General features: G+C 62.7%; 107 protein-coding genes, 1 tRNA gene and 2 pseudogenes (2 of these 110 only partly in view). 32 read left to right on the top strand and 78 right to left on the bottom strand.

Going from position 1 to position 114839, the window contains the following annotated elements; genetic code table 11:
* Positions 1-553, bottom strand: the 5' portion of a protein-coding gene (locus tag HPY67_04555) for a radical SAM protein (GenBank protein ID NPV03985.1). The gene continues 356 nt to the left of window position 1, outside the view; the window shows 553 of its 909 coding nt (coding positions 1-553); it begins with the start codon at positions 551-553; its stop codon lies beyond the left edge, outside the window.
* Between the two features lie 761 nt (positions 554-1314).
* Between HPY67_04555 and HPY67_04550 the strand changes: the two genes are divergently transcribed.
* On the top strand, positions 1315-1593 hold the full coding sequence (locus HPY67_04550; GenBank protein NPV03984.1) for a hypothetical protein: 279 nt from the start codon (positions 1315-1317) through the stop codon (positions 1591-1593).
* A 55-nt stretch (positions 1594-1648) separates the two neighbouring features.
* Positions 1649-2437, top strand: a complete 789-nt coding sequence (locus tag HPY67_04545) for a solute-binding protein (protein ID NPV03983.1) — start codon at positions 1649-1651, stop codon at positions 2435-2437.
* Here the strand turns inward: HPY67_04545 and HPY67_04540 are convergent.
* Positions 2434-2985, bottom strand: a complete 552-nt coding sequence (locus HPY67_04540; GenBank protein ID NPV03982.1) for a YfcE family phosphodiesterase — start codon at positions 2983-2985, stop codon at positions 2434-2436. The two genes, HPY67_04545 and HPY67_04540, sit on opposite strands and share 4 nt — an antisense overlap.
* Before the next feature lie 408 nt (positions 2986-3393).
* Between HPY67_04540 and HPY67_04535 the strand changes: the two genes are divergently transcribed.
* A complete protein-coding gene (locus HPY67_04535; GenBank protein NPV03981.1) occupies positions 3394-3981 on the top strand; it encodes a hypothetical protein in 588 nt (195 codons plus the stop codon).
* A gap of 75 nt (positions 3982-4056) precedes the next feature.
* Here the strand turns inward: HPY67_04535 and HPY67_04530 are convergent, their stop codons facing one another.
* Together HPY67_04530 and HPY67_04525 are read right to left on the bottom strand one after the other, a co-directional pair.
* Positions 4057-4809, bottom strand: coding sequence for an SGNH/GDSL hydrolase family protein (locus HPY67_04530; protein NPV03980.1), 753 nt, complete (start codon positions 4807-4809; stop codon positions 4057-4059).
* A gap of 55 nt (positions 4810-4864) precedes the next feature.
* Positions 4865-5470 carry a nitroreductase family protein gene (locus tag HPY67_04525; protein NPV03979.1) on the bottom strand — a complete coding sequence of 202 codons (606 nt, stop codon included), beginning with the start codon at positions 5468-5470 and terminating at the stop codon, positions 4865-4867.
* A gap of 265 nt (positions 5471-5735) precedes the next feature.
* On the opposite strand from HPY67_04525, the gene HPY67_04520 reads away from it, so the two are divergent.
* Entirely contained in the window at positions 5736-8939 is a 3204-nt protein-coding gene (locus HPY67_04520; protein NPV03978.1) for a hypothetical protein, read from the top strand.
* 85 nt (positions 8940-9024) lie between these two features.
* On the opposite strand, the gene HPY67_04515 is transcribed toward HPY67_04520, so the two are convergent.
* Entirely contained in the window at positions 9025-9354 is a 330-nt protein-coding gene (locus HPY67_04515) for a hypothetical protein (GenBank protein ID NPV03977.1), read from the bottom strand.
* Between the two features lie 123 nt (positions 9355-9477).
* A complete protein-coding gene (locus HPY67_04510; protein NPV03976.1) occupies positions 9478-10326 on the bottom strand; it encodes a PASTA domain-containing protein in 849 nt (282 codons plus the stop codon).
* Positions 10327-10978: 652 nt separating this feature from the next.
* Between HPY67_04510 and HPY67_04505 the strand changes: the two genes are divergently transcribed.
* Genes HPY67_04505 through HPY67_04495 form a run of 3 tightly spaced genes read left to right on the top strand, consistent with a single transcriptional unit; the run spans position 10979 to position 13127 of the window.
* Positions 10979-11242, top strand: a complete 264-nt coding sequence (locus HPY67_04505; protein NPV03975.1) for a metal-sensitive transcriptional regulator — start codon at positions 10979-10981, stop codon at positions 11240-11242.
* Between the two features lie 9 nt (positions 11243-11251).
* Entirely contained in the window at positions 11252-12256 is a 1005-nt protein-coding gene (locus tag HPY67_04500) for a 4Fe-4S dicluster domain-containing protein (protein ID NPV03974.1), read from the top strand.
* Positions 12249-13127, top strand: a complete 879-nt coding sequence (locus HPY67_04495) for a cytochrome b/b6 domain-containing protein (protein ID NPV03973.1) — start codon at positions 12249-12251, stop codon at positions 13125-13127. The genes HPY67_04500 and HPY67_04495 overlap by 8 nt, the downstream gene beginning before the upstream one ends.
* Here HPY67_04495 and HPY67_04490 read toward each other — a convergent pair.
* A complete protein-coding gene (locus tag HPY67_04490) occupies positions 13124-13996 on the bottom strand; it encodes a hypothetical protein (protein NPV03972.1) in 873 nt (290 codons plus the stop codon). The genes HPY67_04495 and HPY67_04490 overlap by 4 nt on opposite strands.
* Before the next feature lie 215 nt (positions 13997-14211).
* Entirely contained in the window at positions 14212-14532 is a 321-nt protein-coding gene (locus HPY67_04485; protein NPV03971.1) for a (2Fe-2S) ferredoxin domain-containing protein, read from the bottom strand.
* Between the two features lie 177 nt (positions 14533-14709).
* Here HPY67_04485 and HPY67_04480 point away from each other — a divergent pair, with 177 nt between their 5' ends.
* The 3 genes from HPY67_04480 (at position 14710) to HPY67_04470 (ending at position 16593) form a co-directional block, all read left to right on the top strand.
* Positions 14710-15132 carry a hypothetical protein gene (locus tag HPY67_04480; GenBank protein NPV03970.1) on the top strand — a complete coding sequence of 141 codons (423 nt, stop codon included), beginning with the start codon at positions 14710-14712 and terminating at the stop codon, positions 15130-15132.
* Positions 15133-15153: 21 nt separating this feature from the next.
* A complete protein-coding gene (locus tag HPY67_04475) occupies positions 15154-16095 on the top strand; it encodes a hypothetical protein (protein ID NPV03969.1) in 942 nt (313 codons plus the stop codon).
* Positions 16096-16182: 87 nt separating this feature from the next.
* Positions 16183-16593, top strand: a complete 411-nt coding sequence (locus HPY67_04470) for a hypothetical protein (protein NPV03968.1) — start codon at positions 16183-16185, stop codon at positions 16591-16593.
* A gap of 32 nt (positions 16594-16625) precedes the next feature.
* On the opposite strand, the gene HPY67_04465 is transcribed toward HPY67_04470, so the two are convergent.
* The 7 genes and pseudogenes from HPY67_04465 to HPY67_04435 form a co-directional block, all read right to left on the bottom strand.
* A complete protein-coding gene (locus HPY67_04465; GenBank protein NPV03967.1) occupies positions 16626-17111 on the bottom strand; it encodes a hypothetical protein in 486 nt (161 codons plus the stop codon).
* A gap of 165 nt (positions 17112-17276) precedes the next feature.
* Positions 17277-17927 carry a lysophospholipid acyltransferase family protein gene (locus tag HPY67_04460; GenBank protein ID NPV03966.1) on the bottom strand — a complete coding sequence of 217 codons (651 nt, stop codon included), beginning with the start codon at positions 17925-17927 and terminating at the stop codon, positions 17277-17279.
* Positions 17928-18010: 83 nt separating this feature from the next.
* Positions 18011-18211 carry a cold-shock protein gene (locus HPY67_04455; protein NPV03965.1) on the bottom strand — a complete coding sequence of 67 codons (201 nt, stop codon included), beginning with the start codon at positions 18209-18211 and terminating at the stop codon, positions 18011-18013.
* 286 nt (positions 18212-18497) lie between these two features.
* Positions 18498-18782, bottom strand: a complete 285-nt coding sequence (locus tag HPY67_04450; GenBank protein ID NPV03964.1) for a GTP cyclohydrolase — start codon at positions 18780-18782, stop codon at positions 18498-18500.
* Positions 18783-18806: 24 nt separating this feature from the next.
* Complete coding sequence (locus tag HPY67_04445; protein ID NPV03963.1) at positions 18807-19376, bottom strand: peptidyl-prolyl cis-trans isomerase; 570 nt, start codon at positions 19374-19376, stop codon at positions 18807-18809.
* A gap of 249 nt (positions 19377-19625) precedes the next feature.
* Positions 19626-19817: pseudogene (locus tag HPY67_04440) on the bottom strand (hypothetical protein).
* Positions 19818-19848: 31 nt separating this feature from the next.
* Positions 19849-20154 carry a hypothetical protein gene (locus HPY67_04435; protein NPV03962.1) on the bottom strand — a complete coding sequence of 102 codons (306 nt, stop codon included), beginning with the start codon at positions 20152-20154 and terminating at the stop codon, positions 19849-19851.
* Positions 20155-20400: 246 nt separating this feature from the next.
* On the opposite strand from HPY67_04435, the gene HPY67_04430 reads away from it, so the two are divergent.
* Positions 20401-20982, top strand: coding sequence for a membrane-associated protein (locus tag HPY67_04430; GenBank protein NPV03961.1), 582 nt, complete (start codon positions 20401-20403; stop codon positions 20980-20982).
* Between the two features lie 7 nt (positions 20983-20989).
* On the opposite strand, the gene HPY67_04425 is transcribed toward HPY67_04430, so the two are convergent.
* The 5 genes from HPY67_04425 to HPY67_04405 form a co-directional block, all read right to left on the bottom strand.
* Positions 20990-21445 (bottom strand): hypothetical protein, encoded by a 456-nt coding sequence (locus tag HPY67_04425; GenBank protein NPV03960.1) that lies wholly within the window; start codon positions 21443-21445, stop codon positions 20990-20992.
* A gap of 12 nt (positions 21446-21457) precedes the next feature.
* Positions 21458-22462 (bottom strand): autotransporter outer membrane beta-barrel domain-containing protein, encoded by a 1005-nt coding sequence (locus HPY67_04420; protein NPV03959.1) that lies wholly within the window; start codon positions 22460-22462, stop codon positions 21458-21460.
* A gap of 219 nt (positions 22463-22681) precedes the next feature.
* Positions 22682-24112, bottom strand: coding sequence for a ferric reductase (locus HPY67_04415; protein NPV03958.1), 1431 nt, complete (start codon positions 24110-24112; stop codon positions 22682-22684).
* 155 nt (positions 24113-24267) lie between these two features.
* The gene (locus tag HPY67_04410) at positions 24268-24666 is read right to left on the bottom strand and encodes a hypothetical protein (GenBank protein NPV03957.1); all 399 of its coding nucleotides are present in this window, start codon (positions 24664-24666) and stop codon (positions 24268-24270) included.
* A gap of 70 nt (positions 24667-24736) precedes the next feature.
* Positions 24737-26362, bottom strand: a complete 1626-nt coding sequence (locus HPY67_04405) for an AAA family ATPase (GenBank protein NPV03956.1) — start codon at positions 26360-26362, stop codon at positions 24737-24739.
* A 705-nt stretch (positions 26363-27067) separates the two neighbouring features.
* Here HPY67_04405 and HPY67_04400 point away from each other — a divergent pair.
* Positions 27068-29170 (top strand): hypothetical protein, encoded by a 2103-nt coding sequence (locus tag HPY67_04400; GenBank protein NPV03955.1) that lies wholly within the window; start codon positions 27068-27070, stop codon positions 29168-29170.
* A 162-nt stretch (positions 29171-29332) separates the two neighbouring features.
* Here the strand turns inward: HPY67_04400 and HPY67_04395 are convergent, their stop codons facing one another.
* Both HPY67_04395 and HPY67_04390 read right to left on the bottom strand, forming a co-directional pair.
* Positions 29333-30637, bottom strand: coding sequence for an FAD-binding oxidoreductase (locus tag HPY67_04395; protein NPV03954.1), 1305 nt, complete (start codon positions 30635-30637; stop codon positions 29333-29335).
* Between the two features lie 183 nt (positions 30638-30820).
* A complete protein-coding gene (locus HPY67_04390; protein ID NPV03953.1) occupies positions 30821-31543 on the bottom strand; it encodes a hypothetical protein in 723 nt (240 codons plus the stop codon).
* 60 nt (positions 31544-31603) lie between these two features.
* On the opposite strand from HPY67_04390, the gene HPY67_04385 reads away from it, so the two are divergent.
* Both HPY67_04385 and HPY67_04380 read left to right on the top strand, forming a co-directional pair.
* Positions 31604-31954, top strand: coding sequence for a transposase (locus tag HPY67_04385; protein NPV03952.1), 351 nt, complete (start codon positions 31604-31606; stop codon positions 31952-31954).
* Positions 31846-32661 (top strand): annotated as a pseudogene (locus HPY67_04380) (IS3 family transposase). The gene HPY67_04385 and the pseudogene HPY67_04380 overlap by 109 nt, the downstream one beginning before the upstream one ends.
* 103 nt (positions 32662-32764) lie before the next feature.
* Here the strand turns inward: HPY67_04380 and HPY67_04375 are convergent.
* From HPY67_04375 to HPY67_04335, 9 genes are all read right to left on the bottom strand, one after another.
* Positions 32765-33262 (bottom strand): hypothetical protein, encoded by a 498-nt coding sequence (locus tag HPY67_04375; GenBank protein ID NPV03951.1) that lies wholly within the window; start codon positions 33260-33262, stop codon positions 32765-32767.
* 120 nt (positions 33263-33382) lie between these two features.
* Positions 33383-34681, bottom strand: coding sequence for a hypothetical protein (locus HPY67_04370; protein ID NPV03950.1), 1299 nt, complete (start codon positions 34679-34681; stop codon positions 33383-33385).
* Between the two features lie 408 nt (positions 34682-35089).
* A complete protein-coding gene (gene alaS, locus HPY67_04365) occupies positions 35090-37756 on the bottom strand; it encodes an alanine--tRNA ligase (protein ID NPV03949.1) in 2667 nt (888 codons plus the stop codon).
* Between the two features lie 256 nt (positions 37757-38012).
* Positions 38013-38507 carry a regulatory protein RecX gene (locus HPY67_04360; protein ID NPV03948.1) on the bottom strand — a complete coding sequence of 165 codons (495 nt, stop codon included), beginning with the start codon at positions 38505-38507 and terminating at the stop codon, positions 38013-38015.
* Complete coding sequence (gene recA / locus HPY67_04355) at positions 38508-39560, bottom strand: recombinase RecA (protein ID NPV03947.1); 1053 nt, start codon at positions 39558-39560, stop codon at positions 38508-38510.
* A gap of 158 nt (positions 39561-39718) precedes the next feature.
* On the bottom strand, positions 39719-40300 hold the full coding sequence (gene thpR, locus HPY67_04350; protein ID NPV03946.1) for an RNA 2',3'-cyclic phosphodiesterase: 582 nt from the start codon (positions 40298-40300) through the stop codon (positions 39719-39721).
* The gene (locus HPY67_04345; protein ID NPV03945.1) at positions 40290-41540 is read right to left on the bottom strand and encodes a competence/damage-inducible protein A; all 1251 of its coding nucleotides are present in this window, start codon (positions 41538-41540) and stop codon (positions 40290-40292) included. Before HPY67_04345 ends, thpR begins: the two co-directional genes overlap by 11 nt.
* Positions 41541-41785: 245 nt before the next feature.
* A complete protein-coding gene (locus HPY67_04340; GenBank protein NPV03944.1) occupies positions 41786-43240 on the bottom strand; it encodes an IS1182 family transposase in 1455 nt (484 codons plus the stop codon).
* A 280-nt stretch (positions 43241-43520) separates the two neighbouring features.
* Complete coding sequence (locus HPY67_04335) at positions 43521-43979, bottom strand: phosphatidylglycerophosphatase A (protein NPV03943.1); 459 nt, start codon at positions 43977-43979, stop codon at positions 43521-43523.
* 286 nt (positions 43980-44265) lie between these two features.
* Between HPY67_04335 and lexA the strand changes: the two genes are divergently transcribed.
* Positions 44266-44829: a repressor LexA gene (lexA, locus tag HPY67_04330; protein NPV03942.1), complete on the top strand. Its 564-nt coding sequence runs from the start codon at positions 44266-44268 to the stop codon at positions 44827-44829.
* A gap of 338 nt (positions 44830-45167) precedes the next feature.
* Here lexA and HPY67_04325 read toward each other — a convergent pair whose 3' ends face one another.
* Positions 45168-46622: an IS1182 family transposase gene (locus HPY67_04325; GenBank protein NPV03941.1), complete on the bottom strand. Its 1455-nt coding sequence runs from the start codon at positions 46620-46622 to the stop codon at positions 45168-45170.
* A gap of 154 nt (positions 46623-46776) precedes the next feature.
* On the opposite strand from HPY67_04325, the gene HPY67_04320 reads away from it, so the two are divergent.
* From HPY67_04320 to HPY67_04305, 4 genes are all read left to right on the top strand, one after another.
* Entirely contained in the window at positions 46777-47133 is a 357-nt protein-coding gene (locus HPY67_04320; protein NPV03940.1) for an endonuclease domain-containing protein, read from the top strand.
* A 219-nt stretch (positions 47134-47352) separates the two neighbouring features.
* The gene (locus HPY67_04315) at positions 47353-48660 is read left to right on the top strand and encodes a DNA polymerase IV (protein ID NPV03939.1); all 1308 of its coding nucleotides are present in this window, start codon (positions 47353-47355) and stop codon (positions 48658-48660) included.
* A 99-nt stretch (positions 48661-48759) separates the two neighbouring features.
* On the top strand, positions 48760-50274 hold the full coding sequence (locus HPY67_04310) for an AAA family ATPase (GenBank protein ID NPV03938.1): 1515 nt from the start codon (positions 48760-48762) through the stop codon (positions 50272-50274).
* 119 nt (positions 50275-50393) lie between these two features.
* Entirely contained in the window at positions 50394-51044 is a 651-nt protein-coding gene (locus tag HPY67_04305; GenBank protein ID NPV03937.1) for a CDP-alcohol phosphatidyltransferase family protein, read from the top strand.
* A gap of 60 nt (positions 51045-51104) precedes the next feature.
* Here HPY67_04305 and HPY67_04300 read toward each other — a convergent pair whose 3' ends face one another.
* Together HPY67_04300 and HPY67_04295 are read right to left on the bottom strand one after the other, a co-directional pair.
* Positions 51105-51980, bottom strand: a complete 876-nt coding sequence (locus HPY67_04300; protein NPV03936.1) for an EamA family transporter — start codon at positions 51978-51980, stop codon at positions 51105-51107.
* A gap of 1 nt (position 51981) precedes the next feature.
* A complete protein-coding gene (locus HPY67_04295; protein NPV03935.1) occupies positions 51982-53334 on the bottom strand; it encodes a patatin-like phospholipase family protein in 1353 nt (450 codons plus the stop codon).
* Between the two features lie 616 nt (positions 53335-53950).
* On the opposite strand from HPY67_04295, the gene HPY67_04290 reads away from it, so the two are divergent.
* Positions 53951-55366: a DUF4382 domain-containing protein gene (locus HPY67_04290; protein ID NPV03934.1), complete on the top strand. Its 1416-nt coding sequence runs from the start codon at positions 53951-53953 to the stop codon at positions 55364-55366.
* An 85-nt stretch (positions 55367-55451) separates the two neighbouring features.
* Here HPY67_04290 and HPY67_04285 read toward each other — a convergent pair whose 3' ends face one another.
* The 6 genes from HPY67_04285 to HPY67_04260 all read right to left on the bottom strand — a co-directional run bounded on the left by HPY67_04285 (position 55452) and on the right by HPY67_04260 (position 61232).
* Positions 55452-56258: a PAS domain S-box protein gene (locus tag HPY67_04285; protein ID NPV03933.1), complete on the bottom strand. Its 807-nt coding sequence runs from the start codon at positions 56256-56258 to the stop codon at positions 55452-55454.
* Positions 56259-56401: 143 nt separating this feature from the next.
* Complete coding sequence (locus HPY67_04280) at positions 56402-56980, bottom strand: nuclear transport factor 2 family protein (GenBank protein NPV03932.1); 579 nt, start codon at positions 56978-56980, stop codon at positions 56402-56404.
* 36 nt (positions 56981-57016) lie between these two features.
* A complete protein-coding gene (locus HPY67_04275; GenBank protein NPV03931.1) occupies positions 57017-58993 on the bottom strand; it encodes a DUF1365 family protein in 1977 nt (658 codons plus the stop codon).
* Positions 58990-60264 (bottom strand): FAD-dependent oxidoreductase, encoded by a 1275-nt coding sequence (locus HPY67_04270; protein ID NPV03930.1) that lies wholly within the window; start codon positions 60262-60264, stop codon positions 58990-58992. Before HPY67_04270 ends, HPY67_04275 begins: the two co-directional genes overlap by 4 nt.
* Positions 60265-60406: 142 nt before the next feature.
* A complete protein-coding gene (locus tag HPY67_04265) occupies positions 60407-60562 on the bottom strand; it encodes a hypothetical protein (GenBank protein NPV03929.1) in 156 nt (51 codons plus the stop codon).
* 94 nt (positions 60563-60656) lie between these two features.
* Positions 60657-61232, bottom strand: a complete 576-nt coding sequence (locus HPY67_04260) for a flavodoxin family protein (GenBank protein NPV03928.1) — start codon at positions 61230-61232, stop codon at positions 60657-60659.
* 380 nt (positions 61233-61612) lie between these two features.
* Here HPY67_04260 and pal point away from each other — a divergent pair, with 380 nt between their 5' ends.
* Positions 61613-62749 (top strand): peptidoglycan-associated lipoprotein Pal, encoded by a 1137-nt coding sequence (gene pal / locus HPY67_04255; protein ID NPV03927.1) that lies wholly within the window; start codon positions 61613-61615, stop codon positions 62747-62749.
* Between the two features lie 181 nt (positions 62750-62930).
* Here the strand turns inward: pal and HPY67_04250 are convergent, their stop codons facing one another.
* On the bottom strand, positions 62931-64580 hold the full coding sequence (locus tag HPY67_04250) for an alpha-D-glucose phosphate-specific phosphoglucomutase (protein NPV03926.1): 1650 nt from the start codon (positions 64578-64580) through the stop codon (positions 62931-62933).
* A 170-nt stretch (positions 64581-64750) separates the two neighbouring features.
* Between HPY67_04250 and HPY67_04245 the strand changes: the two genes are divergently transcribed.
* Complete coding sequence (locus tag HPY67_04245) at positions 64751-65542, top strand: IclR family transcriptional regulator (GenBank protein NPV03925.1); 792 nt, start codon at positions 64751-64753, stop codon at positions 65540-65542.
* A gap of 64 nt (positions 65543-65606) precedes the next feature.
* On the opposite strand, the gene HPY67_04240 is transcribed toward HPY67_04245, so the two are convergent.
* Positions 65607-65682, bottom strand: a tRNA-Glu gene (locus HPY67_04240).
* A 116-nt stretch (positions 65683-65798) separates the two neighbouring features.
* Complete coding sequence (locus tag HPY67_04235) at positions 65799-67868, bottom strand: DEAD/DEAH box helicase (GenBank protein NPV03924.1); 2070 nt, start codon at positions 67866-67868, stop codon at positions 65799-65801.
* 215 nt (positions 67869-68083) lie between these two features.
* Here HPY67_04235 and HPY67_04230 point away from each other — a divergent pair, with 215 nt between their 5' ends.
* Positions 68084-68974: a hypothetical protein gene (locus tag HPY67_04230; GenBank protein ID NPV03923.1), complete on the top strand. Its 891-nt coding sequence runs from the start codon at positions 68084-68086 to the stop codon at positions 68972-68974.
* A gap of 140 nt (positions 68975-69114) precedes the next feature.
* Here the strand turns inward: HPY67_04230 and gspE are convergent, their stop codons facing one another.
* The 14 genes from gspE to gspF form a co-directional block, all read right to left on the bottom strand.
* Entirely contained in the window at positions 69115-70890 is a 1776-nt protein-coding gene (gene gspE, locus HPY67_04225) for a type II secretion system ATPase GspE (protein ID NPV03922.1), read from the bottom strand.
* A 20-nt stretch (positions 70891-70910) separates the two neighbouring features.
* Complete coding sequence (gene gspD, locus HPY67_04220; GenBank protein ID NPV03921.1) at positions 70911-73166, bottom strand: type II secretion system secretin GspD; 2256 nt, start codon at positions 73164-73166, stop codon at positions 70911-70913.
* A 13-nt stretch (positions 73167-73179) separates the two neighbouring features.
* Complete coding sequence (locus tag HPY67_04215; GenBank protein ID NPV03920.1) at positions 73180-73872, bottom strand: tetratricopeptide repeat protein; 693 nt, start codon at positions 73870-73872, stop codon at positions 73180-73182.
* A 101-nt stretch (positions 73873-73973) separates the two neighbouring features.
* On the bottom strand, positions 73974-74840 hold the full coding sequence (locus HPY67_04210) for an AAA family ATPase (protein ID NPV03919.1): 867 nt from the start codon (positions 74838-74840) through the stop codon (positions 73974-73976).
* Positions 74841-74909: 69 nt separating this feature from the next.
* On the bottom strand, positions 74910-75767 hold the full coding sequence (locus tag HPY67_04205) for a PDZ domain-containing protein (protein ID NPV03918.1): 858 nt from the start codon (positions 75765-75767) through the stop codon (positions 74910-74912).
* A 28-nt stretch (positions 75768-75795) separates the two neighbouring features.
* Positions 75796-76626 carry a type II secretion system protein GspN gene (gspN, locus tag HPY67_04200; protein ID NPV03917.1) on the bottom strand — a complete coding sequence of 277 codons (831 nt, stop codon included), beginning with the start codon at positions 76624-76626 and terminating at the stop codon, positions 75796-75798.
* Positions 76627-76638: 12 nt separating this feature from the next.
* Complete coding sequence (locus tag HPY67_04195; GenBank protein ID NPV03916.1) at positions 76639-77217, bottom strand: hypothetical protein; 579 nt, start codon at positions 77215-77217, stop codon at positions 76639-76641.
* The gene (gene pilM, locus HPY67_04190) at positions 77214-78758 is read right to left on the bottom strand and encodes a pilus assembly protein PilM (protein NPV03915.1); all 1545 of its coding nucleotides are present in this window, start codon (positions 78756-78758) and stop codon (positions 77214-77216) included. The genes HPY67_04195 and pilM overlap by 4 nt, the downstream gene beginning before the upstream one ends.
* The gene (gene gspK / locus HPY67_04185) at positions 78758-79729 is read right to left on the bottom strand and encodes a type II secretion system minor pseudopilin GspK (protein ID NPV03914.1); all 972 of its coding nucleotides are present in this window, start codon (positions 79727-79729) and stop codon (positions 78758-78760) included. The genes pilM and gspK overlap by 1 nt, the downstream gene beginning before the upstream one ends.
* Positions 79730-79733: 4 nt before the next feature.
* Entirely contained in the window at positions 79734-80456 is a 723-nt protein-coding gene (locus tag HPY67_04180; GenBank protein NPV03913.1) for a type II secretion system protein, read from the bottom strand.
* 28 nt (positions 80457-80484) lie between these two features.
* Positions 80485-80844: a hypothetical protein gene (locus tag HPY67_04175; GenBank protein NPV03912.1), complete on the bottom strand. Its 360-nt coding sequence runs from the start codon at positions 80842-80844 to the stop codon at positions 80485-80487.
* Positions 80845-81048: 204 nt separating this feature from the next.
* Entirely contained in the window at positions 81049-81579 is a 531-nt protein-coding gene (locus HPY67_04170) for a prepilin-type N-terminal cleavage/methylation domain-containing protein (protein ID NPV03911.1), read from the bottom strand.
* A gap of 144 nt (positions 81580-81723) precedes the next feature.
* Positions 81724-82194 carry a type II secretion system major pseudopilin GspG gene (gspG, locus tag HPY67_04165; GenBank protein ID NPV03910.1) on the bottom strand — a complete coding sequence of 157 codons (471 nt, stop codon included), beginning with the start codon at positions 82192-82194 and terminating at the stop codon, positions 81724-81726.
* Between the two features lie 26 nt (positions 82195-82220).
* A complete protein-coding gene (gspF, locus tag HPY67_04160) occupies positions 82221-83447 on the bottom strand; it encodes a type II secretion system inner membrane protein GspF (GenBank protein NPV03909.1) in 1227 nt (408 codons plus the stop codon).
* 163 nt (positions 83448-83610) lie between these two features.
* Between gspF and HPY67_04155 the strand changes: the two genes are divergently transcribed.
* Positions 83611-84231, top strand: coding sequence for a hypothetical protein (locus HPY67_04155; GenBank protein ID NPV03908.1), 621 nt, complete (start codon positions 83611-83613; stop codon positions 84229-84231).
* Positions 84232-84284: 53 nt separating this feature from the next.
* Here HPY67_04155 and HPY67_04150 read toward each other — a convergent pair whose 3' ends face one another.
* Together HPY67_04150 and HPY67_04145 are read right to left on the bottom strand one after the other, a co-directional pair.
* The gene (locus HPY67_04150; protein ID NPV03907.1) at positions 84285-84512 is read right to left on the bottom strand and encodes a hypothetical protein; all 228 of its coding nucleotides are present in this window, start codon (positions 84510-84512) and stop codon (positions 84285-84287) included.
* A 41-nt stretch (positions 84513-84553) separates the two neighbouring features.
* A complete protein-coding gene (locus HPY67_04145) occupies positions 84554-84991 on the bottom strand; it encodes a hypothetical protein (GenBank protein NPV03906.1) in 438 nt (145 codons plus the stop codon).
* 210 nt (positions 84992-85201) lie between these two features.
* On the opposite strand from HPY67_04145, the gene HPY67_04140 reads away from it, so the two are divergent.
* A complete protein-coding gene (locus tag HPY67_04140; protein NPV03905.1) occupies positions 85202-85876 on the top strand; it encodes a DUF554 domain-containing protein in 675 nt (224 codons plus the stop codon).
* A 70-nt stretch (positions 85877-85946) separates the two neighbouring features.
* On the opposite strand, the gene HPY67_04135 is transcribed toward HPY67_04140, so the two are convergent.
* The 13 genes from HPY67_04135 to HPY67_04075 all read right to left on the bottom strand — a co-directional run bounded on the left by HPY67_04135 (position 85947) and on the right by HPY67_04075 (position 100132).
* Entirely contained in the window at positions 85947-86357 is a 411-nt protein-coding gene (locus HPY67_04135) for an RNA polymerase-binding protein DksA (GenBank protein ID NPV03904.1), read from the bottom strand.
* An 807-nt stretch (positions 86358-87164) separates the two neighbouring features.
* The gene (locus HPY67_04130; GenBank protein ID NPV03903.1) at positions 87165-88478 is read right to left on the bottom strand and encodes an amidohydrolase; all 1314 of its coding nucleotides are present in this window, start codon (positions 88476-88478) and stop codon (positions 87165-87167) included.
* 81 nt (positions 88479-88559) lie between these two features.
* Positions 88560-90053 (bottom strand): ABC transporter permease subunit, encoded by a 1494-nt coding sequence (locus HPY67_04125; protein NPV03902.1) that lies wholly within the window; start codon positions 90051-90053, stop codon positions 88560-88562.
* Positions 90054-90099: 46 nt separating this feature from the next.
* On the bottom strand, positions 90100-91227 hold the full coding sequence (locus HPY67_04120) for an acyl-CoA dehydrogenase (GenBank protein NPV03901.1): 1128 nt from the start codon (positions 91225-91227) through the stop codon (positions 90100-90102).
* Between the two features lie 34 nt (positions 91228-91261).
* Positions 91262-92284, bottom strand: a complete 1023-nt coding sequence (locus HPY67_04115; GenBank protein ID NPV03900.1) for an electron transfer flavoprotein subunit alpha/FixB family protein — start codon at positions 92282-92284, stop codon at positions 91262-91264.
* A 73-nt stretch (positions 92285-92357) separates the two neighbouring features.
* Positions 92358-93170, bottom strand: a complete 813-nt coding sequence (locus HPY67_04110; GenBank protein ID NPV03899.1) for an electron transfer flavoprotein subunit beta/FixA family protein — start codon at positions 93168-93170, stop codon at positions 92358-92360.
* A gap of 90 nt (positions 93171-93260) precedes the next feature.
* Positions 93261-94448: a CoA transferase gene (locus HPY67_04105; protein NPV03898.1), complete on the bottom strand. Its 1188-nt coding sequence runs from the start codon at positions 94446-94448 to the stop codon at positions 93261-93263.
* 201 nt (positions 94449-94649) lie between these two features.
* On the bottom strand, positions 94650-96233 hold the full coding sequence (locus HPY67_04100; protein ID NPV03897.1) for a sodium:solute symporter family protein: 1584 nt from the start codon (positions 96231-96233) through the stop codon (positions 94650-94652).
* Positions 96234-96260: 27 nt separating this feature from the next.
* Entirely contained in the window at positions 96261-96485 is a 225-nt protein-coding gene (locus tag HPY67_04095) for a hypothetical protein (protein NPV03896.1), read from the bottom strand.
* Between the two features lie 362 nt (positions 96486-96847).
* Entirely contained in the window at positions 96848-98737 is a 1890-nt protein-coding gene (locus tag HPY67_04090) for a sigma-54-dependent Fis family transcriptional regulator (protein ID NPV03895.1), read from the bottom strand.
* A 347-nt stretch (positions 98738-99084) separates the two neighbouring features.
* Complete coding sequence (locus HPY67_04085; protein ID NPV03894.1) at positions 99085-99540, bottom strand: hypothetical protein; 456 nt, start codon at positions 99538-99540, stop codon at positions 99085-99087.
* Complete coding sequence (locus HPY67_04080; protein ID NPV03893.1) at positions 99465-99641, bottom strand: hypothetical protein; 177 nt, start codon at positions 99639-99641, stop codon at positions 99465-99467. The genes HPY67_04085 and HPY67_04080 overlap by 76 nt, the downstream gene beginning before the upstream one ends.
* Complete coding sequence (locus HPY67_04075; protein NPV03892.1) at positions 99614-100132, bottom strand: transposase; 519 nt, start codon at positions 100130-100132, stop codon at positions 99614-99616. The genes HPY67_04080 and HPY67_04075 overlap by 28 nt, the downstream gene beginning before the upstream one ends.
* Before the next feature lie 315 nt (positions 100133-100447).
* Here HPY67_04075 and HPY67_04070 point away from each other — a divergent pair, with 315 nt between their 5' ends.
* The 7 genes from HPY67_04070 to HPY67_04040 all read left to right on the top strand — a co-directional run bounded on the left by HPY67_04070 (position 100448) and on the right by HPY67_04040 (position 108881).
* Positions 100448-101962: an aromatic ring hydroxylase gene (locus HPY67_04070; GenBank protein NPV03891.1), complete on the top strand. Its 1515-nt coding sequence runs from the start codon at positions 100448-100450 to the stop codon at positions 101960-101962.
* A 40-nt stretch (positions 101963-102002) separates the two neighbouring features.
* Entirely contained in the window at positions 102003-102782 is a 780-nt protein-coding gene (locus HPY67_04065; protein ID NPV03890.1) for an SDR family oxidoreductase, read from the top strand.
* Between the two features lie 92 nt (positions 102783-102874).
* Complete coding sequence (locus tag HPY67_04060; protein ID NPV03889.1) at positions 102875-104080, top strand: acetyl-CoA C-acyltransferase; 1206 nt, start codon at positions 102875-102877, stop codon at positions 104078-104080.
* 16 nt (positions 104081-104096) lie between these two features.
* A complete protein-coding gene (locus HPY67_04055; GenBank protein NPV03888.1) occupies positions 104097-104363 on the top strand; it encodes a hypothetical protein in 267 nt (88 codons plus the stop codon).
* An 8-nt stretch (positions 104364-104371) separates the two neighbouring features.
* A complete protein-coding gene (locus HPY67_04050; GenBank protein ID NPV03887.1) occupies positions 104372-105817 on the top strand; it encodes a 4-hydroxybutyryl-CoA dehydratase in 1446 nt (481 codons plus the stop codon).
* Positions 105818-106184: 367 nt separating this feature from the next.
* Positions 106185-107495, top strand: a complete 1311-nt coding sequence (locus HPY67_04045; GenBank protein ID NPV03886.1) for an MFS transporter — start codon at positions 106185-106187, stop codon at positions 107493-107495.
* Positions 107496-107591: 96 nt separating this feature from the next.
* Complete coding sequence (locus tag HPY67_04040) at positions 107592-108881, top strand: CoA transferase (GenBank protein NPV03885.1); 1290 nt, start codon at positions 107592-107594, stop codon at positions 108879-108881.
* Between the two features lie 76 nt (positions 108882-108957).
* Here HPY67_04040 and lipA read toward each other — a convergent pair whose 3' ends face one another.
* From lipA to HPY67_04010, 6 genes are all read right to left on the bottom strand, one after another.
* Positions 108958-109821, bottom strand: coding sequence for a lipoyl synthase (lipA, locus tag HPY67_04035; protein NPV03884.1), 864 nt, complete (start codon positions 109819-109821; stop codon positions 108958-108960).
* 204 nt (positions 109822-110025) lie between these two features.
* A complete protein-coding gene (locus tag HPY67_04030; GenBank protein NPV03883.1) occupies positions 110026-110775 on the bottom strand; it encodes a hypothetical protein in 750 nt (249 codons plus the stop codon).
* A gap of 108 nt (positions 110776-110883) precedes the next feature.
* Positions 110884-112170, bottom strand: a complete 1287-nt coding sequence (locus tag HPY67_04025; protein ID NPV03882.1) for a CoA transferase — start codon at positions 112168-112170, stop codon at positions 110884-110886.
* 133 nt (positions 112171-112303) lie between these two features.
* The gene (locus tag HPY67_04020) at positions 112304-112810 is read right to left on the bottom strand and encodes a C_GCAxxG_C_C family protein (protein NPV03881.1); all 507 of its coding nucleotides are present in this window, start codon (positions 112808-112810) and stop codon (positions 112304-112306) included.
* A 108-nt stretch (positions 112811-112918) separates the two neighbouring features.
* Positions 112919-114061 carry an acyl-CoA/acyl-ACP dehydrogenase gene (locus tag HPY67_04015; protein NPV03880.1) on the bottom strand — a complete coding sequence of 381 codons (1143 nt, stop codon included), beginning with the start codon at positions 114059-114061 and terminating at the stop codon, positions 112919-112921.
* Between the two features lie 25 nt (positions 114062-114086).
* A protein-coding gene (locus tag HPY67_04010) for a hypothetical protein (GenBank protein ID NPV03879.1) crosses the window boundary here: on the bottom strand, positions 114087-114839 show its 3' portion. The gene runs 426 nt beyond the window's last position; 753 of the gene's 1179 nt are visible here — the last part of the coding sequence; its start codon lies off the right edge, out of view; it ends in the stop codon at positions 114087-114089.

The raw sequence follows: 114839 nt of genomic DNA, 5'->3' as shown, positions 1-114839 counted from the left end.
AGTATTTCTCGGCCATGGCGGCGTCGGCGTACTTGAAGTCGGGAAGATAGATGTCGACGACGCCGTCGAGTGTCTTGAGGATCTCCAGTTTCTCCCAGCCGCAGGTGTTCCAGACGAGAGGTAGGCGAAGGCCCCCGGCGGCGGCGCGATCCGCGGCAAGAAGAATGTGCGGCGAGTAGTGGGTGGGGGTGACGAGGTTGATGTTGTGGCAGCCCTCGTCCTGGAGGGCGAGCATCATGGACGCAAGTTCGTCGATGGTCGTGCCCCGGCCGCGGCCCCCCTGGCTGATCTCCCAGTTGATGCAGAAGACGCAGCGCAGCGCACAGTTCGTCAGGAAGACGGTTCCCGACCCCCAGCGGCCGACGAGGGGTGCCTCCTCGCCGAAATGGGCATGGTGGGAGGAAACGAAGAGCTTCGCGTCCGATCCGCAAACCCCCTTCTGCCCCTCGAGCCGTTTCGCCCCGCATTCCCGGGGACAGAGGTCGCACCGGCGCATCCTCGCCCACAGGGCCTCGCCGCGCTTCTTCAGTTCGCCGCTTCGGTGCAGTGCCAGGTAGGCGGGCTCGAAATCCGCCCCGGCGGCGGAAGCGGCAGCCGCCCCGCGGTCGCGCGGGCCGGGCCCCGGGGCCCGCTTCCCGTCGTTGCATCCCTGGCAAAGCGCGAAGATCGGATAGCCGCACCCGGCCAGGGCGAGGCAGAGGCACGTCTTCAAAAAACGGCGTCGGGACTCGGTGCCCATGGGTGCGCTCTGTGGAGACAGGCCGGATTCGGCACCGCGGGACAAAACACGGTGCCCATGAGAAATGGCTAAAGAAATCCAGATGAAATGTCAACGATAAAGCGAAGGCCGCCCCGTTCATTCGGCCCGTGTGTTCGCCCGCCCTTTGTGGTAACATTTGCGAGCATGAGCCAAGAGCCCTGCCCGTAACGGTTTCTCGGTGTCCCATGTGCACAAGGAGGGGCTCCACATGGCTGGCAGTGTCCTTTTCGTTCGTCCCGCTCTTCCCGGGTCTCCGTCTCGTCCCGATTGCAGCTGCCGAAGGGTGCCATCAACCGCCGTCTTTCGCCGGGTTGCCGAGCCGATGGAGAGCGCCTTCACAGTGCTTGTGTTGAAAGGCTGGATCTGCCGGGTCGACCCGTCGCGCGGGCGGGTCTGCGGTCCATGGCCTTCCACGCGGGCTTCGTCGTCGCCGATGATGCCGGGGGCGCTGCGCGCTGCTGCGGGCTTCTCTACGCGGTGCTCGTTGAAGCCCGGCGAGTCCCGGTCCTGCGACCTCACGACGGCCATGCGCGCGCAGGCGGGCGGCGGGAGAGATGAAGGGTCAGGGCCGGCGGGCCGGCACGGCCCGCTGGGTGCTCGTGGACATGAACCGCATCGGCCGCAGGATCGCGGCCCGCCGCGACCGTACCCGCAAGGAAATCCAGACGGACCGGCGCCTGACGCTCATGGACGAAAACGATTACAGAAATCCCCTCACGGGGGACGTGGAGCGCGACACCCGCGCCTGGAAAGACCGCTGGATGAACTCGCCGGGTGAGTGCATCGACTCCAACGACGCCCTCTGCGGCCCGAACCGCGACCCCGGGGCGTAACGCAAGGACTGGAAGCTCACGAAACCGTTTTGCTGACGACGAAAGGAGGCCCGCCATGCGTTTTCGTGCAATCGTTCTCACCGTTTCCCTGTGCCTGCTTGTCATGCCGGCGATGCCCTCTGCGGCCGGGGAGGTCCTCTATCTATACGGTCCGGGCGGACCTGCGCCGGCCATGAAGGAGGCTGCCGAGGTCTTCGGCAAGGCAAACAACATCCGCGTCGAGGTCACGGCGGGTCCGACGGGCCAGTGGCTGTCGAAGGCGAAGGCCGATGCCGACCTGATCTACAGCGGCTCCGAGTACATGATGACGGATTTCCTCTCCCTCATGGAGGGGCGGCTCGATGCCTCGACGGTCACCCCGCTCTATCTGAGGCCTTCGGCCATCCTCGTGCGGCCCGGGAATCCGAAGGCAATCCGCCACTTCACCGATCTGCTCAAGCCGGGCATGAAGGTCCTCGTTGTCCAGGGCGCAGGGCAGACGGCACTCTGGGAGGACGTGGCGGGCCGGCAGGGAAACATGGAGACCGTCCGGGCCTTTCGAAAGAACATCGTGATCCATGCCGCCAACAGCGCCGAGGCCAAGAAGGCCTGGCTGGAGAAACCCGAGATCGACGCCTGGCTGATCTGGAACATCTGGCACGTCGCCGATCCGAAAATCTCCGATCTGGTCTCCATGGGGCCCGATTACGTGATTTACCGCGACTGCGGCATCGCCCTGACCGAGAAGGGGAAGCAGGGACCGTGGGCGCGCAGGTTCGCCGATTTCCTGCTCTCGCCGGAGGGAGGCCGGATCTTCGCGAAGTGGGGCTGGATCGTTCCCGGCGCAGGGGGCCCTAAGAACTAACGCAGGTCGCTCTTTCGGTAGCTCTTCCGGATGCGCGGGTGGGGACCGGGGAGCTGCAGGATGCTCACCGTGAGCTGTTCGGGGTCGATCTCCAGAAGGGCAAACGTCAGGGGACAGCCCCGGCTCTCGTCGCTGCTCATGTGGCCGGGGTTGATGCAGATGGTGCCGTTGCGGCGCCGGATCTCGGTGATGTGGGTGTGACCGAAGAGGAAGACGTCGGCCTTCCCGCCGCCCAGGACGGACTCGGGCCTGATGTCGTCGGCCAGGTCGTTGTAGTGCGACTCGGGCGTGTGGGTGAGAAAGATCCGCCAGCCGGCAACCTCGATGAACTTGCGGTTGCTCACCCCGGGGTCGGGGTAATCAGCGGTGTCCCAGGTGCCCGGGACGCGCGTGAGAGGATAGCCCGCCTGCTCCAGAACGTCGGCGTCGTCGTAGTAGTCCCCGAGGTGGATGATTCGATCCACGTGTACCTGTCTCAGGTATCGCAGGATGCCCCGCATTGCGTCGCGATCGTCGTGGGTGTCGGAAATGACCATGATCTTCTGCACGGGGCCGGCGCTCTCTTTCCGAGACAGGGGGTCGGTTCGTTGGAAACAAGCCGCGGGAGTATAGGGGAGGGCCGGCAGGGGTGTCAAGGGTGAATTCGGTTGATAAATAACGAGCACTTATGCGGTTTTTTTACAATATAATTGTGCAATGCGAATTAAATTGCATCTAAACAGATGCAAAAAATCAATGCATTACAGCTTATATACAGTATTTTACTGATAATAACCTGATTATTAATTGATATTGCATTGCACAATAAACCGACGTATCCTCCGGCTCAAAACAAATCGTGTTTTCTTCGTCGATCCCCCCGCGGTTCCGGGTGAGGTTTCGTTGAGGTCTTGCCCCAGGCGGTACGAACCGGCGCATCAGGGGAGCGAACGAAGAGGAGTCAAGGAGGCAGCATCATGGAGAGAGTCAGTGTATTTGAGAAAAAGCCATCGGAATTGTTGAGTAAATGGACTGAAGAGCAGCTGAGCCTTCTCAAACGGGGGCAGAGGCTTTATGGCGAAATGACCCAGGCCGCCCTGGATATCGTCAAGGATTCCCTCGAGATGAGGGTCCCGGACGTTTCCATGAAGAAGTTCGTGGGCAGCATGCTCGAACTCGGCAACGTTCCCCTGAACGGCATCCCGGGCAACGGACACTGGAAGGAGTATTCCCGGGAGCTCCAGAAGCTCCTGTCCGGGGCTCCCTTCGCCGTCAACGGTACCGGGTTCTCGAAAGAGGCAACGGTCTACGGGAAGGCCACGTGGGAGAACGGCTCGAAGGCCACGACGGCCTGCGTGAACTTTATGAAGCACATGTTCCGGGAGCAGAAGTTCACAACGGATACAGACGAAGCCGGTCGAATCGTCTGCGATTGCCTCGACGCCGCCGAGTCGTTCATCGGGGAGACGGTCGCCTGCCTGCTCGATCAGGTCAAGGCCGGCAGCGCATTCGTGAAGTCGAGCCTGCTGAAAGAAAAGAAGCCGGCAGCCCCGGTTCAGGCGTAATGCACCCGACAAGCTAAACAAGGGTCACCCGCTCTCTCCGGACATCTCTCTTTCTGCGAGGGGCGGGTGACCTTCTCACCGATCCGTTCCGCCCCGTCTTTTCTCCAGGATTTCGACGATGCCCGTCTGCTTTTTCAATTCCTCGTACCAGACCCGGTACCCTTCCGAGCCCGGGTGGAGATAATCCGGCGTATAGAAGCGGTCGGGATCGCCCAGGAAAATCTCGTTCCCCTTCTCCCGGAAGAGGTCGACGTACTGCACGCCCAGTTCTCTCGACAAATCGAGAAAGATCGCCCGGGCCTCGCGGGTCCGCGCGGTCAGGACCCAGGAGATGGGCGGGAAAAAGGCCGGCGCGAGGCCCACGTTGCCCGTGCTGATGAAGAAGACGGAGTCTCCTTTTTCCCGCGCCGACTGCAGGACCTGCCGAGTGGTGTCTCTCAACTCCCCCAGGTCGGTGAACCCGAGGATGTCGTTGCCTCCCGCCTGCACGAGGACGACGTCGAAGCGGGAATCGGCAACGGACTCCAGCTGGCTCAGGACGTCCTTGAGCTTGGCCCCGTTGCGGGAGAGATTGACGATCTCGACGCCGGGAAACTCCCCGGCGATCCTCCCTGCCACGGATTCCTCCGGCCTTGCGGCCCCGGTTCCCACGCCCGTGCTGTCGCCGACGACGAGAATCCGGTGTGTCGCTGCCGGATTCCTCAGCTCGAAGGGCCGGCTCGCCTGCGCGATCTCCTTGCCCCGGTTGACCCGGATGCCGAGCATGGTGAACTCGTAGGCGCCGAGAGCGGCCGCGCCGATCAGGACGGCCAGGATGACGGGATGCACGGCTCGATACCCTCCCCATCGTCGCGGTGCGGCCGTTTTCTGCCGCCCGCGGCCCTCACCACTTGTTCCAGTGGATTTGCTTCGGATCGTACTTGTCCTTCGGCTTGTCCCTGCCCGCCGGTACTCCCACGGGGATCAGGTTCAGCGGAACGACGTGTGGCGGGATGCCGAGGATCTGCCGCACCGCCCGGATGCGGCTGTCCTCGGGGTAGACGGCGGTCCACACGGCGCCGAGGCCCAACGACTCGGCCGCCAGCAGGATGTTCTGCGTCGCCGCGCTGCAGTCCATGATCCAGTAGTCCGCCTCCATGCCGCCCCACTGCTTCCGGACGTCCCCCCCGACGACGATGGCGGCCGCAGCCCTGTCGGCCATCTTCGCGTAGGGCAGGGCGTCGGCGAGCTGCTTGAGGACGGCCCGGTCCGTAACGACGACAAACTCCCACGGCCTCCTGTCCACCGCCGTCGGGGCGGCCATGCCGGCCCGGACCAACATCTCCAGCGTCCCCCGCGGGACAGGCTCGTTCTTGTATTCGCGCACGCTCTTGCGCGCAAAGATCGTCTTCAGCGTGTTGTTCATCGGCGCCTCCCCGGCTGCCCCTGCCGGCCCTGGCAAGCAAGCCATCGCCGTGCAGGCAACAAACAGCCTCATCAGGTGTCTCATCCCGTCGGTCCCTCCTTGCCTCCGGCCCGGCGCAGCCCATGAGCCGGGCGAGTAAAATGATGTTTCAATCTACATCATTTTCCCCGGCAGACAAAGATTGAAAAGGGGATTTCATGCCGTGGCACTCAATTTATCTGAAATTCTGCCGATGTAGGGAGAGAAGAGGGGTTCGTCGCCCCTGTCTCCAGGTGAAAGGGGCGGGAATTCAATTATGGATGAATCCCGTGCGTCGGTTTTGAGCGCCGTCAATCGGAGAAGTCGCTGCATGAGAAAAGGCTTTCTTCACACCGCGGTTTTGTGGGTTCTTCTGATCCTGGTTTCCGGCTGCGGGTCCTCGGGAGACCATCTCCCCCCGTCGGTTCCCTCGGGTGTCCAGGCCGTTGCCGTGGCGCCGGACAGCGTCCGGCTGACCTGGGCGGAATCCCGGGATGACCTCTTCATGATGGGTTACCGCGTCTACCGTGACGGCTCCCGCATCGGCACCACCCCGCTGACGACCTATACCGACACGGGACTTTCCCCGGGCAGCACCTACGGGTACCGGGTCTCCGCCTTCGACTGGGTCGGAAACGAGTCCGCCAAGAGCACGACACTGTTTGTCGCCACCGCTGACAGCTCGGCCCCTACGGCTCCTGCAAACCTTCAGGGGACGGCCGTCTCGACCTCTCGGATCGACCTTGCCTGGACAGCCTCGACGGACAACGTGGGGGTGGCAGGATACCGGGTCTACCGGGACGGGGCCGTGATCGGGACCACCGCGAACACGAGCTGGTCCGATACGGGTCTTGCGGAATACACGACATACGTCTATCGCATCGTGGCCTACGATGCGGGGGGCAATGAATCCGTCCCCAGTTCGCCCCTGACGGCGACCACGGTCGACGGCACGCCGCCGACGGTTCCCTCGAACCTGCAGGGCGCGGCGGTCTCGACATCGCGGATCGACCTGACATGGGCCGCTTCGACGGACAACGCAGGGGTCACGGGGTACCGCATCTACCGCAACGGTTCGGCCGTCGGAACGAGCGCGTCGACAGCGTACTCCGACACGGGCCTCTCCGAGGCCACGAGCTACAGCTACACGGTGGCAGCCTACGACGCGGAGGGAAACACGTCGGCACAGTGCGGGGCCGTTGCCGTTTACACCGCAGATGCCACGGCCCCGTCGGTCCCCTCGAACCTCCAGGGGACGGCGGCCTCCGCCACGCAGATCAGCCTGACCTGGTCGGCCTCGACGGACAACCTGGGCGTGGCGGGCTACCGGGTCTACCGCAACGGAAGCCTCGTCGCCTCTCCCGCCGGTACGAGCTTTACCGACACGGGGCTTGCCGAGGCCACGAGCTACAGCTATACCGTGGCAGCCTATGACGCCTCGGGCAATACATCGGCGCAGTGCAGCGCCGTAGCGGTTTCCACGCTGGATGTCACGGCGCCCTCCGTTCCCTCGAATCTCCAGGGGACGGGGGCCTCGGCCACGCAGATCAACCTGACCTGGACGGCCTCGACGGACAACGTGGGCGTCACCGGCTACAAGATCTACCGCAACGGCAGTCAGGTCGGGATGACGGCATCCACGAGTTTCTCCGACACGGGGCTTGCCGAGGCCACGAGCTACAGCTACAGGGTCCTCGCCTACGATGCGGGCGGCAACGAGTCCGCCCAGTGCGGGGCCGTTGCGGTCTCGACTCTCGACGCGACGGCTCCTTCCGTCCCCTCGAACCTCCAGGGGACGGGGGCCTCGGCCTCGCAGGTGAACCTGACCTGGACGGCCTCGACGGACAACGTGGGGGTTTCGGGCTACAGGGTCTACCGCAACGGCAGCCAGGTCGGCACCACCGCCTCGACAAGCTACTCCGACACGGGTCTTGCCGAGGCCACGAGCTACAGCTACACCGTGGCGGCCTACGACGCCGCGGGCAATGCATCGGCCCAGTGCGGCTCCGTGGCCGTATCCACGCTGGATGCCACGGCACCGTCCGTCCCCGCGAACCTGCAGGCCACGGCCGTCTCCACGTCGCGGATCGATCTCACCTGGACGGCCTCGACGGACAACGTGGGGGTTGCCGGTTACCGGGTCTACCGCGACGGCAGCCTCGTCGCGTCGCCTGCCGGGACGAGTTACTCCGACACGGGCCTTACGGCCGGCACCACCTACGGCTACCGGGTGGCGGCCTACGACGCGGCAGGAAACACCTCCGCCCAGTGCGCCAACGTCAACGCCACGACGCAGTCCGGGACCTGGGCAGGCACAGTTCTCATCGGTACCGCCTCGACAGACCGCGCGCACGGCATCGCCGTCGACTCGAGCGGGAACATCTACGTGGCCGGGTACACGACCGGCGACCTGGACGGCGAATCCAACGCCAATCCCGGCACCGCCGACATCTTCCTCACCAAGTACGACGCCTCGGGGACGCGGCAGTGGACGCGGCTCGCGGGCACAACAGGGGGGGACGAGTCCGGCTGGTCCGCCGTCGCCGTCGACGGCAGCGGCAACATCTACGTTACCGGGTGGACATCGGGCAACCTCGACGGCGAGACGAACGCCGGGGGATCGGACGCGGTGCTCATCAAGTACAACGCCTCGGGCACCAGGCAGTGGACGCGGCTGCTGGGCAGCGCGGGAAGCGATTCCGCCTGGTCCGTCGCCGTTGACGGCAGCGGCAATGTCTACATCTCCGGCTTCACGGACGGCAGCCTGGGGGATCAGACGAACTCGGGCGGCACCGATGCCTTTGTTGCCAAGTACAATTCGTCGGGCGCGCTCCAGTGGGTGCGCCAGCTCGGAAACGCGACGCTGACGTACTCCTACGCCGTCGCCGTCGCCGCGAGCGGCAACGTGTACATCTCGGGGATGACCCGCGGGAGCCTCGACGGGCAGACCACCCAGGGCATCCAGGACATCTTCGTCGCCAAGTACAATTCCTCGGGGACGAGACAGTGGACGCGCATGCTGGGCTCCGCGGTGTTTGACTACTGCTACAGCGTGGCCGTCGACGCCTCCGAGAACGTCTACGTGGCGGGCCAGTCCTACGGGCACTTCGACGGGTGGACCAACACCGACGGCAGCGGCGCGACGGAAGATATCTTCCTGGCGAAGTTCAATGCATCGGGCACGAAGCAGTGGTCGGTCTTCCACGGCGGCGCTGGAAACGACATCGCCTCCGGGCTGGCCGTCGACTCGAGCGGAAACGCCTACATCGCCGGGAATACAAACGCCGCCCTCGACGGCTTCACCCCGGCCGGAAGCCACGACCTGATCCTGATCAAGTACGACACCTCGGGGGTCCGGCAGTGGACGAGCATGCTCGGGACAACGTCGGGGGACTACGGCCGGTCGGTTGCCGTGGATGCAAGCGGCAATGCCTACATGACGGGACACACCTCGGGCAATCTCGACGGGGCAACCAACAGCGGCGGGACCGACGGCTTCATCGTGAAGGTCGACACGAACGGCAACCTGCAGTAGCCGGCAGCCGCAGGCCATGAAAAAAGCGGGGCGCCTTCCGTCGGAGGGCGCCCCGCTCTCGTCTCAGCGGGGGTTCTCCCGCCTGTTACACGGATTTCTCCATCAGCTTGACCTCGAAGCGGTAACCCGCGTCTTCGGCCGCCTTGCGGACGGCCCCGCGGAACGCCCCGAAGTCGAAGGTGTAGGAATAGTCCTTGCCGAAGAGCTTCGACTGCTCCTCGATCGTGCCGCCGCGCTCCTTGCCGAAGGTGTTGTAGCTCTCCTTCTTGAAGCCGAACCCCGGGCTCATCTCACCGTCGCCCCCGCCGCTCGAGACGCCGAAGCCCGACTCCTTGAGCATCTCGAAGAACCGGACTTCCCGGGCCGGCTCATCCACACGGAAACGGCATACGTAGGTGAGTTTCTTCCTCGACAGGAAGGCCTTGCGCTCCGCAATGACCGCCTCCATCCGGGCCGAGCCGTCCCTCTGGGGCTCGAACTGTCCCGGGGCGCTCTTTGCGAGTTCCGTGATGGTCTGTTTCAGATCCATTGTGTCCCCCTATCTCTGGCCGACGATGATCGTGATGGGTTCCGTGGTCTTGGCGCCTGCGCGGATCGACTGCCCGATGACCTTGCCCCAGGCATCCTCCTTCGGGGTGAAGACGTAGTATGCGGGCTTGATTTTCACCCCGGCCTTGTCGAGCGCGAGCACGGCCTGGTACTCCGTCATGCCGACAACGTTGGGCACCTCGCCCGTCTTTGCTGCTACGGCAGCGGGCAGTGCTGGCGCCCCGCCGGTGACGGTCATCGTGACCGACTCCTCGGTCAGTATCTTCCCGTCCGGCGCGAGGCCGCGGGCGATGATCTGGTAGTTGCCTTTCTGCAGCCCTTCGGTGGACCACGTGGTCGAGTGATGGTCGGAGCCGATCTGGTGCGCGGACGATCGGACTTTTTCCGCTCCCGTCTGGAGGTCCTTGACGAAGAACGCCACCTTGTTGACGCCTGAGGCCGTAACGGCCACATTCACCGTCTCGCCGGCCTTGACCTGGCGGCCCGTCGAGGGCTCCTTAAAGGAAATCTTCGCGGGACCCGAGGGCTGGACGACGGACACGTTGACGGTCTTCATCATCGGCGCCACCGTGCTCCCTGTAATGCCCCTCACAGTGAACTGGTACGTCCCGGGTTTCTTTCCTGCCGTCGGCCAGTGTGCCATCCACGTCTTCGGTGCCAGGGGGCTTGATCCCTCGCTTTTCGCCACCGATGCCTTCAACTCCTCCTCCCTGCCTGTCGCCGTGTCCTTTGCGGTGACTTTCACGCCGGTGAAGCCGCTGGAGGTGATCGTAACAAAAATGTTTTCCCCCACCTTGAAGGCTGTGCCTTCTTTCGGCATGACCAGTTCCAGGGACATCTTGTACGTCCCCGCGATCTCTGCCTTTCCATGAGAAGTCTCTGCCGCTCCGGTGACTCCGAGCAGCATAACCACGAAAGCAAGAGCGAATCTTCCGTGACAACGAATTGATGCCATGTGTCCTGTCCTCCATAGAAAGGATGACGGCTTATGATGCAAAAATCGCGTCATCTGTTGCGGAGGCGGGACGAATGGACTGAATATGAATCACGGGGGGATTGTGACATGGGCGGAATTGTGCAAGGTATTGTTGCAGCGTCCCGCCTGCGGCCATCAGACAATGTCTGATGGAAAAATCAGACAAAGTCCGATGTACTTTTTGTAACGGTTCGGGTAGTAAGGAACGCTAGAAACGTTCCCGGTGGTATGCCGCCGGGGTTCGGCCTGGATGGCCCTGCCGGAAACGGCAGGGCCACGCCATTTCTGGGGCTCCCTTTCGCTGCTTTCCCGGTCCCATCGCATTCCTCCACGATCCCTCCTGGAGCCTGATTGCCCTGTGCCTTCGACCCCGTGCCGAAATCCTCCCATGTTTCTCTTCAAAGAAGCAAAGCGCCAGCGCGGGCATATCCGGCATTCCATCGAGCTCCCACCCGAAAAAAAAAGATTGACAGGGGACGGCGGGATGGCTAAATATACCCCCAGGGGGTATAGGATGGATAGTGAACGGAGAAAGATCCTCGGGCGTCTTCGGCGCATCGAGGGGCAGATTAGGGGGCTCCAGAGGATGATCGAGGCGCAGGCGCCCTGCGTCGAGGTCCTGACCCAGGTCGCCGCCGTCACCGCGGCGGTAAAGAAGACCGGCAGCGCCATCATCCGGGCCAACATGGCCCGCTGCATGGCCGAGTCTGCATCCGGCAACGGGCAGGGGATGGACGATTTCCAGGTGGCTCTTCAGCGGTATATCGATCTTTCATGAGGGGAAAGCATGAGGAACTCCGATAACAGACCCCGGCTGAGCCGGAGGGCATTCCTAAAGGTATCCGCGGGGGCCGTTGCGGCCTCGGGTATCGCATGGCCGAAAAAGGCGCAGGCCCGCGGGACAGGCAAACTGGCGACGCTTATCGATTTGAGCCTCTGTGACGGCTGCCCCGGCATGGACGTGCCCGCCTGTGTTGCGGCCTGCAAGACGATCAACCGTGACAAGATCCCGCCCGTTGCCGACCCCATCCCGGCGCCCTGGCCCCGGAAGACCGTAGAGGACTGGTCCCGGAAGCGCGAGGTGTCCGACCGTCTCACCCCGTACAACTACCTCTACGTCCACCGGGCCGAGCTCGACGTGGACGGGGTCCCGAAAACCCTCTTCGTCCCGCGCCGCTGCATGCACTGCGACAACCCGGCCTGCGCGACGATCTGTCCGTTTGCGGCGAACCACAAGCACGAAAACGGCGCGGTCGTCATCGACCAGGACCTCTGTTTCGGCGGGGCCAAGTGCAAGACGGTCTGCCCCTGGGAGATTCCCCAGCGCCAATCCGGCGTGGGCATCTACCTGCACATCCTGCCCGACTACATGGGAAACGGCGTCATGTACAAGTGCGATCTCTGCCACGACCGGCTCGGCAGGGGCGAGTCGCCCGGCTGTATCGAGGCCTGTCCGCAGAAAGCGATGCTCATCGGGCCGCGCGACGGGATGCTCGCCGAGGCGGAAAGGCGCGCGCAGCAGATGAAGGGGTTTCTCTACGGGAGGGACGAAAACGGCGGCACCTCGACGTTCTACGTCTCCCCGGTGCCTTTCGATCGGATCGACGCGACGATCCAGAAGGGGCCGGGAAGGCCGCACATGAGGCCCGGCGTGGAGAGGCAGATGGCCGGGACGGACGGTCTGGGGAAGGCCGTGCTGGCGGCGCCCGCCGTCGGTCTTGTCGCGGGGGCCATCACGTGGCTTTCCGACAGGAAATCAAGGGTGGAAAAGGAAGAAAAGAAAGATGTCTGACCGTATTGTCCGTGAGCGGAACCTCGTGGTCCGCCACAGCGTCGTCGAACTCGCCGAGCATTGGGCCATCGCCCTGTCCGGGCTTGCGCTCATCGTGTCCGGCATGTTTCAGCTGCCCATGGGCAGCCGCTACTACATCAACACCGTCCCGGGCCTTGCGTGGTCCGCGGATTACATGGTCTCGCTCAACGTCCACTACGTGGCGTCGTTCGTGTTTGTCGCTGCCGCCCTGTTTCACGCCGTTTATCACGGTCTGCGGGGCGACCGGGGCTTGATGCCGCGCAAGGGGGACCTGCGGACCTCGATCGAGGTGATCAAGAGCTTTTTCGGCAAGGGCGAGGAGCCGCCGTTCCACAAGTACCTGCCCGAGCAGCGTCTGGCCTATGTCGGGATGGCCGTCATCATCGCCATGCTGATCGTCTCGGGGCTCGTGAAGACCTACAAGAACCTCTACGCCCCCGATCTCAACTACGCGGTCGTCCTTTGGGCCACGTGGGTGCACAACATCGGCTTTGTCCTGTTTGTGCTTGCCTTTGTGGCCCACATCGGGGCGATTGCCCTGAAACCGAACCGCCCCATGCTCCGCGGGATCTTCACGGGTGCCGTCCGCCTCGACTACGCGGAGCACCGCCACCCGCTGTGGATCGGGGAGATCGAGGGTGAGAGGCCAGCGGTAGGGGCGGAACCTCCGGCGTCCCCTCCCGAGGGAACTGCGGCCCTCGAGGAAGCCCCGGTCGCCGAGGCCGCCGCGGAATCGCCTCAAGAGCCGGGGGAAGCGGGCGGGGAGAGCGGGGCTGCTGCCCCGGAGGAACCGGGCGAATCGAAGCCGGGGAGCGAAAAGCCGCCCGGGGGGAGCCCCTCGCAGGGTTAACCGATGCAGGCCTCGAGCACCCGGTATGTGTTGCCTCCCATGTAGGCGGTAATCTCGGCGAGCGAAAAGCCCTCGTCCAGCATGGCCGAAACGAGGTGAGAGAGATCGCGGATGTCCCGGTAGCCGCTCACGAACCGCGGGATGCCGCCCCCGCCGTCGGTCCCCAGGCCGACGTGTTCCATCCCGATCCGTCTTTTCATCTCCCTGATCTCGGCGGCCCAGTCACGGAACGTCTCCCTCTTCGTCCTGCCCTGCGTCATCCCCCACGTCCAAGTGCAGACGACACCCCCTGTCTTCGCGATCGTTTCCATGTCCGTCCATGTGCGGAAGCGTCCGCAGCGGTTCGTGTCGGCCAGCGCACAGGGGCTGCCGTGGGAATCCAGGACGGGCCGCTGCGTGATCTCGGCGATCTGCCGGAGCGTCCGCGAGTCGGCGTGGGCCACGTCGACGACCATGCCCAAGTTCTGCATCCGTTCTATGACTCTGCGCCCGTCTGCCGTGAGCCCCCCGTTGCGGGGCCCGGGGTTGAGCCCCGTCCAGCTCTTCATGCAGTCGCCCAGTTCGTTGTTCCTGTAGTGAATGAGCGTGATGAGGCGCACGCCGTAATCGTAGAACTCGTTGACCCGGTCCGGATTGCCTGACAGGGGGTCTCCGCCCTCGATGGCGAGGATGCACCCCGGTGCATCCCCGGGCTTCGGAGCCGGCGGGATGTCGGCGGATTTCAGGACGAGCTTGACCTTTCCGGACTTGACGATGCCGTCCTTCCAGAAATCGAGCTGGCGCATCGTTTGGAAACGTTCCGGTCCGGGCAGGCGTCCGCCGGAGAGATGGACCCGGTCCCCGACGGCGGAAAAGACGCTTGCCGCCATGCCCATTTCCGTCATGGCCGAGACGGAGGAGGATTCATCCGGTTCGTGTTTCGTGAGGTGAAGTCTGTCCGGATGCGCGTGGGCATCGATGATGCGGAGACCTCCGAGGGGATTCTGTCTGCCGCTCTTCGGTGCGGTGTCGGCCCATGCAGGGATCTCACCGGCACCCAGTGCCAGGCCGAGGAGGCCAAGCATTCGCAGGAACCGTCGGCGGTTCAACGGGACGCCCCTTTCTCTTCCGCGGAGAGCAGGACTTCGATCTCCCCGATGATTTTTTCGCCGTCTTCCGGCGAGGACGCGGGAAACCATGTTCTCTGCGGATAGAGCAGCACGTTGGGCCCCCTGCCGCAGAGGCCCATGCACCCGCTGGACGATACGCGGACCCGGCCCTTCCAGCCGCGTTTCTCCACCTCGTCCTTCAGAGCCTTCTTCAATGCCGCATTGCCGCCCCCGTCGGCGCAGGACTTCCGCTCGCCGCGGCGGTCGTTGGTGCAGACGAACACGTGGCAGGCGTAAGGGCTCGTTTCCTTCTGCATTCCGTTATCCCCCGTCCGGGCAATCAAGGAATCGGGATTCCATCGTGCGGACATCATAGGTCAGGCCCGGGGGTTTGGCAAGGATCTCCTCGATGCCGGCATGGCCGGCAAGCGGCAGAGAATGGTTTGTTTCTTGCATCGGTTCTCGACGATTCCGCATCGAGAAAGGAACCTTTTATGAGAGAAACGGCATGCCGCATCGCGGGGGCCCTCCTTGCCCTCTCGTTCGTTGTCGCTGTCGTGATGTACGCCGAGCCCACGGCCGCCAAGGCCCCCGCCGCGCCGCCGCAGGACGTGGGCCAGTCCTACGCCCAGCGCGCCGTCTGGTTCATCGACCGCACCCTGGAAGGCCAGTTTGCCGCTGCCCTGCAGGTCGGCAGCGACCGCTTCAGGCGCGATATCGGCGAGAAGGGGCTCCGCCACTTCCGGGACTCCATGGCGAAATACGGAAAAGGCCGGTTCGTCCCGAAGGCGGCGGGAGCCGAGGAAGGCTATTTCGTCGTGGCAGGCCTGCTGGAATTCCCCGGCGGCCGGAAGATGACCGTGCACGTCGTCTTCAAGGGCGACAAGGTCGAGCACCTCTACCAACGCTGGGCATAGCCGGCGGGAAAGGACAGGTCCATGAGAAGACAGATGATCCTCCTGCTTGCGGCGGCATGGGTGCTGATGGTCCTTTCCCCCTTCTCGGTTCACGGCGGCCTGAATCCCTGGGATTGGAAGTATGGCCTGTCCCAGGAGGAGCAGATCATCGTCCGTGACTGCATCCTCGAGGGCCGGGAGCAGGTGAAGGCCCTCTCTGCGTCGGGGAGGGTCAAGGAGGCGGCCGAACTGGAAGGCATCCTGAAGAATTTGGAAGGCCGGAAGTACTCCCGCACGAACAACCCGATCGGCTATATGGCGGGAGCCTATGCCCACGTGTATTCCTGGTCGGGCATCACGACGATCCACCTCTACAAAAGCTTCTTCGACTTGTCCCGCAACCCGGGCCGGCCGCTGACTCCCGAGATGACCAGGGAAAAGGCCCAGCGCCTCGCCCGGCTGGAGCAGCTCTCCCTGCTCATCCATGAGTACTGGCACACAAACTACCAGTCGGCCTTCGACTTCGGGCGCCCTGAGGGGGAGGCCTATCAGACGCAGTACAAGTGGCTCCGGCTCTTCGGCGTGAGCGACGGCATGGTGCTCTCCGTCGTGAAGGACCAGCTGGCCAAGAACAACATCACCCCCGTGGAGCCTCCGCCCCCGAAGGTCACCCCGAAGCCGCCGGCGGCGGACCCGAAGGTCAGCGGTGCGACCGTCTGCGCCAGCTACATGTCGGCCCTGCAGCGCGACGTGGCGGCGAAGAAGAACCCCGGGGCAAAGTACCGGCTGGAGTTCACCCGCCCTTACGCCTACGACGCAAAGACGAACAGCTGCGTGGGGTCTCACGTCCTGTGGGCCTCTTATGACGGAAGGCCATGGCACCGGGCGCTGGAGTACTGCAGCCCGGACAAGCCGGCCCACGAGAGCGTGGGAAGAATCCTGGCCGAGTACACCCGGAAATACCCCGACCTGAAGTGGCAGTAGTCACCGGCGGGGCATGGTTTTTCGGACATTCGGAAACGCTGCTGTCTTCATCAGACGGACCGGATCGGTCCCCACGAAGAGGTGTTCATGAGAAAGTCGCTATTCCTACTTTTCGCCCTGATGGTCATGCCGATCGCGATGCCGATGGCGTCGACCGGCGCGGAGGCTGCCCAGCCGCAGGACGTGATGGCTGGATACTGGGTCCTGACGTTCGAGGACGGGCGGACGGGCTGGGCGAACCTGGTCTCGGACGACTATCCGAAGACGGGGTTCTCATCGAAGGGCAAGATCGAGGTGCCCGGCTTCAAGCCGACGGAGCTGACCTCGGGCGTCATCCCGGATTTCTACAAGGTCGGGCAGGTCATCCTCTACAACGCCCAGGGGCAGCAGAAACCCTTTCACTTCGTCCGCTTCGTCATCGAGGGCAACCAGTTCATGACGGGCCACGTGGCGACGTTCGACGGCAAGCAGTACAAATTCAAGGCCCTCAGGCGGTAGGAAGCGCCGGAGCGAAACCGCGGGATCCCCGGTCACGGGGTCTCCCTTTTCCGGAACATGGTGTCCCGCGAAGCCTCCGTCAGCCCGGAGAACCCCTCCCGGACGACCCGGAGGTACCGGGGGTCGTCCGTCTGGATCAGCCGGTTCGTGCCCTGGGACAGTTCCATCACGATGCGGTAGTGCCCGTCCTCGCCCATCTCGACGGGGCAGACTTTCCTGAAGTGGCCCGGCGGGGTCGACATCCCTCTCGCCATCTGCCGTCCCGCAACGGCATGAAGAACGACGGCTTCGTTCTTGCGGATCCTCTCCACGATGAACAGCACGGGCATGGGGCCCCAGTTTCCTTCCCAGATTCCCGACAGCTTGGCCAGCTTCGCCGGCACCTCGTCCGGGTCCGGCGGGACGATCTTCATGTCGTCGGGCAGCGGGCAGTTGTTGATCATCCGCTCTGCCGCAGCGGGGGAGAGGCAGGCCGCGCAGAGCGCCAGGCACGTCAGCATGACGATCGCGCTTTTCATGATTTCACCTCGACAGGTTTCGTCGTTTCGGGAACGGGGCCGCGGAGAGAATCAGGGCTGACGCACGAGAAGACCCGGAGAAGGGGGGGTCTTCCGCCCCGCCGGTACGTTTTTCTGTAAAACTAACCCGGCCGCGGGCAGTTTGTCAACGGGGGCAGGGGCGGCTCAGCAGATCAGGCCTGGCCGCATGGCGGCCTCGAGCGCCGCGCGATGGACTTCGAAGTCCTCGCCATCGCGGGAGCCGTCCAGGTCAATCATCCGGCCGAAGCGCAGGGTAACCCGTGCGAAAGGCTTGGGGATCATGAAGCGGTCCCAGCTGTTGAAGTACCAGGCGCGGTCGGCCGATGTGAACATGGGGACGAGGACGGCCCCCGTGGCACGGGCCAGGCTGATGGTGCCGGCCTTGACGACGCCCGCCGGCCCCTTGGGCCCGTCGACGATATGGCCCGCGAGCCGCGAATGCCGGAGCCTCTCGACCATTTCCTTCAGGGCGCTCCCCCCGCCGCGGGACGAGGAGCCCCGCACGGGATGCCACCCCGATTTCTCGGCCACCCTTGCGATGATGTCGCCGTCTTTGCTCTTGCTGATCATGAGCGACGGGCGGAAGGGCGCGTAGGACTGGAAATGCCGGATGGCGGCGAAGAACTGCTGGTGCCAGGCACACAGAAGGACCGTCCCGCCCGTCTTGAGGTGGTCCATCCATTCCGCCTCGCTTTCGACGGTCATCCGGTATGTACGCGAGTAGGCGCGGATCACGTGGTACAAAAGTGAGTGGGCCGGGCTCGAGAGCAGGGCGTACCGGTGTTTCTTCAGCATGGGTCCCGCCGGGGGAATGCGGAAAGAGGCGCCCCGAAGTCGTTACAGGAACGCCGGGGCGCCTCTTTCCATGTCACGGTCGATTACAGGGGCTTGACATTCGCGGCCGCCGGGCCCTTCTGGCCCTGCGTCACGTCGAAGCTCACGCGCTGGCCCTCGTGGAGAGTCTTGAACCCGCCGGCCTGGATGGCGCTGAAATGCACGAAGACGTCGCCGCCCTCGTCCTTCTCGATGAAGCCGAAGCCCTTCTGCTCGTTGAACCACTTCACTTTGCCTTCTGACATGCTGGCATCCTCCTTTCCTAAAATTCTCAAAGTCGGACGACCATCATGACAGAAAGAAAAACCGCCAAGACCCTAAAGAGCATGGCGGCGATCCTTTGCACTTCAAAATGTCTGTATCCAACTTTACTCGCACCCTGCCTGGGTGCTTTATGTGCCGCCACATTACACGGCCCGTGTGGGAAAGTCAAGAAAAATTCTGTTTTTATTTTCAGCCGGTGCTCTTATGCGGCCCGCGGCGGAAATTCCCGCCCGGAAAGGCGGGATCTTCTTGCGCGCGGGGCCTTCCTCACTTCAGAAAACAGGCGAAGCGCGGGTCATGCAAGCCGGGCGTGAACTCGATGAAGCTGTACTCGGCGGCCCCGTGGATCACAAAGGGGTCCTTCTGCATGATCTCCCGCGCCTCGTCGATGCCGACGTTGGCGAGGATCGCACCGCCGACCCTCGGGTTCTGTGGGCCGGAGACGATGAACTTTTCCTGCCTGTAGAACTCGGCGAGGAATTTCCGGTGATCGGCCAGCAGCGAGTCGATCACCTCCAGCGGCTTCGTGTACTTGCTCGTGATGATGACCATGAGCGCCTCCTTTTCCGTTTTCGTTCACTTCACGCGGATCGACTCGATGATCACGGGGCTTCGCGGGCAGTCCGAGGAGAACGGCCCCTGCGCTCCCGTCGGCACGTTCGAGATGGCGTCCACCACGTCCATTCCCTTGGTGACCCTGCCGAAGACCGCGTAGCCGTAATCGCGGACGCCGTGGTCGAGCGCGGCATTGTCGGCGACGTTGATGAAGAACTGCGCCGTGGCGGAATCCACCGCAGGGGTTCGCGCCATGGCCAGGGTGCCGCGCTCGTTCTTCAGCCCGTTGGCGGCCTCGTTCCTGATGGGGGGGCGGGTCGCCTTCTGGGTGTAGTAACGGTTGAATCCCCCGCCCTGGATCATGAACCGGGGGATCACCCGGTGGAAGATCGTCCCGCTGTAAAAGCCGTCCTCGACGTACCGCAGGAAGTTGTCGACCGTGACGGGCGCCTTGTCCCTGTAGAGCACGGCCTCGATTTCGCCCTTGCTGGTCTTGATCACGACGGTGGGGTTTCCCTTGCCGGCCTCCTGCGCGGGCGCCGGGGCTGCGAGCAGGAAAAGAAACGCAGCAATCGAAAGAATCCTCGTCATCCGGTGTTTCCTCCTCGTGTGCGGAAACGTGCGGGAGGGGCAGTCCGGGAGAAAGAGACACTGCAACAGCAGCATCATAAGCCTTGACCTCCCCTGCACGGCTCGCCTCCGATCACCCTCGCGGCGCCGGCGATCGCATTACGCGTGGCTGATGCACTTGTGGGCGCCGGTGTGCCCCTTGTCGTAGCAGCAGGGGCTTCCGCATTGGCATTTCCCGAGGCAGTATCGGGTTGCCTTGGCCGGCGTCCCGGCGGCCTTTTTCACCGATTTTTTCGTCACGGCCTTCGCCGCCGGTTTTTTCACCGAAGCCTTCTTCGCCGTCTTTTTCGGGGCCGCTTTTTTCTTCGGGGATGCTTTCTTCGTCACCGTTTTTTTCGCCGCCGCTTTCGTTCCCGCCTTTTTCGTCCCTGCTTTCTTCGTTGCTGCCTTCTTCACTGCCATGTCCTCAACCTCCTTGGTTTGGTGTCTCGGTTCACTCGATGCGCGATCGGGCGGTCCGGATGGCAAGATCCCTGTTCCGGGTGATGAACCGCCACTCCATGCCCTTGGTGTGAATGCCGGCCTTCTTGTCCTGCCCCCGGCAGTAGTACCAGTGACCGTAGCGCTCGACCGTGGCGAAGGGGTGCTCCTTTGCGCAGAGGACGCTGCAGGGGTTATAGGTCTTGAAAAAAACGGTCTCGTCGGGGACGGCGTCGTACAGCAGTTCCTCGGGCAGTTCGATCTGCGAGACGTCGACGCCTTCCTCTTCCTTTTGATCCAGCCAGTCCGCGATGCTCATGGCCCTCCGGGTTTGGTCGGTTCACGGGGGGGTGCCGGCATGTCCCGGCGCCGGGCCCCGAATGCTTTGCGTTGCAGGCCGTTGATGTGTATCATGCTGCCATGCCGGTTTCCGCGAAGGGAGCGGGACCGGGCGCCGCGTTCCGTTGCGGAGGGGCCGAACAGCTTTTCTCTTTCAGGCTTGCATCTGCCGGCGAGGCCCGACGCGGGCAACGCGTGCAAGCCGGAAACGGGTGGTCAGGACGTGATGATACCCCTGTGGGTCAAGATCTCCTATACGCTCTTCGTCGCCGTCGTCGTGGCGGTGTATTCCGTCAAGTACCGCCTCGGGAACTTTCTCTGGTTCTCGGACATCGCCCTGCTGATGACCGTCCCGGCACTGTGGCTCGAGAGCAGCCTGCTGGCCAGCATGACCGCCGTGGGGGTTCTCCTGCCGGAGGTGCTCTGGAACGTGAGCTACTTCGGGCAGCTCCTCACGGGCAGGCGGGTCACGGGGCTGACGGACTACATGTTCGACGCAGACAAGCCGCTGTACCTCCGGGGGCTCTCCCTGTTCCATGTCTTCCTGCCCGTCCTGCTGCTGTGGATGGTCCATGTGCTCGGCTACTCGCCGCAGGCCTGGCTCGCGCAGACGGTTCTCGCCTGGGCCGTTCTCCTGCTGGCCTATTTCTTCACGGACCCCGAAGACAACGTGAACTGGGTGTTCGGGCCGGGCGCCAAGCCGCAGACGCGGGTGCCGCCCCTCATCTATCTCGGTTTCCTGATGGCCGGCTTCCCGTTGCTCATCTTCCTGCCCACGCACTGGCTGCTGCAGTGGCTGTTCGGCTGAAGCCCGCCTACATCCCCCCGGCGATGCCCACCACGACGGCCATCGCGCCGATCAGGACGAGAAAGGCCGTTCCCAGCTCACCCGCGGGCTTCGGGATCCGGTCCTTCGTGACGACATAGCCCTTCGCGGAGAGCCTCGCGCAGAGGTCGTCCAGCTGTCCGGGCTGCAGTTTCGCGAGGGTCTCTCCCAGGGCGTGCCGGTTCGGCTCCACGCACGAGTATCGATAGATGTCGCGTCGGACATCCTCCGGAAAGCCCGCGGTTGCCTCGCCGAGATCCCCGCACACCCGCTTCTGAAAGGACACCCACTCACCGATCTCCACCGCGTTGCCCAGCCGGAACTCGACGCTCTGGCCCTGTGCCGTCGGCTCTGGCCTCGAGATCATGATGCCGGGCAGGCAGCCGTTGAGCAGCAGCACAGCGGCGGCGAGGCATGCGGCGTATGCGATGAGACGCGCTTGCACGGACGGTCCTCCCTAGAACCTGAGCCCCACGAATGCGCCGATCTCGGTCGTGTTGTTCTTGGGCTCGTATCCCCTGTACGTTGTGCCCCCGGCGGTAAAAATCGTGTCGTCCGACTGGCTGATGTGCCAGTAGCGGACGAAGGGCTCAACGAAGACCGACGACGCGGCCAGCTTCTTCTCGATCCGGACGGAGCCCCGGATGCCGTAGCCCTGGTCCTGCTCGTTGGAGATGTCGGGGAAGAGCGGGCTGGCGTCGCTCAGGTCGCTGTACTGCTTGCCGTACCACAGGTAGTCGAACTCGGCCTCGGCCGACAGGGACCACCCATCGGGCAGGATTTTGACGACGGCGATGCCGATGGGCGAGTAGACATAATTGGACTCCCGGTTGTAGCCCCGGGCGCCGGTGGATGTGATCATCCCGGCGGAATCGTTGCGCAGGAAGCGATAGCCGAGGCCGATGTACGGCGTGACGACCAGTGTGGAGTCTACGGCGAAATCATACCCCACGAGGCCCCGCAGCTCCACGTGACGGTCGGGGATGCCGTCCAGCGTGCCGGAGTTCTCGTAGTCCACCTCGCCATAGGCCAGCAGCAGGCTTGCCTTCAGCATCACCCGGTCGCGGTACGTGTACGCGAGGCCGATCCCGTACATCATTCCCTTCTCGTTCATCACGTCGGGTTCCTTGTATGCCTTGTGGAACGCCTCGAAGCCGATTGCGAAGGCGTGCACCGGGAGAATGCTGCGGGGCTGGGCGAGATCGTCACGGTTCCGGATCGACGCGATGTCGTCGAACGGGCGGGTGACGACCGACCCGTCGGCGGACTGGACCCGGATCGTGTAGACGTTCATCTCCAGGATCCTGCCCGTGACCGTCGTGCCGTCCTTGAACTGGACGACCTTGACGGCGCCTTGAGCCTGGGCGCTGGAGACTGCTGCAGATGGGAACGTAGAAAGAAGAAGGACGGCGATGGCCAACGGCAGGAAGGCACGGGACGTGAACCGGCATATCCTTCTCATCTCTTTACCCCCCTTGATGACGCGTGATGCAGTGAAGGGACACCCTTGTACCGCTGAAAAGGACGCGTCGCGCCCGGCGTCCCGCGCACGATCAGTTATCCATGAGCGATAGGCGGAAGTCAAGCGTGAGAACGGGGCCGTGGGAGATAGGCGCCCGGTCACCGGGGAGAGCCTCATCGCGTCAGCCGGCCGCCCCGGCGGTTTGTGCCTCGGTCCGGACTATTTCAGGCTGTAGCTCTCGAACACGATCCGGTCGTCCGGCACGCCGAGTTCCCTGAACTCGCGGCTCAGCGATTCCATCATCGCCGGGGGGCCGCAGAGGAAGATCATCCGGCCCACCGCACCCCCTTTGACCTGCTTGTGGATGTAGGCCGCCGATATCCGGCCGCGGCTCCCGCTGAGGTAGAGCTCGTAGACATGGTCACGCTCCTCGGGGGGGCCGAACCCCAGTGAGCGGCAGGCGGCGATCTCGCCCCGGATGTCGTCGTCGAAGCTGGCGTCCGCCTCGTCCCGGCACACGTAGAAGAGGTGCACGCGCGGGCTTTTCCACGATTTGAGGATCTCGGGGTGAAAGTGACGGATGGATGCCGGCACGTCACGCTCGTCGAGGCGCTCCTCGGAATGGAGCGCGACGTGCCACATCCCGAGAAAGGGGGTGATGCCGATCCCGCCCCCGACGAACACGCAGTCACGGTCCGCGGACAGGAACCGGTCGCCGAAGCGGCCGTAGGGGCCGTAGAATGTGACGGCATCGCCAGCCTCGAGCCGGTCCAGAGTGCGCGTGTAATCGCCGACCATGCGGATCCCCAGCTTGAGTTTCCCGTCCAGGCGGTACCCGGAGGCGATCGAGAAGGGGTGCGGCTCGCGGCTGATGCCCGGCCTGGAGACGACGAGGTAGACGAACTGGCCGGGCCTGAAATCCAGCTTTCTGCCCGCCGGGGAGAAGGTGATCTCGAGGATGTCCCCGCAGCGCTCGATGCGCGACACCGCATAGGGGACGTGCGGGCCGAGGAAGCGGTACATGAGGCGGATGTAGAGGAAGCTCGCCGCCGCCAGGGCGAAGAGCCCGTACATCCAGGCCCGCAGAAGGGGGTACGCCGCAACGTCCTGGTCGACGACGTAGACATGGGCGATGACGAGCAGCAGGACAAGGCCGAAGATTTCGTGGGACCTCTTCCAGATGTGATAGGGGATGCGGACCCACAGGGTCAGGGCGACGAGCAGGGCCATCAGAATCAGCACGGCAACGCCCAGGTTGTGCCCCAGGATGTATCGCACCGAGGCGGGCTCGAGAAACCAGAGGGCCGCCAGAAAGGATGCGACGTCGGGCAGGTTGTGCGCGGACAGGAAAAGGGGGTGCAGCAGGATGATGAAAAAGGACCATCGCCCGACTCTTCCGTGGAGCGCGTACATCTTGTCGAGGCCCGCGGCGAGGTTCTCCAGGAAGCGGAGCCGCGTGGAGAGGATGACGGCCCAGCACATCAGGGTCGTGGCCGTCAGCGAGGCGGCCTTCGCGGGATACTTGAATCCGTCGGCGAAGCGGTCCCCGAAGTGCCACTTGCTGCCCGCCCAGAGGGCAAGCGTGACGCCCGCCGTCAGGGCAACCAGCCAGGCAAGCCGGTCGGCGCTGGGGTTCTTCGCCTTCGCCATCGGTTCCCTTTCATTGCGTCACGTTTCCGCATCGTTTGACGCGCCTCTCCGACATGCCTGAGCGGAACTTGCCCGCGCTTGCGGAATGCGGCGATGCCGCCCTGAAGCCCGGCCGGAGCGATGCAGTGTACGGGACGTCATCCAGCCGGGGCGGGTCACATCCGGCCCATTCTCCTCTCGTAGGCCTGGTAGAGCTGCCGGGTCAGGCCCGTCTCCTGGCCCGAGGCGTCCCTCGAGCTGAACCCCACCCGCACGCGCCCGTCGGCCTGCGTCCGGACCGTGATCGTGGCCTCGATGCCGCCCCGGGTCCCCCGGATGATCCCTGTGTTCTGGTCGGCCGACACGATGCGCGCCCCCACGTCCTCCATGGCGTCGAGCGCCGCGTTCCACGAGCGCCCGAACGACGTCGTTGCGTGGTAAACCGGTCCGGGCGGGGGAGGCGGCGGGGCGTACACGTAGCAGCCGTCGAGAAGGGATGCGGAGAGCATGATCGCGATGCCGAAACCGGCGAGGCCGGCACGGCGGCTCAAGCGTGAGGCACAGGCGAAGTTCATGATGCACCCTCCCACGGGGGAATTCAGGGAAATCCGAAGTGTTTGCAGTATATCACGAAACGGGGAAAGTCTACTGTTCCCCATCGGCCGGCCGAAGGCTGAGGATCTTCTCCACGTTGAACACCCGCCTGTCGCGGCGCTTCAGGCACCAGGCCTCGAGTCCCAGGAAGGGCCTGCCCGCGTACTCCATCTCGCCCAGGTGCAGCGGCTTCACCGTCCTTCGGCTCTTGACGTCGGAGCCCTTCAGGTAGACCATCTCCAGGGGCTGCCTGCGCCGGATAGCCTCCTTGAGGATCCGCAGCTTGTCCTCGAGGCTCTGGCTCTTCGCGGCCTGGCGGTACTGGCAGCGGGTCAGGTAGCGGACCACCGCCCAGTCCAGCAGGATGTTCTGCCTGCGCAGGGGCTTGCGGAGGACGATGCCCTCGAGGCTCGTGCAGCGCGAGAGGGCCACGTACAACTGGCCCGGTGCGAAGGTCCCCCGGCCCACGTCGATGATCGCCCGCTCGAAGGTCTTCCCCTGGCTCTTGTGGATGGTCACGGCAAAGGCGAGCCGCAGCGGGTATTGGGTGAAGGTGCCCACCTCCTCCGACTCCAGGCCGCCGTCGTGCAGCACGAACCGGAAAATCTGCCAGGTGAAGGGCGCCACCTCGACCGTCCCGCCGTCGTTGAGCCGGACCCGCACCAGCGTCCCCGCCTCGGGGTCCCTGACGAAGCCCGTGATTTTCCCGATGCTCCCGTTCACCCAGCGGCACCAGGTGTCGTTGTTGAGCAGCATGACCTGGGCGCCCTTCTTGAGCTTCAGCTCGGGCGCCGTCGGCAGGTACTCCTTCCCGAACTCGCCCTCGACGATGCCGTACGAGGTCCAGGTCCTGCCCTTGAGCTTCTTGAGCTGCTCCTCGTTGTAGCGGTCGGCCAGGTCGTTGGTGCTGGTGAGGTGGATGTAGTACTCGTCGGCGGGGGGCTCGAAGTCCGCATCGACGCGCGTGTTGAGAAGCGCCAGGTCCTCCTCCGTGACCGTGCGGTTTCGGATGGCGTTGAGCAGCTCGATGAAGCGGTCGTCCTGCTGCCGGTAGATCTTCTCCAGCTCGACGAACTCCATCTCGAGGCCCTCAAAGACGCGGGCGCTGAAGAAGTAGGGGCTGGGGTAGAGCGTCTTGAACAGCATCTTCTCGGCCGAGCCGACCACGGGCGGCAGCTGGTAGAGATCGCCGATGAGGATCATCTGCAGGCCGCCGAAGGGGGCGCCCTTGACGGGGCCGTTGACCCTCAGGAAGGCGTCCACGCAGTCCATCAGGTCGGCCCGGACCATGGAGACCTCGTCGATCACGATGGCGTCGAGCTTGCGGTAGATCGCCGCATCGGCATCCCGGAGCTTCTTCTTGGCCGTCTCGGGGGTCACGTCGGGCCTGAACCCGAAGAAGGAGTGGATCGTCTGGCCGCCCACGTTGACGGCCGCCACCCCCGTCGGGGCCAGGACGGCCACCTGCTTGGCCGTCGTCTCCGTGAAGTGGGCAAGCAGGGTGGACTTCCCGGTGCCGGCGCGGCCCGTGACGAAGACGTGCCGGGCCGAGTCCTCCATGATCCGCAGCGCCCGCTCGAAGGGCTCCGTGAACTCGAGGGAGATTCGGGCGGCGCATTGCAGCGCGATGTCGAAGTACCGTGTCTTCCTGCCGGTTCCGGCGGTCTTCCGTGCCATGGGCAGGCATTACTGCGGGCGGGGGCGGAAGTCAATAGAGAAGTCCGCACGCGGGAATGCGCCGCATTGCCAGGGAATCCACCGGCTCCTGCGCGAATGCGTGCGTGACCATGTCGATGCTCACGCCGGACCCCGATGATTGTTTTCTATACCCTCAAGTACACGAATTTTCGATGGTTTTCGGCCGGCTACCGTTCTCTGGCCGTCCCGTCTAATACTTTTTTCGTATCAGAAAATCATACATTTATGCGACTTGATTTTCCTTCCAGAGCCTTTATTGAAAAATTGTAGGCTCTCGCGACCGCTGTGCCGGGGGGAACACGGTTCCCGCCCGCGCCGCGCGCAGCGCCTTCGAATTCGTCTCAACGGTCATCCTCGAGAGAATGGCATCGACGGGCCGGCGGAGGGAACCGGTCCGCGGTGGGTTCTCAGCAAATACAGCAAGGGCGGACTGCCGAGCGAAGGGGCCGGTTATCGGATTCCGGTTTTTCGTCTGCATGGTCCGCGAAGGGGGGGCCGTGGAACTCAAGATTGTCCTGCCTGTTTCCTGACGGGCGCCTGCGGGCCTCGCCAGGGAATGCCGCGAACGTTCAAACCCCGTTTCAATCATATGGCCGGCTGACAGAGGGTCCCCGTTGACCGGGCAGGGTGAACAGTTGCCTTTGCCTTCCTGCCGACGGGGTCCGGCCGGAAAGGAGGTGCCGTATGAATCGCTGGAAGAGTATTTTGCCGCTGATCCTGCTGATTATTTTTCCCCTTTTTGCTGCCGCTCCGGCATCCGCCCAGAGCCGCCTCACGGAACCCGTGGTGCCGCCCGTCTTGCCGGTGGACGGGCAGGTCATCCTGTCTCCCACGACCAAAATCCTGACCGATGCGGAGCTTCAGATCTACATCCCACCGGAGCTTCCCTGCCCGTCGCCGGCAATCTGGATCCCCCCGGAGCTTCCCTGCCCGGGGCCGGCCATCTACATCCCCCCGGAGCTCCCCTGTGCGTCGCCGGTCTTGATCCCGCCGCCCCCGGAGCTTCCCGTGCCGTTTTTCTACATCCCCCCGGAGCTTCCGTGCCTGATTCCGCCCCCTCCGGAACTCCCCTGTGCGACACGGACCGTGACGGATGCGAGGTGCCCGGTCTTCATCCCGCCGCCCCCGGAGCTTCCGTGCCTGATTCCTCCCCCTCCGGAGCTCCCCTGTTCCTACAACCCTGCGGAGCTTCCCTGTGACAAGGTCGGCTGCCAGGTCCTGCGCTTCAGGGGGACGACACCGCTTCTCAGTTCCCTCAAGCCGGGGGATGTCATCGTCAGCGGCGTGACCGCGAAGACGCCCCTGGGGATGCTGCGCAAAGTGCTTCTGATTAACCAAAACGATCAAGGGCTTTTCTCCATCGTCGTGGGACCGGCCACGCTGGAGAATGCCGTGCTGCAGGGCTCCGTCCAGCACTCCGGCAGCCTCCTGAACCGCAGGTTCGTCGCCTACAGCGGCAAGGGCCCGGCCATCCAGCAGGTTCCGGGCAAGCCGTCTTTGCCCTTCTCCTTCGAGGCCGCAAACGCCCGCGGCCAGAAGGTCCGATTCTCGGGGAGCATTACCTTCGGCTCGGTGGCGGGCATGAACTACAGCGTCACACTGGGCTTGAAGTATATAAGGCCCACATCTGACGGCGTGGGCGACGACGCCACACTGGGCTTGAAGTATATAAGGCCCACATCTGACGGCGTGGGCGACGACGCCACGCTGGGCCTGAAGTATATAAGGCCCACGTCTGACGGCGTGGGCGACGACGCTACACTGGGCTTGAAGTATATAAGACCCACATCTGACGGCGTGGGCGACGACGCCACACTGGGCTTGAAGTATATAAAGCCCGTATCTGACGGCGTGGGCGACGACGTCACACTGGGCTTGAAGTATATAAGACCCACATCTGACGGCGTGGGCGACGACGTCACACTCGGCTTGAGATATGACAGAATTGGCTACGGCGCGACAACCGACGTGAAGCTCATCGCCGATTCCATCGTGGCCGAGGGCGATGTCGAATTCAATCGGGAATTCGAGGCGGGGCGCTTCTTCTTCGAACCCGTCACCATCATGATGGGGCGGCTGCCCATCGTCGTGGCGCCCGAGCTGGCCGTCTTCGTGGCCGCAGAGGGCCGCGTCTACGCGGGGATGAAGGCCCGGCTCGAGGAAGGGGCCATCGTCACCCTCGGGGCGAATTACCAGGACGGCCAGTGGACACCCGTCCGGACATACTCCACGATGTATTCCTTCTCGGAGCCCGATGTGGGGGGCAAGGCGAAGTTCATCCTGTCGGTGAAGCCCCAGCTTTCCTTCAAGTTCTACGGGATTTCGGGCCCCACCACGGCGCTGCAGCTGAGGGCCATCACGGCGATCGACGACACCCAGAGCCCGTGGTGGCAGCTCTACGGCGAGCTGAAGGGCTTCCTATCCTTCCCGACGGGGGTGCTCGGCTGCCTGCCCAGCAAGCCCCTGTGGCCGCTCATCGACTGGGCGCAGCTCGTGACAACGGCAAGCGGTCCCTTCCCCCTGTTTCCGACGATCTCCGGCGCCGTGGTGGACTGGTACGGAACACCGGTCGGCGGTGTCCAGATGATCTTCAGCCCGGGGACGACCGTTACGACCGATGCGCGCGGCTTCTACATCAACAAGGTGCCCGCCGGCTGGAGCGGGACCGTGACGCCCTACCGGGTCGGGTCTGACTTCGGCCCGCGCTCTCGGACTTACACGAACGTCAGGGCGAATCTCACGAACCAGAATTACATCATGACACAGGGGAGCATCCAGCCCCAGTGAGCCGGGGCACGGGTCCGGTATCCCGTGAGCGACCCCGTTCGTGATGGATTGAAAGCGAAAGCCGGGAATCCCGGGGCAAAAAGGCCCCGGGACCCCGGCTTTTTTCGTGAGATGCGATCTCCTTTGTCTTCCGGACCTCATCGTCCCTCGCAGCCCGGGAAGCTAGCCGAAAACCATCTTCCTGAGCACCCCGAACACGGCGCGTACGGGCCCCATCCTGGGGAAACGGCTGTTGGCGAGCAAGGTGCGCAGCCTTTGGGCATCGTCGTCTTTTGGCCCCCTTTCCGAAACCAGACCTGTTGTCAATCGACCGGAAAGGAGCGCCATGCCCACACCGCTCCCGCCGCCATACCCGATATTCAGGATAACATTCGGGTCGTTTTTCGAGCGTCGCACGATTGGGGCGTCCGAAGGGGTCTGCTGTACCGCCCCGCCCCAGGCCCCCGCCAAGGGGACGGGTTCGAGGAACGGAAACCGCCGCAGCATTTCCCTGTGCAGCTTGACAAAGGACGGCACATGGCGATCGTCCTCCGGTGTGACCCGCGAAGCCCGGTCGATACCGTTGAACAGGAGTCGGTTCTCATAGATGCGGCCGATGAAGAAAGAGAGGGCCGGGTCGCCGAAGGGCGTGCGGGTTTGCGAAATGCGATCGAGCACGTCGGGTTCCAGCGGCTCGGTGGCCAGCATGTAGGTGTGCTGGGTCGAGGTCGCCGGGATTTCCGCGTCCAGCGTCAGCGAGCGTGTGTAGGCATTTGTGGCCAGGATCACCTTCCGGGCAGTCAGCGTGGCGCCGTCGGCAGCGGTCAGTTGCACGCCCCGGCTCGTGGAACGGATCGTCTCGATGGGCGTGTTCTCGTAGATCCGCACATCCTGGTCTAGACACCGCTGTCGCAGCCCTCGCGCAAGCCGGTAGGGCTGAATACTCACAAACTCGTAGGCCATACCGGCGATTGCCGGGTACCCGACAAGCTGGGCCATCTTTTCCTTCTCGAAGAACTCGCAGTGCAGGCCGATTGCCTCGTAACGCTGCATGAGCCAGCGAAGGGCGGCCGCCTCGAGGCGGTTCCGGGCGGCAAGGACGTGTCGTGACGGGGTCCACGCGCAATCGATCGCTTCGTCCGCGACCCATCTGCCCAGTTGGGCGATGTTTTCTCGGCAGAGTTGAGAAGTCCACCGGATGTCAGCCAAGCGCCGGGGGTCATCGAGATCCTCCAGCAGCCAATGGACCGGGGGCAAACTCAACAGCCAGCCGGCATTGCGGCCGCTTGCGCCAAACCCGATGTGTTTCGCCTCGACGAGCGCGACGCGCAGGCCGGGCTCGCTGGACTTGAGATGGTGTGCAGCCGAAAGCCCCGCAAACCCGCCGCCGACAACAGCCACGTCCGCGAATTGCGCTCCGGACAGTGATGGCGCTGTCGCGATCTGTGAATCGAACCAGTACGAGGTCATGAACGGGAAATCGTTCATTCGTTCTTTTCCGTGTTGCTCGGTGGGCTGACGCCAGGCCTCAGGCGCGCCTGGGGGCGGGGGAAATGGGGGCCGGGTCTTCACATGTCAGTGATGCGTTGTCGCCGGTAGTCAGAACCTGATAATTCAAGATCTGACACCCGATTATGCTGTGAACATGTGAAAGACGTCCCCAAATGTTTTCTACTCGGCATTTCTATTGTCTTTATTGTAAATAGTTCTACTTTTGCAGACAATTTCATATAGTATTTCGGTGGGTGACTGTGGTGCAATATCACGCCATTCATTGCTGATCCTTTCTCTGACACCATCTTTAAATATATCTAAGATTCGCCTCGATGGCTTTGAACAATCGTATTCTTCTCGTCTCGTAATTTCTTGAGCAGTTGAAGGAAAGGCGTCTCTTGCCTCCTTCGAGGAGACTGTTTTTGACCACAAAAGAACATTATTCTTTGATGTTCGAACAATGCTTTCTGAATCGTAATAATATTTGTAATTTGCTTTACCTGTATGAAATAACACCCAGTGTCTGCCCAGCGTTTGAGTCTTGCTGCTTTTAGAATCGATGATCTTTTCGTTGGGTAAGTTCATCGATAATAGGGGAGATGTCGTTGTAGCATCTCGAGAAGATGCCTGTGCAGGTAAATTTTGATTATCGAATACGATTTTCTCAGGTGCTTTTGGGGGATGAGTTTGTTCTGATATTTTAAGGCTGGCTTTTAAGAAGCAATCATTAACATCCAACTTATTTATAGCTCTGTTAAAAGCATCATTGATAGCACTTTCCCCGGAAGCAAACCCGTTCCAATTATAAGCAGTAGCTTTTTCATATATTTCTCTTTTAAAGACAAACTCCTCGCCCCTCTGGATTAAGGCTGTGTGGACTGCACCCCTTGAGTTGGACAAAATGTGTTAGAGTACCGGGCAGGACCCCCGATCCCCACGAGGGGGAGAAAGGATCTTGCCATGAAGCCACGCAGAACCTTCAGCAACGAGTTCAAGCGTCAGGTGATCGAAGAGTACCTGAGCGGGGTCAGCACGGCGGCGCAGCTGATGCGCCGTCACGAGATCTCGTCGGGGCTGCTGTATCACTGGAAGGATCAGTACACCAAGGGGCGCTTTGATAACCCTCCCAGTCACGAAGCGGCCCTGGAGGAGCGCGTCCGTCAGCTCGAGCAGCTGGTGGGCCGGCTCACCCTGGAGAACGAGTTTTTAAAAAAAGCCGTGCAGCGAAGCCTCGCACCGCCGAAGAGAAGCGGCGGTTCATCGCTGAGCATCGTGCCCTCGTCGAAAGCATCGAAAGGGGGTGCGAGCTGATGAACCTGCCCCGCAGCACGTACTACCATCAGTCAAAGAGCCAACCCGACGGGGAGAAAGCGCTCATCGCCCGCATCGAGACCGTGATCGAGGAGTTCCCCGGCTACGGGTATCGCCGGGTGACCAAGGAGCTGCATCGTCGAGGGTTCCGGGACAACCACAAGAAGGTGCTTCGCGTCATGCGCGAACAGGAATTGACGCGCAAGCCCAGGCGCCGCTGGGTCCGCACCACCAACAGCGAGCATCCCCATCGGGTCTATCCCAACCTCGCGCAGAACCTGCTGGTCACGGGCCCCAACCAGCTCTGGGTGGCCGACATCACCTACATTGCCATCCTGAGCGGCTTTGTCTATCTGGCGGTCATCCTGGATCTCTTTGCCCGCAGGGTCGTGGGCTATGCGCTCTCGCGCAATATCGACACAACCCTGTGCCTGGAGGCCCTCCGGATGGCCCTGGCGCGTCGCAGACCCCCGGCAGGAATCATCCATCACTCGGATCGCGGGGTCCAGTATGCCTCCCGAGACTACGTGGAGGAGTTGCTTGCCAACGGCTTCCGAATCAGCATGGCCCGCAAGGGCAACCCCTACGACAATGCGGCCGCCGAGAGCTTCATCAAGACCCTGAAGGCCGAGGAGGTCTACCTCTGGGAGTACCGGACGATGGCCGATGTCCAGAATCGTCTTCCCTCCTTCATCGAGGACGTTTAAATCGCAAGCGGCTGCACTCCTCACTGGGATATCGGCCGCCTGTGGAGTTTGAAGAAATGTTCAACAACGCCAAGTCCTGTCCGGTTACCCTAACCGCAGTTGTCTAACCGCAGGGGGGCACTCCAGTGTAGCCAACTTCCCCAACCCATGTTCCAGAATCAAAATCAAGTTTCAATTTACTGACCAGTATATTGAAAATTAATGCCTCATTAGATTTATTTTCAATAACTGAAACCCCATTTTTTGATAATCTTTCTGTTAAGGCAGTCTTAAAGAATATAATAGGGTCCTGCCGTTTATTTAACGTTGGCTCTGAAGGAATGAACGCATAAAAAACACCAAAGGTTAAATATCCGCCTAAATGAGTAAAAAATGTAGGTTTGACTCCCGGACCAAAAAAATCCTTATCGAGTCTCTCGTCGCGAGAAATAACAATAACTTTTTCGTTGAGATTGATAAAGTCCTCTTTGTTAACCTTGTAATTTATAGATATTCCATCATATGTTGCTTTGTACCATGAATGGACTGAACAACCCGATAAAAGAATCATACATCCAGTGATAATCAAGAGACTACATGGTGTAGAATAAGTGCCTTTCATCGTTGCACTCTTCTGTTCTACGCAATCTCACTCATCTGCGGAAAAATCAATAATGCAATAAAAAAAATGATGATGCGTACCCTGGCGGAGTGACGGTAAATCATGCTCAGAAAAAAGAATCTAAAACAAATAAGACACACCAAAATTGAAGCCATACTGATGAGTCTCGCTATCAGGTTCATGAAAGGTACCGATATAATTACTTTTCCCTATTTCACTATACTGATACCAGGGTGTGAAATTCAATGACCAACTGTTGTCGAATCGGTAACGTACTGGAGCTTCTATGTAATAGCCAGGTTTGTTACCTAAGTCGAACTCATAGTCAGAATAAGAGGTGCTTATTTCTGAAAGATATGCAGTCATCCTTCCGCCAAACATGAAATGAACCGCCGCATTACCTCCGATGCTCCATCTGTTATCTACTGCATAATCAAGTTTAACTCCCACGGGTATATAGTTCCAGGTATAGATTTCTTTGTAGGACCAGACACCTCGAATGTTTTCAGTTTCGCCCCGTCTCCAATAACGGTAACCGTATCCCGTATACGGAATGACTTTCAGTTTATCCGATATGGGAACCGTATAGCCGATGTCTCCTTCAAACTTGAAAAAAAAATGGTTGGAGTCATGTGAGAAAGGCGCGCCAGTTTCTAGTACTGAGCCATCATATGTTAGATCTCCCACTGCAATATGGCTATATAACCTTGTATAAACATCTGAAGGTTTCTTGTATTCGTAGCCTAAATATATTCCCGGTAGCCATCCGCTTTCAGTGCTTTTAAAAGGGGGTGGCTCATTAACTTCCTTATAATCATAATAGTAATACATGATTCCGAATTCCAAAGAAGAGAAACGTGTGTCATAAATTCTTGCCGAAGTTGACGACGCATAAACTGGTTTACTTTCCTGCTGCATCACAAGCGAATCAGCTTTGGTGCTTTCCACTACTGTTGGTTGCACTGCTGCCGGCGCTGCCACTGGAGCTGCTGCTGGAGGAGTCGCGGGAGTTTGTGCCGCCGGTGCCGCGGATGGAGCTGTCGTAGGGGGTGCTGCCGAAGGTACTGCTGCAGGCACTGCTGCCGGTGCCACTACCGCTGCCGGAGGCGCTGCGGGCTTCGTTTCTTGATAAGTCTTAACAGAATCATCGCGCTTGATGAATGTATCCACGTCGTCGAACTTGCGTACAACGGTCTGGCCGTTTTCGAGCCGGATGGTGACTGTTTCGACGTTCAGTTGGGTGACGGTACCCATGAGGACGGTGCCGTCCTTGAACTTGACCCCTTTGATTGACTCGTACCTGTTCGTTTGAGAAAAAGCGAAAGATGCGGACGCAACAATGAACAGGGCAGCGAGGACCAGAATGAAGAAGGGTTTCGATCGCTCTGCTATAAAACGTTTACCTTTTGCCATTTCCATGAGCCTCCCCCCAGAAATGAAATGGATTGCGTGTCAGCAGTCTTCATAAAAAACCCCGCAATCGTTTCGAGTAGCGGGGTTTTATTGGCCGTCGGTAGAGAGTCGGTTTCATAACAAAGAAGCTGATCAGATGATTCGTTGATTTGTTGACCAGGTTAGGACGAGACCTCCATAAAAAACCATTCCTTGTAAAATCCCCCCTTTTTTTCAAAGAGGGATAAGAAAGTGAAATTAGGCCGTCTCTCCCCCGGGGGGCCTTGCGGCCCCCCAAGGTAAAGATGAAAGGGAGAGATGGAGTTGGGGAATTGGGTCTTGTATGAAAGGGAGAGGGGATTATTCACCCTCACCCATGCCCTCTCCCGTCGAGGGAGAGGGTTCATTTCTTTTTTGCGGGTTGGCGATAATCTACTATTTTTTAGCCTTCTTGGCCACTTTTTTTTCGCCCTTCAGAAGGTCCTTCACCTTCTTGAGGGCCTTGTCGATGTTCTCGGGCTGGGTGCCGCCGGCCTGGGCCATGTCGGGCCGCCCGCCGCCGCTGCCGCCCACGATGGGGGCGATCTCCTTGACGATGTCGCCCGCGTTGTACTTGCCCGCCAGGTCCTTCGTGACCATGCACAGCAGCATCGCCTTCTCGCCCACCTGGCTGCCCAGGCAGACGATGCCGGAGCCCAGCTTGTCGCGCAGCTTGTCGCCGAAGTCGCGCAGGGCCTTCACATCGGAGACCTCGACCCGCTCGGCCAGCAGCTTCACGTCGCCCACCTTCTTGGCCTTCTTGACGATGTCGCCCGACTCCTTCGCGGCGAGCCTGCCCTTGAGGGCCTCGATCTCGCGCTCCAGGTCGCGCTGGTGCTTCATCATCTTTTCGACGCGCTCGGCCACCTCGAAGGGGCCCGTGCGCAGCAGGTTGGCCACCTTCTTCAGCTCGTGGTCCTGCCTCTTGATGTACTTCACGGCCTCGGGGCCCGTGACGGCCTCGATGCGCCGCACGCCCGCCGCGACGGCGGACTCGGAGATGATTTTCAGGACGCCGATATTGCCCGTGCGGGTCACGTGGGTGCCGCCGCAGAGCTCGGCGCTCACCTTGCCCATCTGGACGACGCGGACCTTGTCGGCGTACTTCTCGTCGAAGACGGCGTGCGCCCCCGTCTTCATGGCCGCCTCCTTGTCGAGGATGCTCGTCTTGACGGGGAGGTTGGCCTGGATGTACTCGTTGACGAGCGTCTCGATGCGGTCCAGCTCCTTCTCGTCGATGCGGGAGAAGTGGGTGAAGTCGAACCGCAGCCGCTCGGGGTTGACGAGCGAGCCCGCCTGCTTGACGTGATCGCCCAGCACGGCGTGCAGGGCCGCGTTGAGCAGGTGCGTGGCCGAGTGGTTGCACTCGGTCGCCCTGCGGGTGTTCTTCTCCACCTTGAGGTGCACCGTGTCGCCCACCCGGAGGGTGCCCTTCTTGAGCTTTCCGATGTGGGTGATGAGGTTCTCGTCGGGGCGCTGGGTGTCCCAGACCTCGAAGAGGAAGCCCTCGCCCTCGATGACGCCCACGTCGCCCACCTGGCCGCCCGTCTCGCCGTAGAAGGGCGTCTGGTCGGTGAAGATCTCGGCGTTGGTGCCCTCGGTGATCACGTCCACCTCCTCGTCCTTCTTGAGGATGGCCGTGACGAAGGAGGTGGCCTCGGTGACCTCCTCGTAGCCCACCAACTCGCTCCGGATGCCCTTGAGGGAGAGCTTCTTGTAGCTGTCGGCCACGGCGCTCTCGCCGCTTCCCTTCCAGCTCTCGCGGGCCTTCTCGCGCTGCTCCTCCATGCGCTTCTCGAAGCCCTCCATGTCAAGGGTGAGCCTGTCCTTCTTCACGATGTCGGCGGTGAGGTCGAAGGGGAACCCGTAGGTGTCGTAGAGCCGGAAGACCACGTCGCCGGGGATGACGGTGCCGCCCACGGCCTTGAGCTTGGCCACCTCGTCGGTGAGGATGCGCAGGCCCGTGTCCAGCGTCTCGAGGAAGCGCTGCTCCTCGTTGAAGACCACCTTCTGCACGAAGGCCAGCCGGTCGACGATCTCGGGGTAGGCGTCCTTCATGACCTCCACGACGGAGCTGACGACCTCGTGGAGGAAGGGCCTGTCGAAGCCCAGGAGCTTGCCGTGCCGGCAGGCCCGGCGCAGGATGCGCCGCAGGACGTAGCCCCGGCCCTCGTTGGAGGGCAGGATGCCGTCGGAGATGAGGAAGAAGACGGCCCGGGAGTGATCGGCGATCACGCGCATGGAGACGTCGCCGTCGGGGCTCTCGCCGTAGCTCTTGCCGGCGAGCTTCGCGATGTGGCCGATGATGGGGGTGAAGAGGTCCGTGTCGTAGTTGCTCTTCTTGCCCTGCACGATGGCCGCGAGGCGCTCGAGGCCCATGCCCGTGTCGATGTTGGGCTTGGGCAGGGGCGTGAAGCTGCCGTCGAGGTTGCGGTCGAACTGGGTGAAGACGTGGTTCCAGAGCTCGAGGTGGCGGTCGCAGGAGCACTCGACGTTGCACTCGGGGCGGCCGCAGCCCACCTCGGGGCCCTGGTCGAAGAGGATCTCCGAGCAGGGGCCGCAGGGGCCCGTCTCGCCCACCATCCAGAAGTTGCTGTCCATGCCCATGCGGACGATGCGTTCGGCCGGAACGCCCTCCTGCTTGTTCCAGATCTCGAAGGCCTCGTCGTCGTCCTTGTAGATGGTGATCCACATCCTGTCCTTGGGGAGGCCCATGACGTTGGTCAGGAAGTCCCAGCCCCAGGCGATGGACTCCTTCTTGAAGTAGTCGCCGAAGGAGAAGTTGCCCAGCATCTCGAAGAAGGTGTGGTGGCGCGCCGTGTAGCCCACGTTCTCGAGGTCGTTGTGCTTGCCGCCCGCGCGCACGCACTTCTGGGAGCTTGCGGCCCGGTAGTAGCCGCGGTCCTCGAGGCCGAGGAAGCAGTTCTTGAACTGCACCATCCCCGAGTTGGTGAAGAGCAGTGTCGGGTCGTCCTTCGGGATGAGCGAGGAGCTTGGGATGATGGCGTGCCCCCTCTCCCGGAAGTACTCGAGAAACTTGGCCCTGATCTCACTCGATGTCATATGCGGTCCCCTCCTGGTGTTGTGCCGGGTCCTGTTGCGTGCGTGCACCCTCTCTCGAACGGAGAAGGCGGGGGTGAGGGAGGGTGTTTTGCTTTCCCCCTCACCTTTATCCTCTCCCGCCAGGGGAGAGGAAACTGAATGTGAATTCTCTCCTGCCGGGGGAGAGGACGTTGAATGAGTATCCTCTCCCGCGAGGGAGAGACAATTACGTGTACAAATTCTCTCCCTCCTGGGGAGAGGATACAAAAAATGAGTGTCAGTCGGTATCGTATGCGGGGCTCTCCTCGTAGGGCCCCAGGTAATCGAGGATCAGCCCCAGGTGATAGCCCTTGCCCTGGAGCATCCGGGCGAGGGCCAGCCGTTCCTTCTTGTCGAGGCTCTCGAGGCTTCGGCCTTGGAGCTTCCTGGCGGCGTAGCGGGCGATCCCTTCTTTCTCGGGGAACTCCTCGCGGACCTCGCGGATGGCCTCACGGGCCGCCTCGCGGGGGATGCCCTTTTCCCGCAGCTGCTCCTCGATCTTGCGGTTGCCGTAAAGGCGGTTCACGGCGAGGTGCCGGGCCCGGTTCACGGCGAAGGCCCCATCGTCGAGATACCCCAGCCCGCCGAGATTTTCAAGTACCCTGTCGATGACGGATTCCGTGAAGTCCCGATCGGCGAGCTTCTTCCGCAGCTCCGCCCGGCTGCGTCCCCGCAGGGCCAGGAGGCGCAGGGCCCGCTCCCTGGCCCGCTTGTATTGGAGGTGGTCCTCCATTTATCGCTTCTTTTCCTTTTCCGGCGGCTTCTCCGCGGGGGCCTGCTTCTCGGGTTTCTTGATCCCGAACTTCTCCCGGACCTCGTCCTCGATCCTCGCCAGCAGCTCGGCGTTGTCCTTGAGGGCCAGGCGCACGTTCTCCCGGCCCTGACCGAGGCGGTCGCCCTTGTAGGAGTACCACGTGCCGCTGCGCTCGATGATGCCGTTGTTGACGGCCAGGTCGAGCACGTCGCCTTCCTTGGAGATCCCCTCGCCGAAGATGATGTCGAACTCGGTCTCCCGGAAGGGCGGGGCGACCTTGTTCTTCACGACCTTGACCCGGACGCGGTTGCCCACGACGTTCTCGCCCTGCTTGAGGGCCGTGATCTTGCGGATGTCGAGCCGCATGGAGGCGTAGAACTTCAGGGCGTTGCCGCCGGTCGTCGTCTCGGGGTTGCCCATGAACATCCCGATCTTCATGCGCAGCTGGTTGATGAAGATCACGCAGGTCTTGGACTTGCTGATGGTGCCCGTGAGCTTGCGCAGGGCCTGGGACATGAGGCGCGCCTGCAGCCCCATCTGCGCGTCGCCCATGTCGCCCTCGAGCTCGGCCTTGGGGACGAGGGCCGCCACGGAGTCGATGACCAGGACGTCGAGGGCGCCGCTGCGCACGAGCGTCTCGGCGATCTCGAGGGCCTGTTCGCCCGTGTCGGGCTGGGCGATGAGCAGGTTGTCCACGTCGACGCCGATCTTGCGGGCGTAGCCCACGTCGAGGGCGTGCTCGGCGTCGATGAAGGCCGCCAGCCCGCCCATCTTCTGGGCCTCGGAGACGATGTGCAGCGCCAGCGTCGTCTTGCCGCCCGCCTCGGGGCCGTAGATCTCGATGACGCGCCCGCGGGGGATGCCGCCCACGCCGAGGGCCATGTCGAGGCTCAGCGCCCCCGTGGGGATCACGGGCACGTCGATGACCTCCTCGCCGCCGAGGCGCATGATGGAGCCCTTGCCGAACTGGCGCTCGATCTGGGCGATGGCAAGCTCTACCGCTTTCTCCCGGTCCTGCTCGTGTGATGCCATAGCTTTAAAATTCCCTCCTGGAGGTTGTGATCGTTCTGTTTGCTCTCATCCCGAAACCGACCTCCTCCCCCGTCAGGAGGAGCTAGAGGAGGGGGGAACGTCCCCCTCACCTCAATCCTTTCCCGCAGAGGGGAGAGGAAGATCGAGGATGAGGATCTCTACAGGCCCAGCTTGAACCTCGCCAGCGGCGTGTACACCGGGCCCGCGGGCTTCAAATCGCTGCGGAAGAGGACCATCTCCGCCGCCGTAAACTTCCCGGCCGCAAACCCCCTGTGGTCCTCGACGGCCTTGTCGAGGCCATCGATGCGGCGCTCCCCCTTCATGCGGCCGATCGTCAGGTGCGGCCGGAAGGGCCGATCCTCGCGGGGGAAGCCCGCCGCCTCGAGGGCCGTTTCGACCCGGGCCTGCAGGTCTGCAAGCTCCTTGAGGCCCTCCGTCACGCCCACCCACAGGACGCGGGGCCTGCTCAGGTTCGGGAAGACGCCGAGCGTGCCGATGGAGAGATCGACCGGGCCGAGCTCCCGCGCCTTCGACTCCAGGGTGTCGCGGATGCTGCGGATCTGGCGCTCGGTGATGTTGCCGAAGAACTTCAATGTCAGGTGGATGCTCTCCGGCTTGACCCAGCGGATGACGCCCGTCATGGAGCGCCCCAAGCGGTACTGCACGCGCTCGAACTGGTCGAGGATCTCCTTCGGGATCTCGATGGCCAGAAAGGTCCGGATCGTGTTGTCACTCGGCATGGTCTTCCCCCTTGAGGAACCGGCGTGTGAGCTCCAGGGACCACTCGGTCGTGATTTCCTTCACACGCCTGCGATCCCATTTGAAGGCGAAGTCGCGGCAGATGCTCCGCTTGCCGTCGGACACCGCGATGAAGACGGTGCCCACGGGCTTTGCCGCGGTGCCGCCCGAGGGGCCGGCGATGCCTGTCGTCGCAAGGCCGATGTCGGTGCCGCTTGCCCTGCGGACCCCCTGGGCCATGAGGAGGGCCACCTCCTTGCTCACGGCGCCGTGCTCCCGGATGACCGCCTCGGGCACGCCCAGCAGCTCCGTCTTCGAGCGGTTGCTGTAGGCGACCACCCCGCGCTCGAAGTAGGCCGAGCTTCCGGGGACGTTCGTGATCCGGTCGGCCACAAGACCCCCCGTGAGCGACTCGGCCACGCTGATCGTGCGTTTCTGCTCCGTGAGCAGGGCCCCGATCATCCCCTCGAGGGTGTCGTCGTCGTAGCCGAAGATGTTGCGCCTGAGGCGCTCCACGATGCCCTTTTCGATGAGGGCGAGGTCCGCCTCGGCCTTTGTGCGGTCGGGGCTCCTGGCCGTGAGCACCAGGTGGTTCTCCGGGAAGCGGGGGTAGAAGCCGAGGCTCACCGTCGTGCCGGCCAGGGGCAGGTCCGCCAGCGCGTTGTCGATGAGCGCCTCGGCCAGGCCGAAGAGCTTGATCGTCCGCGTCAGGATGTGCGTCCTGCCTGCCCTCTGCTCGAAGAGCGGGATGAGAACCTCCGGCGTCATCCGCCTGACTTCCATGGGCACGCCGGGCACGACGACGATGAGCTTTCCGCCCCGCTCCAGGGCGTATCCCCAAGCCGTCCCGACGGGGTTGCGAAGCGGCGTGGCCCCCTGCGGGAACATGGCCTGCTTGGCGTTGTTGTCGGTCCAGCGGATCCCGCGCGACGCGAAGCGGTCCTTGATGAGCTGCAGGACCGCCTCGTCGGTGTAGAGCGGCAGGCCGCAGTACTTCGCGATGCACGCCGTGGTGATGTCGTCGGCAGTCGGTCCCAGCCCGCCCGTGACGACGACGGCGCCGGAGCGCTCCAGGATGAAGTCCAGCGCCTCGCCGATCGCCCCGGCGTCGTCGCCCACGGCCACCGATACGGGCACCTCCCAGCCGCGGACGTGGAATTCACGGGCCAGGTAGGCCGTGTTGGCGTCGGCGATGCGGCCGCTGGTCAATTCGTTGCCGATGGTCAGAATACCAATCTTCATCCCGCGCCTGGACTTCCTCTCCCCTGGTGGGAGAGGATTGAGGTGAGGGGGGCCTGTTCCCTGTACCTTTTTCACCCTCACCCTTGCCCTCTCCCGTCGGAGGCTGTGTCGCAACAGTCAAGAAGGGACGAGGGACGAGTTGTTTACCCGTTCTTTGACAACAAAATATCCGTAACGTCTATCCGCGAACGGTCTGTCGGGCAGGTTTTGATGGTTCAGGGCCCTTTGAAGAGCGCCGTCGAGCCTCATGCCGGTGCGAAGCAGGGCCTTCCGAGGGCCCGGAGCCTCTCGATGAGCCCGTTGACCCCGAGGAGCGAGATCAGGCGAGCCACATTGAAGCAACTGGCCAGCATCGAGACCTCGGCTCGCGCCCCCTCGAGCCCCCGTAGCAGGAAGGCATCGACCTTGAGGTTGCGCTTGATGTGCCCGAAGGGATGCTCGGCCCGGGTTTTGCGCCTCTCGTAGACGGCCTGCGAGGCGGCCTCCTCGTACTGGGCCTCCAGCCTGAGCTTAACCTCTTCGTTGGGCAGCCGGATGATCTTGCGCCCCCTGCGCGCCTGGGTGCAGCTCCCGTAGTGCCGGCACGCGTGGCAGATGGCCGCGTCGGTGATCACGTAGTGCCGCTTGCCCGTGCGTTTTTCCGTCGATTCATACCGGAGCCTGTGACCTTCAGGGCAGCTGTAGTCATCTTGCTCTGGGTCATACGCAAAATGGCTTTTGCTGAACGGCTTTTCCGGCTCTTTCCTCGCCTGCCGCTGTGAAGGCACGATCACTCGGATCCCCTGGCGGTCGATCTTCTCGAGCTCCGCCGTGTCGGCATAGCCGGCATCGGCGCAGGCCGTCTCGCAGGGACTCTCCAGCAGCGCGTTGGCGGCCTCGATCTGCCGGGCGAACTGGTTGACATCACTGGTCTCTTCGACGGCATCGGCCTGCAGCAGAAGCCCCTGCTTGTCATCCACCACCAACTGGACGTTGTAGGCCGCGTGGCTGCCCTGGACGCTCTTCATCAGGGCGCAGTCCGGGTCGGTGAGGTTGACGTGCCGGTGGCTGCCTCCCTCGAAGCCCCGCAGGGCCTCCTGGACCCGGTCCTTGAGCGTGTTCGTCTGGGCAAGGTCCTTTCGCATCGCCACGTACGAGTCCATGTGCCGCTCCCGGCGGTCGATGGCCTCGCAGTCCTGCAACAGCTGCTCGATGCGCCGATCCAGATCGGCCAGCTTCTTCTCGTACCAGGCCCGGTCATGGCTGCGGTAGCGTGAGGCATTGGCCCGGATCTTTGTGCCGTCGACAAACAGCACGTTGCCCGCGATTAGGTCGAGCTTGATGCAGAGCCGGGCGCAGTGCCGGAGCACCTGCTTGAGGGCCGCCTTGTGGTTGCGCCTAAACTCCGCGATGGTCTTGTGGTCGGGCCTCAGCCCGGCCATCAGCCACACAAAGGCCAGGTTGTGGTGGCACTCCCGTTCGAGCTTGCGGGAACTGCGTACCCCGTAGGAGTAGCCGTAGACCAGCAGCTTGAGCATCGCGCGCGGATCGTAGGCGGCGTTGCCGACCTGGTTGGGGTCCACCTCGATGCCCAGTTGCGGCAGATCCAAGGCCTCCACGAAGGCATCGTAGGCCCGTACCGGGTCCTCGGGGGACACGTAGTCCTCGATGCTGGCGGGCAGCAGCCCCAGTTGCAGACGGTCGCCGGTTCGATAGGCCATGAGCGCATCTCCTTTCGCGGAGCACTCTAGCACACCGGGCCGGGGTTGGCGATCCTTCGAGGTGCGTTACGGATATTTTTTTGTCAAAGAACTCAGCCCCTACTCCCTATTGCGACACAGCCTCTCGAGGGAGAGGGATTTTTTTTGTGATCTCTCCCGTCGAGGGAGAGGGCAATTGGTGTGTGCCTCTCCCGTCGAGGGGGAGGGAATCCGAGATAACGGCCTCCCAGAAGGGCAGGGGAGGATTTTTCACGTGCGGCCCGAGAGGGGCGGATGATTCTCAAAAATCAAAAAACCGCAGCGCTGCCAGGATCGCCACGTTCGCCCAGATCCCCGCCATGACATCGTCCATCACCACACCCCAGCCGCCGGGCAGTTTGTCCTGACACCAGCGCGCCGGAGGCGGCTTCAGGATATCGAAGATCCTGAAGAGGAAGAAGGCCGCCGCGATCCGCCCGGCCGTCGGGCCCACCAGGAAAAGCGACCAGAGAAAGCCGACGATCTCGTCGATGACGATCCGGGGTGAATCCTTCCTGTCGAAGATCCTTTCCGCCTCACCCGACGCGTAGACGGCCAGAAGGGTGAGGAGCGACACCGATGCCAGGTAAAGGGGCCAGGACAGGGGCGAAAGGGCCAGGTAGAGGGGGATGGCGACGAGTGTGCCCGCCGTGCCGGGCGCGAAGGGCGAGTAACCGCTCCCGAGACCCGTGGCGATGAGCTTGATGACCGTCTTTCCCAGAGAGGCCCCTCCTTCGACCTTCAGCCGCTCGGCAGGAACAGGACCGGCCCCGTCCGGGCCCTTGCCATTCCTTGATTTCGAGGGACTCACACTATCGCCTTTCGTCAATCATGTCAACGATTTTGATGTCATTCCGCCCTGCCGGAGAGCTCGCGCGGCGCCAAAATCCTCTTGACAATAGAACGATCGTTCTATAACCTGGGGGGCAGGGGAAGTCAAGGGCAAAAAAGGGGACACAGGGAGATTTTATTCGGGTCTTATGCAGGAAAAGCGGACCGTCGAAACCGTGTCGAGAAAGTTGGCGGGGTTCTACCGGAACCACCGGCGGATGCCGGCCTACTCGGAGATGATGCCCCTGCTGGGGGTGCGCTCGAAGAGCGTCGTGCACTTCTGGATGCGCAAGCTCCTGAAGGAGGGCATCCTCGAGCAGGACCGCAGGGGGCTCCTGCGGCCCGTGCGGCGCGACTTCGCCCTGCCGCTCGTGGGCGCCGTCCAGGCCGGGTTCCCGACGCCCCCCGGGGATGAGCTGCGGGACCTCGTCTCGCTCGACGAGTACCTCGTGACGAAGCCCGAGGCGTCCTTCCTGCTGCGCGTGAGCGGCGATTCCATGACCGGCGAGGGGATCATGCCGGGGGACCTGGTCATCGTCGAGCGGGGCCGGGAACCGAAGACGGGCGACGTGGTCGTGGCCCAGGTGGACGGCGAGTGGACGATGAAGTACTTCACCCGGGCGAAGGGCGGCGCCGTGGTGCTCGAGTCGGCCAACCCGAAGTATCCCCCCATCCGCGCGCGGGAGGAGCTGAAAATCGCGGGGATCGTGAGCGCGGTGGTTCGAAAATACCATTTGTAGAATTTTTCTTCTCCCTTGAGAGGCGGTGTCGCAGTCGGGAAATTGAACGAAATTTTGTCATGCCCGCGAAGGCGGGCATCCAGAAGTTCCTGAAAATGCCGGATTCCGTATCGCACTTCGCTTGTGCGGAATAACAAAATTTTTGGATTACGACACAGTCTCCGACGGGAGAGGCCATACAAAAATCCCTCTCCCTCGAGAGGCTGTGTCGCAACAGTCAAGAGGGGACGAGTTGTTTACCCGTTCTTTGACAACAAAATATCCGTAACGTCTATCCGCGCACGGTCTGTCGGGCAGGTTTTGATGGTTCAGGGCCCTTTGAAGAGCGCCGTTGAGCCTCATGCCGGTGCGAAGCAGGGCCTTCCGAGGGCCCGGAGCCTCTCGATGAGCCCGTTGACCCCGAGCAGCGAGATCAGGCGAGCCACATTGAAGCAACTGGCCAGCATCGAGACCTCGGCTCGCGCCCCCTCGAGCCCCCGTAGCAGGAAGGCATCGACCTTGAGGTTGCGCTTGATGTGCCCGAAGGGATGCTCGGCCCGGGTTTTGCGCCTCTCGTAGACGGCCTGCGAGGCGGCCTCCTCGTACTGGGCCTCCAGCCTGAGCTTAACCTCTTCGTTGGGCAGCCGGATGATCTTGCGCCCCCTGCGCGCCTGGGTGCAGCTCCCGTAGTGCCGGCACGCGTGGCAGATGGCCGCGTCGGTGATCACGTAGTGCCGCTTGCCCGTGCGTTTTTCCGTCGATTCATACCGGAGCCTGTGACCTTCAGGGCAGCTGTAGTCATCTTGCTCTGGGTCATACGCAAAATGGCTTTTGCTGAACGGCTTTTCCGGCTCTTTCCTCGCCTGCCGCTGTGAAGGCACGATCACTCGGATCCCCTGGCGGTCGATCTTCTCGAGCTCCGCCGTGTCGGCATAGCCGGCATCGGCGCAGGCCGTCTCGCAGGGACTCTCCAGCAGCGCGTTGGCGGCCTCGATCTGCCGGGCGAACTGGTTGACATCACTGGTCTCTTCGACGGCATCGGCCTGCAGCAGAAGCCCCTGCTTGTCATCCACCACCAACTGGACGTTGTAGGCCGCGTGGCTGCCCTGGACGCTCTTCATCAGGGCGCAGTCCGGGTCGGTGAGGTTGACGTGCCGGTGGCTGCCTCCCTCGAAGCCCCGCAGGGCCTCCTGGACCCGGTCCTTGAGCGTGTTCGTCTGGGCAAGGTCCTTTCGCATCGCCACGTACGAGTCCATGTGCCGCTCCCGGCGGTCGATGGCCTCGCAGTCCTGCAACAGCTGCTCGATGCGCCGATCCAGATCGGCCAGCTTCTTCTCGTACCAGGCCCGGTCATGGCTGCGGTAGCGTGAGGCATTGGCCCGGATCTTTGTGCCGTCGACAAACAGCACGTTGCCCGCGATTAGGTCGAGCTTGATGCAGAGCCGGGCGCAGTGCCGGAGCACCTGCTTGAGGGCCGCCTTGTGGTTGCGCCTAAACTCCGCGATGGTCTTGTGGTCGGGCCTCAGCCCGGCCATCAGCCACACAAAGGCCAGGTTGTGGTGGCACTCCCGTTCGAGCTTGCGGGAACTGCGTACCCCGTAGGAGTAGCCGTAGACCAGCAGCTTGAGCATCGCGCGCGGATCGTAGGCGGCGTTGCCGACCTGGTTGGGGTCCACCTCGATGCCCAGTTGCGGCAGATCCAAGGCCTCCACGAAGGCATCGTAGGCCCGTACCGGGTCCTCGGGGGACACGTAGTCCTCGATGCTGGCGGGCAGCAGCCCCAGTTGCAGACGGTCGCCGGTTCGATAGGCCATGAGCGCATCTCCTTTCGCGGAGCACTCTAGCACACCGGGCCGGGGTTGGCGATCCTTCGAGGTGCGTTACGGATATTTTTTTGTCAAAGAACTCAGCCCCTACTCCCTATTGCGACACAGCCTCCGATGGGAGAGGGCAGGGTGAGGGTGAACCATGAACAAATCGAGACTTTCCGTGAATGCCAGAAACCTCAGAAAAAGGCAGACCCGCGCAGAGGAACTGCTTTGGAGAAATTTGGGATCCAGACAGTTGGACAATGCCAAGTTCAGACGGCAGGTGCCCATTGGAGACTACATCGTGGATTTCATTTTTTCTTTCGAGAAAAAGATCGTCATCGAGCTGGATGGCGGGCAACACGCCGCGGCAGCGGCACGTGATGCCGAAAGAGATGCCTGGCTCCGGGGTCGGGGGTACAGCGTGCTGCGATTCTGGGACAACGAAGTATTCCAGAACGTGGAGGGGATCCTGGAAGTCGTCAGGAAGAATGTCGCCTCGACACCCTCTGCCTGATTTTCTGCAGTATGAGGAAGGGGAATGTTCCCCCTCACCTCAATCCTCTCCCGCGAGGGGAGAGGAAGCCTGAAAGGTATAGAACGCCTCTCCCGCCAGGGTAGAGGAGATTGAATGTGCGAAGTCTCTCCGGCGAGGGCAGAGGAAGGCCAGGGGACATGAAAAGCCTCTCATGCCGGGGGAGCTGCCGCGTAACAGACGGAACCATCGAACGGACGAATGGAACAGCTTTTCTTGAACATCCACTCCTGGCCGCAGGCCGTCCTGCACATCGACGGCGACGCCTTCTTCACGTCCTGCGAGGAGGCGATCCACCCCGAGCTCAGGGGCAAGCCCCTCATCACGGGCGGCGAGCGGGGGATCGTGGCCTGCGCGAGCTACGCCGCCAAGGCCATGGGGATCAAGCGCGGCGTGCCCCTGCACGAGGCGAAGAAAATCTGCCCGGGGCTCATCGTCCTGCCCTCGGACTACGAGACCTACAGCCTCTTCTCACGGCGCATGTACAACATCGTGCGGCGCTTCACGCCCCAGGTGGAGGAGTACTCCATCGACGAGGCTTTCGCCGACCTCACGGGCCTGCGCCGCTCCTTCCACGCCTCCTACGAGACGATCGCCATGAACATCAAGCGCGAGGTCGAACGCGAGCTGGGGATCACCGTCTCCGTGGGCCTCTCGCTCTCCAAGGTGCTTGCCAAGGTGGCCTCGAAGCATCGCAAGCCCGCAGGCTTCACCGTGATCCCGGGCCGCCGGATCCCCGAGTACATCCGGGAGCTGCCCGTCGAGAAGATCTGGGGGATCGGCCCCGCCACGACGAACTACCTCTGGAAGATGGGCATCCGGACGGCCCTGGAGTTTGCGCGGCTCCCGGAGGGCGTCGTGAGGAAGAAGTTCACCAAGCCCGGGCAGGAGATCTGGCGCGAGCTGCGCGGCGAGTCGGTCTACCCCGTCACGGCCGAGGAGAAGAGCGACTACGCCTCCATCAGCAAGACCAAGACCTTCGCCCCGCCCACGGGCGATCCCGAGTACCTCTTCGCGCACCTGCTGCGCAACCTCGAGTCGGCCTGCATGAAGGCCCGGCGCTACCACCTCGCGCCGCGCCGGCTCATCGGCTTCCTCAAGATGAACGACTTCGAGTACCGCGGCGACGAGGTGAAGCTCTCCCGCCCCTCGGCGCACCCGCTGGAGCTCTGCGAGGTGCTGCGGGGGCTCTTCGACGGGCTCTACCGCAGGGAGGAGCTCTACCGCGCCACGGGCGTGATCCTCGCGGACCTCGCGCCCGACCGCAACGTCCAGTACACCCTCTTCGAAAGCCCCCTGCGGGCCGAGAAGGTGCGCGACCTCTACGCGGCCGTCGACGAGATGCGCGAGAAGTTCGGCAAGCACTGCCTGCACCTCGGCGCCGCCCACCCCATCGACAAACTCGGCAAGGGCCGCCGCGGCACGCCCACCGTGCGCGAGCAGACGGCCTTCTTCGGCGAGACGAAGAGGAGGCATTTGCCCCTGCCGGTGCTCCACGTGAAGGTCTGATGCCGATTTTTGTTGACTTCCCGGCGGGATTTTCCGCTAATGGGGCAAAGGGTTCGCGGGGCCGACCCCCCGCCGTGTGCCGCAAGCGGAGCGACCGCCATGGATTACGTGCAGTTCTACGGCTTCAGCAGGATGCCCTTCGGGGAGGACAAGGACCGCGAGGCGTTCTTCCCGTCCGAGACGCACAGGGAAGCGCTGGCCTCCATCCTCTACGGCATCCGGGAACGGAAGGGGTACATCGTCGTCTTCGGCGGCCGGGGCATGGGCAAGACGGAGCTTGTCCGGCAGGCCATGGAACGTCTTGACGAGGGGACGCGGGCGGTCCTGATCGCGGAGACGCACGAGCGGTACTACCAGCTGCTCAAGGAGCTGACGGTCAGGCTGGGGCTCCGCACCGCGGAGTCGAGCAAGGGCCCCCTGCTGCACGAGCTCTACGAGTTCCTGATCCGCTGCCTGGAGAAGGGCGAGAACGTCGTGCTGTTCCTCGACGACGCGCACCGCATGAAGGACGAGATCGTCGAGGAGCTGCGGCTCATGTCCAACCTGGAGACGAGCCGGACCAAGCTCATCCAGATCGTCATCCTGGGTGAGCCCGAGCTGGATCAGAGGCTGAGCGCGAAGCACCTGCGCCAGATCCGGCAGCGCATCCAGATCCTGCACCGTCTCGCCCCGTTCGGACCGGACGAGTCGCGCCGGTACATCGAACACCAGCTGGCCTGGGCCGGCGGCAGCGCGGGGGTCTTCACGCCGGAGGCGATCGAGGCGCTCTGCAAGGCCTCGGGCGGCATCCCCGGCAACCTCGACGCCCTGTGCGGCGGCGCCCTCGCGCTCGGCGCGGAGAGGTCCGAAAACCCCGTGTCCGCCCGGGCGGTGCGCGACGCGCAGAGGGCTGCCGCGTCCCTGATCCGCCCCGATTCGTCGATTTCGACGGCCGCTGCGTCCGGCAGGCCGGCCCTTCGGTCCCCCTGGCTCTACGGCGCCCTGGCCGCCGCCGCGGCCTTCGTGATGCTGGGCGGGTGGTATTACTACGGGAAGCACACGGCGGGGGTTGCGAAGAAGGAAGCGGCGGTGACGGCGCAGACCGCCGCAAAGGCCCCGACCCCGGCTGCGAAGACGCGTGCTCGCGAGGAGGCGCCGGCGCCTGCCCCGCCGGCGCCGGTGAGGGGAACGGTCGCGCGGGAGCCGGCGGACAGGGGCGAGCCGATGAAGACGGTCGTGGTCCCCGAGGGGGCGACGCTCTCGTCCATTGCCACCCGGCAGTACGGTATGGCCGATGCCACCATCCTGGACCACATCCTGGAGTCCAACCCGGAGATCAACGACGTGGATCTCATCCTGACGGGCAGCCAGGTCCTGTTGCCGCAGTCCGCGGGGAAGGCCAGGATCATGAAGGGGTCAGACGGGTCTTTCAGCGTCCATGCCGCCACGTTCATGACCCAGCGCGAGGCGAGGGGCTATGTGGGGAAGATCGGCTCCGACCTCGGCAGGGTCGAACTCGTGAAGAGGCGCGTTGCGCCGCAGAAGGAATGGTACCGGGTGGTGGCGGGGCCCTTCGCGAGCCGGGAGGAGGCAGTGAAAGCGCTCGAGGCGTTGGGGCGCAGGGCTGTACCGTGAACCCGCTGACGGGCGGGTAAAGCCCTGCACGCTCCCTTTTCCCATGGAAAGCAGGGTTCGCATTACCCATACTGCGCGCAAACCGCAGGGACGTGATCGGCGCTGAGGAGCAATGGCCCATGCCCTACGAGGAAGGGGGCTTCCGGCAAAGAACGCAGAAGAGTTATTACGCCCTCATGGAGAAGGTCGCCCGGCCCTTCGTGGCTGCGGGCGTCTCGCCCAACCTCATCACGCTGATGGGGCTCGGTCTCTCGCTCGTGGCGGGCATCTTCTTCGCTGCGGGGCTCATCTTCCTCGGCGGGATGTTCCTGTGGTTCTCGGCCCTGATGGACCCCATCGACGGCACCGTGGCGAGATTGTCGGGAAAGGTCACGCGCTTCGGCGCCCTGTTCGACTCCACCCTCGACCGCTACGCCGAGTTCTTCATCTTCTTCGGCTTTCTCTTTCACTTCCGCGACGGCTGGATGTTCTGGGTCACGGCCGCGGCGCTCATGGGCTCCGTCATGGTGAGCTACGTGAAGGCACGGGCGGAAGGCCTGGGGCAGACCGAGTTCCGGGGCCTCATGCAGCGCCCCGAGCGGCTGATCCTTCTCATCGCCGGAACGGTCCTGAACGCGCCGATCAACAGCCTGTTCTTTCCCGGCTGCGGGGACTGCACCCTGCAGTGGACGATCGTGCTCCTCGCCGTCCTGACGAACATCACCGCATTGCAGCGCCTGATTTCCAGCCGCAAAGAGCTGGCGAAAAATCCCCCTCTCCCCCCTGTTTGAAAGGAGGGCAGGGGGATTTGTCTTCCGCCAAGAGGCTTGTTGCCTGCGGCTTTAGCCTTTTCACCCCCCCTGCGCCCAGCGGATCAGGAACACGCCGGCGATCATGATGGCCGCGCCCGCGAGGCGCTCGCGGATATTCTCCTCCCCGAACCACCACGCCCCATAGAGAACCCCGAACAGGAGACTCAGGCGCTTGACGGCGATCATGTAGGCCGCCTCGACCTGCGCGATGGCCGCCATGTGGCAGACATTCTCAATGGAGCAGACAAGGCCGAGCATGAGCATGGCCCGCGGCCTGCTGAAGAGGCCCGGGGCTCCCCGGTCGTTTCCGGCCACGGGCCAGAGCGCGACGATGATCACGGTCAGGACGAGATTGTAGACGGCGGCGAAGAACCACGGGTTCGAGTGCAGAACCGCGATCTTGCCGAGCGGTGCCGTCACGGCGTAGATGAGGGAGATAGCGAGCATGATCCAGGAACCGGGCTCGCGGGCGACGGCCCGGATCGGCCCGAGCATACCCGCCCTCGCCTTGGAGAGGTTCAGGACGTAGGCCCCCGCGACGATGAGCCCGATGCCCAGCGCGCCGCCTGCCGCGATCGACTCATCGAGAAGGAGGTGACCCGTGAGGATCATGAAGACGGGCGTGAAAGCCAGGAAGGGCAGGGAGAGCGACAGGGGCGAGAGCTTGAGCGCCCGCATGTAGAGGAAGAACGCCGAGATCTCCAGCGGCAGCGCCGCGGCAAGGGCCAGCCAGAACGTCCGGTCGGGGACAACCGCGGGGAGGAAGAGCAGCGTCAGGATCATCCAGGGGGCGATGGCCACGATGCGGGTCGCGCCCATGCGGTAGGGCGCCAGGTCGCCGAAGAAGCGCTTCGTCATGGCGTCCGCCGTGGCCAGGCCCACGGCGGCCGTCAGGGAGAGCAGGAACCAGGTCATCTCAGTTGAAACGGCCCCCCCAGTAGGCGTCTGCCCGGATCTTCTCGACGGCCTTTTCGACGAGGATGGCGGCGGCCTGCTTCAGACTCTCCGCCTGTCCGTCGCGGATCCTGAAATTGGTCGGTATGTCCTTTACCCTGTCGTAGAGGTCCGGGTGGCTGTCCTTGAGCATGCCGAACTCGAGGTGGATGAACAGCCCGCGTGGGCGGCTCTTCACGTATTTGTCGAACTCGCGGGCCCTGAGCCGCTGGTTTTCCACCATCAGCAGGCTGTAGGTGTCCCTGACGTTGGAGAAGTCCACGAAGTAGTCCAGGAAGCGCCTCGGGTCAGGGTCGGCTGCGCTCTTGGGATTGGCGGCCGGCCGCGAATCGGCGAGGATGACGAGGACCGGGACGCCCCGGTACCGGGTCCCGCTGTCGCGCAACAGGATCCGCCACAGGGATTCGATGCCAAGGTTGTCCTGGACGCCGCCGTCCAAGAAGTGGACGAATCTCGCGTCCTGTGTCCTGTAATCGCGCAGCGTGACGTAGTGAAAGGCCCCCGGGAAGGCCGCCGAGCCCGCAACGCCGTAGGCGACGGGGAAAAGGTCCAGCCGTGCGCGGAGAGTCCCGAAGTCCTGCTCGGTGAAGGTGAAGATCTCGGGCACGGCCACGCTGTCGGTGTTGTTCGTCGAGTTGAGGACGAGATAGGGCCTCCTCGGGTTGAGGTCGCGGAAGAGAAAACTGTTCACCGTGTCCCGCGTGCCGCCGAAGAGGGTCTCGGCGAAGGTCTCGGCCATCACGTCGGTGCGGTCGAAGTACGTGGCGTATCGGACGATGTTTTCCGGGCGCCAGCAGTTGATGCGCCAACGGTCGATCAGATTCTGCTGGAGCAGCGGGTAGACGTCGCTTTCCTTCCAGATCGTCCGCCGCAGGTCGGGGTTCACCGTGGCCGGGCAGTCCTGCGCATCGTCGCAGCTCGCCGCGTAAAGGGCCGCCGTCACAGAGCCTCCCGATGCCGACGAGATGACGTCGACCCGCTGGAGGATGCCGTGACGGCGCAGCTCGAAGAGCACGGCCGCCGAGAACACGGCGGCGCGGCTGCCGCCGCCCGAGAGGGCGAGGGCGATGAAATCGGGGTCACGCCGGGAGGCGTCCTCGAGGCACTTGTCGATAGAGCGCTCCGGGGGAGGGCCGCTCCAGGCATTGCGGCACTGCCAGTCCACGTCATAGCGGATGTCGGTTGACGCGATGTAGGCGGCCGACGAGGGTGCAGGCGCCGGCACTGCCGGATCATCGGCCGAAAGATTGATGTGGCTGTTCTTCGGCACGATGACGCAGGATGCGAGCATCAGCGAAATCACGATAACTGTCAACGAAAGCGACCTCCGCTTTTTCATAACCCCTCCGGCCGGATTTCGATTCAGTGCTTCTTCAACCCCTGCGCCATCAATCGATTTTTGCTTATAACACGAAACGGCGGAAGCCCACTCAATCAAAATATCCTGTTTCTGCAAGACAGTGCATCTCGGTCGGCAAAAACTTATCTCCCATTCCAAAGATGGACGCCCTTGGGATATCCACAGGAAAGGGTTGCGACTGTTGCCTTAGTTTACACTTTTTCTAATTTTCAAAAAATGGCGTTACGGCATGGAGTTAGGCTGAAATGGTTGCCCGGGCGGCACCTTTGCCGACGGTTTTCTTTACAAAATTGAGGAGGGCAGCAAACCCTGCGATTTGCGATTGTGCTTATACAACGAGCAGTTAGAAATCGTGGTTTGGTTTGTGTATTGGTCTTCCCTGAAGGCTTGAAAATTGATTCGGGCAAGGGCCTGTGTGTGTTGAAGGAGGGCTTTCATCATGAAGCGGAAAAAGCTTATGGATTATCGAGTGTTGACTATTGTTGTCTGTGCGATGATGATCTCGCTTACCGGATGCGGCGGTGGCGGCGGAGGTGGAGGAGCGAGTCCTTCGGGGGTCCAGACGGGAACCGTGGCAATATTCATCAAGGACGGGCCGACGGATGACTTTGAAAAGATCCTCGTGACCGTCACGGAAGTGTCGCTGATTCCCGTCAGCGGCGCTCCGGTCGTGATCTACGAGAACCCGAGCGGGTGCGAGATTGACCTGCTTCAGCACAGGCAGGAGGATTTCCTCCTCACCATCAAGAGGAACGTTCCTGCCGGCACCTATTCCAAGATACGGCTCCGGGTTACGAATATCGATCTCGTGCCGAAGGAGGGAAGACCTCTTGTGACGGAAGTCAAACTTCCAAGCGGCAAGATCGATCTCAACCCCCGCGGCACCTTCACCGTTGAGCCCGGCGGGACCCTTTCCATTCGCCTGGACATGGATGCCAACAAGGCGATACACGTCCATCCCAGCAAGAGGGACAGGTACATCTTCCGTCCCGTCGTCTTCGTCAAAATCGAGACAGGCTTCCCCGCCGAGATCTGCCCGAAGATCGTCCACGGCACCATCACCAGCCTGATTAAAAATTCACTCAACCAGACGACGGGATTCGTCATGGCTCTCGACGACCGCCGCGGGACGCTGGATATCAAGCTGACCTCCGGCACGGACATATTCCTTGCCAGCGGTGATTTCGGTGATGCGGGAGACCTCGAGGTCGGCCAGGAAGTCCGGGTAAGGGGGCAGATGGATTCGTCGGGCGCCCTGGCCGCGTCGCTGGTCATCATCGGCGATGTCCTGGATGTCGTGGGTGAGGTGGCCGGTGTCGTCTCATCGAACGTGTTCCAACTCACCACGTTCAGCCAGGAGGAGATCCTCGGGACGTATGTGGTAAGGATCGATCCGGCCAAAACGCTCATCCTGACGGACTGCAACACGGAGGTCGGGCCCGAGGCCATCCAGGAAGGCATGGTGGCCAGGGTCATCGGAAAGCTTGTCGGGTTCGAGCTGAGCGCGGCGGTCGTGGTCCTGCGGCCTAAGGAAGTGACTGGGGAGATCACGTCCGCGTCGGACGTCTCCGGCGGCAGGCAACTCACCGTCATGCCGGAAGGAGGGACAACGGGGGTCCAGGTCTTCGTCCCGGCGGCGGCGCCCGTCTACATCGAAGGGGACGGCCAGGTGTCCGCAAGCTACCTCACCGCGGGCCGGCACGTGCGCATTCTTCTCGACCCGGCGATTGCGTCTCCTGCCACGGCAAAGACGGTGTTCATCGTGGGGCAGAAGGTCGAGGGGACGGTCAGCTCTGTCGGCTCGGACACCATGGTCGTGGACGGCCGCACCGTGCGTGTTCCCGCCGGGGCCACGGTCCTCGACCTCAGAAGCGGCTGCAGCCTCGTGCCCTTCTCGACGATCCGGGCGGGTGACAAGGTTGTCTACTTCGGCCTGGAAACCACCGGGGCGGATTTCGAGGCGCCGGTGGTTCTGATCGTGGATTAGCGGAACCGTCAGTCGGAACTCCAAAAAGAAGAGGCAGGGCCCGGTGGCCCTGCCTCTCTTTTGCGTCGTCCGGTCTGCGGCGTTCCTACCGCTGTTCGGCGAATTTCTGCACCGACTCGAGAAGCTCCTGGGAGTGGGCGACGGCTTTCCTCAGGGCCTCGACGGCCTGGCCACGCTCGTACATCTCCTTCTGCAGGTCGTTTCTGAGCCGGTGGATCTCCTCTCGGCGGATCTGCAGCTCGCTTTCCATCTCGGAGCGCAGGCGGCTGAACTCCTCTTCCCTCTGCCGGTGCTCCGCCGCCGTCCTCTCCAGTTCGCTCTTCAGGGACTCTACCTGGCCCACGCGCTCCGCGAGAGCCCCCTCCAGCTCGTGGATCCGCCGCTCTTGGGCGGCCCTCTGCCGCTTGTCCTCCGTGATGTCCTGCAGGATGCCCAGGATCCCCAAGGTGTTGCCCTCCCCGTCGATGACGGGCTTTCGGATCGCCAGGAATGTGACCTCGCGGCCGGCCACGAGCCGGTCCTCCTCGGCGATTTCCGTCCTGCCGGAGCGGATCACTTCGTGCTCGATCTCGGCGAGCTTGTCGGCCGTCTCGGCGGCGAAGAGGTCGCGGTCGGACTTTCCAGCGAGATCGCCGGCCCGCATGTCCCAGTCGAGGGAGTAGGCCTCGTTGCACAGAAGGTAGTTGAGCCCCACATCCTTGACGAAGAGGCGCAGCGGCATGGCCCCGATGATGCTCCGGAGACGTGTTTCATGGGCCCTCGACGCTTCGAGGGCCTTGCGGAGCTCCCGGTCCGATTCCTCGAGGTCATTGACCCGCTGCCACAGTGCGACCAGCTCGTGCATGAGGTCCTGGATGGTCTTGAAACGCTCGCTGCTTGCCGCTTCCGTCATGACGACCCTCCATCGATGTCGGGGGATGAAAAAAAGCAGAGGCTCTCACACGCTGCGTGCGTTATATGAAAAGCCTCCGCTATTGTCAACAAGGAACCAACGGATGCAACCAATTAGTTGCAACGCTAGATGAGAAAAGGAAATTAGAACTGTTCCTTCGCCCATCGGATAATCGCGCCGATGACCGGGAAGCGCTCGAAGACGATGCTCGTGTCCCAGTAATCGGCGTGGAAGACGACTTTCCCGTCGGGCCCGAAGCGGACGTGGGACATGCCGATCTGCTCCATCGGGTTGTCCTTGTCGCGCTTGAGCGTCAGCTTCATGACCCAGCGGAAATAGTAGTTGCCGTCGTGCACGCTCAAGTCGGCGATGTCGAAGGTGCAGGAATCGATGGCCTTCGTGGTGGCGATGAAGTAGTTCTCGATCGCCTCGACGCCCTTGACCTCCTTGTAGCCGTCCTTGAAGAAGGCATCCTTCGCGTAGAGGTTCTTCGTATCGCGCCGGATGACGTCCTCGGCGAACACCTTGTAGTATGCCTTGAAGGCCTCGATGGCGGCCTTTTCCTCGGCCGATCCCGGCTTGACCAGGGCCGTCCTGGCCGGGTCCGTGGCGGCCAGCTCCTTGTAATAATTTTCGAGCGTCATAGGCTTTCCGCCCGTACAGCCCCAGAGGGCCACGGTGAGCGCTGTCATCATCACGCCGATGCGCAGGGAGTGCTTCATGGGGTATGCTCCGTTCGCTACAGTGTTTCAGGGGGGTCAGTAACCGATTTCCGACTTTTTCATCACCATCTGCAGATCGCCGAGGTAGCCCGTTTCGAAGCAGGCCTCGCACCCCGCGAGGTAGTAGACCCACTTGCGCTGGAAGCTCCGGTCGAAGCCCAGGGCGGCCACACGGTCGATCCCCGCCAGGAAGCGCCTGCGCCACTCGCGCAGCGTCCGCGCGTAATCCTTGCCGATGTTCTCCACGGCCTGCACGTTGAGGCACGTCCTGTCGGCCAGGGCCTTCATCACGACGGCCAGCGAGGGAAGCTCGCCCCCGGGGAAGATGTGCTTGCGGATCCAGTCGTGGCCCTTCCGGTACCGGTCGTAGCGGCGGTCCGGGATGGAGATGAACTGCAGGGCCATCACGCCGCCGGGCTTGAGGAGACGGTCGCAGCATTCGAAGAACGTCTCGAAGTACCGGTGGCCCACGGCCTCGAGCATCTCGATGGAGACGATGCGGTCGAAGGGCCCCCTGATCTCCCGGTAGTCGCGCAGGACGATCTCCACGCGGTCCTCGAGGCCCTCGCGGCGGATCCGCTCGCGGGCATACTCGTACTGGGCGTCGGAGATGGTGATGCCCGTCAGCCGGCAGCCCGTCGTCCTGGCCGCCTCGACGGCAAAGCTGCCCCAGCCGCAGCCGATCTCGAGGACGTGGTCGCCGGGGCCGATCGCCGCCTTGCGGATCATGGCCTGCAGCTTGTTTCTCTGGGCCTGCTCGAGCGTGTCGTCCTCGCTCAGCCAGCGCGCGCAGGAGTAGGTCATCGAGGAATCGAGGAAGACCTTGAAGAACTCGTTGCCCAGGTCGTAGTGGGTGATGATGTTTTTCCTGCTGCCCGGGAGCGTGTTCTCCGAGATCGGGTAGAGGATCCGGTTGAGGCGGTCGAAGACGGGCTCGAGGCGCTGGTAGCGGCCGAAGAAGGCGTCGCGGTTCCGGACGAACCAGGCCAGCGTCCCCGCCAGGTCGGGCGAGTCCCACTCGTCGTCCATGTAGGACTCGCCGAGGCCGATGTCGCCCCCGATGACGGCGCGCGAGAAGAACCGCCAGTCCCGCACGGTCATCTCCGCCTGGCCGGGCGAGGCGGGGTCGCCGAAGATCTTCACCGTCCCGTCGGGCAGGGTCATGCGCAGGGCCCCCCTCTCGGCGCGGCCGAAGGTGTCGAACGCGGTCTTCATGCACCGGCGCTGCACGAGCGTGGGCGGGTTGATGCGGATCGTCATGGGGCTGAGCGGCACGGGCTTGTCGTGGTAGGCGAGCTTCTTGCCGAAGGAGAGCTTCGCCGCCTCGTAGAGGATGCGGGGCATGGACAGGTGCGGCACGATCGGGTGGCGCAGGAACATCCTCAGCTGGCTTGCCGCGGTGAGCGGCTCGGGCGTCCCCCGCAACTGTGCCTCGAAGACGACCTCGTTGTCCTTCCGGATGCCAATCCGCACGTCGAGTTCCCTCGCGATGTCCGCGAAGAAGAATTCGTAGGTCCCCTCGATGCGGTTGAAGGGCGAGACGTGGAAGGCCTTGTCGGCCCGGTAGGTGGCCGTCTGCCCGCTGCCCGCACGGCCCGGCGATCGCAGGATGTAGAGGTGCTTCTCCCCGAAGGTGTTGTTCACCTCCGCCACGTTGCCGATGAGCCTCCCGTCGTCGGCGAAGAGCCAGTAGAAACTCACGGGGTTGAAGACGTAGTTGAAGTAGCGGGGCGACGTGACGAGAAAGACGCGGGCCACGGGTTCGGCGAAGGCCTCCCTCGCGAGGAAGCGGTCGAGCTTTTCGCGGATCGAGCCCGGCCCGGCGTCCAGGTAGTCCTTGTCGTGCACCGCTGCGGGCCGGAATCGGTTGTACCCGAAGAAGGGGAGCCGGCGGTCCAGCTCCGGCAGGTCCTCCAGGTCGAAGCCGTAGACGTACAGGGGGTAGCGGAACCGGTGTTCCCGGGGCTTGTGGCGGCAGTGCTCGATGAACCCGTCGTAGAGGTATGCGCTCATAGCTCGATGCCGAAGTGCCGGGCCGTCTCCACGGCGGAGCGCGTCCCGTCCTCGTGGAACCCGTATCCGAAGTAGGCGCCGCAGAAGTAGGTGTTGCGCCGGCCGTTGAGCGAGGGCAGCTCGGGCTGCGTCGCCATGGATTCGAAGGTGTACATCGGGTGGTGGTAGACCATCTCGGCGACGACCTCGGAGGCCGCCACGGGCTTCCAGGGGTTGAGGGTGACGCAGTAATGCGCCCGCGCGTCGAGGCGCTGCAGGTGGTTCATGTAGTAGGTGACCGTGGCCGGGTGGGTCTTCGGGACGGACGGCTCGTGGCGGTAGTTCCACGAGGCCCATGCCCTGCGGGTGGAGGGGAGCCACGACGTGTCCCGGTGCAGCACGGTCCGGTTCTCCGAGTACCTCCAGGCGCCCAGCAGGCGCGCCTCCTCCGGCGACGGGTCGGCAAGCATGCGGAAGGCCTCGTCGGCGTGCGCCGCGATGACGACGGCGTCGAAGGTCTCCTCGGCGCCGTCGGCGAGCTTCAGGGCGACCCCCCGGTCGGTCCTCCGGACCGCCGTGACGGGGCAGTTCGCAAGCACCCTCCCCGTGAAGCCCTCGAGGAAGGCCTTGACGTAGGTCCGGCTGCCGCCGGGGATGTAGTACCACGTCGGGTGGTCCCACACCGACAGGAGGCCGTGGTTCGAGTAGAACCGGGCGAAGGACTCCATGGGGAACTCCATCGTCTTGGCCTCCGAGGCCGACCAGATGGCCGAGGCCATGGGGATGACGAACTGGTCGATCACGTCCCGCCGGAACCCCTCGCGGCGCACGAACTCTCCGAGGGTGAGGCCGCCCAGTTTTCCCTGCTCGAAGAGTTTCTGCGTGCGCGCGCAGAAATGCTGAATGCCCCAGAGGAAAGCCCAGAAGGAGGGCCTGAAGAGGTTTTCGCGCCGGGCGAAGAAGCCGTTGAAGCCGAGGCTGCTGTAGCAGAACCCGGTCGCGTTGTCCTGGCAACTGAAGGACATGTCCGTCGGCGCCGCCGCGACGCCGAGCTGCTTCAGGAAGGTCCGGAAAAGCGGGTAGGTCCGCTCGTTGTGGACGATGAAGCCCGTGTCCACGGGCAGGCCGGCATCAGCCCCCTCCGTGATGACGGCCGTGTTCGTGTGGCCGCCGATGTAGCCGTTTTTCTCGAACAGGCTCACCCGGTGGCGGCGCTGCAGGAGGTAGGCCGAAACGATCCCGGATACACCGGCGCCGACGACGGCGATGTGCATCCCGGCTGGAGGGGCCATCGGATTGTCTCCTCGAACATTAGAAATGATGCGATTTGACAAACGGGGCCTGCGCGATCCCGTTCAACGGCACACAAACCTTTCCTGCCCGGACCGAACGGTTCGGGGATCACGCACCTGTCATGCTGCAGCGATTCCGCGCCTAGGGTCCCCCCGACGTGGGCGGGGGCCTGTGACCGGGCGCCACGTCCGTGGGCTCGTAGCGCAGAGGGTGCTTGCCGTCCGTGATGGCGCAGGCGCTCAGGAACATGAGCAGGGCGATGACCGTCATCAGCAGTGAAGCCATTTTCTTCAGCATGGCGTGATCTCCTCGGGGTATGGGCCTAACCGATATATGCATAAACACTTGCGTGCGCGAAGGCAAGGCCGCAAAGAACGTTTTGCCGGAGGGCTCAGGCGCGGACCTTCTTGAGCAGCCAGGCCAGGTTCTGCCCCAGGGTCTTCATGGTCTGCATGCCCTCGGCGTCATTCAGGACCTCGCCGGGATCGCGCCCCACGCCGAAAGCCCAGTAACTGGATCCGGGGTTGATGATCTGCTGGTAGAAAAAGAAGAGGTTGAGCGAGTTGAAGGCATGGATGGCCCCGCCGCGCCGCACGGCGACGACGCCCGCCCCCACCTTCCGCTTGAACATGTAGTCGTTGGCACGGGCGACGTAGCCGGCGCGCTCGATGAGGGCCCGCGTCGCCGCCGAGACATCGGCAAAGTAGGTTGGGGAACCCAGGAGGATCCCGTCGGCCTCGATCATCTTTTCGATGCACTCGTTCACGATGTCCTTCGTCACGGCGCAGCGCTTGTCCTTGTTCTTCATGCACTTGTAGCAGGCGATGCAGCCCTGGATCTTTTTGCCCGCCAGCTGGTACAGCTCCGTCCCGATGCCCTCCTTCCGGATTTCGTCGAGGACCGCGTTGAGCAGGATGGCCGTGTTGCCGTCCTTCCGTGCGCTGCCGTTGAATGCGATCACCTTCATGCTTGTCTGCCTCCTTCGTTGGGATACGGTCCATCAAACGCTGCGCTATCTTGACAGAGATAGGCAGGAATATCCAGAAAATACACCTTTTCCGAGCGATTCCATTTTTTTTGCCCCGTGCCAATTTTAATCGTTGAATTTCCCGCGATTTTTTTATATAGTTCCCAGAAATCAAGGGGGGAGAGCGAGGGATCCACTCTCCAAGGGATGTTTCAAAAATCCTTTTCTCGTTGCGGCTTGTCGAGTTCATAGGCCGATGCAATTCTACAACTCCTCGTGAGCCATCTGAATCGAACCTGCTCCTGCGTCACCCGGCTCGACAATTCCGTCTCATCACCACAGAAACACAAGAGGCAATTCATCCACAAGGAGGGTATCGTATGGTCAAACACTTGATCAAGTTGCTCGTTGTCGTACTGAGTCTGGCCCTGCTGGGCGGCTGCGCCACGGTGATCCAGCCCATCCCGGCCCAGGACCTCAACCCGAAAATCAAATCCGGCGCGCTGGTCCAGAAGACCGACAACTTCCAGGTCATCATGGACACCTCGGCGTCCATGGAAGAACCGTACGAGTGGAAGCATTTCGCCTACACCAGCCCAATGAAGACCAACAAGATCGAGTACCAGCAGCATCTCGTGCGGCTCTTCAACGACACGATTCCCAACCTGAAGCTCACCGCCGGCCTGCGCGATTTCGCGGGACAGCGCTGGCTGACCCGTCCCTTTGACACGAAGCTCTGGTTCGGGATGGCCCCCTATGTGAGGGAGGAGTTCGGCAAGGCCATCTTCGCTGTCAACACGGCGGGCGTGGAGAGCCCCCTGCATCTGGCCCTCGATGCCGCCACGCTGGACCTGAAGCCCCTGGCGGGCAAGTCGGCCGTCATCATCTTCAGCGACGGGCTCGAGATGCCGAAGGCCCCGGCCTCGGCGCAGGCCATGAAGGCGGCCCTGCAGGACCGGGTCTGCATCTACGCCGTCCTGATCGGCAAGGACCCCACGGGCGAGGGCAAGGAACTGCTGGACAAGGTCGTGAAGGCCGGTCAGTGCGGTTTCATGGTAACGGGTGCCCAGGTTGAATCGGCGGCCGGCATGGCCGACTTTGTCGAGAAGATCTTCCTCGGGCCCGCTCCTGCGGCCGCGGCCCCGGCCGCCCCCGCGGCTGCCCTGCCGCCGGGCGTCGTTGCGCAGCTCGACAACATCTACTTCGACTTCGACAAATACAACGTAAAGCCCGAGTTCAAGGCGGTCGTGAAGAAGAATGCCGATTATCTCAAGGCGAACCAGGCCGTCAACGTCCGGATCGAGGGCAACTGTGACGAGCGCGGCACCAACGAGTACAACATGGCCCTGGGGCAGAGAAGGGCCGACGCGGCCGCCAAGGCGCTGAAGGCCGAGGGTATTGATGCCAAGAGGATCAAGACCATCAGCAACGGCGAGGAGAAACCCGTGTGCACCGAGTCCAACGAGGCCTGCTGGGCCAAGAACCGCAATGCCATGTTCTTCGTAATGCAGCCGTAAACTGAGCCCGAAGGCCGGAGGCGCGGAGCCGAAGGCCGAGGCTTCCGAAAAAAAAGAGGCCCCTGAGTCGGGGGCCTCTTTTTTTCAATCCCCCGTTTCCCTCTTTAGAAAAGGGATTGAGGGGCGTTCATTTCCTTGCTGCTTGCTGCTTGTTGCAGGAGCCTGTATTGCCGCCTGTTGCCTACACGCCGGCTTTCCGGAATACCTCGGCAATCATCGCCTTCGCCTCCTCCTGAATCCGGGCGAGGTGCGCCCGGTCCCGGAAGCTCTCCGTGTAGATCTTGTAGATGTTCTCCGTCCCCGAGGGCCGCGCCGCGAACCACCCGCTGCGGGTGACGACCTTCAGGCCTCCGATGGGCATGCCGTTTCCGGGCGCCTCGGTGAATCTCGCCACGATGGGCTCCCCGGCCAGCTCCGGCGTGCCGATCTGTGCGGGAGAGAGCTTCTCCAGCAGCGCCTTCTGTTCGGGCGTGGCCGCCACATCCATCCGCTCGTAGAGAGGGCTTCCGAGTCGCTCCGCAATCGCCGCGTAGTGCTCCCCCGGGTCGCGGCCCGTCCTTGCCGTGATCTCGGCCGCCAGGAGGCCCATGACGAGCCCGTCCTTGTCCGTCGTCCAGACGGTGCCGTCCATCCGCAGGAAGGAAGCCCCGGCACTCTCCTCGCCGCCGAACGCGCAGGAGCCGCGGAGCAGACCCTCGACAAACCACTTGAACCCCACGGGGACCTCGCAGAGCTTCCGTCCCAGGTCGGCGGCCACCCGGTCGATGAGGCTGCTCGAGACGAGCGTTTTGCCGACGACGGCTTCGGGCCGCCAGCCGGGCCGGTTCCGGAACAGGTAATCGATGGCCACGGCGAGGTAATGGTTGGGGTTCATGAGCCCCGCGCTGCGCGTCACGATGCCGTGACGGTCGCCGTCGGGGTCGTTGCCGAAGGCGATGTCGTAGCGGTCCTTGAGCGCGATGAGGCGCGCCATCGCATACGGGGAAGAGCAATCCATGCGGATCTTCCCGTCCCTGTCGACGGTCATGAAGCCGAACGTCGGGTCCACGTCGCGGTTGACCACGTCCAGCCGGATGCCGTGACGTTCGGCAACGGGGTCCCAGAAGGGCAGGGAGGAACCGCCCATGGGGTCGACGGCCACCCGGATCCCCGCGGAGCGGATGAGACCCATGTCGATGACGTTGGGCAGGTCGTTCACGTAGGGGGCGATGTAGTCGTGCTCGTGCGTCGTTGCGGCCCTGAGGGCCCTTGCGAATGCCGTTCGCTTCACACCCCGCAGCGCGGCCGCGAGATAGTCGTTCGCCCGGTTTTCGATCCAGCGCGTCGTCTCGACGTCGGCGGGCCCGCCCTCGGGGGGGTTGTATTTGAAGCCGCCGTCCTCGGGCGGGTTGTGGGAGGGCGTGATGACGATCCCGTCGGCGAGCCCCGACGTCCTGCCCCGGTTGTACGTCAGGATCGCGTGCGAGATGACCGGCGTGGGCGTGTACCCGCGGCCGGCCTGCACCATCACGTCGACGCCGTTTGCGGCGAAGACCTCGAGGGCCGTCGCGAAGCAAGGCTCCGACAGGGCGTGCGTGTCCATGCCCACGAAGAGGGGCCCGGCGCCCTGCTGGGCGCGGTAGTCGCAGATGGCCTGGGTTGTGGCCAGGATGTGGTCTTCGTTGAAACTCCGGTTCAGGGAGGAGCCGCGGTGCCCCGAGGTGCCGAAGACGACCCGCTCGCCGGCGCTCCGCGGGTCCGGGTGCTCCGTGTAGTAGGCCGTCACCAGCCGGGGGATGTTGGCAAGCAGGGATCTGGGGGCCGGCTTTCCGGCCAGTTCGTGAAGGGCCATCGGGTTCCTCCGGTTTTCGATTCGACTCCTTCATATCATACGTTCCCGGTGATGACGAGTCCATCATGGCACCCCCGCGGGCGCGGTCCATGCCATATCACGCTTGACAGGCCGGGGCGAGTGAAGGTATTTCACCATGCAGGATCATCCTCCACGGTACGGAACCGACCATGGCGCAACCCAAGCGAGTGAACTCCCTGATTCGCGGGCTCGAGATCCTGGAGACGTTCACGCCGGGCGATCCCCGCCTTACCCTCCAGGAGCTGGCTGCGAGGACCGGCCTGCCCAAGACAACGGTGCACCGGTTTCTCAAGACCCTGCTGGCGATGAATTACGTGACGCTCGATCCCCGCACCCGGGTCTATTCCCTGGCCCCGAGGGTCATGGCGCTCGGCTTTTCCGTCCTGTCCGGGATGGACCTGCGCCAGATCGCCTACCCCTTCATGGAGGCCCTTTCCCGCCAGACGGACCAGAATGTCAACCTCGCCGTCCTGGACCGAACGGAGATGCTCTACATCGAGCGGATCACCGTCCGGCGGATTATCAACACCAACCTGTACGTGGGGAGCCGCGTGAACTGCTACCTGACGGCCATGGGGAGGGCGCTGATCGCGTTTCTCTCCCGCGAGCGCTACGACCGGCTCCTGCAGGAACTGCTCAAGGACAGGGAGGCGGTCCGGCACATCGGCCGGCACGGCGAAAAACTCCATGCCATTCTCGAGGATGTCCGGCTCAAGGGGTACGCGTCCAACGACGGGGAGTGGGTCCCCGGGCTTCGGGCCATCGGGGTGCCCATCTTCAACGGCCGGGGCGAGGTGGAGGCCTCCCTGAATATGTCCTTCATCAGCCAGATGGTCGGGTTCGACGAGATGATCGAGAAATACGTCGAGCCTCTGATGACGACGGCCGGCAAGATATCGGCCGCGCTCGGCTTCGACGGGCACCTGCGCCGCCCGGCTTGAGAAGCCCCGCGCAGGCACGAAAAACGCGAAAAGGGGATCACCGCTGCGGCGATCCCCTTTTTTCTGGCGTCCCCACGGGGAGTCGAACCCCGGTCGTCGGCGTGAAAGGCCGATGTCCTAGGCCTCTAGACGATGGGGACGCATCTGTGCAGGGTAAAAAGAGGGCCGGAACGATCCGGCCCGGTTTCCCATCGGAAGGCGTCTATATAGCCCTGCATCAGCGGGAATGTCAAGCGGCAATATTGAGGCATCCCGGCTAGAAGACGACCGGTTCCCGCATCAGCGCCTCCCGTGCCTTCCAAGCCAGCTCCGCCACGTCGGGGTGGGTGTCCCTTAGGGAGGCGATCTGCCGCAGGTTGTCGGCCGTCCGGGAGACGAGCATGGCCATGTCCCCGTCGGCGAAGCCGTAGCGCTCGACAATCCGGTCCCAGTCGCGGCCACGGGCCCAGTCGTAGATCACGGCCGCCGTCCAGAGGGGAAGGGGGTTGAGCCCGAACCCCGCGGCATCGAGCCTCTCCATCATCGGGAAGACCGTGTCGATCACGCGGTCGTAGGCGGCCACGAGCCTCCGGGGGAGCTCCTTGCGCTTGACGGTGATCTCCTGCCCCCGGTCGTAGACGAAGGGCGCGATCACGGCGGCCAGCAGCGCCGCGTCGTCGCGGGGCAGTGCGCCCCGCCGCAGGCACTCGGCGATCAGCACGGGGTGGTCGAGCCGCAGCTGCGCAGCCCAGATGCCGTCGGCCGTGAGGCGGTCGTCGGCGCCCACGAAGCCCTCGGCCTTCAGGAAGTCGAGGTGCCGCTGGAACGCGCGCCAGAGCCGGGAGGCGGCGCTCTTTCGGCCTTCCCTGCGGTGCTCGTCCTGTTGGAAGGCCGCCAGCGAGTTCTCGAAAATGTGCCGCACGTTCTCCAGGCTCTGGGACAGCAGCAGGTTGAGCACCATGGAGAAGTCGTTCCGGAGCCGGCTCACGATGTCCTCGGCGCGCGTGAAGACGAGACGGCGCACGTGCTCGAGGTCCATGAACCGCCCGGGGACGATCAGCAGGAAGCCGATGTTGTCCTGGCCCCGGCGCCCGGCCCTTCCCGTCATCTGGTGAAAGCCCGTGGCGTCGAGCGGCACGCATTCGTGCCCGTTGTAGGTGTCCGAGTTGAACAGGACGATGGTCCGGGCCGGGAAGTTCACGCCCGCCGCCACGGTGGAGGTGGCGAAGATCGCATCGAGGTACCCCCGCTTCATCAGGGTCTCCACGAGGAATTTCCACGGCGGCAGCTGGCCGCCGTGATGCGCGGCGACACGGCAGTGCCGCAGCTGCTCGAGCTGCTTGTGCTGGGCGAGGCGCGGGGTGCGGTCGATCTGCTCCCGGAGGGCTTCCTCGAAGCCTTCGTCCGGCAGGGTCGAGGCGGCGCGGCAGCTCTTCAGGGCGGCGTCACACTCGGCGCGGGACTGCAGGAAGAAGATGGCCGGCAGGAGGTTGAAGTGCCGCAGCACCCGGATGATCTCGCCGTAGGGCGGGACCCCGCGGCCGCCGCGCTTCTGTTTTCCCCGTTCCCGGACGAACTGCTCGACGCGGCCGTAAAACCGGCGCTTGTTGAGAAAGGGCATGAGACGCCCCGACGGGTGCAAGAACAGCGGGTACAGGGGCACGGGCCGGCGCCTCTCCTCGACGACGACGCAGGGTTTGCCGCGCAGGCCCTCGAGCCAGGCGGCGATCTGCCGGCCGTTCTCGATCGTGGCGGAGAGCAGCAGGAGATTGACCCGCGAGGGCAGGTAGATCATGATTTCCTCCCAGACCACGCCGCGCTCCTCGTCGCCGAGGTAGTGGGCCTCGTCGAGGATCACGAGGTCGAAGGGCAGATCGCGGCCCTCGTGCATCGCGTCGTAGAGCTGGTTGCGCAGGATCTCCGTGGTGCCCACGATCACGGGGGCGTCGGTGTTCTCCTTCGTGTCTCCCGTGAGGATGCCCACGTTCATGCTCTCGAACCGGTCGCCGAACTCCACCCACTTGGCATTCGACAGGGCCTTCAGGGGCGAGGCGTACCAGCACCGTTTCCCTTCGCGCAGCATGTCCTGGATGGCCTGCTCGGCGATCCAGGTCTTGCCGGATCCCGTCGGGGCCATGACGAGGCAGTCCGCGCGGCGGATGGCCTCGAGGGCCTCGAGCTGAAAGGCGTCCGGCCTGAAGGGGGCCTCGTCGGGCTTTCCGATCCGGGCGAGCACATCGTTGAGGACGGGCTCGGCCTCGAACGTGTGCCACGCCGGGCGTTCCGCGCGCGGTTTTCCGCTTCGGCGCCGTCTCGGGCGGTGGCTGCGGGTGCGGCTTCCATGCATGGCGGGGATGAAGTCCTCGGGGTGACGGTTTCGATGCCTGCTTGTAGCACAATTCGGAGGCTGCGTAAAGGAACGGGACGCAAATTTCCGTTGACGGCCCCGCCGGTTGTCGGTCATGATGATTGCCAAAGAGCCCGTCGGGCCCGAGCGAACCGCCTCGGACCCATCGTCCATCCGTCCACGATCATCCAAATCGCCTGCCCAAGGAGGAAGCCATGAAAAAGCATCTCGCAGTTCTGATGGCCTGCCTTGCGACGACGTGGGGTTGCGCGTCCGTCGTCTACGTGTCGCAGCAAACGGGGAAGGGGCAATTGATGTCGGCCACGGATGAGGTCCCGCTGCAGCCGTCGGCCCTGTTCGTGACCGCCCATGACGACTCGATGCCCGACGTTTCCCGCGACGGCCGGTGGGTGGCCTTCAAGCGCGTCGTCGGGGGGGTCGACCGAATCATCGTCCGGCAGGTCGGCGACGCCGCCGGCACGACGGAGCGAGACATCGCGCAGGGAACCCGGCCGCGGTGGTCTCCCTCGGGAAGCTGGGTTCTTTTCCGCAACCAGGGGAAGCTCTACCAGGTGAGAGCCGACGGGACGTCGCTCATGCAGCTCACCACACCCCCGGCGAATGTCACCGACGACTACGGGCATGACTACTTCAACGCCACCACCGTCGTGTTCGGCCGCGGCACCGGGACGGGCGCGGGCCAGTTCGTGGGGCTCCATCTCGTGGACATCGCCTCGGCGGCGGTCACGGGCCCGGTCCTCGGCTGCAGCCAGCCCGTCGTCTCTCACGACGGCAGCCGGATGGCCTGCGAGGTCAAGTACCACTTCGGGTGGGGGACCATGCACTACATCCAGCTCTACACGGTCCCGTCGCTGCAGGCCGCGGGCAGCTTTTCGTTCATGTACGGACCGAGCCCGACGACCGTTCAGAACGCAGGCGGCTTCGCCTTTTCGGCCGATGACGAGCGCCTCCTCTTCTCGGGCGTCCCGCCGGGGGAGACGAAGCGGGAGATCTACTCGATCCGCCTCGACGGGTCGGGGCTCACGCGGCTGACCACAAACGCCTGGGACGACGTATCACCGGATGGGTACAAGCCGGCCTGGTAGGCAAATAAAGGCAAAGGGCGAAAGGCAAAGGCAAAGGCAAAGGGCGAAGATCGTGACCCTTCACGATAATGGAAACCCCCGGGCCGGGTCACGGCGCCGGGAGTTGCTTTTGCCGGATACCGGGGATCGGGCGCGATGCGTCAGATCGACTCGTCCTCGATCACGATGTTGGCGCTCCGGTTGAGGACCCGCGTCACGCGGAGAACCTCCTCGATCGTCGTGATGCCCTCGAGGACCTTGCGGGCCCCGTCCTGCACCAGGGTCGACATGCCGCCGCGGACGGCCTCGTCGTTGATCTGGTTGGCGTCCGAGGTCTTGAGAATGAGCTTCTTGATCCCCTCGTCCATGATCATGATCTCGAAGATGCCCGTCCGGCCGCGGTATCCCGTGTTCATGCAGGCGTTGCAGCCCCTGCGGCGGTAAATCGGCCGGCCGTCGAGGGCGCTCCGCGGGATCCCCGCGTCGACGAGGGAATCCGCATCGGGCGTGTAGGCCTCCTTGCAGCGCGGGCACAGCACGCGCACGAGCCGCTGCGCCACGATGGCGATGACCGACGAGGCCACCAGGAAGGGCTCGATGCCCATGTCGATGAGGCGCGTGACGGCGCTGGCTGCGTCGTTGGTGTGCAGCGTCGAGAAGACGAGATGGCCCGTCAGGGACGATTGGATGGCGATCTCCGCCGTCTCGCGGTCGCGGATCTCGCCCACGAGGATGACGTCGGGGTCCTGGCGCACGATGGAGCGCAGGCCCGTGGCGAAGGTCAGGTCGATCTTGGGGTTGACCTGGATCTGCCCGATCCCCTCGATCTGGTACTCGATGGGGTCCTCGATGGTGATGATGTTGATCTCGGGGCTGTTGATCTTCGAGAGCGCCGCGTAGAGCGTCGTCGTCTTGCCGCTGCCCGTGGGGCCCGTGACCAGGACGATCCCGTAGGGCGACTTGATCAGCCGGTCGAACTGCCGGATCTTCGCGTCGTCGAGGCCCAGGTCCGCGAGCGTCAGGATCGCCTGGGACTTGTCCAGGAGCCGCAGCACCACGCGCTCGCCGAAGGCCGTGGGGATGACGGAGACGCGGATGTCCACGTTCTTGTCGCCGATCTTCACCTCGATGCGCCCGTCCTGCGGGAGGCGTTTTTCGGCGATGTTGAGCTTGGCCATGATCTTGATGCGCGACACGAGCGGCGACTGGATCCGCCGCGGCAGGTTCAGCAGGTTGTAGAGCATGCCGTCGATCCGGTAGCGGATCTTCAGCGAGGCGGCGTAGGGCTCGATGTGGATGTCGCTTGCGCGGTCCTTGATGGCCTGGGCCAGCACGAGGTTGACGAGCTTGATGATGGGCGCGTCGCTCGTGTCGTCGAGCAGGTCGGCCGTCTCCTCGATCTCCGAGATGATGCTGTCGGCCGAGTCCCCGTTCATGATCTCGATGAACTCCTGCGCCGAGTCGCGGCCCAGGTCGTAGGCGGTGCCGATGGCCGAGAGGATCGTCCCCTCGGAGGCGAGCACCACCTCGGCGTCGCTCCGCCCGAGCAGCCGCATCAGGTCGTCGACGGCCTGGAAGTTGGCGGGGTCGTTCACCGCGATCAGGAAGGCATCGGGCGTCTCCACGGGGACCATCTTGTGCCTCTTGAGGTACTGGATGGGGACCTTCCGGGTGAACTCCACGCTCATGTGGTCCGTCGGGATCTCCGGGACCAGGGGGATGCCGAACCGCAGGCTCATCTCCCGGAGCTGGCCGGCCTCGTCGGCCGCCTTCTTGTGCGTGTAGATCTCGCCGATGGTCTTGCGCCGGGCCTCGGAGCCCTCGGGCACCGGGGCGAAGGCCTCGTCGAGAAGCTCGACGATGGGCTTGCCGTCGGTGTGGATCAGGCCCGGGATCTCGGTGTGCCGTGGGTCTCGCTTGTTCTCGTTCGCTTCCATCCTCTGCACCGCCGGCCCGCTCACGGGATCTTGCTGCCCGATGTGCCGGGCGTCTGCGGGCCGTAACGCTTGATCACCCCGCCCTCGAAGGTTTCGATATCCTCGCGCTTGCTCTGCCGGATCGCATCGGCCTCGGCCACGGTCTCGATGACGTGGGGCGTGATGAAGATGTAGAGGTTCGTCTTCTCCCGCCTCTGTCCCTTGGACTTGAAGAGCCAGCCGAGCAGGGGGATGTCGCCGAGCAGCGGCACCTGGTAATTGCTCGACGTGGAGCTGTCGCCCATGAGGCCGCCGATGACGATCGTCTGCCTGTCCTTGACCATGATGGTGGTCTTGGCCGTGCGCTTGAGCGTCGTGGGCAGCCCCACCGTGGATTCCTCCTGGACGAGGGTGGAGACCTCCTGGTTGAGCTTGAGGCGCACGAACCGCTCCGTGTTGATGGAGGGGGTGATGGTCAGGATGACGCCCACGTCGCGGTACTCGTAGGTCGTGAAGTCCAGATTGGTTGCCGAGCGCTCGGCCCGCGTGATGTAGGGGATGTTCTTGCCGACGCTGATCATCGCCTCCTCGTTGTCGCTCGTGAGCAGCTGGGGGTTCGAGAGGATGTGCACCTGCGAGTCCTGCTGCACGGCGTTGATGACGGCGCCGATGTTCGGGAAGGTGACCCCGCCGATGGTGATCCCCGCGCCGATGACGCCCAGCGAGAAACCGCCGGGGAAGGCCGGCTGGGTCGACGTGCCCGGGAAGAGCTGGTAGGCGCCGCCCTGCCCGCTGCCGCCGGAGCCTGCGATGGCGGCGGCCCGCCCCGTGTCGAAGCCGCTGACCGCGCCGAGGTCCTTGACGGCGCGCCACTCGACCCCGAGCTGGAAGTTCTTGTTCACGTCCACTTCCATGATCAGGGCCTCGATGTAGACCATGGACCTGCGCACGTCCACCTTGCGGATGACCTCCTCGAGGATGCGCCAGTCCTCCTTGTTGGCCGTGATGATGAGCGTGTTGGTCGCCTTGTCGGAAACGATCTGGACGTCGCTGGAGAGCATGGACGTCCGGCTCCGGAGCCCCGGAATCACCGGCTGGGCCGGCTGGCCCGGCGCCGCCGGGGCGGCCGGCCGGGCGTCCCTGGACGACAGGTTCGTGAGGACCTTGGCCAGGTCCTCCGAGTTGGCGTACTGCAGGCGGTAGACGTGCATCTTCGACTCGCCCTGCGGGATGTCCCGGTCCAGGATGTTCACGAAGTCGCGGACCCGCGCGGCGAAGACCTCGGAGGCGAGCACGATGAGGCTGTTGGTGCGCTCGTCGGCGATGATCCGCATCGTCGTCGTGGCCTGCGGCCGGCGGGCCGCCTGGTCGAGCTGGAAGATCGAGTTGAGCGACGCGGCCGTGTCGGCTGCCACGGCGTGGCGAAGCGGGATGATGTGGATCTGCTCGCCCACGCCCGCCACGTCCAGCGCCGAGATGATCTTCAGCAGCCTCTTGATGTTGGACTGCACGTCGGTGATGACGAGCGTCTGCGTGGGCGGGTAGGACAACACGACGCTCGCCTTCGAGACCAGCGGGTCCAGGATCTTCTTCATGTCGTCGGGGCTGGCGTAACTCAGGGGGACGATCTGGGTGACCACGCGGTCGTTGGGGCCGATCCCCTCGGCGCGAAGCCGGGTCGCGACGCTCTTCTCCTTCGCCTGCTGGCTGGGGACGATCTTGATCACGTCGCCCGCGGGCACCGTGGTCAGGCCGTGGATCTCGAGGACCGATTCGAAGACCCTGTAGGCCTCCTCGGTGGAGATCTTCTGCGGCGAGAAGACGCTGACCTTCCCCTTCACCGTCTCGTCGACGACGAAGTTCTTCCCCGTCAGCTCGCTCATGAACTTGATGAAGGCGAGGATGTCGACGTTGTCGAAATCGATGGTGACGTGCTTCCCGAGCTTCCCGTTCGCGGGGCCGGGCTTCCCGGGCGAGGACTTCCCGGCGCCGTTGTCGGCCGTGTCGTCGGAGACGGTCTTCCAGGCCGGCGACGCCGCGGCCCTTTTCGGGGGCGCCTTGTAGGCCGTCTTCCTCGCCGGGGCCTTCCTCTTAGGGGCCGGGGCCGGAGCATCGTCCGCGTCGGAGGCCTTCTGCAGGGCGGCGCCCTCCTTCACCGGTTCCGTCGACGTGGTGGAGACGGGCTGGGCGCTGCCGGCCAGTCGGGCGGCCGAAACCGTTCCCTGGAAGGCGAGGAGCAGGGCCAGGGCCGCTAGGGCCGCGGTGAGGGAAACCTGTTTTGCGGAAAGGGTCGCCATGCGCATTCACCCTCTAGTTGACGATTTTGTCGTATTCCGGCCGGGAGCGCAGGGGTTCCAGGTCCGGGTCGCTCTTTGCCCAGCCCTTGAGCTCCCGGTTCATCCACAGGGCCACCCTGAGATGCCACAGGCTCTTCGGGACATCCCCCTGGCGGCTGTAGAGGCAGGCGAGGTTGTAGTACGGGTCGGCCCAGTCGCCCCTGGCGTCGATGAGACGGGTGAAGAGGTCGATGGCCTCTCCGTCCCGCCCCTGGGACATGCAGATCACCCCGAGATTGTTCAGGGCGCTGAGGTTCTTCGGGTCCGCCTCGACGGCCCGGCGGTACAGCGCCTCGGCCTCCGTCAGGATGCCGGACTGCTGGAGCCTGAGCCCCGCCTGGAAGAGGATCTCGCTCTCGAGGGACGGGCTGCCCGGCGCGAGCCTCTCGGGCTGGCGGCCGGCCAGGTCGACCTTGCCGCGGTGGGCCGCGGAGGCGGCGATCAGGCGGCCCTCCCCGCTCCCGGGGCTTTCCTGGCCGAGGTAGACGATCAGCGAGAAGGCCGTCGAGGCCAGGAGCACAAGCGAGGCGAGGCAGATGCCGGCGATCAGGCGCTTCTTTCCCCGCACCCCGCCCCGGGGCCGGGCCAGGATGATATCCCGGTAGGGCTCATACTTCGCGTCGCTCGACCTCTGTGCCCGCTTCAGCGCAGACGTGATGGTGCTCATGGCTCCTCAACAGCGTTTCCGGTGTTGCGTGCTCCGTTTGAAAAACAGGTAAAAAGGCCTATTTGCACGGAAAATCTAACACTTGAAACGTAAAACGGTTCTCAGGCAAACAGCCCCTTTCTTCGTCTTGCAAAAAAAGTTCCCTTTTTCGTGTCGCTCGACCTCAGGTCCTGGATGGCCCGCTTGACGACCTTGCGGTCGATCTCGTGCCGGTTGCCGGCATAGGCGATCAGCAGGGCCCTGTCGCAGAGGATGTTGATCCGCCGCGGGTTTCCCTTGCTGTAGTCGCAGATCTTCCCGAAGGCGTCGTCGGCGAATCGGACGGTTCCCCCCCCGTCCCCCGCCACGGTGAGGCGGTGCCCGACGTAGTCGGGGACGTCGTCCTTCGACAGCTCCTCGAGATGATACCGCACGGCGATCCGTTCGTTCAACTGCCGCAGCGAAGGCTGTTCCAGCAAATCCCTCAATTCCGGCTGCCCGACGAGGACGATCTGCAGCAGTTTCTCCGTTTCCGTCTCCAGGTTGGAGAGCATGCGGATCTGCTCCAGGACGTTCCGGGAGAGGTTCTGGGCCTCGTCGATGAGCACGACGGCGTTCTTGCCGGCCCGGTGGTTCTCCAGCAAAAATGCGTTGAGGGCGTCGATGAAGCGCCGCTTCGTCCGTTCCATCCCCGTCAGGGGAACCCCGAACTCCTGGTTGATCACTTCCAGGAGCTCCATGTCCGAGAGGTACGAGTTGAAGATGAGCGCCGTCTCCACGGAACGGTCCATCCGGGAGAGAAGCGCCCGGGACAGGGTGGTCTTTCCCGTCCCGATCCCGCCCGTGATGACGATGAACCCCTTTCTTTCCTTGATCCCGTAGATCAGGTGGTTGAGGGCCTCCCGATGCTGTCGGCTCAGGAAGAGATACTTCGGGTCGGGCGTGAGGCTGAAGGGGTTCTCCCTCAGCTTGAAATGGGAACTGTACATGCCCCTCGAAATTCCTCTGTCTTCCTTATTACAAGCGCCGGCAAATTGCCACAGCCAATTTGCGCCCCGTCACTGCACCGTGTGGTTCAGGACGACCTGGCGGCCTGCGCGGCTGACCTTGACGGAGAGGTTCAACCCCGGCTTGAGGTCCCGGTACATGGCCAGCAGGTCCGCCACGCCGGTGACCGCCTTGCCGTTGACCTCCTGGATCAGGTCCCCGTTGACGAGGCCTACGCTCTCGAAGATGCTGCCGGGCTGGATCTCGCTGATCACGACCCCGTCGGGCTTGCCCGACGAGCCCGCCGTGACGTGCGGCGTCACGCGGGCCTGCGTCAGGAGGCTCGCCAGGTCGGGCGGCGAGCCGGGCGGCGCCTGCGGGGGGCGGGCCTGCGGCCTCGCCGCGGCTCCCGGCGCCGGGCCCGGCGGCGCGGCCGCGGGCAGGCGGTTCGATCCCCGGGCGACGGTCTCCTTCTTCTTCAGGACCTGGTCGTTCTCCCCCACGCGCAGGACGACGGCGTTCCGCAGGATCTTCACGATGGTGGCCCCGGCGACCCTGTCGCCGACCTTGTAGAGGCGCTGCTTCTTCTTGTCCCTCTCCTCGATGATCGCGTATCCCCGCCCGTCCTCGCCGGCGATGGTGCCGTACAGGTCGAGCGGCAGCGACGTGGCCTCGAGCATGCCGGGGTCCATTGCGTCCGCCACGATGGGCCGGTCCGCCGTGCGGAAGAGGTTTCGCTCGACGATCACGGCGTAGGCCTCGACGGGGTCCCTGCTCACGTCGGCGGTCTGCGTTGCGGCCGCGGGCTGTTTCGCGGGCTCGGGGGCCGGCGCGCTGAGCTCGAGGATCAGGTAGGCGATGTCGACGACCAGGTACAGCATGACGGCGATCGCCGCGAGGACGAGGATCGTGTTGCGCCTGTTCTTCATGAAGCCGGGCATTTCCATTGCTTGCGCCTCAAAGAGGGGTCACCACGGGGCTCGCCACCGTGCCGCTCACCTCGACGGCGAACCGCTCCGGTCCGACTGCCGGGATCGTCACGTCGCCCCGCAGGGCAATGCGGCTTGCCGGGAGATCCCCCGCGATGCGGATGCTTCCCCGGAAGTCCCCCTCGAGCTGGTCCCCGGTCACGCGGAGGCGGTTCACCTTGACGACACCGCTTCCCAGGTCCATGTCGCCTTCCATCTTCGCCACGGTCATCTCCTGCAGGCCGAACAGGGGCGCCTTGAAGGCGATCTGCCCGTCGGTCAGAACGATCTCGAGCCGGCCCGCCCCGTCGGGCCAGCGCTCGGGCAGCCCCTCGAAGCGCAGCCGGCCTTCCACCCGGCCGCGGAGCGAGCGCCCCAGCAGTTCGGCAAGCCAGGGGCAGCCGGCGGCGTCGATCCCGGAGAACTGCAAATCCGCCTGCACGGGCCCGCTTGCCGAGAACCGGTTCCGCACGGCGATGTCCCCGTCGATCCGGCCGCCCATGGCCGACGCCTCGACGCGGAAGGCCAGGCGTCCCGCCGCGAGCGCGGTGAGCGCCGGCCGGGCCGTCAGCCTGTCCGCCCGCACTTCGGGCCCCCTGCCGTCCTTCGGCCGGACGGAGAGCCCCGTCAGCGCGAGGCCGACGGGGAACGCCCACTCGGCCGCGTCGAGCCTCACCTGCATCCCCGCCTTGTTCTTCGACAGGGCCGACAGCACGAGCAGCCGCAGCGTGTCGGGGGGCATCTTCACCCAGGCGATCACGAGGAGCGCCGCCACGGCAAAGGCCGCGTATCCCGCGTATGTCCGGAAGGCCCCCTTCATCGCCGTCCCGTCTCACGCCCCCTGTCTCGCCGGGGCGGGGGCAGGCCGGGGCGCCGCAGCCGGCTGGTACGTGGCGAGCTGGACCGCGGCGGTGAGGTATTCGGGACTCTCGGGGCTCTTGCTGACGGCGAGCTTGCGGACCCGCACGGCGTCTCGCGGCGAGTCCACCTTGTGCAGGAACTGCACGAGCTGCCGCAGCGTGACCCTCTCGAGGTTCACGTCGGCCAGCACCTCCTCGTAGGCCCCGGCGCTCGCCCCCCGCGAGGGGTTGATGGCCCTGACGTTGGAGCGCACGCCCGCCTCCCGCGCCTTGCGGTCCACGAACCCGTTGAGGGTGAACCCGGGCGGCCTTGCGGCCAGCGCCCGCTGGATGACGTCCATGTCCCGCTTGATGAGCCGGTAGTCGGCGAGCTGGGCGTGCATCTCGGCGAGGAGCTTCTCCTGGGCCTCGAGCGCCTTGGCCACGCGTGTCCGTTCCTCCCAGAACGGCAGGATGACGAACTGGACGAGGAGGACCGCGGCGGCGACCCCCGCCCCGCCCAGGACGATGAGCCGCTCCCGCGCCCCCAGCTTGTCCCAGTACTTTCTCATGGTTTCCTCGCCATCGCGGCCCTCAGCTCGAGCTCCACCCGGCCGCCCTGCCTGGTTCCGGCGACGTTGACGGTGACGCCGGCATAGCGCCCCGTGGCCTCGAGCGCCTTTCGGATCGACTCGGCGGCCTCCGGGGTGGAGGCCTCGGCCCGGATCTCGATTCGGTCGCCGTCGAGAACCAGGGACGTGAGGAGCAGCTCGGCGGTCTCGGGGACCTTCTCCGAGAGGTCCTTCAGCACGAGCAGGGCGGCATCGCCCGGGGCCGCGCCGCGTGTGGCGGCGGCCAGGCGCTTGGCGTCGTCGATCTTGGCACGGAACTGCCGGGCCGGGTCGACGACGCGCTGCACGTCCGGGAAGTTCTGCTGCACCAGGGCCGCCGCCTCGGCCTTGAGCTGATCGAGCCGGGCCTTGTCCGCGTAGTGGGACAGGGTGAGATCAGCGCCCGCCAGCAGGAGAATAAGCGCGGCAACGGCGCCCGCCCACTTGAGGTCGATGCCCAGGTCGAGCTTGAAGGACACGGGCCTGCGGCGGCCGTTGCCCTGCCGGAAGTCGAAGCCCGGGCCCTTCGACACGGGCCGCAGGGCCAGGGCGAGGGCGCCGTTCATGATCATCGAGTCCCAGCCCGCGTCACTGCCGCCCACGGGCTTGATGCCGGCCAGCTGGGTCACGTTGACGCGCTCCACGGGGACTGCGAGGGCGCGCGAGAGGTCCTCGGCGAGCTTTCGGTACAGGGCCCCGCCGCCGGTCAGCCAGACCGTGTCAGGCTCCTCGCGGACGATGCCGGCCATGCGCAGGGAGCCGATCGTGTTCTTCAGCGAGGCGAAGAATTTCCCGCATGCCTCGGTGATCTCCTCCTCGGCCGGCCCCGTCTCGCCCCGCCGCTTGCGGGCCTCGGCGTCGCTGAAGGGGATCCCCAGGGCCCCCGAGAGGGCGCGGGTGATGTGATCGCCGCCGAAGGGGAAGGAACGGACCTGCAGGATCCGGCCGTCCCTGAACAGGACACCCGCCGTCTCCGAGGCGCCGACATCCAGGAGCAGGTGCAGGGATTCGGCCGGTGCGGCCGTCATCAGCCGAGCCGCAACGGGAACCGCGTCGATGTCGATCGTCTCCGCGTCGAAGCCGTAATCGGACAGCAGCGAGATGCGCTCCTCCACGTCGGCCTTGGGGATGACCGCGGCGAAGAGCTCGGACCCCTGCTCCTGCCTGAGGACGGCGAAATCGATCAGCACGCTCTCCACGGGATGCGGGATCTGCCCGTCGAGTTCGAAGGGCAGGGTCTGGCCGATCTTCTTCCGGTCCTTGAAGGGGAGCTTGACGTTGCGGAAGGAGAAGTGCTTCGCGGCGAGCGCCGTGTGACAGGACGGCACGGCGAGGATCGGGATCTCCTGGAGGCGGCGCAGGGCTTCCCGCAGCCCGCCCGGCCCGGCGATGTCGACCTTTTCCCAGGCCGCGATGCGCATGCCGCCCCTCAGGCCCGCCTCGAGGAGGACGGCCTTCAGGCTGCTCGTGCCGACGTCGAGCCCAAGGATGTATTTCGCCATCAGCCCAGCCTCCAGGCGACAATGGAGAGTTTCCTGTCGCCGTCGCGTTTCACGAAGCCCCGGATGGTGCGCTTCATCGTCCCCAGGTGCCCCGTCGCGGCGAGATGGAAGTATTCGCTCCGGGTGACGAGGGGCACGGCGTCGATGGACACGTTGCTCAGTCCCGCCACCCTCCGGTACCACGAGGGGTCCGTGAGCGCGTTTGCGGGGTTTCTCCGGTAGTCATCCATCCGGTTGGCCGCGTCCTCGGTGATGGCCGGTGAAAGGGCGCGCAGCACTTCCTTCGGGGCCGTGTTGATGTTGACGCTTCCCTCCCCGTAGACGGTGAGGAAACGGGCCAGCCCGGGCCTCTCCCGGGTCCCGTGGAAGAGCTCCCGCGTGACCCCCCGGACGAGGAGCAGCTCGTCGATGGATTCCATGGGACCGTTGCGGACGGTGACGGATTTCCCAAGGCCTTGATAATATGCATTTTCTGCACCATTTCCCGTCACGACCGAATCCGCGTCGATCCAGTCCTTGACGGCGCACAGGATGTCCTCCACCTCCTGGGCCTGCAGCTTGAACTCCGGCTGGGACAGGAGCCGCGTGAGCACCCCCTTCACGGCGGCATTGAACTCGTTGCCCTGGACGAGCCTGTTGATGTTGATCTTGCCGGACTCGTCCTCGATGACGAGCTCGAGGTGGCCCCCGTCGAAGTAGTCCCTCGATTGCTCCCGGATGGCCTCCGTGCGGGCCCAGGCCTCGTTGAGCGTGTCGGCGTCGCCCCGGTCCTCGGACAGCAGCCCCATCCCCGCAAAGACCCCGGACTTGGCGATGTAGAGGACCCGGATCCCGTCGCCGAGGTTGGCCGCCTCGTGCACCTGCGCCCGCGAGGAGACGTTGATCTGCAGGGTGAGCGCCACGATGACGCTCACCGCGAGCAGGACCAGGATGAGGGCGATTCCCCTCTCGTTGCGCAAATGCCGAGACATCATATCACATCCTGGCGGAGCCGGGCAGAAGCAATCGCGTCCTGAATTTGTACGGCCGGGCCGCGTCGTCGGGGTTGATGAAGTCGAGCTCGATCAGGACGGCCGACGGGATGCTGTTGCGCTGGGCCTCCGACCCGGACCGGCTGTCCCACAGGGTGTACTCGCGGCCGCTGCCGTCGTAGAAGCGAAGGTTGACGAACTGCAGCCGCCTGCACAGCAGGTGGCCTTCGCCCCCCTCCCGGCCCTGTCCCTGCCGCAGGACGTCGCGGCGGACGATGGAGAACCCGCCCGACTCGGGGTCGCTTTCGAGCTCGTAGCTGATCTGGGCCACGGCCATGGAGTCGCCGGGCCCGCTGAAGTCCAGGTGGGCCCGGGACAGGAACGACACGCCCTTCAACGGGAGCCTTCCGGCGGAGTCCTTGATCGTCGAGAACTCGTAGGCGTCCTTGTCCTTGCAGGCCGACTGCAGGTCCAGCACCATGCGCTCCAGGGTGATGCGGGCCATGGAGTAGATCTCGTCCCCGTACTCGAGGCTCTTCACGATGCGCATCGTGGAGAGGTAGGAGACATAGATCGTCGAGAGCACGACGGCGAGGATGGCGATGGCCACGAGGATCTCGACGAGGGTGAAGCCGCCTTCTCTTCCCCCTTTCATGAAGGGGGACACGGGGGTGGTCGGTACCCTGCAACTCGATTCCTTTCTTCCCTGCAGCCTTCTCGCTCTCATACGCCGCGCTTCTTCGCGTCCGATCCTCCTAACTTCCCGTTTTCAACGTGGTCGGCCGGTACAGGATGACCTTGTAGGGCCGCTTCGGGTAGTAGTCGTGCACGACGGTGACCTCGATCTTCCGCAGCAGGCTCGACCCCGGAAGCTGGGGCTGGGTGATGCTCACCGTCCAGGTGTAGTCGGGGAAATCGTCGCCGAATGTGCCGGACGTCTGTCCGATGGGGAGGTCCTGCCGGCCCTCGACTTCCGCCATGCGGCTCTGCGCCAGCAGCGCGAGCGTCGTCATGGCCCGCGATTCGTTGGCCATGGCGATGCTCTGCGAATGGGAGTGGAACACCGTCACGAGCACCGTGGCCAGGATGGCCATGGCGATCATCACTTCGAGCAACGTGAAACCGCGTTGCAAAGAAGCTTGCGGCGTGCAGCGTGCGCCGCTTCGGTTAACAAAAAGCGTCGAGGGGCGAGGGTAGAGGGTAGAGGGTTCTCGCTCTTCCACCTGATACCTGTCACCTGAAACCTGACACCTGTTGTTTCGCGCTCTTTTCACCGGTCACCCGCCGCGATTGATGCATCACAAGCACGCTACAGCGTTCTATTTGGACTTCTGCCACACGTCCACGTAGGAATCCCTCACATCGAAGGTGCTCAGGAAGGGCTGGAGGATCAGGGTCATGGCGCGCTCGTCGTCGGTCAGGTGGATCGCAGCGGGCTGGACGTAGCCCTGGCGGAAGAAGCGGATGACAACCTCCCCCTGGTTCTTCTTTCCCTCGTCGGTGATTGCGACGTCCGCGATCCGCACGCCGGGCGGCAGCGTCCGGGCCAGGTTCCTGCGGGCCGTCCGGACCTCCGCCGTCATGTCGTCCCGGGTGTTCCAGACCGCGCGCCGGTCCAGGTCCAGGTGCAGGAAGTGATCAACCTGCTGGCGGACGGCTTCGGCCCTGAGTTCCCGCGCCGCGCCGGCGAGGTTCCGCACGGCCGAGCGCATCCGGTCGCCCGTCACGGTGTCCTGCACCCGGGGGACGGCCAGCAGCAGGATCACGCCGACGAGCACGATCACGACAACGATCTCGATGAGGGTGTAGCCCCTCTCGTAGAGAGGCCGCGGCGGCGACGATCGTTTCATGCGCTCTCGATGGGATTCCGTCAAATCGCTCTGCCATGGGAAGTTATGAAGTTGAGAAGTTGGGAAGCTCGGAGAGGCAGGGACGGAATGCCGTTCAGCTTCTCCAAACTTCAAAACTTCCTAGCTTCGCAACTTCCGCGTTCGTCAGTCCTGCGACCAGTTCGTGATGTCCTTGTTCTTGCCCTCGCCGCCGGGCTGCCCGTCGGCGCCGTAGGAGGTCAGGTCGAACTCGCCCTGCGTGCCGGGGCACAGGTAGACGAAGTCGTTCCCCCAGGGGTCCTTGGGGACCTTGCCCTTCTCGAGGTAGCCCCCCTCGCGCCAGTTCCGGGGCACGGGCGGGATCGTGGGCGCTTCCACGAGGGCCCGGAGCCCCTGCTCGGTCGTCGGGTAAAACCCGTTGTCGAGCCGGTAGAGTTTCAGTGCCGTCTCGATCCCCTCGATCATGATCCGGGCCTTGGCCTGGCGCGCCTCGTCGGGACGGCCCATGATCCGGGGTATGATCAGCCCGGCCAGGATGCCGAGGATGACGATGACGACCATCAGCTCGATCAGGGTGAACCCGCGGCCGCCGCGCCGTGTCCGGTTTCTCGGGGAAATAGGCTGTTCGTTTCGCATGTCCGCACCTTTCCGTCCGGCGGCAGTCACCGGACGAGCTGGTTCATTTCGAAGATGGGCAGAAGGATCGACACCACGATGAAGCCGACGATGAGGCCCATGACGAGGATCATGACCGGCTCGAGCAGGGAGGTGAGCATCGTGATGCTCGACTCCACCTCCTTCTCGTAGGCATCGGCGATCCGGTAGAGCATGGGCTCCAGGTTGCCGCTCTGCTCGCCCACGGAGATCATCTCGACGGCGATCGCCGGGAAGAGGCCGCTGCGGGCCAGCGGCGCCGAGAGGCTCTGCCCCTCCCGCACGTCGTTGCCGGCCCGGCGGACGGCGTCGCCGATCAGCGAGTTGCCCACGACGTTCCGGACGATCTCGAGGGATGCCAGAAGCGGCACCCCGCTCTCGAGCAGCGTCCCGAGCGTGCGGCTGAACCGCGCCACGGCCATCTTGCGGTTCATCGGGCCGATGACGGGAAGCCGCAGCAGGATGCGGTCCCGCAGGGCCCGGCCTTTGTCGGTCTTCGACAGAAAATAGTGCAGCGAGACGGCGCCGGCCGCGACCCCCGCCGCGATGATCCACCAGAAGGTCTCCAGGAAGCGGCTCACGCCGATGAGGATGATCGTGATGAGCGGCAGCGTCTGGTGCATCTCGTCGAAGATCCGCGTCACGTTGGGCACGACGAAGGTGACCAGGAAGAACAGAACCACGCTGCCGACGAGGAACATGAACAGGGGGTAGGCCAGGGCCGCCCGGACGCGACCCTTGAGAGCCTGCTGCTTTTCGCTGAAGTCCGCGAGACGCTCGAGCACGAGGTGCAGCGTGCCCGAGGCCTCCCCCGCCCGGACCATGTTCAGGTAGAACGCCGGGAAGACCTCGGGGTAATGGGTCAGGGTCTGCGAAAAGCTGCTCCCCTCGTTGACCTCCTCCTTGATCTGGGCAAGGATCTTCTTCATGTGAGGGTGCGAGGTCTGCGAGATCAGGGTCGTCAGCGACTGGACGAGCGGCAGCCCGGCCCCCAGGAGGGTCGCCAGCTGCCGGGTCATGACCGTCACCTCCCGCGACCCCGCTTTTCCGAACAATCCGCCGGCAACCCGCTGCAGGGGGCTCTCCTTCTTTTTCCCCGACGATTCCTGGAGCTCGATGAGATAGATGTTGCTCTCGCGCAGCTTCTGCCTGGCCGCACCGCTGCTCTGCGCGTCGATGATCCCCCGGAGTTTCTTGCCCTTCTCGTTGAGGGCGGTGTATTCGAACACGGGCATAGACAGGCTAACCTGCAAACATTTTGCCAAATTCCATAATAAAATCCGTTTATCACAGGACCACGGGGATTGCAACCGAAGCACCCGTTGCACCGGCCTAACAGGTCCCCCCCGTCACGGAATTTGCATGACAGCCGGTTGATGTCGAACCCGGGGGAGACAGGTGAGGAAAACGGCGATTCTCCTGAGCATGGTCATACTGGCGGGCTGCGCGTCGCCGCCGCCCACGATCGACCGGGGCGAGTACCAGAACTACCGCTACGGGTTTGTCGTGCAGCTTCCGGGCGACGGCTGGGAGAGAACCGGCACCGTTCCGGCGGGGTTCGCCGCCTTCCTGGTCCCCGAGGCCCCCGAGAGGCTCCTGCTGCTGCTCCACAATCCGAGGACCGGCGGCCTGATCACCGTCCGCGGCGGCTCCCTGCTGCTCTCCTACGAGAACACGCTCAATCTCCAGGAGCGGCTGACGGGGTACATCGAGGCCTTTCTCGATCAGGACTGGCGCCTGATCGTCCGGGACGGCCCCGATAGCAGGGGGTCCTTCGCCGTGGAGCACTGCGACGCCTCGGGGCTGCAGTGGCGTGAGCGGCCCGCGGGCAGGCCCCTGGCTGGCATCCGGCACGCCTCCCGGGGCTATGTCTACCCGCTCAAGGGCGAGGCGTGTTACGTGACCTTCACCGTCTTTTCCGGGCCGGAAACCTTCGATTCCAACGCGGCGGCGCTGCACCGGTTGGCGGGGACGTTCTCGAGCGGGGAGGTCTTCACGGCGCGGGTCTATGGACGCTGAGGTCAGCCGGAGGCCGGCGCGACGGACTTGCGCCTGCCGCAACCGGCAGCGGTTCACTCGGCGGGAGCAAGGCTCTCGAAGGCCCGGTCGACGAGTGCAACGAATGCCTCGAGGTTCTCCTTCGCGGCCTCGCACTGCTCCGGGGTGACGAGATCCCCGTGCTCGGTCTGAAGCTGTGCCGCCAGCTTCTCGAGCTCGACCTGGCACTGGATAACCTCGTTGAGATGTTCACTCTTGAAGCCCAGTTCCAGCATCGTGGCCGAAAGCCTGATTCTTTTCAACGCCTCGATCGTTTTCGCATGTCCCGAACCTGACACGTCGTTCAACCCCTTCTCTCCAGAATGACAGACCACGAGGAGATGCGGCCCTCCGGGGAAAACAGCGCGCCCCGGTTGAGATACCGGTCCGGCGTCTCCTGCAGCAGAAATTCCATGCCGGTGTGAAGCCGGTCGAGCGATGCGCAGGAGGACAGGATGGCGTTGCCGACGACGATGAAATACCCGCGGAGCGTCCCGAGAGCCGGGTTGTCGGCTTCCCATCTCGTGAAATCGGCCCCGCCGGCGAAAGGGACGATCCGGTAGCGGTTCTCAACGATCACCGGACCGCCGTCGAGGGCGATGCGCATTCGGCCCTCGTTGAGCCATGCCGTCGGGCGATGCGTCACCCGGGTTTCGCCCTCCAGGGCCGCGCGGTTCATGGCCCCGTCGACGTATTCACCTCGGGCCGCCCAGAGGCCCTCCTGGAAAAGATAGGTGTGCACCTGACTCGCCGCCTCGTTGTTTCGTGATGCCGCCAGTAGTTAGCAAGTCCTGCGGCCCTCTGTCAACGGGGAATGCGGGGCGCCGGGTCCCGGGGCCCGCGGAGGGGGTGGGGTGCCGTGTTTCAACGCGGCCTCAAACACGGCCGTTGCCCCGAGGTCCCCGCAAGTGATATAGCTGCATCTCCGCATATCGGAGCAAGGAGCGGTGACATGATCGGAACCCTGGTCAACACGGCCGCCGTCGCGGCGGGGAGCCTGGCGGGCGCGGTCATCGGGAAGCGGCTGCCGGACCGGATCAAGTCGATCGTCATGCAGGCCCTCGGCCTCTCGGTGGTCCTGATCGGCCTCCAGATGGCCCTGTCGGGCACGAGGCCCCTGCTGGTGATCGGCTCGCTCCTCGCCGGCGCCGTCACGGGGGAACTCCTGAACATCGAGGGGGCCGTCGAAGCCCTCGGGGAGTGGCTCAAGCGGCGCTTCCGTTCGGACTCGTCGACCTTCGTCCAAGGGTTCGTCACGGCCTCCATACTCTACTGCACGGGGGCCATGGTTATCGTCGGCTCCATCCGCGACGGGACCGTGGGCGACCCGTCGATCCTGTACGTCAAGTCGCTCCTCGACGGCGTGGCATCCGTCGCCTTTGCCTCGTCACTGGGGCCGGGCGTGGCCTTCTCCGCGCTGTCGGTCCTCGTCGTCCAGGGCTCGATCACGCTCCTGGCCTCTCAGCTGACGTTTCTCCAGGAGCCTGCCGTGATCGAGGCCGTGACCGCAACGGGCGGGCTCCTCATCCTCGGGATCGGCCTCAACCTCCTCGAGATCGCGAAGATCCGCGTGGGCAATCTCGTCCCGGCGCTTGTCTATGCCATCGTGGCCGCGATGTACGTCTAGGGTTCCGGGGAGGATGAAACGAAAAAGGCCCCCGGAGCGGGGGCCTTCTAGTCTTTGCCTTGTCCTGATTTTATCCCTGGGGTTCACTGAGCAGGATCCCGTGAGGCGAATGCAGCCTGCGGATCTTTTCCGCCCGCTGCCTCTTTTCCTCGTCGGCCTTGCACTCGATGCACAGCGTCGCGGCAGGTGCGACCTGCAGCCTCTTTTCGGAGATGGGTTTCCCGCAATCCTCGCAAACCCCGTAGCTCCCCTCCTCGATCCGCTTCATCGCCTCGATGAGCTCGAGGATGGTTTTTCTCTCCCGGTCCTTCAGAGCATACTCGGAGAGCCGCTCAGACTCGAAGGAGGCGAGGTCGTAGACATCAGGGAGCAGGCCGTTGAGGTTCTCCGCGGGGAACAGGGGCTTTCCGTTTGACTTCAGAATCTCTTCAATCCGGTGATGCAGCATCGATTTGTAGCGTTTCATTTTCACCGTAGCCATCGCAGTACCTCCTTTTCCAACGCCTAGACGAAGCAACAGGCCTGCCAGGAGTCAGGCGCAGAGGAAATTTTTTCTAAGTATCTGTTATAACGAGGAAAAATAATGAACCACCCTTGGGTGGGAGGACCGGTTGCTGCTGCCGCGCTGCCGCGGGATGAGGAAAAAGACGTCAGGAGCGAGGGACTTTATTGATATAACAACCCGATTATAAAGGAAAATAATCCATGCGACATTTTTGTCGCCAAAGTGGACCGAAAAGTCGCAAACCTCATGTTGGAGCGGCAAAAAATGTCGAAAGGCCCAAGCGCTATTCCCTGTGTCCCTTCAGCTTTTCCTCTAGCCTGCGGGCCTGGAGAAATAGATCGGTCGATTCCCTTGAAGGCCTCGATGATTAGCTTGGTGATCACAAGCGCAAGGCCGATCTTTCCGTCCTGGTCAGCGACTGGTGTAACACAACAACAGCAGGGGCTACCAAGAAGAATCGACGCGGGGTCCCCTCCATAAGAAAGAACGACGCGGTCCTCCATTTCCGCATGAGGGGCACCTAACTAGCCCCCGACCACATGTGCAGCGTTTCGCTGGCTTCCGTTGCGGCTGAGTCTTAATGGACCGTCCGGGCCTGAACTGTTGCAACGGAGATGCGCATATTTCTCTTATCAAATTTCCGATAAAAATTGATATGGATGGAATGAGGGCTATTGGAGGGCGGTTTTGAGACCTCGGCGGGGTCGGCGACCGGAGATAACCGACGACACCGGCGCAATCGCAATGTGGATGCCGTTTTTTCGGGCCTTGAGGCCGGGATCTTTATGATGTGATTTCCTTCTGCATGGCGGCATAGAATTCAGCCGCATTGCGGATCACGATCTCGTCGGCATCGAAGGACGTGCTGTGGTGTCCGCCATATGTCGGTGTCCCGAACAAGGTGATCAGGGCCTTGCCCCCCTTCTGCTGGACCCGCTCCATCATCAGAGTGATGTCTTCCGAGGCATTGAAGGGTGCGCTTGGCACAACCTTCTTCACCGAGGGGAGCTTAGCGGCAACCTGCTCTGCCATAGCGATCAGATCGGGCGAGCTTTCAGCCACAACCGCCATCGCTGCGGGCTTCATCTCGAAAGCGAGATCGTACATCTTTGCCGCCCCCTCGATCACATCGCGGGCCTTCGAGACCATATACTCGTTGAGTTCATTCGTCACCCCGCGGGTCTCCATGCGGAAAGTTGCCCTGTCGGGGATTACGTTCCATGTGGTCCCCGCCTGCAGGGTTCCCACATTTATCCTCGTGGCGCCTTGGCTGTGCCGGGCGATGGCGTAAAGATTCGTGATGGCGTTGCAGGCGCCCAGCATGGCATTTTTCCCCTGTTCGGGACTCGCAGCGGCGTGCGTTGGTCGGCCCAGAAAGGTCACTTCAAATCGCGACAGCGCAAGGAAGCTGTGGACGTTGAAACAGATATGCCCCAACTCTTTTACGGACAGTCCGATATGGCCACCCAAGATGTAATCTAGATCGTCCAAGATGCCTTTTTCGATCATGGGCGCCGCGCCGGAGAGGTTTTCCTCGTTGGGTTGGAAGATCAGCTTGACGGCGCCCTTTAGGTGCTTGCGGTTGTCAGCAAAGTACTTCGCCAGCAAAAGCCCCGTGGCCGTATGAATGTCGTGTCCGCACATGTGGGCGTACCCGGGGTTCTGGGAGACGAACCCCTGACGAGCCGGCATATGGGTCCGGTCTTGGGACTCGGTCACCTCATTGGAATCGATGTCGAAGCGAAACCCAATGACCGGGCCCGGGTGATCTCCCTTCAGGATGGCCACGACGCCGGTGCAGCCGCCCTTGGCCGGGGCGAGAAACTTCTCGTTGGCGCCCGCCTTAAGGGCCCGATCGTATTCCTCCTGGAGCTTCTTTCCGTCAGGCAGGAGAAGCAATTTGTCCTCCGCGACGACATCGCGTCCCTGCTTGACGTCGTATCCCCAGGCCGACAGTTTCTCAGCCACGAAAGCCGTTGCGAAAAACTCCAGCCAAGAGGGCTGGGGACACCTGTGCAGCGCTCGTCGCCACTCAACCGCCTCCGCGTAGTGGGCGGCTATCGATTCCTCCGGTTTATATCTCCCCTTCGCGACCATATTGAATCCACCTTCTGAATGTGAGGTTCAAGAACACCTTATGCGTATTTGGATATGCCTGTCAATATCATCGATGAGGGGTCACACTGGCTCCCCCTTCAGTTTTGCCTCCAGCCGCCTTGCCATACGCGACAGGGGGTAGCTCATTGCGAAGTAGAGGAAGGCGACCACGAGACCCAGCTCGAAGAATCGCAGCGTGGTTGCGGCCAGGATGTTGTAGGTCTTCGTGAGCTCCACCATGGCGATGACGGACACGAGGGACGAGTCCTTGAACAGGGCGATGAAGTCGTTGGTGATGCCCGGCGTTGCGATCCGGAGGGCCTGGGGGAGGACGACCCAGCGCAGCGCCCCGTTGCGCGACATGCCGAGCGACAGGGCCGACTCCATCTGGCCCCTCGGCACCGAGTTGATCCCGGCGCGGTACAGCTCCGCCTCGTAGGCGGCGTAGCACATCCCCAGCCCGATGAAGGCCGCGGCCAGGGGCGAGAGGGTGATCCCGATGTTCGGCAGGCCGTAGTAGAGGATGTAGAGCTGGACGAGCAGGGGCGTGCCGCGGTAGAACTCGATGTAGGCCGTGGCGAACGCGGCCGCCCATCGGGGCCCATAGAGGCGAAGGAGCGTCAGCACGAGGCCCAGCGCGACGGCGATCGCCATGGAGACGACGGAGACGACGACGGTGATGCCCGCGCCCTTGAGCAGGGTCGGCAGGAACGTGACGAGGGGGGCCTTGCGGCTCTCCTCGAGATCCACGGCCCCGGAGCCGGCCTCGAGCCTGTGCCGCAGCTTTTCCTGCGATTCGTTCCAGAGTCCCCACTTCTCGTAGATCGTCCGCAGCTCCCCCGAGCGGTGCAGCCGGATCAGGATTTCGCCCAAGGCCGCCTTGAGCTCCCCGTCGGCCTTGCGCATGGCGATGCCGTACTCCCCCTCGCCCGTCGGGGGGCCGGCGTACCGCAGGGCCGGGTTCGGCTTCGCGTAGTATGCGGCGATGGGCGAGTCCATCAGCACCGCGTCGATACGCCCGATGACGAGGTCCTCGTAGGGCTCGGCCTGTCCCGTGTAGACGCGGATCTCCACGTCCGGGATCGCCTGCAGGATCTCCTGCGCGACACTGCCCGAGAGGGTCCCCACCTTCCTGCCGCGCAGGTCGCCGATTTCGCGGATGCGGTCCTCGTCCTTCCGGACGGCGAGCTGCGTCGTGTAAATGTAGTAGGGGAGGGAAAACAGGACGACCTGTCTCCTCGCGGGCGTGATCTCCAGGCCGTTGAGGGCGATGTCGAAATCGCCGCGCTCGAGGGCCGGGATGAGGCTGTCCCAGGCGTTCTGCACCTGGCGGGCCTCGACGCCCAGTTCGCGGGCGATGGCGCGGGCCAGATCGACTTCGAATCCGATCAGGCGCGAGGGCCGGCTGGGGTCGGGGAACACATAGGGGGCGCCGCCCTCGGCGTCGGATCCCCAGAGCAGCACGCCCCGCTTCCTGATGTTTTCCAGCGTTCCCGACGTCTGGGACTGACCCGACCAGGCGAGCACGAGCGCAAGTGCCGCCACGAGAGAGAATGCCCTCAAGAAACGGCCCATCCCTGTCGCTCCAATGAAGCCGCCGGTTCCCCTGACGGGCCTACACTCATTTTACGATTTCCAAGGCCTGGATGAATTTCATAATCTGGGGCGTGCCCGTGGCCGGGAAGATCTCGACAGCGTCGGCCAGTAGCCTCGCCAAGTGGTATTCCGGGCTCACTCCGTAGCCGCCGAGGACCTGCATGGCCTTCATCGTGACACTTGACGCTACCTCTCCCCCGATGTATTTCGCCCGGGCCGAGAGCTTGCCGATGTCGCGGGGGGCCATGCCCCGGTCTAAGCACGCCGCCGGGTGGTAGATGAGCCAGCGGGCGGCGTCGATCTCCGTGTCCATGTCTACGAGCAGGAACTGGATTGCCTGGAGGCTTGCGATGGGCTTTCCGTAGAGCACGCGCTCCTTGGCGTATTTCAGGGCGATCTCGAAGGACCCGCGCGCGATGCCCAGCCCCACGGCACCCACTGCGGCGCGACTCACCGAAAAGGTCGCCATGGCAACCGCCTGTCCGCTCCCCTCCTTTCCGATGAGGTTTTTTTTCGGCACGCGGCAGTTGCTGAACCCCAACTCGCAGACATCGCCTGATTTGAACCCCATCATTTCCTGGCGCCGGCTCACGACGAAACCCGGCGTGCCTTTCTCCACGGTGATGATGCTTGCCCGCTCGCCCGTTCTGGCCAGGACAAGAACCCAGTCGCCCACGCCGCCGTTGGTGATGTAGACCTTCCGGCCATTGAGGACGTAGCCATCCCCGTCGTCGGCGGCCGTTGTGTTCAATGTGGCGAGGTCGGAGCCCCCCGTGGGTTCCGTGGCGGCCACGGCGGCGATCTTCTCGCCCCGGATGAGCGGCGGCAGCCAAGCTTGCTTCTGCTCGGGCGTCCCCCAGGACTCGATCATGTACAGAGGGGCCTGGGTCACCTCGAGGATAAAGGCGAGCGAGGGATAGACACGGGCGATCTCCTCGACGGCGATCACCGCCGACAGGTGTCCGGCCTTCGATCCGCCGTACTCGCGGGGGGAGGAGATGCCGATGATCCCGAGAGCGCCCATCTTGCGCACTTGCTCGAAGGGAAATTCCCCCTTCCGGTCCAGTTCGAGTGCCTTTGGCGCAAGTTCCGTGTCGGCAAACTCGCGGACCATGGCCCTGATCATCTCCTGCTCTTTTGTGAATTCAAACATGGCGATCCCCCTTCCAAGATTCGATGTGACTCTTTCATTCATTCCGCTGCCGTGAAAAAGCGGATTGCCGCTCTGCCTCCAGTACTTCCGCGAGGGCGGGGATGATGTCACGCAGATCGCCGACGATGCCGAAATCGGCAATGTCGAAGATCGGTGCCTTTGGGTTTTTGTCGATGGCGACGATGAGCGATGCGCTGGTGAACCCCGTCGTGTAGTGAGGCGCTCCGGAGGCGCCGATGCTGATAAACAGTTTCGGGCTCACGGTTTTGCCGCTCTGCCCGATCATCCTGGACTCCGGGATCCAGCCGGCGTCACAAGCGGGCCTGGAGCCTGCCGTCACGCCGCCCACTGCGCGGGCAAGGCGCTCGAGCAGGGATATGCCCCCGGCCTCGTAGAAACCGAATCCGCCGGAGACGATGACCGCAGCCTGCTCCAGCCCTCCTTCCTCCGCTTCACGGACCATCTCGAGTGTCCGGGCGCGGAAGTCCGCCTCCCGGATGTCGGCAGGGACGATGACAACGGCTCCATTGCGCGCGGGGTCCGGCGTTCCCTTTTCCAGAACGCCGGGCCGGACCGTGGCCATGACGGGCCTCCTCTCGGGGCAGACGATCTTTACCATCATGCTTCCCCTCCAGCCGGGCACGACCATTACCAGTTGCCGGCGTCCGTCGATGTCCTCCAGGTGCAGATCGGTGCAGTGGGCCGTGAGCCCCGTACCGAGCCGAGCCGCCACGGAGGGCGCCAGGTCGGCGCCTATGGCAGTTGCCCCCAGGAGGACGACACCCGGGCGGGCCTCGGCGATGACCCTGCACAGGATCGTCGTGAACACGTCGGCCTGGTAGAGTCCCAGACGCGGATCCTCGACGACGAAGACCCGACCGGCCCCGTGGGCGATGAGCTCTGCGGCACATCCGCGGCATCCCTCCTGCCCGATCACGACGGCCGAGACCGCTCCGTCCTGCATTGACGCAAGGTCCGTGGCCTTGTTCAAAAGCTCAAGGGTCACGCCCGTCGGCCGCCCGTCCCGAAGCTCCGCCCAGACGAGGATTCCCGTCATTTGATCTCGATCCGATGTGTCCATATGCCCTACTTTTGCGTTCTGGCCTTGGGGCTTGTTGCTTGCGGCCTTTTCAGAGCGCATCCATCTCTCGGAGTTTCTGAATGAGCCTCCGGGCAGCTTCTTTCGGTTCACCCCCGATCATTTCCACATGCCGCTTCCGGTGAGACTGAAATACCCCCGCGACCCGTGTCGGTGATCCCCCAAGGCCCATAGCCTCGGCAGCGAGGCCGCATCTTTCGCAAGCGGCGCAGCCGACTTCAACAATCTCTTTCCTTCCGGCTTCCATGATTCCGAATATGGTGGGAAGCCGGTACCGGTTGATCCGTTTCACCACGGCAATAACGGACGGGAGCATGACCTCCACTCGAAGGAACCCGCCCTCGATTTCGCGCTCGACCAAGGCCCCGCTTCCGTTCTCCTTGATCTCGATCTTCCGCGCGTGCGTGACACGCGGCCATCCGAGCATCTCGGCAAGCTGCGAGGGCACCTGTCCCGTTGCCCCATCCACCGACTCGTTGCCGCATAGGACGAGCTCGAAATCACCGGCCGTGCGGATCCCCACCGCAAGGACGGCTGCCGTGGCCAGGGTGTCGGCGCCGGCGAAGGCCATGTCGCAGAGCAGCACCCCGCGGTCTGCCCCCATAGCCAAGGCGTCTTCGAGGCATTTTCTTGCCTGGGGTGGGCCCATGGTCAGCACGGTTACGGTTCCCCCGTGGGCCTCCCGGATGCGCAAAGCCTCTTCTACGGCGTGGCGATCGACGGGGTTGGTCACCGGCGGGATGCCGGTGCGGTTAATGGACCCCGTGGCGGGATCTAGGGTAATGCGGTCGAATTGTTTCGGGTCGGGAACCTGTTTGATGCAGACGAGGATGTTTATGGACATGACAAGAGGCCCCTCCCGTGCCGATGAGTTTTCCTATCCGATGTGTCCGGCGGAAGTCAAGATGGTCACACCCGACCGGCGCCGCGCGGATCATGCGATGCCGAGTGTCCGGAGTTCTTCGATCTCCGAATCGCCAATGCCCAGTTCCCGGAGTATTTCACGGGTGTGCTCACCATGCCCCGGTGGATGGGAGCGCCAGCCCGGCCGTTCCCCGTCGAAGCGGATGGGAAAGGCGGCTTGGGGCACCGCTTCTCCACTAGGGAGTTCTCCCCTGAACCAGGTTTCCTGCTCGCGGACATGTCGATCCTGGAGGGCCTCGGCAAAGGTGTTGACTGGGGCGATGCAGATCTTCTCCGGATCGAGAAGTGTGAGCCACTCAGCAGACGTGCGGGTGAGGAAAATGGAGCGGACCTCCTCGATCAATTCGTCCTGCCGGGGTGGCGCCGACCACTGCTCGGCGATGAAGGACTCTCTGGCGATGACGCGGCAAAAGGCTTCCCAGAACTGCGGCTCCAGGCAGCCGAGCGCGAGGTACCGGTTATCGGCCGTCCGGTAGACATTGAAGCAGGCATAGCCGCCGCCCCCTTCCGTGAGGCCCCTTCGGGGAAGGGGGTGTCCTGCCATGAAGCGGGACATCTCGAGGGCGGCAAAGGCCGAGACCCCGTCGAAGAGTGAGATGTCGACGGCCCGGCCGAGGCCGGTCTTTCCCCTGCTCAGCAGGGCTGAAAGAATGCCGACGGCTCCCAGCAGAGCGCCACCCAATCCGGATATTTGGACGGGCGGGACAATCGGCGGGCCGTCTTTGTAACCCAGCAGGTCGAGAATGCCCGACAGGGCCACGAGGTTCAGATCGTGGGCGGGCCTAAGGCAGTACGGCCCCGTCTGCCCGAAGGCAGTAAGGGAGCAGTAGATCAGGGCCGGGTTTGCCTTCTTCAGAGTCTCGTACCCCAGCCCCATGCGGTCCATGGTTCCTGGCCGGAAGGCCTCGACGACGACGTCCGCTCTGTGGGCGAGCGCCAGGAAAATCTTGCGGCCCTTGGGGTGTCTCAACTCCAGGGTCAGTCCCTTCTTGTTGCGGTTGCAGACGTGAAAGAGGCTCCCCGTGCCGTCCACCAGCGGCTGGAACTGCCTGAACAGATCCGGCATCTTGGGATTTTCGATCTTGATGACCTCGGCGCCGAGGTCGGCGAGGATTTGGGTGCACATCGGCCCGGGCATGCGGGAGGAGAGGTCGAGGACAAGTGTACTGTCGAGCGGCAGAGACATAATCGAGTTCATCGCATGGATTGCTGTATATGAAAACAATCTTTCATGAACGGTTTTTGTCTTTCAAGCTCTTTTTTTGAATAAAAAAAGGAAACGGGCAAGGCAGTTAGAAAATCCCGTTTACCTCTTTAACTGCGGGCCGCGGTCCGCGCACCCGTCAGGCGCGATATGCAGCCCTCTCTAGTGCGCAGACCGGAGCTGCCGGCTTCGACTTCATGATGACGTTCTTGCGGGATAGGGGACAGTGTCTATTTCTGCTTCCTCTTTCTGAAGGGCTGCAGCCGCTCCCATGACCGCCTCCTCCTTTTGGAAGGCGGCCATGCCTTTTCGAATCACCTCGTCGTACTTGTCGCGTTTCGCCTTTGAGGGTGGGTCGCTCGTGAACGCGAAGAAGAAGAAAACGGCGAGGTTCGCAAAGAGCCCCCACATGGCGCAGTGGATGTTCAGGGGGTACTTCCAGACGGCGAACGTCAGGTAGGCCACGATCAGGCCCGCGAGGATGCCGAAGATAGCGCCCTTTGCCGTTGCGCGCCGCCAGTAGAGGATTCCGAAGAGGGACGGCGCCAGCTGGGTGGCAAAGGCCGTCGCCAGATTTCCCATGAGGACCAGATGCTCTTTCCAGAATTGGGAAATCCAGAAGGCGAAAAGCACGACGGCCAGGATGATGATGCGGGAGACCCATACCGTTTCACGGTCGCTGGCCTGGGGACGGAACATGTCCTTGTATATGTCTTGGGAGACGATGACGCCGGAGGTGATCATGTAGCCCGCCGCCGTGGAGTTCATCGCCGCAAGCAGGCCGATGCCGACGATCACGTAGACCCAGATAGGCATGAGCTTCGTCATGATGAGAGGCGTTAGGGTATCCGTCTTAGCGAGGTTGGGGAAGAGAAGCCTGCCGCCCATACCGATGATGGGCGAGAGGATGTAGTAGACGATGCCGATCAGCACGACCCACACGACCAAGGCCTGCCACCGGAAGATCCGGGGCGATTTAGCCGAGAAGCTCCAGATCGTGAACGCCGGTGAAAGGTATATGGCCGACGTGGACAGAGCAAGGGACAGCGTGAATGTCCAGAACCACATGCCGTTTCCGCCTGGCATGGTAAGGAGCTTCGGGTCGAAGCTCTGCATGGAGGTCAGGATCTCCCCGGGGGAGACATTGGCGACTACAGCCCCGCAGATGCCGAACAGACCGAGGACGAGGAGGACACCCTGGGCAGCGTCGACGAGGGCCGTCGAAGCGACCCCGCCCAGCAGAACGTAAATGAGGACGACGGCGGCCATGATGACGGCGCCCCACTCGAAAGGAATCGCGTTTTCCGTCAGGGTGGCGAACACATAGCCTGCACCCGTCAGCTGCAGGGAAGAATAGGGAATGCAATAGAGGAGCGTCACCAGAGCGATAACCCAACGCATCCCGTTACTTTCGTAGTAATCGGAGTACATTTCGCCTGGCGAGAGGTAGCCGAACTTCTTGCCGATGAGCCATTGCCGCGTGAAGATAAGAAGTCCCAAGACCCCCATGAACGGGACATGGATATAATAGACCAGATAGGGCATTCCCGATGCATACATGAGGCCTTGGTGGCCCAGCATGAGCCAGGCGCTCAGCGTGGTTGCCATGATGGCGAAGCCGAGGACGAACTTGCCTAGAGCACGCCCTGCCACGAAGAAGTCCTGTGCCGATTTCGCGGCTCCTTTCTTATACGTATAAAGGCCGACGCCGATGCAGGCGCCCCAGTACAAGATAGCTGCGACCAGCATGACCCATGCGTGTGTGCTGATTTCCTTCATATCTCTTTTCTCCCCTTCTTGGATCGGTCAGTCTTTATAGTCAGCCACGTTGCAGATCTGGGATTTGTACCCGAACCACCACACCAGAAAGATTCCGATGACCCAAGCTATGATGCTGAATGTCCATAGGGCTGGAAGCCCCAGAATGAAGTTCGGCGTATTGAAAAGCAGTGCGCCAGGACCACCGAAAAAAACGATCCAGGCAATGGTCAGCCATATCATCTTCTTGTCTTTATCCGGTACTGTACTCATGTCTCATCTCCCCGTTCATCTAAAATGTTGTTTGGATAGCCATGGGTGGATTTCTGCGCTGTGCGTTTCTCTTTTCCCATCCGGTTTTCGGTTTGATTTCGCACGACAATCCACAGGCCATGAACCGATGGCAGGGCCCGTATTCCACTGCTGCTGTAAAAAAACAAAATAATGGGATGAGGGGCGGGGCGCTGACGCGCTTGGAGCAGGAATTGTGCCAGCCGATAACGACGGTGTAACTAATATAAATAATTATGGTTTTATTTTAAGCGGCATTATTTTATTTGGCAAAGTTTCATCCTTTTTGTCTCAATATGAGACACGTGGAGAAGATTGGGACATGTATAGGACACGAGGGTAAATTAGGCCGACAGACCGTACTTATCAAGCTTCCTGTACAGGGTGCTCCGGGACATCTCCATCTTCCTGGCCACCTCTTTTTTGGAGTATCCGGCCTTGATCAGCTTGTGGATCATCTGCTTCTCGATATCGCGAGGGAGTTCCACCTCTGTCTGTACGGCTTGGTGTGACCGAGCCTGCAGGACCTCCGAAGGCAGCAGGTCGACCGTCAACTCGTCAGTGTGAACTATGTTTATCATCCGTTCGATGATGTTCTGTAGCTCGCGCACATTCCCCGGCCAAGAGTAGGCCATGAATTTCTCCATGACCCGGCCATTGACTCGAACGGGCCTCTTCCCCATGGCGTTGCAGATTTTTTGAATGAAACAATCCACCAACAGTGGGATGTCCTCGGGCCGGTCGCGAAGAGGCACCATCTGTATGGTGAAGACGTTGAACCGGTAGTATAGGTCTTCGCGGAAGCGTCCCTTGCGTACCTCCTCCTTCAGATTCTTGTTTGTCGCGGCTATGATCCGCACATCCACGGGTGTGACACGGGACCCGCCAATCCTCATGATCGATTTGTCCTCGATTACGCGCAGCAGGGCGGACTGCAACTCGAGCGGCGTTTCAGCGATCTCGTCGAGAAAGATCGTCCCGCCATCGGCAAGTTCAAACTTCCCCTGGTTGCCGCCTCTTTTGGAACCCGTGAAGGCTCCCTCGGAGTATCCGAACAATTCGCTGGAGATCAGATCCCTCGGGATGGCGGCGCAGTTGATGGCAACATAGGGGCCGCTACTGCGAGTGCTGGCGTTGTGGATGGCCTGGGCGAAGATGTCTTTGCCGGCACCGCTCTCGCCGAGTAGCAGCACATTAGAGTTGCTCTGAGAGACCATCCGGGCCTGGTTCACCGTTTCCAAAAATTTCGCGTTGACGCCGCAGATATCATCGAAGCAAAGCTTTGCCTTCGCGCCTATCATCCGGGTCACCAAAGTCCTTGCCCGCTTGATTTCATTGAAAATGATCAGGCGTCCGATGACATGCCGGTCCTCCGTTTGGATAGGGTTGCAGGTCATCGTGTAGTCGATGACCCGGCCGTCGCGCATGGTGATGCGTGCCTCCACATCCGTCAGGGTCATGTTGTTCTGGATCAGGTTGAAAAGCGATGCATTGTCCTCTCCCATAACGTCTCTCAGGCTTCGTCCGGCAAGCTGGTGCGACCCGCGGCCGATGATTCTCTCGGCATTCTCGTTGACCATGGTGATTCGGTAGAGATTATCGATGGCAATGAGGGCTTCCGGAATGGATGCTAGGATCGTCTTCTGGAACCCGTCGGCGATCTGGCACTCGGACAGGGCTTTGCGCATTCGCATGTCGTTTTCGATGGCGTAGGCGGCCGCTACGACCATGCCCAGCGTGTGGGGATTGGCGTTGAGAAAAGGCCCCGTCATGTCGATAACGCCGATGAGATCCCCGTCGGGGTCGTGGATTGGGGCTCCCGAGCAAGTCCACTTATGTGAGTTGATGCAGTAGTGCTCCGTGGCGAAGACCTGCACGGGCCGGTCCATTTTGAGAACGGTGCCGCAGCCGTTCGTCCCCGCCTCCTCTTCGCTCCAGCAGGCACCCTGGATGAAATTACCTTTCTTGACCCGCTCGAGAACATCGGCGTCTCCGAGGACCTCCAGCATGTATCCTTGGTCATCGAAGAGAGCCACGACGAAGCCGGAGCCTCGGACGAAGCCGTATAGATTCTGCATGAAGGGGCGGCTGATCTCGATAAGGTTCTGATTGCGCTTGAGCAACTCCTTGAGGTCCTGCTGTTGTAGGACCTTGTCGACGCGCGTTGTGTAGGGGTTGACGTTAAATTCCCGACAGCGCCTCCATGACGCGAGGATCACGTCGGGTATGATCAATGGATTTTCCAGGGGCTGATTATTGATGAAACGTTTCCATTCGCCTAATACGTGGTCAAAGCGCTGCTTGTGCAATTCCTGCATTTAGCCACCCCTTTTATTAATTGCTGATATGTGCCAAAAATGTCCCATGTATGTAACATTACGGGACATGTGTAAGAATATGGGACACGGAAACAAGTGCACATCGGACACGAAAAGTCAAGGAGAATTAGAATAGTTAATAAAATCATATTAATATAAGATGTTCAAATTTTGGCATAATGCGTGCTATTTTTTGAAAAGCAGATTGAATACTGCATGTTCTGTAAGTCGGCATGAAGTTGGGAAAAAGCATCATCCTAGGGTTAGTTGGCGAACGCCTGGTAGATTTTCAGTGTAAAGTACCGCAGGTCATGGAAGCCGTAGGCCTTGCGTTTGATGACCTTGATCTTGTTGTTGACCCCTTCGAGCTGTCCCGTATGGATGGGGAAGTCACAGTGGTTGAGGATCCCCTCGCGGTGTCTCTGCAGCATGTGGTCAAAGACGCTCAGCGCTTTCTGCTTGAGGGATCGGGCCAGCGCACACCACTGATCGAGCGCCTTGGCCTCCCAGGCGCGTGAACGATAGCCCCAGAGGAGCTTGAGTTTTTCCTTGGGGATCATCACGGTACTGATGACCTCGTTGAGCGCCAGCAGTTCTTTGAGCTGTTGCCGGTGGCTTCGGCGCCGCAGGTTGCGGCGGTTCTTCAAGAGCAGAAACTTGGCGCCCTTGTAGACCGCCTTGTGCTCGTTTTGGGCCTTGCGATGCTCGCTGTTGCGCACCTGTCGATCACGCGGTTGAAGGCCGCCACGACATGGAACAGATCGAAGACGATCCGGGTCTGGGGCAGTTTTTTTAAACGGCCTTGATGTAGGGGTCCCACATGTCCATGGCAACGGCCTCAATGGCCTTGCGCTGCCCCGCGCTCAACAGGTTGAAGAAACGCATCAGGGTCTTGGCCCTGCGGTCTTTGCCCACGTAGAGAACGCGGCCGGTTTCGTAGTTGAGCACCACGGTCAGGTAGCGGTGGCCCTTGCGGATGGAGATCTCGTCGACCGCCAGGATGCGGAGGCCCGTATAATCGGGCTGCCCGTAGCGGGCCTCCAACAAGAGCTTGTCGGCGGCCTTGACCGTCTTCCAGTCCAGGCCCAGGTGCCCCGCGACATCTTGGACCGTCATCCACCGGCACAGCGCGTGGATGTATGCGGCCAGCCGCCTCGTGATGCGCAGATAGGGGTCAAACAGATCCAGCCCCTCGATCACGATCCGTCGGCAGCCGGTACAGTAGAGCTTGCGGTAGCGGCAATCGAGCCACACCCGGGTGCCGGCCGTGTCCAGGTCCCGGACCGAACGGCCCGTCCAGCTGTGAACCATGGCGCCCTTCGTGCCGCAGTGATGGCACACGGGCACAAAGCGCCGGTCGGGTGCCGCCCGGATATGCACGCGTCCGGCTTGCGGAGCAACTGTCCTGCCCCAGATTTTCATTCAACGCAAGGGGAAGTACGGCGCTGCTATAGTGGCTTCGGACATCATTGGCCCTCTGCCGAGAAGGTTTTTCTTCGCAGATAAACCTACACCCCCGGAGATCCTGGATGTCCATTGCATTTGAAATCACAACCGCTTCGCCCGACTTCCATCAACTAACTCGGAGAAGAATCAAAAAAAAGAAGATAGAAAGGAGAGCGAGCTGTGTTGAGAACCAAGGAACAGTACCGCGAACGCCTTTTCAAAATGAAGCCCAACATCTATATCGGCGGAGAGAAGGTGGGCCGCGACGACCATCGCCTTATTCCGGGCATCAACGTCCTAGAGGTCACCTATGAACTGGCACTCGATCCCCGGTGGAAAGGGCTGATGACAGTCCACTCTCCGCTCATCGACGAGGAGATCAACCGCTTCGCACACCTGCCTCGAAACCCCTACGACCTGATGCAAAAGCAAAAGATGATCCGCTTGGCGGCCCGTCGCGTAGGCGGATGCATTCACCGGTGCATGGGTCACGACGCCATCAACGCGTTGGCCGTTTGCACGAAGGAGATCGACGAGGCGAAGGGGACGGACTACCACGAGCGGTTCCTAGCCTATCTCAGGGAATACCAGCGGAACGATTGGGACGGCTGTTGCGCCCAGACGGACAGCAAGGGCGACCGGATGAAGCGCCCCAGCGAGCAGCCCAATCCTGACGCTTACGTGCACATCGTTGAAAAGAGAAAAGACGGTATCGTCGTCTCAGGCGTCAAGATGTCCATCACGCAGGTCGCCTACGCCGATGAGATGTTCGTGCTGCCCACACGCGCTCTCATGGAGGACGACAGTGACTTCGCGGTTGCCTTCGTCCTTCCGGCGGACTGGGAGGGTGTGCACCTGATCACCCGCCCTGTCTGGCACCGCGAAAAGGACGACCCCAACGCCTCACCCTTCTGCCGCTACGGCGTATCCGACTCGGTCGTGGTCTTCGACAACGTCTTTGTCCCGAAGGAACGGGTCTTCATGTGCGGCGAGTGGGAGTTCGGCAGGCGCATCGCCCTGCTGTTCGCCGACTCGCACCGCCACAGCTACAGCGGCTGCAAGCCCGGCGTCTCCGACATCCTCTGCGGGACGACGGCGCTGGCCGCCGAGGCGAATAATATCCAGAAGGTCTCCCACGTTCGCGAGAAGCTCTCCGAGTTCGCAGGCGCCGCCGAGTTGGCCTACGCGGCCGGGGTGGCCGCGGCCGTTTACGGCGAAAAGACCTCGAGCGGCGTCTTTTTCCCCAACAAGGTCTACGCCAACGTCGGACGTCGCATGACGGGGGAGCTCATATACCACGAATACAACATCCTCACGGAAATCGCCGGCGGCATTGCCGTGACGCTGCCCTTCGAGGATGACTTCCACGCGCCGGCCACGAAGAAGTATCTCGACAAGTTCATCGTGCGCAATCCCAAGCTGCCGCCCGACGTCTCCCTGAAGATCTGGAAATACGTCGAGAACATCGGTGCGTCGCCTATGGCGGCCTGGTACGAGATAGCCGGAGTCCACGGGGGCGGCTCCCCCATCATGGAGACGATCGCCCTGAACCTGGATTACAACTATGAGAGCAAGAAAAGGCTCGCGCGCTATCTAGCGGGCATCGATCCCGATTTCGACGACTCGGCCGATCTGGCCCTGGAACCTACGTTTGGGACGAGCCTCGTGGAGGACCCGAAGGAAAAGAAGAAATAACGCGGGGTGGTTCCGTCAACCGAAAGGGAAAGGAGATATCATGGCTTCGGAACTTCTGGAAAGACTCTTTTCACTCAAGGGGAAGACCGCCCTCATCACGGGCGGGTACAAGGGGATCGGGCGGGCCATCGCTGAGACATACGCGGAGGCCGGGGCCGACGTGGCCGTTGTCGCCAGGAACCTGCACAGATGCGAGGAAGCGGCCCGGGAGATCGCCGGAAAATACGGCGTAAAGGCTGTTGGAAAATCTCTGGACGTCAACGACTCGAAACGGGTCGACCAGGTCGTTCAGGAGATCGTGGGCGAAGTGGGCCGGATAGATATCCTCGTAAACAGCGCCGGCATCCCCGGAAGCGAAAAACCAGTGCTCAAGATGACCGATGCCGACATGGACGAGGTGATGAACGTTGACTTTCGGGGAACATTCCTGGTCTCGAGGGCTGTTGCCCAGGTCATGGTAAAGCAAAAGGGTGGTAGGATCATCAACGTTTCGTCCATCCTCGGCAAGATAGCCGCCCGCAACATGGCGGGGTACTGCGCCAGCAAGGCCGCTGTGATCCAGCTCACCCGGGTGATGGCCCTTGAGCTTATGAGGGATAACATTCAGGTTAATGCCCTGTGTCCAGGATACATCCTCACGGAATTCAACCGTGATTTTTTCGAGTCCGACACGGGGAAGGGTCTTGTTAAGAAGATGATACCTCTGAACCGGGTGGGTACACTAGACGAGTTGAGATCAACGGCCCTCTACTTAGCCACGTGCCCTCCATTCCTTACCGGGGCCGAGCTATATATCGACGGAGGACACACGATTATCTGAAAGGGGTAGAGGTCTGAAGGTTTTAGGAAGAAGACTGGGAATAAAAGGCATAAAACAAAAAGGCAGAAGCCGAAGCCATGAAGGAGAATTTCATGTCTTTGAAAGATGTGGTCATGGTCAGTGCATGCAGGACGGCTATTGGGGGATTCATGGGCTCGCTCAAGGATGTAAACGCACGCGAGTTGGCTGTGACAGCCGCGAAGGCGGCCGTCGAGAGGGCGGGCATCCCGGCAGAACTGATAGACGAGATTTGCATGGGTCAGATCTACGCAGGCATGCAGGGGTCCCTGCCCGCTAGGCAGGTTGGTATGCGTGTGGGCCTTCCGCACCGCAGCAGCGCCGTGACGGTCAACCAGAACTGCGCATCCGCCATGAGGGCCCTGGAGATCGCGGCGCACAACATCATGCTGGGAAAAACGGAAATCGCGCTCGTCGTGGGGACCGAGAGCATGACGAATGCCCCCTATCTCATCCCGAAGGCTCGCATGGGCTACCGGATGGGGCAGGGGACGATCGAGGATTCCATGCTCTATGACGGCCTCATCGATGAACTGGTGCCGGGTCACATGGGCATGACCGCGGAAAACGTCGCCGAGAAATTCGGCATTACACGCGTAGAATGCGATCGGCTTGCCCTGACGAGCCACTCCCGAGCCGTCCAGGCTATCGCGGAAGGTCGCTTCAAGCGTGAAGTCGTTCCAGTCGAGATCAAGACGAAGAAGGGAACGAGGGTTTTCGACACCGATGAACACCCTATCAAGGATGCCAGCATGGAGACGCTCGGTTCCCTCCCGTCGGTATTCAAAAAGGGCGGCGTCGTGACGGCCGGGAACGCCTCGGGAATCAACGACGGCGCCTCGGCCGCTGTCCTGCTGTCGAAAGAAAGGGCTGAATCGTTGGGTATCAAGCCCCTCATGAGGCTGATCAACATCTGCAATGAAGGATGCGATCCGAAAATCATGGGCATCGGCCCCGCGCTGGCCATCCCCAAGTGCCTCAAACAGGCCGGCCTGGAGTTCGGGGACATTGAATACTGGGAAATCAACGAGGCCTTTGCGGCCCAGTGGTTGGGCGTGGGGCGAATGTTGGAAAAGGATTTCGGGATGAAGCTGGACATGGAAAAGGTTAATCACAACGGTTCGGGGATCGCGCTGGGTCATCCCGTGGGCAGCACGGGGCTCCGGATCGTCGTGAGCCTCTACTACGAGATGGAGCGTCTCGGCCTGACGGTGGGCGGGGCCTCTCTCTGCGTCGGTGGTGGTCCGGCCATGGCGTCCCTCTGGACGAGGGAAATTTAGGCGGAAGCAGGGGGCCGTGAAGCGGATTGCGTTGAAGTACTGCGGGGGCTGCGACTGTACCTATGACCGTAGTGAATACGCCAGAAAGCTGAAACAGGTTGCAGAAGGCCGCATTGCCTGGGTAACGATGGACGACGCCGGGTTCGACACGATCCTCATGATCCACGGGTGTCCAGTGGCATGCCCAGAAAAGAAACTGGAACAAGGCCACCCCTGGCGGATCGTGTCCGTTGTAGATGATTGCATTGACCCCGAGAAAATAATCGACAAACTCCTTGAATGAGGTGAGTCATGAAACGAATCGAGACGAAGGAAGATTATGTCAGGAGTCTGAAAGAGCAGAAAGTGCGGATTTTTTACAATGGTGTACTTGTAGCAGACCGGAGCACGCACCCGGCTTTCGTACCCCACATCAACTCGGCGGCGAAGACTTACGAACTGGCCCTGATGCCGGAGTACGAGGACTTGATGACAGCGAAAAGCCACCTAACGGGAAAGAAGATTAACCGTTTCACCCACATACATCAGTCCGTGGACGACCTGCTCAAGAAGGTGCAGATGCTGCGTCTTATCTCCCACGAGACGGCCAGCTGCTACCAGCGCTGCGTCGGCTTCGATGCCCTGAACGCCATCTATATGACGGTCTACGAGGTCGACGAGAAATACGGTACGCCCTACTTCAAGCGCTTCGAGGAGTACCTCAAGCGCATCCAGGAGGAGAACTTCATGCTCGTCGGCGGCATGACGGATCCCAAGGGGGACCGCTCCAAGCGGCCCAGCGAGCAGGCCGATCCAGATCTATTCACCCGGGTCGTGGAGAAGCGCTCCGACGGTGTTGTCATCCGCGGCGCCAAGGCCCACCAGACGGGGGCCGTCAACAGCCACGAAATCATGATCCTGCCCACGCAAGCCATGGGACCCGGCGATGAGGCCTATGCCATCGTGGCGGCCATTCCGCTGGATGCTCCAGGAATCACCCTCATCTTCGGCCGTCAGACCAACGAAGAGCGAAAGATCGAGGGTAGCATGGACGCCGGAAATGTGGATTTCGGCATGGTGGGCGGCGAGGCCCTGGTGATCTTCGAGGATGTCTTCGTTCCCTGGGAGCGCGTCTTCCTTTGCGGGGAGGTGGACTTCTGCGGGACGCTGGTGGAGCGCTTCGCGACGATGCACCGCCAGAATTATGGCGGCTGTAAAGGCGGGGTGGCCGACATCATCGTGGGTGCATCGGCGCTGGCGGCCCAATACCAAGGGACTCTGAATGCCTCCCACGTCAAGGACAAACTCGTCGAGATGACGCACCTGGCAGAGACGGTCTACTCGGGCTCGGTGGCCTGCTCTGCGCTGGGGTCGAAGACGAAAAGCGGCGCTTATTATCCGGACCCGCTTCTCGCCAACTGCACGAAGCACAACATCACTCGGCACATCTACGAGATATCGCGGCTGGCCCACGATGTTGCCGGCGGCATTTTGGCTACGCTGCCGTTCTCCCGGGATCTCCAAAACCCCGAAATCGGCAAGTATGTAGAGAAATACATGAAAGGGGTCAGCGGCGTGTCGACGGAGACCCGTATGAAGATCCTGCGGCTCTTGGAAAACATGACGGGAGGTACGGCATTGGTGGAGTCCATGCATGGTGCAGGCTCACCTCAGAGCCAGCGGATCATGTACCAGCGGCTGGGAAAGTTACCTGAAAAGATGCGCATGGCCAAAAAGTTAGCCAAGGTTGCGGAGTGAATCTGTTGGGTTGATGCATCATGGATCACAACGAACCCGCGTGGCCGCGAGCTGGGAGAGGTGCGGACTCGATAGAAAAGGTTGATAACTTTTCCGGAAGAACGTGCTGGGTTATTAATCCCGTTTTGCACGCAGTTGCGTGAACGCAGCGATTAACTGGGTTGTCAATCGATATTTATGAAAGGAGGTGTGATTCAATTTTCCGCAGGCGGGGCGCTGTCCGCCGGCAATTTTGCCATGCCTTTATAACAACGAAATGGAGGTGAGGAGGGAGCGTCATTCTAAAACGAATCATGCCGGCGTAGACGGAAAAGGGAGGGAAACCGAAAACAGGGTTGAGCCAATCGCTTTGCAAAGGGGGTCACCGATGACAGAAAAAGCAAAAATCGTTTGGGGATATAGACACGTCATCCTCTTCATCGTCTGGTTGCTATATCTGATCAATTACTTTGACCGCATCAGCGTTCTCACCTGTCTGCCTTACATTCAGAAGGATTTAAACCTCAACGCCGTCGAGGTTGGCTGGCTGGGCTCGATCTTCTTCTTCGGGTATGCCTGTGCCCAGTTCACCTCTGGGTTCCTGGCCGACAAGTGGGGCCCCAAAAAGACCATGAACATAGCCATCTGGGTGTTTACGTTGGTCACATTCTTGACCGGTTTCGTCCGAACCTTCTGGCAATTCATTGTCCTGCGCCTCGGCTTGGCTTTGGGCGAGGGTCACCATTACGTGCCTGCCGTCCGAGCCATCGCCAACTTCTTCCCCTCAGCCGAACGCGGAAGAGCCAACGCAGTTCTGGCCACTACGTGGGCTGTGGCTCCGGCCATCGTTCCCCTGATGACCACGTGGATGATGGCGGACTGGTTCGGCGGTGCTTGGCGCCCCGTGTTCTTCGTTCTCGCTGTCCCCGGTGTCGTCGGGATCTTCATCCTTTGGAAATACTTGCAGGATACACCGCGAGAATCGATGGAAAAGGGCTTTATGAAGAAGGAAGAACACGACATGATCGTCGAATCCATCGGTCATGATTCCGCCGTAACGGGCAAGAAATACAGCGCGAAGATCTTCTCGACTGACATCCAGTTCTATCTCTACACGATCAGCTGGTTCATTATGCTCATGATCTACTGGGGCATGACGACCTGGATCAGCACGTTTCTCGTCCGGATGCACGGCCTCAATATCAAGACGATGGGCTTCTATGCCTCCATGCCCTTCATCGTGGCCTTCTTTGCCATGTACTCCGGCGGCTGGATTGCAGACAAGTTGTTTCAGGGCCGCCCGAAGATGGTGACCATCATCGGATTCCTCGGATGCATCCCCGTCCTGTACATGATCGGCGCGACGCCCAAGGGTGCCACTGGACCGCTCCTGTTCTGGCTCGCCATGGGCGGCTGGTTTATTAACCTGCCCTGGGGCGTCATGCAGGCATTCCCGGCCATGCGGTACCCCAAGGAGGTTGTGGGGCGAGCCATGGGGATCACCAATGGCGTCGGTCAATTCGGCTCCTTCATTTCGCCTATGATCGCCGGGTACTTGGTTATCGAGTTGGCGGACAAGACCTTCGACTTCAGCAACGTCTTTATTTTCTGGTCCATTCTGGCGGCCATAGGAGCGTGTTGCGTGTTCTTCCTGAAGGAGAGGACTGCCGTCGACCACACGGCCTTTGAAGAGAAATAGAGACGAATCGTACAAGTCCGGATACGGAGCGGGACGGATCAAGTTGTCCCGCTCCGCCCCCTTTCAACTGAGCAAGTCTTGAAGGAGGTTCTTTTCATGGAAAAACTCAAACCGGGTCCCCTGTCGGACATCACCGTTCTGGATTTCACGTGGGTACTGGCGGGACCCCACGCGGCGAAGACGCTGGCCGACATGGGAGCCAACGTGATTAAGGTCGAGCAGTACAAAACGGGCGCCAACGAGCGCTGGCTGCCCCTGCGGGTCACCAAGAACGATGTCACGCAGAGTTCCTACACACTCACAGTCAACCGCGGCAAGCGGAGTGTCTGCATCAATATGAAAAATCCCAAGGGGATGAAGCTCATCCACGAATTGATTAAAAAGAGCGATGTCCTGCTGGAGAACTTCGCACCCGGTGTAATGGACCGACTGAAGCTGGACTACGATTCCGTGAAGAAGATCAAGAAGGACATCATTTACTGCTCCATCTCGTGCTTTGGGCACTGGGGACCCTACAGCCACAAGCCGGGTTACGACATGATCGCCCAAGGCGCAAGTGGCTGGACGGGACAGAGCGATCCTCCGATCATCGCCCCTGTGTCCATCGGTGACACGAATGCCTCTATGCACGCCTGCACGGCCATTCTGGCTGCCCTGCACCACCGTACAAAAACAGGCAAGGGCCAGAATATCGACATCTCCATGATGGACTGCCTATTCTCGCTGCATGAGAACACGCTGCCGTGGTTCATGATCAGCGAAGCGGTGGGCAATCCCATCAAGCCTGCGAAGATCGGTCAGAAGCACCCCGGGTACGCCCCGTACGGCATCTATAAGGGAAAAAACGGTTACATCTGCATCGCATGCCTAACCGAGGCACGCTGGCTGCCTCTCGTAGAGCTGATGGGCGAGAAGTACGCCTGGCTGAAGACGGATCCGCGTGCGGCGACGGTCTCTACGCGCTGCACGACTGACAATGCGCCTATGATTCACGCTGCCCTTGAGGAGTGGGTGATGTCGCTCGATTCTGTGGAGGAGGCCGAGCGCCTGCTCGAGGCGGCTGAGGTCCCCTGCCTGCGCGTGCGCGATATTGTGGAGCTGGCTACGGTGGATCCGCAGATCAAGGCCCGCGAGATGATCGTCACAATCGATCAACCCTTCTTGGGACCCGTTAAGATGTACGGCAGCCCGCTGAAGTTTTCCGAAACACCCTCGGGGATCCGTGGCCACGCTCCTTTCCTGGGTGAGCACAACTACGACGTGCTCCAGAAGACACTAGGGATGTCAAAGAAAGAGATCAAGGCCCTCTACGACGCGGATGTGCTCTACCACGAGCCTGCTGTCGAGAGGCTGCCGGAGGAATTGAAGAAGAAAAAAAGAAAGTAAACAGAACGAAAAATTCGAGTGGAAATGAACAGAAAGAGGCCTTGCGATTGCCAGGCCTCTTTTTGTCTTTCATAGGTCACCGATCACTGCATTTTCGATAGAACATCTCCGCCATGTAGGAACTCCGCACGAAGGGCGACGAGGCGGCGTCGCGGAACCCAAGACGCAGGGCGTCGCGGCGGTATTTCTCGAAAATCTCGGGCTTCACGTACTCCACGACGGGATGGTGGGCCGCCGAGGGGCTCAGGTACTGCCCGATGGTGATTACGTCGCACGAGGCCGAGCGGAGATCGACCATCACCTCGAGGACCTCCTCGCGCGTCTCGCCGAGACCGACCATGAGTCCCGATTTGGTGGTGAGCGCTGGGTCAAGCGCCTTGGCCTCGCGCAGCAGGGAGATGGAACGCCGATAGTCGGCCTGGGGTCGGACGGATGCGTAGAGCCGGGGAACGGTTTCCACGTTGTGGTTCAGGACCTCCGGGGCGGCGTCGACAACAGTCTTAAGCGCGGCGCCCGAGCCCTGGAAGTCGGGGATCAGGACCTCGATGCCCACGCCGGGGCATTCGCGTCGCAGGGTCTCGATGACCCGGGCGAAATGCCCGGCGCCCCCGTCCGGGAGATCGTCCCTCGTCACGGAGGTGATCACGACGAATCGCAGGCCCAGTCGCTTCACTTCCTCGGCAAGGCGGAGGGGTTCGCCGGCATCGAGCGGCTCCGGCGTTCCCGAATCGACGGCGCAGAATCGGCAGTTGCGCGTGCAGACCTTGCCGAGAATAAGAAAGGTGGCCACCCCCCGGGAGAAGCACTCCCCCTGGTTGGGACAGCACGCCTCCTGGCAGATGGTGTGCAGGCGGCTGATCTCGAGGTTGCCCTCCATTGCCTGCACTTCAGCCCCCACAGGAAGCCTCTTGCGGAGCCAATCGGGTTTTGCCGGGTTCATCTTGTGTGAGCCTCCTAATTTTTGCCTGCCGCCGTCCAGGCCCTTCGGGTTGCTTGTTCTCCGATCATTCTACAGGATCCGTTTTTTCTGCGCGACGGAATAGACCGAAAAGACGGATCAGACGGGGAAGACCGTGTTGCAGAGAGGGAAGGCGGGGCATGCGTATGCCCCGCCTTCCCGGAGGGAGGTAGCGTCCTTGCGGATCTACTCGAATTTGTCGGGCTTCTTGAAGCCGAGACGCGTCCAGTACTTCTCGGGCATCACCTGGGGATTCTTGTAGAAGACCCAGGCGCAGGGCTTTGTCTCGTCGGGATCGTACTCCGTGACCCACAGGGGCCAGCCGCCCCACTCGATCATGAGGATCTCGTTCATGGCGCAGTGCAGGCAGTAATAGGGCACGCCCGCCTGGCTCCAGCTCCAGGGGTAGGCCTTGGAGGTCCTGCCAAAGTTGTAGGGGGGACCGTAGCGGGAAGGGGTCCCGTCGACGGGATCGCCCCGGCGGGTCCTTCCGCCGCTGCCGCAGGGGTCACAGGACAGAACGATCTTCTCGTCATCCTCGGTGAAGTCCAGCTCGCCCATCTGCCGCGGGCCGCACCGGTGTGCGCGGAAGACCTCGGCGTTGAGCCAGATGCGCTCCATAGGCGTCATCTTGCGCAGGCCGCTCCAGGTGCGGCGCATCATCCAGGTGCTCTGGGTGTCGCGCAGCAGCTGGTACATGGCCTCTTCGCCGTACCTCTTGGCGACCTTGTCGAGCATGTCCGACGTCCAGTCGGCGTAGAGGTCGTGCAAACCCTTGCTCTCGATGATGATGTAGTCGGCCAGCTCCTTGGCCAGTTCGGTCTTGCCCTCGTCGATGCAGCGCTTGACCATGTCGGGCGTGGGCACGCCGAGATCCTGCAGATCGTCCTTGCGAATCTTCCTTCTGATCTTGTCCCACATCTCGTATCTCAGCATATGATTCACCTCTCGTATTCATGGCGGAGGATCGGCGGCGGACTGTTCCGCCGCCGATCCGTCAGCCGGTGTTGTCTTGCGGGTGCAGCGTACGTCCCGTGGGTTGCCTCACTTCCCGTTCTTCTTCAGCTCCTCGGGAAGCCTGTCGACGGCCTCTTCGTGGAAGAGAACGTCCTCGCCGTAAAGGGCTTTCACGTCGGCCTCGGCCATGCCCAACTCCTGTGTCAATACTTCCACGTTGTGTTCGCCGAGCAGGGGCGCGTAGCCTCGGGGGCCTGCGGGTGTCTCGGAGAATTTCAAGGGACTGCCGTAATGACGCATGGGACCCAGGAAGGGCTGGTACATCTCGACCATCATCTCGCGGGCCTTGATCTGCGGATCGCTGTCGGCCAGTTCCTTGAGGCTACGGCAGCGGATGCAGGGAACGCCCTGTTCCTCGAGTTTTCTTTCGGCCTCGGCTACGGAGGGTTGCGACATGACCCATTTCTCGACCTGCTCATGGATGAAAGGGGCATTTGCCGTCGAGCAGCGCGTGGAGACGTCCTTTGCCCTCGGGTCGGAGAGCAAAAATTCAAACTCGGGGCCCATGACCTTCACCATCGGAACCCAGCGGGGTTCGGTCAGGCAGGCGATGGCAATGTATCCGTCTTTTCCAGAGTAGATGCCGTAAGGAGCGTAGCCGGGGTGCTTGGCACCGATCCGGGGGACTTCCACAGGGTCGCCCACGGCGGAGCTGATCAGGTACCAAGGCAAGGTGTTCTCGTGCAGCGAGAACAGGCAGTCCATCATGGAAATATCGATATTCTGACCCTGGCCCGTCATTTTCCTGTGGTAGAGTGCCGCCAGGACAGCCGTGCAGGCGTGCATGGAGGCCGTCGTGTCGCCGATCGAAACGGGGGCAATGATCGGGGGGGTGCTCTGGTCGGACCATCCGCTGGCTCCCTGGGCGATCATGTCATATCCCGGTTTGTGGCTGTAGGGTCCCCAATGACCGAAGGACGAGATCGAACAGTAGATGATGTCGGGCTTGATCTTCCTGACGGACTCATAGTCCAACTTCAGCTTGCCCATGACATCGGGGGCGAAGTTCTCGAGCAGGATGTCGCTCTTCCGGATGAGTTTGTGGATGATCTCCATCCCCTTGGGGTTTTTCAGGTTGACACAGATGCTGCGCTTACCGCGGTTGACGTTGATCGTGTAGGAACTCTGGGTGACGCCGTTCTTGGTGACCCGCAGGGGCAGCCAGCGCTCGTTGGCACCGGTCTTGTACTGCTCCACCTTGATGACGTTGGCGCCCAGGTCAGCCAGCGTCTTCGCCGCATGGGGCCCTGCCAGCACCCATGTGAAGTCCAGTACCGTTACTCCCTTGAGCGGACCCGGTTTCAGATTGCTCATACGTACCTCCCTTTCCTCGAGTTGTTGTGTTTACCTTCATTTGCCCGCCGCTGCAAGGCCGGTATGGGCGTCCCTTCTCTCTGTGCCAGCCTTCGGCGACCCCTGGCTCCCCGGAGTCGCCGGCGGGGGCCCTCTATTTCCTCTTTCTTCTCTCGTCGTACAGCAACCCGCCCACGAAGGCGGCCACCTCGCCCGTAACGGCGGCGCATCGCTCGAGACCGCCGCCGGCAAAGTAGGCATCGGCCTTGACCGGGTCGGCCAAGTCGGTTTGCGTCAAATCGCGGCAGTTGACCGTGCCGAAACGGCCCTGGAAGTGCTTCACCAGTTTCCGGGCCGGCCGGATGCCTTCGACGATTCCCTCCATCCCATCGTCCATGGACCCGCGGCCGAAGACTGCGCCCAGGATCAGGAGTCCCCCGATCAGCGCGCCGCAGTTGTTGCCCGTCATGGACATACCAGCGGCAAAGGGGCTTGCGGCCTTGAACAGTTGGGCGTTGGAATCTTCGAAGACGTCGAGAAAGGTCTGCACGACCGCTTGAGAGCAGCCGTGGCAGTTGAAGTCGTAATCGTAGGCCTTCCGGCGGACGGCCTCGACGAGTGCCTCACGGCTTTCGTATTTGTCGAGCTTGCTGAGATCCACAAGCGGCCTCCCTTGCCGTGATCTGTTGCATGTGATTCCGCGCCTGCCGCCGGGGCAGTCCCCGGCGGCAGGTGCGGAACGGAGAGAGGTAGGTAGGTCAGGTGTCCCTCACAGGCCCAACTCCTGGGCCACGATTTCCCGGTGGTAGTTGGGGCTGCCGAAAGCATATTCGCCGGCCTTGGCCCGTCGTGAGTAAATGGGCATGGCGTGCTCGACGATGTAACCTGTCCCGCCGAAGATCTGGTGGCCGATGAGAGCGACTTTCTTGTAGGCCTCGCTCACCCACGCCTTGGCAACAGCGGCGAACTTCCGAGCTTCGGGCATCCCCTGGTCGATCATCCAGGCGGCCTTGTAGGTGATGTAGATGCTCTGCTCGATGGCCATCTTCATGTTGGCGCACAGGTGCTGCACGGCCTGAAAGCTTCCGATGGGCTTGCCGAATTGCACGCGCTCCTTGGCGTAGGCGACGGCCATCTCCATGACCTTGTTCGAGCCGCCCAGCATCTCGGCGCACTTGGCTACGGCTGCGATCTGGAGGGTCCTCTCGATTGCGGCGAACCCCTTGCCCAGCTCACCGAGCAGGGCGGTCTTGGGCACCTTCACCTTGTCAAAGACCACTTCGCACTGCTTGTCGCCGGCCACGGTCTTGAGCAGCGTGATGCCCACGCCGGGGGCCTTGGTCTCCACGAGGAACAGCGAGATGCCGTCGCGATCAGTGTCCTTGCCGGCCGTTCGGGCTGCCACGACCATCCAGTCGGACACGTTGGCGTCGGGCACGAAGAGCTTGATCCCGTTGATTACCCAGGCTTCACCCTCGGCCTTGGCCTTCACGGTGATCAGAGCGGGGTTGAACTGGGTTGTTGCCGGCTCGGAGAGGGCCAGCGTCACCCGCAGGGACCCCTCGGCGATCTTGGGCAGGAATTCCTGCTTCTGAGCCTCGCTTCCGGCTGCCAGGATCGTGCAGCCGCCGAGGATGACAGTGGAGAAATAGGGGCCGGGCAAGGCCGCGTAGCCCATTTCTTCCATCAGGGTCACCATGTCGAGCATGCTGCCGCCGATGCCGCCGTACTCCTCGGGGAAGAGGATCCCCATCCAGCCCAGCTCCGCCATGCCCTTCCAGAGCTCCTGCGTAAAGCCCTTCTCGTCCTTGTCCATCTCGAGGTACCATTCCACGTTGGGGCAGGCCCCGGCGAGGAACCTACGCGCCGCCTCCTTGAGCATTTTCTGGTCATCGGTATATGTAAAGTCCATGAGACAAACCTCCTGATGGTATCGTTCAGCCCCTGGGCAAACCCAGGCCGCGGGTTGCGATGACGGTACGGCCGACTTCGCTCGTGCCGGCTCCGATCGTGGTCATGAAGGAGTGCAGAAACTCCCACGCGATGCGGCCCTTGAGGGGCACGTACTTGGAACCCTCCTCGAGCTGACAGTACTGGTCGAGCAGTTGCATTGCGTTGTCCACCATCCGCTGCTCCATCTCGGAGACGACGACCTTCGTGATCTCGGGTTCGCAGGTCATGGGCTGATGGTTCCATTCCATCCACCGCGCGTGGTCGGAGAGCAGCTGGCTCGTCTCGATCTCGACGGCGATCTGGGCGATCTTCTGACGGACCATGGGATCCTCGGCCAGTGGCCTGCCCAGGTAGGTCGTCTTCTTTGCGTAGTCGATCAGCATGTTCAGGTAGGGGTAGTAGCGGGAGGGCGTGAAGACGTAGTTGCGTTCCGACATGAGGGCCTCCATCATGTAGTAGAAACCCTTGTTCAGCTCGCCCACGAGGCGGTCCTTCGGTACCTTCACGTCGTCGTAGAAGACCTCGTTGGTCCGCTCGCCCGACATGGTGATCATGGGGCGGATCGTGATCCCCGGGGCCCGCTGGTCGACGATGAAGAGGCTGATCCCCTTGTAGGGGGAGGCCTTGAGGTCCGTCTTGGCCGCCAGCCAATGGTAGTCCGCGTAGTGGCTCTCCGTGTTGAAGGTCTTCTGGCCGTTGACGAGGAAGTAGTCCCCCTGGTCGATGGCCGTCATCTT

The sequence above is a fragment of the Syntrophaceae bacterium genome, assembly GCA_013177795.1.
GTDB lineage: Bacteria > Desulfobacterota > Syntrophia > Syntrophales > UBA2192 > UBA2192.
This window is presented reverse-complemented; position numbering and strand designations above follow the sequence as displayed.

Coding starts and splice junctions, on each gene's coding strand:
- HPY67_04550 (NPV03984.1), top strand. CDS start 1,315: ATGAAGGGTCAGGGCCGGCGGGCCGGCACGGCCCGCTGGGTGCTCGTG.
- HPY67_04545 (NPV03983.1), top strand. CDS start 1,649: ATGCGTTTTCGTGCAATCGTTCTCACCGTTTCCCTGTGCCTGCTTGTC.
- HPY67_04535 (NPV03981.1), top strand. CDS start 3,394: ATGGAGAGAGTCAGTGTATTTGAGAAAAAGCCATCGGAATTGTTGAGT.
- HPY67_04525 (NPV03979.1), bottom strand. CDS start 5,470: ATGAGACACCTGATGAGGCTGTTTGTTGCCTGCACGGCGATGGCTTGC.
- HPY67_04520 (NPV03978.1), top strand. CDS start 5,736: ATGAGAAAAGGCTTTCTTCACACCGCGGTTTTGTGGGTTCTTCTGATC.
- HPY67_04510 (NPV03976.1), bottom strand. CDS start 10,326: ATGTCCCTGGAACTGGTCATGCCGAAAGAAGGCACAGCCTTCAAGGTG.
- HPY67_04505 (NPV03975.1), top strand. CDS start 10,979: ATGGATAGTGAACGGAGAAAGATCCTCGGGCGTCTTCGGCGCATCGAG.
- HPY67_04500 (NPV03974.1), top strand. CDS start 11,252: ATGAGGAACTCCGATAACAGACCCCGGCTGAGCCGGAGGGCATTCCTA.
- HPY67_04495 (NPV03973.1), top strand. CDS start 12,249: ATGTCTGACCGTATTGTCCGTGAGCGGAACCTCGTGGTCCGCCACAGC.
- HPY67_04490 (NPV03972.1), bottom strand. CDS start 13,996: ATGGCGGCAAGCGTCTTTTCCGCCGTCGGGGACCGGGTCCATCTCTCC.
- HPY67_04485 (NPV03971.1), bottom strand. CDS start 14,532: ATGCAGAAGGAAACGAGCCCTTACGCCTGCCACGTGTTCGTCTGCACC.
- HPY67_04480 (NPV03970.1), top strand. CDS start 14,710: ATGAGAGAAACGGCATGCCGCATCGCGGGGGCCCTCCTTGCCCTCTCG.
- HPY67_04475 (NPV03969.1), top strand. CDS start 15,154: ATGAGAAGACAGATGATCCTCCTGCTTGCGGCGGCATGGGTGCTGATG.
- HPY67_04470 (NPV03968.1), top strand. CDS start 16,183: ATGAGAAAGTCGCTATTCCTACTTTTCGCCCTGATGGTCATGCCGATC.
- HPY67_04465 (NPV03967.1), bottom strand. CDS start 17,111: ATGAAAAGCGCGATCGTCATGCTGACGTGCCTGGCGCTCTGCGCGGCC.
- HPY67_04460 (NPV03966.1), bottom strand. CDS start 17,927: ATGCTGAAGAAACACCGGTACGCCCTGCTCTCGAGCCCGGCCCACTCA.
- HPY67_04455 (NPV03965.1), bottom strand. CDS start 18,211: ATGTCAGAAGGCAAAGTGAAGTGGTTCAACGAGCAGAAGGGCTTCGGC.
- HPY67_04450 (NPV03964.1), bottom strand. CDS start 18,782: ATGGTCATCATCACGAGCAAGTACACGAAGCCGCTGGAGGTGATCGAC.
- HPY67_04445 (NPV03963.1), bottom strand. CDS start 19,376: ATGACGAGGATTCTTTCGATTGCTGCGTTTCTTTTCCTGCTCGCAGCC.
- HPY67_04435 (NPV03962.1), bottom strand. CDS start 20,154: ATGAGCATCGCGGACTGGCTGGATCAAAAGGAAGAGGAAGGCGTCGAC.
- HPY67_04430 (NPV03961.1), top strand. CDS start 20,401: ATGATACCCCTGTGGGTCAAGATCTCCTATACGCTCTTCGTCGCCGTC.
- HPY67_04420 (NPV03959.1), bottom strand. CDS start 22,462: ATGAGAAGGATATGCCGGTTCACGTCCCGTGCCTTCCTGCCGTTGGCC.
- HPY67_04415 (NPV03958.1), bottom strand. CDS start 24,112: ATGGCGAAGGCGAAGAACCCCAGCGCCGACCGGCTTGCCTGGCTGGTT.
- HPY67_04410 (NPV03957.1), bottom strand. CDS start 24,666: ATGAACTTCGCCTGTGCCTCACGCTTGAGCCGCCGTGCCGGCCTCGCC.
- HPY67_04405 (NPV03956.1), bottom strand. CDS start 26,362: ATGGCACGGAAGACCGCCGGAACCGGCAGGAAGACACGGTACTTCGAC.
- HPY67_04400 (NPV03955.1), top strand. CDS start 27,068: ATGAATCGCTGGAAGAGTATTTTGCCGCTGATCCTGCTGATTATTTTT.
- HPY67_04395 (NPV03954.1), bottom strand. CDS start 30,637: ATGAACGATTTCCCGTTCATGACCTCGTACTGGTTCGATTCACAGATC.
- HPY67_04385 (NPV03952.1), top strand. CDS start 31,604: ATGAAGCCACGCAGAACCTTCAGCAACGAGTTCAAGCGTCAGGTGATC.
- HPY67_04375 (NPV03951.1), bottom strand. CDS start 33,262: ATGAAAGGCACTTATTCTACACCATGTAGTCTCTTGATTATCACTGGA.
- HPY67_04370 (NPV03950.1), bottom strand. CDS start 34,681: ATGGAAATGGCAAAAGGTAAACGTTTTATAGCAGAGCGATCGAAACCC.
- alaS (NPV03949.1), bottom strand. CDS start 37,756: ATGACATCGAGTGAGATCAGGGCCAAGTTTCTCGAGTACTTCCGGGAG.
- HPY67_04360 (NPV03948.1), bottom strand. CDS start 38,507: ATGGAGGACCACCTCCAATACAAGCGGGCCAGGGAGCGGGCCCTGCGC.
- recA (NPV03947.1), bottom strand. CDS start 39,560: ATGGCATCACACGAGCAGGACCGGGAGAAAGCGGTAGAGCTTGCCATC.
- thpR (NPV03946.1), bottom strand. CDS start 40,300: ATGCCGAGTGACAACACGATCCGGACCTTTCTGGCCATCGAGATCCCG.
- HPY67_04345 (NPV03945.1), bottom strand. CDS start 41,540: ATGAAGATTGGTATTCTGACCATCGGCAACGAATTGACCAGCGGCCGC.
- HPY67_04340 (NPV03944.1), bottom strand. CDS start 43,240: ATGGCCTATCGAACCGGCGACCGTCTGCAACTGGGGCTGCTGCCCGCC.
- HPY67_04325 (NPV03941.1), bottom strand. CDS start 46,622: ATGGCCTATCGAACCGGCGACCGTCTGCAACTGGGGCTGCTGCCCGCC.
- HPY67_04320 (NPV03940.1), top strand. CDS start 46,777: ATGAACAAATCGAGACTTTCCGTGAATGCCAGAAACCTCAGAAAAAGG.
- HPY67_04315 (NPV03939.1), top strand. CDS start 47,353: ATGGAACAGCTTTTCTTGAACATCCACTCCTGGCCGCAGGCCGTCCTG.
- HPY67_04310 (NPV03938.1), top strand. CDS start 48,760: ATGGATTACGTGCAGTTCTACGGCTTCAGCAGGATGCCCTTCGGGGAG.
- HPY67_04305 (NPV03937.1), top strand. CDS start 50,394: ATGCCCTACGAGGAAGGGGGCTTCCGGCAAAGAACGCAGAAGAGTTAT.
- HPY67_04300 (NPV03936.1), bottom strand. CDS start 51,980: ATGACCTGGTTCCTGCTCTCCCTGACGGCCGCCGTGGGCCTGGCCACG.
- HPY67_04285 (NPV03933.1), bottom strand. CDS start 56,258: ATGACGGAAGCGGCAAGCAGCGAGCGTTTCAAGACCATCCAGGACCTC.
- HPY67_04280 (NPV03932.1), bottom strand. CDS start 56,980: ATGAAGCACTCCCTGCGCATCGGCGTGATGATGACAGCGCTCACCGTG.
- HPY67_04275 (NPV03931.1), bottom strand. CDS start 58,993: ATGAGCGCATACCTCTACGACGGGTTCATCGAGCACTGCCGCCACAAG.
- HPY67_04270 (NPV03930.1), bottom strand. CDS start 60,264: ATGGCCCCTCCAGCCGGGATGCACATCGCCGTCGTCGGCGCCGGTGTA.
- HPY67_04265 (NPV03929.1), bottom strand. CDS start 60,562: ATGCTGAAGAAAATGGCTTCACTGCTGATGACGGTCATCGCCCTGCTC.
- HPY67_04260 (NPV03928.1), bottom strand. CDS start 61,232: ATGAAGGTGATCGCATTCAACGGCAGCGCACGGAAGGACGGCAACACG.
- pal (NPV03927.1), top strand. CDS start 61,613: ATGGTCAAACACTTGATCAAGTTGCTCGTTGTCGTACTGAGTCTGGCC.
- HPY67_04250 (NPV03926.1), bottom strand. CDS start 64,580: ATGGCCCTTCACGAACTGGCCGGAAAGCCGGCCCCCAGATCCCTGCTT.
- HPY67_04245 (NPV03925.1), top strand. CDS start 64,751: ATGGCGCAACCCAAGCGAGTGAACTCCCTGATTCGCGGGCTCGAGATC.
- HPY67_04235 (NPV03924.1), bottom strand. CDS start 67,868: ATGCATGGAAGCCGCACCCGCAGCCACCGCCCGAGACGGCGCCGAAGC.
- HPY67_04230 (NPV03923.1), top strand. CDS start 68,084: ATGAAAAAGCATCTCGCAGTTCTGATGGCCTGCCTTGCGACGACGTGG.
- gspE (NPV03922.1), bottom strand. CDS start 70,890: ATGGAAGCGAACGAGAACAAGCGAGACCCACGGCACACCGAGATCCCG.
- gspD (NPV03921.1), bottom strand. CDS start 73,166: ATGGCGACCCTTTCCGCAAAACAGGTTTCCCTCACCGCGGCCCTAGCG.
- HPY67_04215 (NPV03920.1), bottom strand. CDS start 73,872: ATGAGCACCATCACGTCTGCGCTGAAGCGGGCACAGAGGTCGAGCGAC.
- HPY67_04210 (NPV03919.1), bottom strand. CDS start 74,840: ATGTACAGTTCCCATTTCAAGCTGAGGGAGAACCCCTTCAGCCTCACG.
- HPY67_04205 (NPV03918.1), bottom strand. CDS start 75,767: ATGAAGAACAGGCGCAACACGATCCTCGTCCTCGCGGCGATCGCCGTC.
- gspN (NPV03917.1), bottom strand. CDS start 76,626: ATGAAGGGGGCCTTCCGGACATACGCGGGATACGCGGCCTTTGCCGTG.
- HPY67_04195 (NPV03916.1), bottom strand. CDS start 77,217: ATGAGAAAGTACTGGGACAAGCTGGGGGCGCGGGAGCGGCTCATCGTC.
- pilM (NPV03915.1), bottom strand. CDS start 78,758: ATGGCGAAATACATCCTTGGGCTCGACGTCGGCACGAGCAGCCTGAAG.
- gspK (NPV03914.1), bottom strand. CDS start 79,729: ATGTCTCGGCATTTGCGCAACGAGAGGGGAATCGCCCTCATCCTGGTC.
- HPY67_04180 (NPV03913.1), bottom strand. CDS start 80,456: ATGAGAGCGAGAAGGCTGCAGGGAAGAAAGGAATCGAGTTGCAGGGTA.
- HPY67_04170 (NPV03911.1), bottom strand. CDS start 81,579: ATGAAACGATCGTCGCCGCCGCGGCCTCTCTACGAGAGGGGCTACACC.
- gspG (NPV03910.1), bottom strand. CDS start 82,194: ATGCGAAACGAACAGCCTATTTCCCCGAGAAACCGGACACGGCGCGGC.
- gspF (NPV03909.1), bottom strand. CDS start 83,447: ATGCCCGTGTTCGAATACACCGCCCTCAACGAGAAGGGCAAGAAACTC.
- HPY67_04140 (NPV03905.1), top strand. CDS start 85,202: ATGATCGGAACCCTGGTCAACACGGCCGCCGTCGCGGCGGGGAGCCTG.
- HPY67_04135 (NPV03904.1), bottom strand. CDS start 86,357: ATGGCTACGGTGAAAATGAAACGCTACAAATCGATGCTGCATCACCGG.
- HPY67_04130 (NPV03903.1), bottom strand. CDS start 88,478: ATGGTCGCGAAGGGGAGATATAAACCGGAGGAATCGATAGCCGCCCAC.
- HPY67_04125 (NPV03902.1), bottom strand. CDS start 90,053: ATGGGCCGTTTCTTGAGGGCATTCTCTCTCGTGGCGGCACTTGCGCTC.
- HPY67_04120 (NPV03901.1), bottom strand. CDS start 91,227: ATGTTTGAATTCACAAAAGAGCAGGAGATGATCAGGGCCATGGTCCGC.
- HPY67_04115 (NPV03900.1), bottom strand. CDS start 92,284: ATGACGGGAATCCTCGTCTGGGCGGAGCTTCGGGACGGGCGGCCGACG.
- HPY67_04110 (NPV03899.1), bottom strand. CDS start 93,170: ATGTCCATAAACATCCTCGTCTGCATCAAACAGGTTCCCGACCCGAAA.
- HPY67_04105 (NPV03898.1), bottom strand. CDS start 94,448: ATGAACTCGATTATGTCTCTGCCGCTCGACAGTACACTTGTCCTCGAC.
- HPY67_04100 (NPV03897.1), bottom strand. CDS start 96,233: ATGAAGGAAATCAGCACACACGCATGGGTCATGCTGGTCGCAGCTATC.
- HPY67_04095 (NPV03896.1), bottom strand. CDS start 96,485: ATGAGTACAGTACCGGATAAAGACAAGAAGATGATATGGCTGACCATT.
- HPY67_04075 (NPV03892.1), bottom strand. CDS start 100,132: ATGGTTCACAGCTGGACGGGCCGTTCGGTCCGGGACCTGGACACGGCC.
- HPY67_04065 (NPV03890.1), top strand. CDS start 102,003: ATGGCTTCGGAACTTCTGGAAAGACTCTTTTCACTCAAGGGGAAGACC.
- HPY67_04060 (NPV03889.1), top strand. CDS start 102,875: ATGTCTTTGAAAGATGTGGTCATGGTCAGTGCATGCAGGACGGCTATT.
- HPY67_04050 (NPV03887.1), top strand. CDS start 104,372: ATGAAACGAATCGAGACGAAGGAAGATTATGTCAGGAGTCTGAAAGAG.
- HPY67_04045 (NPV03886.1), top strand. CDS start 106,185: ATGACAGAAAAAGCAAAAATCGTTTGGGGATATAGACACGTCATCCTC.
- HPY67_04040 (NPV03885.1), top strand. CDS start 107,592: ATGGAAAAACTCAAACCGGGTCCCCTGTCGGACATCACCGTTCTGGAT.
- lipA (NPV03884.1), bottom strand. CDS start 109,821: ATGAACCCGGCAAAACCCGATTGGCTCCGCAAGAGGCTTCCTGTGGGG.
- HPY67_04030 (NPV03883.1), bottom strand. CDS start 110,775: ATGCTGAGATACGAGATGTGGGACAAGATCAGAAGGAAGATTCGCAAG.
- HPY67_04025 (NPV03882.1), bottom strand. CDS start 112,170: ATGAGCAATCTGAAACCGGGTCCGCTCAAGGGAGTAACGGTACTGGAC.
- HPY67_04015 (NPV03880.1), bottom strand. CDS start 114,061: ATGGACTTTACATATACCGATGACCAGAAAATGCTCAAGGAGGCGGCG.